Source organism: Acinetobacter sp. NIPH 542 (assembly GCF_000369825.1).
Taxonomy (GTDB): domain Bacteria; phylum Pseudomonadota; class Gammaproteobacteria; order Pseudomonadales; family Moraxellaceae; genus Acinetobacter; species Acinetobacter oleivorans.
Window position 1 is genome coordinate 614942 of the sequence record NZ_KB850206.1, and the last position, 115343, is coordinate 730284.

At 38.1% G+C, this 115343-nt stretch carries 111 protein-coding genes, 3 pseudogenes and 1 riboswitch (2 of these 115 running past the window's edge); of the genes and pseudogenes, 86 read left to right on the top strand and 28 right to left on the bottom strand.

What is annotated here, in order from left to right; all coding sequences use genetic code 11:
* A protein-coding gene (gene mutS, locus F886_RS08440; RefSeq protein ID WP_005303769.1) for a DNA mismatch repair protein MutS crosses the window boundary here: on the bottom strand, window positions 1–293 show its 5' end (the start). Its footprint begins 2347 nt before the window's first position; the window shows 293 of its 2640 coding nt (coding positions 1–293); the start codon lies at window positions 291–293; its stop codon lies off the left edge, out of view.
* A gap of 259 nt (window positions 294–552) precedes the next feature.
* Complete coding sequence (locus tag F886_RS08445; RefSeq protein ID WP_005303771.1) at window positions 553–1464, bottom strand: LysR family transcriptional regulator; 912 nt, start codon at window positions 1462–1464, stop codon at window positions 553–555.
* Window positions 1465–1567: 103 nt separating this feature from the next.
* Here F886_RS08445 and F886_RS08450 point away from each other — a divergent pair, with 103 nt between their 5' ends.
* Window positions 1568–2758, top strand: coding sequence for an MFS transporter (locus tag F886_RS08450; RefSeq protein WP_005303773.1), 1191 nt, complete (start codon window positions 1568–1570; stop codon window positions 2756–2758).
* A gap of 96 nt (window positions 2759–2854) precedes the next feature.
* Here F886_RS08450 and paaZ read toward each other — a convergent pair whose 3' ends face one another.
* Complete coding sequence (gene paaZ, locus F886_RS08455) at window positions 2855–4957, bottom strand: phenylacetic acid degradation bifunctional protein PaaZ (RefSeq protein ID WP_005303775.1); 2103 nt, start codon at window positions 4955–4957, stop codon at window positions 2855–2857.
* A 266-nt stretch (window positions 4958–5223) separates the two neighbouring features.
* Here paaZ and paaA point away from each other — a divergent pair, with 266 nt between their 5' ends.
* From paaA to F886_RS08530, 15 genes are all read left to right on the top strand, one after another.
* On the top strand, window positions 5224–6162 hold the full coding sequence (paaA, locus tag F886_RS08460; protein WP_004793398.1) for a 1,2-phenylacetyl-CoA epoxidase subunit PaaA: 939 nt from the start codon (window positions 5224–5226) through the stop codon (window positions 6160–6162).
* Window positions 6163–6194: 32 nt separating this feature from the next.
* Entirely contained in the window at window positions 6195–6485 is a 291-nt protein-coding gene (gene paaB / locus F886_RS08465; RefSeq protein WP_000389648.1) for a 1,2-phenylacetyl-CoA epoxidase subunit PaaB, read from the top strand.
* Between the two features lie 12 nt (window positions 6486–6497).
* Entirely contained in the window at window positions 6498–7253 is a 756-nt protein-coding gene (gene paaC / locus F886_RS08470) for a 1,2-phenylacetyl-CoA epoxidase subunit PaaC (protein ID WP_005303777.1), read from the top strand.
* A 16-nt stretch (window positions 7254–7269) separates the two neighbouring features.
* Complete coding sequence (gene paaD / locus F886_RS08475) at window positions 7270–7770, top strand: 1,2-phenylacetyl-CoA epoxidase subunit PaaD (protein WP_005303779.1); 501 nt, start codon at window positions 7270–7272, stop codon at window positions 7768–7770.
* Between the two features lie 23 nt (window positions 7771–7793).
* Entirely contained in the window at window positions 7794–8855 is a 1062-nt protein-coding gene (gene paaE / locus F886_RS08480) for a 1,2-phenylacetyl-CoA epoxidase subunit PaaE (RefSeq protein WP_005303780.1), read from the top strand.
* Window positions 8856–8863: 8 nt separating this feature from the next.
* A complete protein-coding gene (locus F886_RS08485) occupies window positions 8864–9637 on the top strand; it encodes an enoyl-CoA hydratase-related protein (protein ID WP_005303783.1) in 774 nt (257 codons plus the stop codon).
* Window positions 9637–10428, top strand: a complete 792-nt coding sequence (gene paaG / locus F886_RS08490; protein ID WP_004841647.1) for a 2-(1,2-epoxy-1,2-dihydrophenyl)acetyl-CoA isomerase PaaG — start codon at window positions 9637–9639, stop codon at window positions 10426–10428. The genes F886_RS08485 and paaG overlap by 1 nt, the downstream gene beginning before the upstream one ends.
* Window positions 10429–10430: 2 nt before the next feature.
* Window positions 10431–11969 (top strand): 3-hydroxyacyl-CoA dehydrogenase, encoded by a 1539-nt coding sequence (locus tag F886_RS08495; protein WP_005303785.1) that lies wholly within the window; start codon window positions 10431–10433, stop codon window positions 11967–11969.
* A 12-nt stretch (window positions 11970–11981) separates the two neighbouring features.
* Window positions 11982–13190 carry a 3-oxoadipyl-CoA thiolase gene (gene pcaF / locus F886_RS08500; protein ID WP_005303787.1) on the top strand — a complete coding sequence of 403 codons (1209 nt, stop codon included), beginning with the start codon at window positions 11982–11984 and terminating at the stop codon, window positions 13188–13190.
* Between the two features lie 40 nt (window positions 13191–13230).
* On the top strand, window positions 13231–14520 hold the full coding sequence (gene paaK, locus F886_RS08505) for a phenylacetate--CoA ligase PaaK (protein WP_005303789.1): 1290 nt from the start codon (window positions 13231–13233) through the stop codon (window positions 14518–14520).
* 53 nt (window positions 14521–14573) lie between these two features.
* A complete protein-coding gene (gene paaX / locus F886_RS08510) occupies window positions 14574–15539 on the top strand; it encodes a phenylacetic acid degradation operon negative regulatory protein PaaX (RefSeq protein ID WP_000062822.1) in 966 nt (321 codons plus the stop codon).
* Window positions 15526–16131: a DapH/DapD/GlmU-related protein gene (locus tag F886_RS08515; RefSeq protein ID WP_005303791.1), complete on the top strand. Its 606-nt coding sequence runs from the start codon at window positions 15526–15528 to the stop codon at window positions 16129–16131. The genes paaX and F886_RS08515 overlap by 14 nt, the downstream gene beginning before the upstream one ends.
* A gap of 77 nt (window positions 16132–16208) precedes the next feature.
* Entirely contained in the window at window positions 16209–16592 is a 384-nt protein-coding gene (locus tag F886_RS08520; RefSeq protein WP_005303793.1) for a PaaI family thioesterase, read from the top strand.
* Between the two features lie 178 nt (window positions 16593–16770).
* Window positions 16771–17268: a hypothetical protein gene (locus F886_RS08525; RefSeq protein ID WP_005303795.1), complete on the top strand. Its 498-nt coding sequence runs from the start codon at window positions 16771–16773 to the stop codon at window positions 17266–17268.
* A complete protein-coding gene (locus F886_RS08530; protein ID WP_005303797.1) occupies window positions 17243–18088 on the top strand; it encodes a hypothetical protein in 846 nt (281 codons plus the stop codon). Before F886_RS08525 ends, F886_RS08530 begins: the two co-directional genes overlap by 26 nt.
* 57 nt (window positions 18089–18145) lie before the next feature.
* Here the strand turns inward: F886_RS08530 and F886_RS08535 are convergent, their stop codons facing one another.
* On the bottom strand, window positions 18146–19342 hold the full coding sequence (locus F886_RS08535; protein WP_005303798.1) for a reverse transcriptase domain-containing protein: 1197 nt from the start codon (window positions 19340–19342) through the stop codon (window positions 18146–18148).
* A 1070-nt stretch (window positions 19343–20412) separates the two neighbouring features.
* Here F886_RS08535 and F886_RS08540 point away from each other — a divergent pair.
* Together F886_RS08540 and F886_RS08545 are read left to right on the top strand one after the other, a co-directional pair.
* Window positions 20413–20967, top strand: a complete 555-nt coding sequence (locus F886_RS08540) for a TetR/AcrR family transcriptional regulator (RefSeq protein ID WP_081402132.1) — start codon at window positions 20413–20415, stop codon at window positions 20965–20967.
* 245 nt (window positions 20968–21212) lie between these two features.
* Window positions 21213–22553, top strand: a complete 1341-nt coding sequence (locus tag F886_RS08545; RefSeq protein WP_002157177.1) for an aspartate aminotransferase family protein — start codon at window positions 21213–21215, stop codon at window positions 22551–22553.
* Between the two features lie 154 nt (window positions 22554–22707).
* Here the strand turns inward: F886_RS08545 and F886_RS08550 are convergent, their stop codons facing one another.
* The 3 genes from F886_RS08550 to F886_RS08560 form a co-directional block, all read right to left on the bottom strand.
* Entirely contained in the window at window positions 22708–23742 is a 1035-nt protein-coding gene (locus tag F886_RS08550) for an AraC-like transcriptional regulator QhpR (RefSeq protein WP_002157169.1), read from the bottom strand.
* A gap of 307 nt (window positions 23743–24049) precedes the next feature.
* A complete protein-coding gene (locus tag F886_RS08555) occupies window positions 24050–25375 on the bottom strand; it encodes an HAD family hydrolase (RefSeq protein ID WP_005303802.1) in 1326 nt (441 codons plus the stop codon).
* A gap of 74 nt (window positions 25376–25449) precedes the next feature.
* Entirely contained in the window at window positions 25450–26451 is a 1002-nt protein-coding gene (locus F886_RS08560; protein WP_005303804.1) for a phosphotransferase enzyme family protein, read from the bottom strand.
* Window positions 26452–26631: 180 nt separating this feature from the next.
* On the opposite strand from F886_RS08560, the gene eat reads away from it, so the two are divergent.
* The 4 genes from eat to F886_RS08580 all read left to right on the top strand — a co-directional run bounded on the left by eat (window position 26632) and on the right by F886_RS08580 (window position 30771).
* Window positions 26632–28047 (top strand): ethanolamine permease, encoded by a 1416-nt coding sequence (eat, locus tag F886_RS08565; RefSeq protein WP_005303806.1) that lies wholly within the window; start codon window positions 26632–26634, stop codon window positions 28045–28047.
* A gap of 160 nt (window positions 28048–28207) precedes the next feature.
* Entirely contained in the window at window positions 28208–28834 is a 627-nt protein-coding gene (locus tag F886_RS08570; protein ID WP_005303808.1) for a hypothetical protein, read from the top strand.
* A gap of 714 nt (window positions 28835–29548) precedes the next feature.
* Window positions 29549–30100, top strand: coding sequence for a TetR/AcrR family transcriptional regulator (locus F886_RS08575; protein WP_005303810.1), 552 nt, complete (start codon window positions 29549–29551; stop codon window positions 30098–30100).
* Between the two features lie 200 nt (window positions 30101–30300).
* Window positions 30301–30771, top strand: coding sequence for a hypothetical protein (locus F886_RS08580; protein ID WP_005303812.1), 471 nt, complete (start codon window positions 30301–30303; stop codon window positions 30769–30771).
* Window positions 30772–30931: 160 nt separating this feature from the next.
* Here F886_RS08580 and F886_RS08585 read toward each other — a convergent pair whose 3' ends face one another.
* Window positions 30932–31333: a winged helix-turn-helix transcriptional regulator gene (locus F886_RS08585; RefSeq protein ID WP_005303814.1), complete on the bottom strand. Its 402-nt coding sequence runs from the start codon at window positions 31331–31333 to the stop codon at window positions 30932–30934.
* A 239-nt stretch (window positions 31334–31572) separates the two neighbouring features.
* On the opposite strand from F886_RS08585, the gene F886_RS08590 reads away from it, so the two are divergent.
* From F886_RS08590 to F886_RS08650, 13 genes are all read left to right on the top strand, one after another.
* A complete protein-coding gene (locus F886_RS08590) occupies window positions 31573–32637 on the top strand; it encodes a catalase family peroxidase (protein ID WP_005303815.1) in 1065 nt (354 codons plus the stop codon).
* 12 nt (window positions 32638–32649) lie between these two features.
* Window positions 32650–33246, top strand: a complete 597-nt coding sequence (locus tag F886_RS08595; protein ID WP_005303818.1) for a cytochrome b — start codon at window positions 32650–32652, stop codon at window positions 33244–33246.
* A gap of 222 nt (window positions 33247–33468) precedes the next feature.
* Window positions 33469–34596: an amidase gene (locus F886_RS08600; protein WP_005303820.1), complete on the top strand. Its 1128-nt coding sequence runs from the start codon at window positions 33469–33471 to the stop codon at window positions 34594–34596.
* 3 nt (window positions 34597–34599) lie between these two features.
* Complete coding sequence (locus tag F886_RS08605) at window positions 34600–35127, top strand: nuclear transport factor 2 family protein (RefSeq protein WP_005303821.1); 528 nt, start codon at window positions 34600–34602, stop codon at window positions 35125–35127.
* 34 nt (window positions 35128–35161) lie between these two features.
* The gene (locus F886_RS08610) at window positions 35162–36439 is read left to right on the top strand and encodes an aromatic ring-hydroxylating oxygenase subunit alpha (protein WP_005303822.1); all 1278 of its coding nucleotides are present in this window, start codon (window positions 35162–35164) and stop codon (window positions 36437–36439) included.
* Window positions 36440–36449: 10 nt separating this feature from the next.
* On the top strand, window positions 36450–36935 hold the full coding sequence (locus F886_RS08615; RefSeq protein WP_005303824.1) for an aromatic-ring-hydroxylating dioxygenase subunit beta: 486 nt from the start codon (window positions 36450–36452) through the stop codon (window positions 36933–36935).
* Between the two features lie 121 nt (window positions 36936–37056).
* Window positions 37057–38010: a PDR/VanB family oxidoreductase gene (locus F886_RS08620; RefSeq protein ID WP_005303826.1), complete on the top strand. Its 954-nt coding sequence runs from the start codon at window positions 37057–37059 to the stop codon at window positions 38008–38010.
* A gap of 55 nt (window positions 38011–38065) precedes the next feature.
* A complete protein-coding gene (locus tag F886_RS08625; RefSeq protein WP_005303828.1) occupies window positions 38066–39262 on the top strand; it encodes a multidrug effflux MFS transporter in 1197 nt (398 codons plus the stop codon).
* Window positions 39263–39547: 285 nt separating this feature from the next.
* Window positions 39548–40804, top strand: coding sequence for an OprD family outer membrane porin (locus tag F886_RS08630; RefSeq protein WP_005303830.1), 1257 nt, complete (start codon window positions 39548–39550; stop codon window positions 40802–40804).
* A gap of 253 nt (window positions 40805–41057) precedes the next feature.
* On the top strand, window positions 41058–42224 hold the full coding sequence (locus F886_RS08635) for an acyl-CoA dehydrogenase family protein (RefSeq protein ID WP_005303832.1): 1167 nt from the start codon (window positions 41058–41060) through the stop codon (window positions 42222–42224).
* Window positions 42225–42262: 38 nt separating this feature from the next.
* On the top strand, window positions 42263–42763 hold the full coding sequence (locus tag F886_RS08640; RefSeq protein ID WP_005303834.1) for a flavin reductase family protein: 501 nt from the start codon (window positions 42263–42265) through the stop codon (window positions 42761–42763).
* A gap of 12 nt (window positions 42764–42775) precedes the next feature.
* A complete protein-coding gene (locus F886_RS08645) occupies window positions 42776–44092 on the top strand; it encodes an MFS transporter (protein WP_005303836.1) in 1317 nt (438 codons plus the stop codon).
* 24 nt (window positions 44093–44116) lie between these two features.
* Window positions 44117–44851, top strand: a complete 735-nt coding sequence (locus tag F886_RS08650) for an SDR family NAD(P)-dependent oxidoreductase (RefSeq protein ID WP_005303838.1) — start codon at window positions 44117–44119, stop codon at window positions 44849–44851.
* A gap of 67 nt (window positions 44852–44918) precedes the next feature.
* Here the strand turns inward: F886_RS08650 and F886_RS08655 are convergent, their stop codons facing one another.
* The 3 genes from F886_RS08655 to F886_RS08665 all read right to left on the bottom strand — a co-directional run bounded on the left by F886_RS08655 (window position 44919) and on the right by F886_RS08665 (window position 47732).
* Complete coding sequence (locus F886_RS08655; protein WP_005303841.1) at window positions 44919–45623, bottom strand: nitroreductase; 705 nt, start codon at window positions 45621–45623, stop codon at window positions 44919–44921.
* 10 nt (window positions 45624–45633) lie between these two features.
* The gene (locus tag F886_RS08660; RefSeq protein ID WP_005303843.1) at window positions 45634–46536 is read right to left on the bottom strand and encodes a LysR family transcriptional regulator; all 903 of its coding nucleotides are present in this window, start codon (window positions 46534–46536) and stop codon (window positions 45634–45636) included.
* 758 nt (window positions 46537–47294) lie between these two features.
* Window positions 47295–47732: a DUF2147 domain-containing protein gene (locus F886_RS08665; protein ID WP_005303845.1), complete on the bottom strand. Its 438-nt coding sequence runs from the start codon at window positions 47730–47732 to the stop codon at window positions 47295–47297.
* Between the two features lie 330 nt (window positions 47733–48062).
* On the opposite strand from F886_RS08665, the gene F886_RS08670 reads away from it, so the two are divergent.
* Together F886_RS08670 and F886_RS08675 are read left to right on the top strand one after the other, a co-directional pair.
* Window positions 48063–48317 (top strand): transporter suffix domain-containing protein, encoded by a 255-nt coding sequence (locus F886_RS08670; protein WP_005303847.1) that lies wholly within the window; start codon window positions 48063–48065, stop codon window positions 48315–48317.
* A gap of 230 nt (window positions 48318–48547) precedes the next feature.
* On the top strand, window positions 48548–49018 hold the full coding sequence (locus F886_RS08675; RefSeq protein WP_005303849.1) for a Csu type fimbrial protein: 471 nt from the start codon (window positions 48548–48550) through the stop codon (window positions 49016–49018).
* Between the two features lie 146 nt (window positions 49019–49164).
* On the opposite strand, the gene F886_RS08680 is transcribed toward F886_RS08675, so the two are convergent.
* Window positions 49165–49746 carry a GNAT family N-acetyltransferase gene (locus F886_RS08680; protein ID WP_005303851.1) on the bottom strand — a complete coding sequence of 194 codons (582 nt, stop codon included), beginning with the start codon at window positions 49744–49746 and terminating at the stop codon, window positions 49165–49167.
* A 181-nt stretch (window positions 49747–49927) separates the two neighbouring features.
* Here F886_RS08680 and F886_RS08685 point away from each other — a divergent pair, with 181 nt between their 5' ends.
* Complete coding sequence (locus F886_RS08685) at window positions 49928–50356, top strand: MAPEG family protein (protein WP_005303853.1); 429 nt, start codon at window positions 49928–49930, stop codon at window positions 50354–50356.
* A gap of 124 nt (window positions 50357–50480) precedes the next feature.
* On the opposite strand, the pseudogene F886_RS08690 reads toward F886_RS08685, so the two are convergent.
* Window positions 50481–51423, bottom strand: a pseudogene (locus F886_RS08690) (LysR family transcriptional regulator).
* 134 nt (window positions 51424–51557) lie between these two features.
* Between F886_RS08690 and F886_RS08695 the strand changes: the two are divergent.
* Together F886_RS08695 and F886_RS08700 are read left to right on the top strand one after the other, a co-directional pair.
* On the top strand, window positions 51558–52946 hold the full coding sequence (locus tag F886_RS08695) for an amidohydrolase family protein (RefSeq protein WP_005303857.1): 1389 nt from the start codon (window positions 51558–51560) through the stop codon (window positions 52944–52946).
* Window positions 52947–52970: 24 nt separating this feature from the next.
* Window positions 52971–53429 (top strand): DMT family transporter, encoded by a 459-nt coding sequence (locus F886_RS08700; RefSeq protein ID WP_005303859.1) that lies wholly within the window; start codon window positions 52971–52973, stop codon window positions 53427–53429.
* Window positions 53430–53535: 106 nt separating this feature from the next.
* Here F886_RS08700 and F886_RS08705 read toward each other — a convergent pair whose 3' ends face one another.
* Complete coding sequence (locus tag F886_RS08705) at window positions 53536–54234, bottom strand: DUF1826 domain-containing protein (protein ID WP_005303861.1); 699 nt, start codon at window positions 54232–54234, stop codon at window positions 53536–53538.
* Between the two features lie 309 nt (window positions 54235–54543).
* On the opposite strand from F886_RS08705, the gene F886_RS08710 reads away from it, so the two are divergent.
* Entirely contained in the window at window positions 54544–55917 is a 1374-nt protein-coding gene (locus F886_RS08710; RefSeq protein ID WP_005303863.1) for a putative bifunctional diguanylate cyclase/phosphodiesterase, read from the top strand.
* Between the two features lie 141 nt (window positions 55918–56058).
* On the opposite strand, the gene F886_RS08715 is transcribed toward F886_RS08710, so the two are convergent.
* From F886_RS08715 to F886_RS08725, 3 genes are read right to left on the bottom strand one after another with little or no spacing between them, the layout of a single operon-like run.
* On the bottom strand, window positions 56059–56973 hold the full coding sequence (locus F886_RS08715) for an alpha/beta hydrolase (RefSeq protein WP_005303864.1): 915 nt from the start codon (window positions 56971–56973) through the stop codon (window positions 56059–56061).
* The gene (locus tag F886_RS08720) at window positions 56957–57856 is read right to left on the bottom strand and encodes an alpha/beta fold hydrolase (RefSeq protein ID WP_005303865.1); all 900 of its coding nucleotides are present in this window, start codon (window positions 57854–57856) and stop codon (window positions 56957–56959) included. Before F886_RS08720 ends, F886_RS08715 begins: the two co-directional genes overlap by 17 nt.
* Window positions 57857–57877: 21 nt before the next feature.
* On the bottom strand, window positions 57878–58930 hold the full coding sequence (locus tag F886_RS08725; RefSeq protein ID WP_005303867.1) for a sugar phosphate isomerase/epimerase family protein: 1053 nt from the start codon (window positions 58928–58930) through the stop codon (window positions 57878–57880).
* A 180-nt stretch (window positions 58931–59110) separates the two neighbouring features.
* On the opposite strand from F886_RS08725, the gene F886_RS08730 reads away from it, so the two are divergent.
* The gene (locus F886_RS08730; protein WP_005303869.1) at window positions 59111–59710 is read left to right on the top strand and encodes a TetR/AcrR family transcriptional regulator; all 600 of its coding nucleotides are present in this window, start codon (window positions 59111–59113) and stop codon (window positions 59708–59710) included.
* Window positions 59711–59773: 63 nt separating this feature from the next.
* Here the strand turns inward: F886_RS08730 and F886_RS08735 are convergent, their stop codons facing one another.
* Together F886_RS08735 and F886_RS08740 are read right to left on the bottom strand one after the other, a co-directional pair.
* Complete coding sequence (locus F886_RS08735; RefSeq protein WP_005303870.1) at window positions 59774–60532, bottom strand: HD domain-containing protein; 759 nt, start codon at window positions 60530–60532, stop codon at window positions 59774–59776.
* Window positions 60533–60643: 111 nt separating this feature from the next.
* Window positions 60644–61153, bottom strand: coding sequence for a GNAT family N-acetyltransferase (locus F886_RS08740; RefSeq protein ID WP_005303872.1), 510 nt, complete (start codon window positions 61151–61153; stop codon window positions 60644–60646).
* A gap of 189 nt (window positions 61154–61342) precedes the next feature.
* Here F886_RS08740 and F886_RS08745 point away from each other — a divergent pair, with 189 nt between their 5' ends.
* On the top strand, window positions 61343–61942 hold the full coding sequence (locus F886_RS08745) for a GNAT family N-acetyltransferase (protein ID WP_005303874.1): 600 nt from the start codon (window positions 61343–61345) through the stop codon (window positions 61940–61942).
* 561 nt (window positions 61943–62503) lie between these two features.
* Here F886_RS08745 and F886_RS08750 read toward each other — a convergent pair.
* Window positions 62504–63391, bottom strand: coding sequence for a LysR family transcriptional regulator (locus F886_RS08750; RefSeq protein WP_005303875.1), 888 nt, complete (start codon window positions 63389–63391; stop codon window positions 62504–62506).
* A 106-nt stretch (window positions 63392–63497) separates the two neighbouring features.
* Here F886_RS08750 and F886_RS08755 point away from each other — a divergent pair, with 106 nt between their 5' ends.
* The 23 genes from F886_RS08755 (at window position 63498) to F886_RS08870 (ending at window position 88030) form a co-directional block, all read left to right on the top strand.
* On the top strand, window positions 63498–64418 hold the full coding sequence (locus F886_RS08755; protein WP_005303877.1) for an alpha/beta hydrolase: 921 nt from the start codon (window positions 63498–63500) through the stop codon (window positions 64416–64418).
* Between the two features lie 24 nt (window positions 64419–64442).
* Window positions 64443–65357, top strand: coding sequence for an alpha/beta hydrolase (locus tag F886_RS08760; protein WP_005303880.1), 915 nt, complete (start codon window positions 64443–64445; stop codon window positions 65355–65357).
* A gap of 721 nt (window positions 65358–66078) precedes the next feature.
* Complete coding sequence (locus F886_RS08765; protein ID WP_034591300.1) at window positions 66079–66633, top strand: TetR/AcrR family transcriptional regulator; 555 nt, start codon at window positions 66079–66081, stop codon at window positions 66631–66633.
* Between the two features lie 317 nt (window positions 66634–66950).
* Entirely contained in the window at window positions 66951–68117 is a 1167-nt protein-coding gene (locus tag F886_RS08770) for a carbohydrate porin (protein ID WP_005303886.1), read from the top strand.
* Between the two features lie 10 nt (window positions 68118–68127).
* The gene (locus tag F886_RS08775) at window positions 68128–69423 is read left to right on the top strand and encodes a serine hydrolase domain-containing protein (protein ID WP_005303888.1); all 1296 of its coding nucleotides are present in this window, start codon (window positions 68128–68130) and stop codon (window positions 69421–69423) included.
* A 284-nt stretch (window positions 69424–69707) separates the two neighbouring features.
* Window positions 69708–70412 (top strand): hypothetical protein, encoded by a 705-nt coding sequence (locus F886_RS08785; protein WP_034591021.1) that lies wholly within the window; start codon window positions 69708–69710, stop codon window positions 70410–70412.
* A 176-nt stretch (window positions 70413–70588) separates the two neighbouring features.
* Entirely contained in the window at window positions 70589–71146 is a 558-nt protein-coding gene (locus F886_RS08790) for a hypothetical protein (protein WP_005303892.1), read from the top strand.
* A gap of 2 nt (window positions 71147–71148) precedes the next feature.
* Window positions 71149–71841, top strand: a complete 693-nt coding sequence (locus F886_RS08795) for a hypothetical protein (protein ID WP_005303893.1) — start codon at window positions 71149–71151, stop codon at window positions 71839–71841.
* A 160-nt stretch (window positions 71842–72001) separates the two neighbouring features.
* Window positions 72002–72319, top strand: a complete 318-nt coding sequence (locus F886_RS08800; protein WP_005303895.1) for a hypothetical protein — start codon at window positions 72002–72004, stop codon at window positions 72317–72319.
* 176 nt (window positions 72320–72495) lie between these two features.
* Window positions 72496–72690 (top strand): hypothetical protein, encoded by a 195-nt coding sequence (locus F886_RS08805; RefSeq protein WP_034591023.1) that lies wholly within the window; start codon window positions 72496–72498, stop codon window positions 72688–72690.
* Between the two features lie 250 nt (window positions 72691–72940).
* Entirely contained in the window at window positions 72941–73399 is a 459-nt protein-coding gene (locus F886_RS08810; RefSeq protein ID WP_005303898.1) for a hypothetical protein, read from the top strand.
* A 312-nt stretch (window positions 73400–73711) separates the two neighbouring features.
* Window positions 73712–74056 carry a hypothetical protein gene (locus tag F886_RS08815; RefSeq protein WP_005303900.1) on the top strand — a complete coding sequence of 115 codons (345 nt, stop codon included), beginning with the start codon at window positions 73712–73714 and terminating at the stop codon, window positions 74054–74056.
* A 121-nt stretch (window positions 74057–74177) separates the two neighbouring features.
* Window positions 74178–75122, top strand: coding sequence for a DUF4424 family protein (locus tag F886_RS08820; RefSeq protein ID WP_005303901.1), 945 nt, complete (start codon window positions 74178–74180; stop codon window positions 75120–75122).
* A 92-nt stretch (window positions 75123–75214) separates the two neighbouring features.
* Complete coding sequence (locus F886_RS08825; RefSeq protein ID WP_005303903.1) at window positions 75215–76012, top strand: SDR family NAD(P)-dependent oxidoreductase; 798 nt, start codon at window positions 75215–75217, stop codon at window positions 76010–76012.
* A 126-nt stretch (window positions 76013–76138) separates the two neighbouring features.
* Window positions 76139–77050 carry a LysR family transcriptional regulator MumR gene (gene mumR, locus F886_RS08830; RefSeq protein ID WP_005303905.1) on the top strand — a complete coding sequence of 304 codons (912 nt, stop codon included), beginning with the start codon at window positions 76139–76141 and terminating at the stop codon, window positions 77048–77050.
* A 340-nt stretch (window positions 77051–77390) separates the two neighbouring features.
* Window positions 77391–78644, top strand: coding sequence for an NRAMP family divalent metal transporter (locus tag F886_RS08835; protein ID WP_081399177.1), 1254 nt, complete (start codon window positions 77391–77393; stop codon window positions 78642–78644).
* A gap of 34 nt (window positions 78645–78678) precedes the next feature.
* Window positions 78679–79443, top strand: coding sequence for a LamB/YcsF family protein (locus F886_RS08840; RefSeq protein WP_005303907.1), 765 nt, complete (start codon window positions 78679–78681; stop codon window positions 79441–79443).
* Between the two features lie 2 nt (window positions 79444–79445).
* Window positions 79446–80261 (top strand): putative hydro-lyase, encoded by an 816-nt coding sequence (locus F886_RS08845; RefSeq protein WP_081402134.1) that lies wholly within the window; start codon window positions 79446–79448, stop codon window positions 80259–80261.
* Between the two features lie 32 nt (window positions 80262–80293).
* Window positions 80294–81880: a 5-oxoprolinase subunit B/C family protein gene (locus tag F886_RS08850; protein WP_005303911.1), complete on the top strand. Its 1587-nt coding sequence runs from the start codon at window positions 80294–80296 to the stop codon at window positions 81878–81880.
* A complete protein-coding gene (locus F886_RS08855; RefSeq protein ID WP_005303913.1) occupies window positions 81877–83595 on the top strand; it encodes an acetyl/propionyl/methylcrotonyl-CoA carboxylase subunit alpha in 1719 nt (572 codons plus the stop codon). The genes F886_RS08850 and F886_RS08855 overlap by 4 nt, the downstream gene beginning before the upstream one ends.
* Window positions 83596–83896: 301 nt before the next feature.
* The gene (locus tag F886_RS08860; RefSeq protein WP_005303915.1) at window positions 83897–85117 is read left to right on the top strand and encodes a chloride channel protein; all 1221 of its coding nucleotides are present in this window, start codon (window positions 83897–83899) and stop codon (window positions 85115–85117) included.
* Between the two features lie 252 nt (window positions 85118–85369).
* The gene (locus F886_RS08865) at window positions 85370–86497 is read left to right on the top strand and encodes a J domain-containing protein (protein ID WP_005303918.1); all 1128 of its coding nucleotides are present in this window, start codon (window positions 85370–85372) and stop codon (window positions 86495–86497) included.
* Window positions 86498–87475: 978 nt separating this feature from the next.
* Entirely contained in the window at window positions 87476–88030 is a 555-nt protein-coding gene (locus tag F886_RS08870) for a TetR/AcrR family transcriptional regulator (RefSeq protein ID WP_005303921.1), read from the top strand.
* A 54-nt stretch (window positions 88031–88084) separates the two neighbouring features.
* Here F886_RS08870 and F886_RS20430 read toward each other — a convergent pair whose 3' ends face one another.
* The 3 genes from F886_RS20430 to yddG form a co-directional block, all read right to left on the bottom strand.
* Complete coding sequence (locus F886_RS20430; RefSeq protein WP_004793244.1) at window positions 88085–88318, bottom strand: hypothetical protein; 234 nt, start codon at window positions 88316–88318, stop codon at window positions 88085–88087.
* A 418-nt stretch (window positions 88319–88736) separates the two neighbouring features.
* Entirely contained in the window at window positions 88737–89168 is a 432-nt protein-coding gene (locus F886_RS08880; RefSeq protein ID WP_002114206.1) for an SRPBCC family protein, read from the bottom strand.
* Window positions 89169–89295: 127 nt separating this feature from the next.
* On the bottom strand, window positions 89296–90228 hold the full coding sequence (gene yddG / locus F886_RS08885; protein WP_005303923.1) for an aromatic amino acid DMT transporter YddG: 933 nt from the start codon (window positions 90226–90228) through the stop codon (window positions 89296–89298).
* Between the two features lie 203 nt (window positions 90229–90431).
* Here yddG and F886_RS08890 point away from each other — a divergent pair, with 203 nt between their 5' ends.
* From F886_RS08890 to uca, 4 genes are all read left to right on the top strand, one after another.
* A complete protein-coding gene (locus F886_RS08890) occupies window positions 90432–91382 on the top strand; it encodes a 3-hydroxyacyl-CoA dehydrogenase NAD-binding domain-containing protein (RefSeq protein WP_005303926.1) in 951 nt (316 codons plus the stop codon).
* 284 nt (window positions 91383–91666) lie between these two features.
* A riboswitch (guanidine-I (ykkC/yxkD leader) is annotated at window positions 91667–91762 on the top strand.
* Window positions 91763–91790: 28 nt separating this feature from the next.
* On the top strand, window positions 91791–92531 hold the full coding sequence (locus F886_RS08895) for an urea amidolyase associated protein UAAP1 (RefSeq protein ID WP_005303929.1): 741 nt from the start codon (window positions 91791–91793) through the stop codon (window positions 92529–92531).
* Between the two features lie 15 nt (window positions 92532–92546).
* Window positions 92547–93200, top strand: coding sequence for an urea amidolyase associated protein UAAP2 (locus tag F886_RS08900; protein WP_005041686.1), 654 nt, complete (start codon window positions 92547–92549; stop codon window positions 93198–93200).
* Window positions 93201–93202: 2 nt separating this feature from the next.
* Window positions 93203–96808 carry an urea carboxylase gene (uca, locus tag F886_RS08905; protein ID WP_005303932.1) on the top strand — a complete coding sequence of 1202 codons (3606 nt, stop codon included), beginning with the start codon at window positions 93203–93205 and terminating at the stop codon, window positions 96806–96808.
* A gap of 40 nt (window positions 96809–96848) precedes the next feature.
* Here the strand turns inward: uca and F886_RS08910 are convergent, their stop codons facing one another.
* Window positions 96849–97385 (bottom strand): NAD(P)H-dependent oxidoreductase, encoded by a 537-nt coding sequence (locus F886_RS08910; protein ID WP_005303935.1) that lies wholly within the window; start codon window positions 97383–97385, stop codon window positions 96849–96851.
* Window positions 97386–97477: 92 nt separating this feature from the next.
* On the opposite strand from F886_RS08910, the gene F886_RS08915 reads away from it, so the two are divergent.
* The 6 genes from F886_RS08915 (at window position 97478) to F886_RS08935 (ending at window position 102037) form a co-directional block, all read left to right on the top strand.
* On the top strand, window positions 97478–97831 hold the full coding sequence (locus F886_RS08915) for a winged helix-turn-helix transcriptional regulator (protein WP_003651027.1): 354 nt from the start codon (window positions 97478–97480) through the stop codon (window positions 97829–97831).
* A gap of 87 nt (window positions 97832–97918) precedes the next feature.
* Window positions 97919–98458, top strand: a complete 540-nt coding sequence (locus F886_RS08920) for a hypothetical protein (RefSeq protein WP_005303941.1) — start codon at window positions 97919–97921, stop codon at window positions 98456–98458.
* Window positions 98459–98629: 171 nt separating this feature from the next.
* Window positions 98630–98755, top strand: coding sequence for a hypothetical protein (locus F886_RS19790; protein ID WP_001000625.1), 126 nt, complete (start codon window positions 98630–98632; stop codon window positions 98753–98755).
* A 4-nt stretch (window positions 98756–98759) separates the two neighbouring features.
* On the top strand, window positions 98760–99194 hold the full coding sequence (locus F886_RS08925; protein ID WP_001118704.1) for a CopG family ribbon-helix-helix protein: 435 nt from the start codon (window positions 98760–98762) through the stop codon (window positions 99192–99194).
* A 12-nt stretch (window positions 99195–99206) separates the two neighbouring features.
* On the top strand, window positions 99207–101018 hold the full coding sequence (gene atzF, locus F886_RS08930) for an allophanate hydrolase (RefSeq protein ID WP_005303945.1): 1812 nt from the start codon (window positions 99207–99209) through the stop codon (window positions 101016–101018).
* The gene (locus F886_RS08935; RefSeq protein WP_005303948.1) at window positions 101015–102037 is read left to right on the top strand and encodes an ABC transporter substrate-binding protein; all 1023 of its coding nucleotides are present in this window, start codon (window positions 101015–101017) and stop codon (window positions 102035–102037) included. Before atzF ends, F886_RS08935 begins: the two co-directional genes overlap by 4 nt.
* A gap of 50 nt (window positions 102038–102087) precedes the next feature.
* On the opposite strand, the gene F886_RS08940 is transcribed toward F886_RS08935, so the two are convergent.
* From F886_RS08940 to F886_RS08955, 4 genes are all read right to left on the bottom strand, one after another.
* Complete coding sequence (locus F886_RS08940) at window positions 102088–102969, bottom strand: ABC transporter ATP-binding protein (RefSeq protein ID WP_001000088.1); 882 nt, start codon at window positions 102967–102969, stop codon at window positions 102088–102090.
* Complete coding sequence (locus F886_RS08945) at window positions 102969–103913, bottom strand: ABC transporter permease (protein WP_005303951.1); 945 nt, start codon at window positions 103911–103913, stop codon at window positions 102969–102971. Before F886_RS08945 ends, F886_RS08940 begins: the two co-directional genes overlap by 1 nt.
* A 95-nt stretch (window positions 103914–104008) precedes the next feature.
* Window positions 104009–104410, bottom strand: a complete 402-nt coding sequence (locus tag F886_RS08950; RefSeq protein ID WP_005303957.1) for a hypothetical protein — start codon at window positions 104408–104410, stop codon at window positions 104009–104011.
* Window positions 104403–105743 (bottom strand): MFS transporter, encoded by a 1341-nt coding sequence (locus tag F886_RS08955; RefSeq protein ID WP_005303961.1) that lies wholly within the window; start codon window positions 105741–105743, stop codon window positions 104403–104405. Before F886_RS08955 ends, F886_RS08950 begins: the two co-directional genes overlap by 8 nt.
* Before the next feature lie 98 nt (window positions 105744–105841).
* Between F886_RS08955 and F886_RS08960 the strand changes: the two genes are divergently transcribed.
* The 10 genes and pseudogenes from F886_RS08960 to F886_RS09010 all read left to right on the top strand — a co-directional run.
* On the top strand, window positions 105842–106738 hold the full coding sequence (locus F886_RS08960) for a LysR family transcriptional regulator (RefSeq protein ID WP_005303963.1): 897 nt from the start codon (window positions 105842–105844) through the stop codon (window positions 106736–106738).
* 103 nt (window positions 106739–106841) lie between these two features.
* Window positions 106842–109742, top strand: coding sequence for a type VI secretion system Vgr family protein (locus F886_RS08965; protein WP_005303966.1), 2901 nt, complete (start codon window positions 106842–106844; stop codon window positions 109740–109742).
* Window positions 109742–111142, top strand: a complete 1401-nt coding sequence (locus tag F886_RS08970; RefSeq protein WP_005303969.1) for a hypothetical protein — start codon at window positions 109742–109744, stop codon at window positions 111140–111142. The genes F886_RS08965 and F886_RS08970 overlap by 1 nt, the downstream gene beginning before the upstream one ends.
* 14 nt (window positions 111143–111156) lie before the next feature.
* The gene (locus F886_RS08975) at window positions 111157–112140 is read left to right on the top strand and encodes a PoNe immunity protein domain-containing protein (RefSeq protein ID WP_005303972.1); all 984 of its coding nucleotides are present in this window, start codon (window positions 111157–111159) and stop codon (window positions 112138–112140) included.
* 64 nt (window positions 112141–112204) lie between these two features.
* A pseudogene (locus F886_RS20525) lies at window positions 112205–112999 on the top strand (RHS repeat domain-containing protein); the annotation flags it as partial.
* Window positions 113000–113360: 361 nt separating this feature from the next.
* Complete coding sequence (locus F886_RS08990) at window positions 113361–113612, top strand: hypothetical protein (protein ID WP_005303980.1); 252 nt, start codon at window positions 113361–113363, stop codon at window positions 113610–113612.
* 434 nt (window positions 113613–114046) lie between these two features.
* A pseudogene (locus F886_RS20530) lies at window positions 114047–114295 on the top strand (RHS repeat-associated core domain-containing protein); the annotation flags it as partial.
* A gap of 132 nt (window positions 114296–114427) precedes the next feature.
* Window positions 114428–114694, top strand: a complete 267-nt coding sequence (locus tag F886_RS09000; protein WP_005303983.1) for a hypothetical protein — start codon at window positions 114428–114430, stop codon at window positions 114692–114694.
* Window positions 114691–115095 (top strand): hypothetical protein, encoded by a 405-nt coding sequence (locus F886_RS09005; RefSeq protein WP_005303985.1) that lies wholly within the window; start codon window positions 114691–114693, stop codon window positions 115093–115095. The genes F886_RS09000 and F886_RS09005 overlap by 4 nt, the downstream gene beginning before the upstream one ends.
* A 217-nt stretch (window positions 115096–115312) precedes the next feature.
* Window positions 115313–115343, top strand: the beginning of a protein-coding gene (locus F886_RS09010) for a type VI secretion system Vgr family protein (protein ID WP_005303988.1). The gene runs 2597 nt beyond the window's last position; only the first 31 of its 2628 coding nucleotides appear in the window; it begins with the start codon at window positions 115313–115315; its stop codon lies beyond the right edge, outside the window.

The following is a 115343-nucleotide window of genomic DNA, read 5'->3' on the forward strand; positions in this document are numbered from 1 at the left end:
TGTTCGCAAATGGCTACAGTTCGCCCAGCTTTGACAAGACGTGCAAGATAACCTTCTGCCGAATGATAGGGAACGCCTGCCATTGGAATCGGGTTGCCGTTTGCTTTACCACGATGGGTTAAGGTAATACCTAAAAGTTTAGCTGCTAAATGGGCATCTTCAAAGAATAGTTCATAAAAGTCGCCCATACGATAAAACAGCAACGCATGTTGATAGTCTTTTTTAACCTTGAGATATTGCTGCATCATTGGAGTGTGGGTGGAGAGATCAGCCATGATTTCAGCGCTATTCATGCGTAATAAACCCTTAAAAAATCAATAATATTTTACGTTTGGTCATCTAGCCAATTCTAACAACTTCTGTGTGAATTGGACTTAATCAAAGAAAAAAGTATACCTTTTAGTGTACCTTTTTTATGTCCAAATTGAGTCAACAGTGTGTGAGAGCTTAACTTAATTCCTCACGGTTGCCATCTTAACAAATTGAGACTGATTGGCAAAAAGGATTCCTAAAATGAACGAGGAAATAAACAGCAAAAAGAAAGTGACCTTATCAGCTCAAACTCTCACTTAATTTCTGCTGCATGAAATCAATGAGTGCTCTTGTTTTAGCGGGTAAGTAACGACGATTTGAATAAAGTGCGAACAATTGCAATGGGGCTGCCGATTGTTCAAACTCAATCTCGATTAAACGTCCATTGCTAATGTATGGATGGCAGACTTGTTTCGATAGAATTGCAAACCCGACACCTGATATCGCAGCTTGTCCAGCCATCTCTCCACTGTTTACCCGATAATGTCCTTTAACCTTGATGGTCTCGAATTCCCCCTTTTTATTGACAAATTGCCAAGGAGCACCTTTAAGTGCACTTACTGTTGTAATACAGGGTAATTCTTCAAATTGCTGGATATCAGTTGGGGTGCCGTAACGCTGAATGAGGGATGGGGCTGCAACAATGGTGCAAGGGATAGTCACCAGATGACGAGCGATGTAGTCACTGTTTTCCATCTGACCACGGGTAATAATGATAGCTAAATCCAGATCATCTCGCAGAGATTCGAAACCTGACAAATTGGTAATACAGCTGATCTCAAGGTCTGGGTGCTGACAGGCAAAATCAGCAATAACAGAACCCAGCAATGCAGGACCTATTTCATTGGGAATACAGATTCGCAATGGGCCTTTGAGTTGCATTTGCCGCAACGTTAATTCTGTCTCAGTTTGCTCAAGTGCTTCCAGTAATGGCTTTGCTCGAGTGTAGAGTAGCTGCCCCGCCTGAGTGAGTTTCATATGTCGGGTGCTACGCTCAATGAGCTGAAGATCCAGTTTTTCTTCTAACTGAGAAATACAGCGACTAACGTTTGATGTCGGCATTTCAAGGATTTTCGATGCTCCAACAAAACTTTCTCTTTCAACCACCGCAATGAACACTTTCAGGGTATTAAAATCCAGAGCAGGACGCATTAATTATCCCATATTTGATAATAATAAGTGCCATTTCTACCATATAATAAACATCATTGATAGTAGCTAAACTCGGATATCTTTCATCCATAGGTTGCTTGCTATGCTCCCAGTCATGCAGATATTTAATCATAAAGCTCTCATGCGGATAGCCCTTGTAATTGCTTTTGTCCAGTTCACCAATGCACTGGAATATATGGTGTTCAATCCTGTTTTTGTTTTTATGGCAACAGATTTCGCAGTACCAGTATCATTCTCAGGCTATGTGTCCGGCATGTACACACTAGGTGCCGTCCTTTCGGGAATTATTGCTTTTTACTGGATTGATCATTTCAATAAAAAGCGGTTTTTAATTATCAATATGGCGCTATTAGGCCTTCTGACATTTTTGACTACATGTACATCCAGTTTTAGTCTTCTGCTTGCACTTCGATTTTGTGCAGGATTAGTTGGCGGCACGACAATGGGTGTGGGTATAAGTATATTAATAAACAACGCACCGCCTAACTTACGGGGGGAAATGTTGGCGACGGTGATCGCGTCATTTTCAATAGTAAGTATTGTCGGAATGCCCACGATATTATTTCTATGCACTCACTATGGTTGGCATGTGGCTTTGTGGCTTATAAGTGCTTTATGTGTGTTGGCATTGCCATTGATTGTATCCATCATTCCCCAAGACCCAGTTTCTTTAGATACGTTCCCTAAGCTGCCTCTAGATATGGAAACTTTACTGTTCGCTTCCAGTAATGCACTTGTACAGTTTAGTCCTATGCTGGTTATTCCTATTTTGGCACCCTTAATGATACAGCAGTTGGGTGCTTCCCAAGATCTACTGCCTTGGCTCTTCTTTAGCGGGGGCGTGATAGGTTATCTGTCTACAAAAATCACAGGGGCGTTAACCTCCCGTTTTTCTGCTTTAATGCTGGCTACAGCTTCAACGATCGTCTTTATACTGAGTTTGCTGATACTAATTTTAGGCTATCCGCATGCAACGTTATTTATTAGTTTATTTCTCGGTGCATCTTACAGTCGTTTGGTGTCATCTTCGGTGGTTTCGATTCAGTTTCCTGATGATAGACAACGAGCTGGATTTTCTTCATTACAGACCTCAATCATGTATCTGGTTACAACCATCGCATTTTTCCTGTCTGCTTTTTTATTACCTGATCATGGCATGACACCACAAAATCTAAACAAGTTACTGGTGATATGTGCAATTTCCGCAGCAGGATTTCCAATTCTCATTATTATTCTGCAAAAGAAACTGGCTAAACGTTTTCATCCAACATAACTCTAAAGTCGCTATTTTCGATCCATTAAAAGAACAACGACTAATGTAATATAAAAAAACTGATGGATATTAGCTATCCATCAGTTTGAGTTATATTTATAAATCACGAGCAACTAAAGTTAAAATGTCGTAGGTTGCGACAAGTTCACCACGTTGGTTTTTGACTTTAATATCCCACACCACAACGCCATGTGCAGGCTGAGACGGATCTTTTTGTGGCTTAGGCGTTTTTTGCTTACAGGTCAATTCAACCTGAATAGAGTCACCAATTTTAACTGGTTCAACAAAGCGTAAGTTGTCCATACCATAATTGGCAATCACAGGGCCTTGTGCTGCATCTACAAATAGACCTGCTGCGGCAGACACAATGAAGTAGCCATGTGCAACACGCTCACCAAAGAAAGATTCGGCAGCTGCAATTTTGTCAGTATGTGCATAGAAATAGTCACCGCTTAAACCAGCAAAGTTAACAATATCTGCTTCGCTTACGGTGCGACGCGCCGTTAATAAACGTTCACCAATCACTAATTCATCAAACGACTTTTTAAATGGATGTACACGGTCTTCGTTAACTTTTGAACCAGCAGTCCACGAGTGAGTAATTTGCGTCAAGCTATTTGGAGAACCTTGAATTGCAGTGCGCTGCATATAATGTTTAACCGCGCGAATACCCCCTAACTCTTCACCGCCACCTGCACGACCAGGACCACCGTGTACTAAATGCGGAAGTGGTGAACCATGTCCGGTACTTTCTTTTGCTGACTCTGCATCGAGTACATGTACACGCCCATGCCAAGGCGCAATTTTTTGGATAATCTGCTCAATATTCTCATCGTTATTTTTAACGACAGAAGCCACTAGGCTGCCTTCACCACGTGAAACAAGGTCAGCTAGTTCTTCAATGTTTTGATATGGCATGAGTGTACATACCGGACCGAAAGCTTCTGTGGTATGAACATTCGTCGCTTGTAAAGGCTGTTCGCACACCAATAAAGTTGGAGCGAAAAAAGCACCTTTTTCAGGATGGTCTGCATTAAATGTAAAACTATCGTTGCCACCAAAAACAATTTTTGCGTCTTTGCTGAGCTCGGCAACTTTTTCTGCAACGTCATGTTTTTGTTTTATGCTCGCTAAAGCACCCATGGTTGTTTCTTCTTTTTGAGGGTCACCCACTACAACTTTAGCAAGCTTGGCAGTTAGCTTCTCTTGTACAGTAGTTAACAAGTTGTCAGGAACAAATGCACGACGAATTGCAGTACATTTTTGGCCTGCTTTTGTGGTCATTTCACGGAAGACTTCACGCACAAATAAATCAATCGTTTCTTCATTTGCCTCAGGGCTTAAAATTGCACTGTTTACCGAGTCGGCTTCCATGCTAAATGGAATCGAATATTTATTGAGGTGAGGGTGGTTACGCAGTTTTTGACCTGTGTAAGCAGAACCTGTAAACGTAACACAGTCTTGTGGACCTAAGTGGTCGAACAAGTCATAAGTCTGACCGCAAATAAGTTGTAGCGAGCCTTTTGGTAATACATGGGCTTCTTCAATGGCTTTTACAACCGCTTGAGTTAATTGAGAACCATCTGTTGCAGGTTTCACAATACATGGCACACCTGCAAGTAGCGTCGGTGCAATCTTTTCAAGCATTCCCCAAATTGGGAAGTTAAATGCGTTGATGTGAACGGCAACACCTGCTTTAGGACTTAAAATGTGTTTAGCACCAAAAGTTCCATTTTTAGATAATTGAATCCAGCTATCTTCAGTAATAATTTTTTCGTCATTGAGTTCACGGCGAACCAGACTTGAATAAGCAAATAACGTCTGGATGCCACCTTCAATATCAATCCATGCATCTTTACGAGTTGCGCCTGTGGCATAAGCAAGTTTGTAGAACTCTTCTTTACGCTCAAGCAAATGTTGGGCAATTTGTTTTAACGCATTAGCACGTTGGTGGAATGTCCAGTTAGCCAGTTCTGAACCATTTTGTTTGGCATATTGAACAACACGTTTCATATCAATGCCATGACTACTTACGGCATAAATCGATTCACCTGTAATAGCATGATAAACAGGGCGCAGTTCTTCACTGGTCGAATGCCATGTTCCATAGACAGAAGAAGCAAGATGAGGCAGTTGATGCCCAGACTGCTGAAAATCTGTGTCAGTTGAGGTTCCTTCTAGGTGTGCTTGTTCAAGCATGACCAAACTCCTTTTTTTATGTGATACGTCAATTATAAAAATTGAAAAAATATGATTCATAATTTCAGATTAATTTGTCTAAAAGTCAACTTTATTTTGATTTGTAAAAGTAAAAAGGTTTTTTGTTTTTAATTAAATTTAATTTATTTCAAATATTTATTGTGTTTTTGTAGGTCTAATTTAATTTGATACTAAAAAAGTGATTGACTTTGTTTTTAGTGTATCGAAAAATAGATTTAAGGGTGATACCTACAGGGAATGAAAGAATGGAAAACAACTACCAGAAATTTGAACAAAATATTGCCAATGAAATTACGATCGAGGCTAAGGATCAAATGCCCGATGCCTACCGCAAAACATTGATTCGTCAAATTGGGCAACATGGCCATTCTGAAATTGTAGGTATGTTGCCTGAAGGGAACTGGATTACTCGTGCGCCAACTTTAAAACGTAAAGCGGTTTTGCTCGCGAAAGTGCAAGATGAAGCGGGTCATGGTTTGTATTTGTACAGTGCAGCAGAAACTTTAGGCGCTGACCGTGATGACATGATGGAAAAATTAATTGATGGGAAAATGAAATACTCATCAATTTTTAACTATCCAACTTTGACTTGGGCAGATGTTGCTGCGATTGGCTGGCTTGTCGATGGGGCAGCCATTGTGAACCAAGTTGCGCTTTGCCGTACGTCTTACGGGCCATATGCACGTGCAATGGTACGTATTTGTAAAGAAGAAAGTTTCCACCAACGCCAAGGTTTTGAAGCCATGATGGCTTTAGCAGGCGGTACACCAGAACAAAAACAGATGGCACAAGATGCGGTAAATCGCTACTGGTGGCCAGCACTCATGATGTTTGGTCCAAGTGATGAGCATTCTCCAAACAGCGCGCAAAGCATGGCATGGAAAATCAAACGCTTTAGTAACGATGAATTACGTCAAAAGTTTGTTGATAACACTGTGCCGCAAATTTTACAGCTGGGTTTGGAAGTACCAGACCCAGATTTAAAACTGAATGAAGAAACAGGCCACTACGAGTTTGGCGAGATCGACTGGCACGAATTTAATGAAGTGATTGCCGGACGTGGACCATGTAATCACGAGCGTATCGAAGCACGCCGTAAAGCATGGGAAAACGGCAAATGGGTTCGTGATGCAGCAGTAGTCTACGCGAAAAAACAGCAGCTTGAAGCGAACAAAGTGGCTTAACAAGATTTATGGAAAAATTTGAGGAAATCAAAATGGAAGATAAAAACAACTGGTCGCTCTACGAAGTATTTGTACGTAGTAAACAAGGCTTAAGCCACCGTCACGTAGGCAGCTTAAGAGCACCTGATGATGAAATCGCACTTCAACATGCACGCGATGTTTATACACGTCGTAATGAAGGAATCAGCATTTGGGTGGTTCGTTCTGAACTGATTAAGTCATCACAGCCAGATGAAAAAGCTGAATTTTTCGATCCCTCTTTAGACAAGGTTTATCGTCATCCGACTTTCTACCATATCCCAGATGGCATTGAGCACATGTAAGGGAGATGACACATGAATCATTCAGTTTTATCTAAATTCTTATTGCATATTGGCGACAGTCAACTGGTTTTATCTCAGCGTTTGGCTGAGTGGTGTGGGCATGCACCTGAGCTTGAAGTTGATATTGCCTTAGCAAACATCGGTTTGGACTTATTAGGTCAGGCAAGAAACTTTCTGACTTTGGCTGGTCAATATGATGAAGCTAAACGTGATGAAGATCAGCTTGCATATTTCCGTACAGAACGTGAGTTTTTAAACCTATTGTTATGCGAACAACCGAATGGTGATTTTGCTCAAACGATTGTACGCCAGTGGTTGATGGACCATTACCATCTTCATTTATTTACGGCTTTAACCCAGAGCTCACTTCCAGAAGTCAGTGCGCTTGCTGTGAAATCTTTAAAAGAAGTGAAATATCACATCCGCTTTTCAACAAGCTGGATGGAACGTTTAAGTTTAAGCACAGATGAAGCGCATCAACGTGTACAAGACGGTTTAAATAATTTATGGCGCTTTACTGCTGAGTTATTTGAACTCAATGCAGACGAGCAAGCACTAGTTGCAGAAGGCGTGATTCCAGATTTTTCAAATGAAAAAGAACAATGGAACCAAACCATTGCAGATGAGCTTAAGCGCTTTGAATTAAATGTTGCTGTGAACGGTGCTTATCGTCGTGGTGCAAAACAAGGATTGCATACTGAGCATTTAGGTTATTTGTTGGCTGAAATGCAAAGTATTCAAAGAACTTATCCGGGAATGACCTGGTAAGACAAGGAGGTGAGCCATGCAAATGATTCGTCATTGCATCGACCAATGTTGGGATGTTCTACAAACGGTAAGTGACCCTGAAATTCCGGTTTTATCGGTTGTTGATTTAGGCATGATTCGCGGTGTAGAGATTAACGATCAACAAGAAATTATTGTTCGTCTAACTCCGACATATAGCGGTTGCCCAGCAACAGATATGTTGAAAGCACAAATTGCTGAAGCCTTTACCGCAGAAGCTTTGACACCAGTCAAAGTGATGGTCGATTTGTCAGAAGCATGGACCACGGACTGGATGTCTGAAGCGGGTAAAAAGAAACTGCAAGTTTATGGCATTGCACCACCAGAAGGGTTGGCGCATCAGTGTGGGACTCATGTTCACTTAAATGATGGTGTCGAGTGCCCACGTTGTAAAAGCCGACACACCCGACTGTTAACAGAGTTTAGTTCTACCGCCTGTAAAGCACTTTATAAATGTCAGGACTGTCTTGAGCCTTTTGATTACTTCAAATGTATTTAAGTCTTTAGATAAGGAAATCAGCCATGAGCCAATTTGTACCATTAAAAGTAAAAAGTATTACGCCTCAAACCGATCAGGCAATTTGTATTGCATTTGACGTTGTACCTGAACAACAAGAACAATTCCAATTTCAACCGGGTCAACACTTAACCATTCGCCACTTAACTGAAGCTGGTGAAATCCGTCGTTGTTATTCAATTTGTAGCTATGCAGCAAAAGAAGACATCAGTATTGCGGTTAAAAAAATTGATCAGGGTCAATTTTCAAATTGGGCAAATGACCATTTGAAAGTGGGTGATGTGCTTGAAGTGATGCCACCACAAGGTGTGTTTTTTCAAAAAGCAGCCAAGATAGGCGGACAAAACTATTTAGGCGTTGCTGCGGGCAGTGGTATTACCCCAATTTTATCGATTGTTAAGCAAGTTTTATTTGAACAACCTGAAGCGAAATTTACCTTGCTCTATGGCAATCGCTCATGGAAACAAACCATGTTTGCCGAGCAAATTATGGATTTGAAAGATCAGTTTAAAGAACGTTTTCAGCTCATCAATATTTTTTCTCGTGAGTTCAACGATAGTGAACTGATGAATGGTCGTATTGATGAAGAAAAACTTAAACGCCTTTTTGATTTTGATGTGCTTGAAACAAGTTTTGACCATGTTTTTGCCTGTGGTCCAGACGAAATGATGAATGCTGTAGAAAGCACTTTGCCAAACTATGGTATTGCAAAAGAAAAAATCCACACTGAACGTTTCCATACAGGGCAGGCTCGTAAACGTAGCGCTGAAGCTGATGCAAACCGTAAAGAAGAAAAAGTAAACATCATTTTAGATGGTCGTGAACTGATTGTTTCTGTGGCTCAGGACGATGAAAGTATTCTTGATGCGGCTTTACGTGCGGGTGCTGACTTACCGTATGCCTGTAAAGGCGGGGTGTGTGCGACTTGTCGTTGTAAAGTTGTTTCTGGTGAAGTAGATATGTTCCTTAACTATAGCCTTGAAAAAGATGAAGTTGAAAAGGGCTATGTGCTGAGCTGTCAAACCTTACCAAAAGGCTCAAATGTTCGTTTGAGTTTTGATGAGTAGAGGCTGTCATGCAAGAGTTAATCAAAGCCAGCACAGCAACTGACGGTGTTTTGTTATTAACGCTAAACCGTCCAGAAAAAAGAAATGCTTTAAACAATGCAACATTGCAGTGTTTATGCGAGTTGCTCGAAGAAGCTGAACATAATGCTCAAGTCAAAGCAGTGGTTTTAACAGGTAACTCACAATGTTTTGCTGCTGGAGCAGATCTTAGCGAGCTGGCTGCAATGGACGCCGTGACTTTGCAACTCGATATTCGCCCGAAGCTTTGGCAAAAAATTGATGCATTTAGTAAGCCACTGATTAGTGCAGTCAATGGCTATGCCTTAGGTGCTGGATTTGAGCTGGTTTTGCATTCGGATATGGTGATTTGCGGTGAAAATGCCCGTTTTGCTTTACCCGAAATTGGCCTTGGTATGTTGCCGGGTGCAGGCGGAACACAGCGTTTAGCACGCTTGGTTGGGCAACAGCTCACCATGCGCTGGGCCATGACAGGTGAGATGATTTCGGCAAAACAGGCAGAGCAACATGGCATTTGCAGTCAAGTGGTTCCGACCGAATTAACCGTTGAATATGCGGTTCAACTTGCAGCCAAAATTGCCAAACAAGCGCCTTTAGCGATTCGCGTGATTAAACAATCAATTAAAAGTATTCATGAAACGACTTTAAGTCAGGGACTCAAGTTTGAACGTCAAAACTTTGTCTGGCTGGCGGCTACAAAAGATCGAAACGAAGGGATTAATGCTTTCTTTGAGAAAAGAAAGCCAGTGTTTAGAGGTGAGTGATGGACTATCAAAATATTATTGCTGAAGAAAAAAATGGTGTTGGCTACCTGACATTTAACCGCCCAAAAGCACTGAATAGCTTTAACGTTGATATGCACCGTGAAGTGGCTGAGGTTTTAAACCTGTGGACCAAAAATCCCGATGTTCGCTGTGTTGTGATTAGTGGTGAAGGCCGCGGCTTCTGTGCAGGGCAAGATTTAGGTGATCGTGTAGTAGACCCAAATGCTGAAGCTCCAGATTTAGGATATTCCATTGAAACTTACTATAACCCGCTCATTAAAACGATTGTAAATATGCCAAAACCTGTCATTTGCGCCGTAAATGGTGTGGCAGCAGGTGCAGGAGCAAATATTGCACTGGCATGTGATTTGGTGATTGCAGCTAAATCGGCAAACTTTGTACAAGCCTTTTGCCGCTTAGGACTGGTTCCAGACTCGGCGGGTACATGGTTTTTACCACGTGCTGTAGGCCATGCGCGTGCGATGGGTTTGACCTTATTAGGTGACAAGCTCCCAGCAGAAACAGCAAAAGAATGGGGCATGATTTGGGATGTTGTAGAAGACGCTGAGCTTAAAACAAAAGTGACTGAACTCGCAGAGCGTTTAGCGAAACAGCCTACATTTGGTCTATCTCTCATTAAAAAAGCCATTCATCAATCAAGTAATAACACCTTTGATGAGCAAATGCTGTTAGAGCGTGACTTACAACGTATTGCGGGTCGTTCCGAAGATTATCGTGAAGGTGTACAAGCCTTTATGAATAAACGTGAACCAAATTTTAAAGGGCGCTAAGCATGACAGATTTAGACTTATCTCGTGCCCGAATTGCCGTTATTGGTTCTGGCACTATGGGCATCGGCATTGCCCAGTTAGCCATCGTAAATGGGCACTCAACCATTTTATATGATCTGGACGCTCAAAAAGCGCAACAAGCCGTTCACGGCTTAGAGCAGACGTTTAAAAAGCTGGTTGAAAAGAACAAGCTCACAGAGCAGCAAGCTGATGAAGCCTTAGCGCGTTTAACTGTGGTCAATCAAGTTGAAGCACTACGTGATGCCGACTTAGTTATTGAAGCAGTTGTTGAGAAAAAAGAAGTTAAACAATCTTTATTTAAACAACTTGCTGAAATTTGTAGTTCGCAAACCATTTTTGCAAGCAATACATCTTCAATTTCAGTGACTGCAATTGCGGCGGGCATTGCTCACCCAGAGCGCGTAGTGGGTTTACACTTCTTTAACCCTGCACCAGTCATGAAACTGGTTGAAATTGTACAAGGCTTAAAAACTCCAAACAGCTTATGTTTGGCTTTAAAAAACTTGATGCTCGGCTGGAAAAAAATTCCAGTACTCACCAAGTCGACTCCTGGTTTTATTGTTAACCGAATTGCACGACCATTTTATGCAGAAGGCTTTAGAGCATTGCAAGAACAAGTCACTAGCTACGACCAGCTAGATTATGCCTTAAAGCAATGCGGTGGTTTTGCGATGGGGCCGTGTGAACTTACAGACCTTATTGGGCAAGATGTTAACTTTTCGGTAACTCAAAGCGTTTACCAAGAGTTTTTTTACGAGCCACGCTACCGTCCAAGCCTGATTCAAAAAGAATTAGTCGATGCGGGTGCTTGGGGCCGTAAGTCAAAACAGGGTTTTTATCGCTATAACGAAAAAAATCAGTACGAGACATTTCAGCCTCAAGCTGTAATTGCCAAACCAGTCGATGCCCATATTCAACTCAAAGGGACTTGGTCTCAGCTACCTGCATTTTTAACGCGTTTAGGTTTAAAAAGCGGATCTGCGAGCGACGACAATATCCTTCAAATTGATGATATCGACTTACGTTTAAGCCAAGGGGAGTCGGCCAATATTCATTACTTAAGCCGTAAAGTGGTTTTAATGGATTGGCACCATGATTTTGAACAGGCGCAAGCTTTAGTACTCAGTCATAACGAACTTTGTGAAGCAAGTGACCTCGCTAAAGTGGAGGCTTACTTTGCACAGTTTGGCATCAGCGTGATATGGATTAAAGACCATCCGGCACTGTTAACCTTACGCACCATTGCTTTACTGATTAATGAAGCCTGCGAAGCAAGTTTACATGGTGTTGCGAGTCTGGAAGATATTGATAATGCCATGAAATATGGAGTGAATTATCCTAAGGGTCCTTACCAGTGGTTGACACAAATGGGCGGTGCTTATGTGCTCCAAACCTTAAATAACTTATATGCACTGTATGGAGAGGAAAAATATCGCGCGAGTATCTACCTCAAGCAATATGTAGCGAAAACTCAAAACATTGCTACTCAATATTCACGTGATATGACCGAATTTGCATAATCAGGAGTCAACATGGAAGACGTTTTAATTTGCGATTTTATTCGTACCCCAATTGGACGATATGCAGGTGCCTTAAGTGCAGTACGTGCAGATGATTTAGCTGCATTACCAATCAAATATTTAAAAGATAAACACCCGAACCTACCGTGGAATACGGTAGACGAAGTGTTTTTGGGATGTGCCAACCAAGCAGGTGAAGACAACCGTAACGTTGCACGTATGGCAACACTGTTAGCAGGCTTACCTGATACAGTACCAGCGATGACAGTCAATCGCCTGTGTGCTTCGGGTTTAGATGCGGTAGGACTTGCAGCACGCTCAATTAAAGCAGGTGAAGCGCAGTTTGTGTTGGCGGGTGGTGTGGAGTCGATGAGCCGTGCACCATTTGTACAAGCTAAACCAACCGAAGCATTTAGCCGTACACCTGAAATTTATGACACCACCATTGGCTGGCGCTTTGTAAATAAGCAACTCAAAGCGCAATACGGCACCGACAGCATGCCGGAAACTGCGGAAAATGTAGCTGAAAAATATCAGATTAGTCGTGAAGATCAAGATGCGTTTGCATTGCGTAGCCAACAAAAAACCGCTGCGGCACAACAAAACGGTTTCTTTAACGATGAGATTTTGCCTGTCGAGATTGTAGACCGTAAGAAAAACGTGAACGTTGTTAATCGAGACGAACATCCGCGTGAAACGACACTTGAAGCACTCGCTAAACTAAAAGCACCGTTTAAAAAAGAAGGTGGTTCGGTGACTGCCGGAAATGCCTCTGGTGTAAATGATGGTGCGGCGTGTGTGCTCATTACCAACCGTGAATTTGCAGATACACATGGTTTAAAACCTTTAGCACGCGTGATAGGCATTGCAAGTGCAGGGGTTGAACCCAAATATATGGGTATAGGTCCTGTTCCGGCTGTACAGAAAATTCTAAAGCAAACAGGTTTAACGCTAGATCAGATGGATGTGATTGAGCTGAATGAAGCATTCGCAGCCCAATCTTTGGCTTGTATGCGTGAACTTGGGCTAAAAGATGACGATGAACGCGTGAACCCAAATGGCGGTGCGATTGCGTTAGGCCATCCGCTCGGTATGAGCGGTACACGTTTAGTGATTACGGCAACACGTGAGCTAAAAAAACGAGGTGGACGCTACGCACTTTGCACGATGTGTGTGGGTGTTGGACAAGGTGTCGCACTGATTTTGGAAAATTTAAATTAATTTAGACGGTTTTAAAAATTACATAATGAGGAGATAGGCGATGGACAGCCTTACAACGGATAATGTTGAACAATTAACACTTGCAGAGCTTAGAGAGCTGCAAACTAAACGGTTAAAACAAACCCTGACTTTTGTATATGAAAATAGTCCGGTCTATAAGAAAAAGTTCGATGAAGCAGGTGTACATCCTGACGACTTCGTATCTTTAGACGATCTGGCGAAGTTTCCATTTACCACCAAACAGGATTTAAGAGACAACTATCCGTTTGGGATGTTTGCTGTGCCACAAGAACAGATTGTGCGTTTACATGCATCATCAGGCACAACGGGTAAACCGACAGTAGTGGGCTACACCCAAAAAGATATTAATACTTGGTCGGACATAGTTGCGCGTTGCTTACGCATGGCAGGTTTAACCGCGAAAGATATGGTTCAGGTTGCCTACGGTTATGGACTATTTACAGGTGGTCTAGGTGCGCATTATGGCGCTGAGCGCTTAGGTGCAACGGTTATTCCAATGTCTGGCGGGCAAACTGAAAAGCAAGTTCAGCTCATTCAAGACTTTAAACCGACTGCAATTATGGTTACGCCATCATATTGCGTGAGTATTATTGAAAAGCTCGAGCAACAATTTGGTACGGCACGTAATACGTCTTTAAAAGTGGGTATTTTTGGTGCCGAGCCGTGGACCAATGAACTGCGCCGTGAAATTGAAGAACGTCTTAATATTAAAGCGCTCGATATTTATGGTTTGTCTGAGGTAATGGGGCCGGGCGTTGCGATGCAATGTCTAGGCGAGGGCGAAGGACTAACCATTTGGGAAGATCATTTCTATCCTGAAATTATTAACCCTGAAACAGGTGAAGTTTGTAAAGATGGTGAACTTGGCGAGTTAGTCTTTACGACCATTACCAAAGAAGGTTTACCTATTATTCGTTACCGTACTCGTGATTTGACCCGTTTACTGGCTGGTGAAAATCTGGCAATGCGTAAAATGGATAAAATTGTGGGCCGCAGTGACGACATGCTGATTATTCGTGGCGTGAACGTTTTCCCGACTCAAATTGAAGAGCAAATTTTGCAAGTTCCGCATCTAGTTCCAAATTATGAAATTTTGGTGACTAAAAAAGGACATATGGATACTTTGCATATTCGTACAGAGATGTGTCATAACTGTAATATACAGGCAAATCAACTTGCTCAGGAGTTGATGAAACGCATTAAAACCATGATTGGGATTAGCGTTACTGTAGAAGTTGTGACAGAAGCGACCTTACCTCGTTCGGAAGGTAAGGCAAAGCGGGTAATCGATATGCGTCAGATTGCTTAACATCAAGATCATTCAGGGTATAGAATCTATACCCTGAAACTAAACGCCAAGACATGAGTATGAGTGCAAAAATACAGCAAATAATTGATTCTGTTGTAAAGAATGAAACCTTAAGTGGAACTTCGCTTATTTCGACAATTTTTGGAGATTCAGTACTTCATCGGGGTGGAAACATTAGTCTTGCAAGCCTGATTCAGTTATTAGAGCTGTTTGGCTTTAATGACCGTGCTGTAAGAACCTCTGTTTTTCGTTTAGTTAAAAATGATTGGTTATGTTCGGACAAAATCGGCAGAACCAGTTTTTATCGAATTACCGATTCAAGCCGTTCGACTTATTTACAGGCCGAGCAACGCATTTATAACGACCAGATGAAAGAGTGGGATCATTATTGGGATCTTATTCTGATGTCTAGCCTCGACACTGAAAATAAAGCGTTGTTAAAGAAAGAACTCGAATGGTTAGGATTTGCCAATATTTCGACAAACTTAATGGCTTATCCGGGTTGTAACCGTATTGAACTGCAACGCTTGTTGGTTGACTTAAATATGAGTGAGCAAGTGGTAGTGTTTAAAGCCGAAACCTTGCAGCTCTTTAATAATTCGGTCGATACCATTGGTCGTATGCTTAGAACCAATTGGCCAATCGATGAATTACGCCAAAGATATTTACAGTTTCTCGATATTTTTAGAGAAATTGGCGTGTTGTTGATGCAGGAAAACGAACAACTTGAACCTGTTCAGGCCTTTCAAATTCGAACTTTGCTGATTCATTATTATCGACGGATTTTATTGAAAGACCCAGCACTACCGCTTGAGTTGTTGCCAACTGATTGGCCGGCGATTAGTGCACGAACTTTATCAATGAATATTTATAAAAAAGTATTTGAACCTGCCGATGAATACTTCCTGTCTGTTGCCGCAACAGCAGAAGGACCAATGCCAAATGCCACAGCACATTACTGGCGCCGTTTCGGAGGTTTGGTGGCGACAAATGAGAGGTTAAATCATGCCTTGTTATAGTATTGACGGTGTTATTCCAGTCGTTAGCCCAGACGCTTTTGTACACCCAACCGCTGTTTTAATTGGTGATGTGATTATTGAAGCGGGTGTATATGTAGGGCCATTTGCCTCATTGCGTGCCGATTTTGGTCGTATTCATATTAAGCAAAATGCCAATGTACAAGACAATTGCACCGTACATGGCTTTCCGCAAAGCGTGACTTTGGTTGAGGAAATGGGGCACATTGGACATGGCACAACTTTACATGGCTGCCGCATTGGAAAAAATGTTTTGGTCGGCATGAACAGTGTAATTTTGGACTATGCCGAAATTGGTGAAAACACCATTATTGGTGCAAATAGTTTGGTTAAAACCAAAGATATTATTCCGGCAAATGTATTGGCAATGGGTAGTCCTGCCAAGGTTGCACGTGATTTATCAGAACAAGAAAAAAAGTGGAAAACCCGCGGTACGCAAGAATACATTGAACTTGCACAGCGCTGCTTAAACTCAATGCAAGAAGTTCAGCCTTTAAGCTCAGAGTTAGATGACCGCCTGACCTATAAGGACTTTCGTTCTTCAAACTATCAGATTAAACAAGATAGTGTTTAACGACTATTCATAAGTCGATTTCAATACACATGAGTTCATAACACTTAAGGAATACTCGCACGAGTAGGGAGACGTTTGTGCAAAAAATGGAAACTACTGCGGTTGATCAGTTCGCAGAGCTATTGGGTGTTCAAGTGCTGCATCGCAGTTTTGATGAAGCGCGTTGTCAGCTTAATGTGAAAGACGAACACATGAATGCCTTGGGCGGCGTACATGGTGGCGTGATATTTTCTTTAGCAGATATTGCTTTTGCGATGGCTTGTAATGCAGGGGATGCGCCATATACTGGCCTACAGGCTGATATTCGCTATATGAGCGGTGCGAAAGATAGGGTGTTATTGGCAACGGCAACCAAGGTTGGAAGTAGTAAAAAATTCGCGCATTATGAAGTGTTAATAACAGATGGTTTGAATAATAGAGTCGCTTTGTTTACATCTACGTGTTACAGGCTTGCGCCGTAATGTGTGGTTATGAGGTAGTTAGATCCAGAGCAAAAATACATTAAGATAATAATAAAGTTGAATAAGCTGGTTATTTTCCAAAGCTAAGTATGGTTATCTTACTTAGCTTTGGTTTATATTAAATAGAAATAATTGAAAGAAAGTTTCAGATAAAATTTAAATTTTTAGGTGGGAATAAATGATTTCAGATCAATTGTTTAAGGTGGAAGAAACAGATTTAAAATTTTCAACTTTGAAAAATGAAAAACCTTTAATTTTAAATAGGGACGTTAGTGTTTTAATTCTTCCTAGTGTTAGGCAGAATGATGCATTTCATACTGGTACAATTGATATTTTTTCTTATTTACAAGAAGAATTAGGTGAAAATGAAGTTGAACTTTTTGCATTTGATGAGGAGTACCAAGAGTTAGCATTACATTCAAAAGCACATTGGTTAGGTGTTTTTTTAGTAGCTCAAGTAGCTGTACCAATATTCACAAATGTTATGAGCGATTATATTTCAAATGAATTGCAGGCTAAAAGTGATGATGAAATAGAGGTCAATATTATAATTGAAAAGAACAAGGATAAGAATATCAAGGTAGCCTATCGTGGTAAAGCTGAGCATATTAATAGTGTTCTAGATAAAGTTAATGAGTTGAGTAGAGACAATGAAGTTAATCGACATGCTAAATAATATAGATACTTTATTACTAAGCAATTCTACTAATGAAAGTCACTATAAAGTTGCTTTAGAAGAAGTTAGTAAACTGTTAGAAAATATTCAGGAACAAGGAGATGAAGATTTATCTAACTTTTTGTGGAAGTTGAAAACTATACTCATAGTTAAAGATAGATATATTAAAACTTTCTTTTTATTGAAAGATAAGAAGCATTATGACGCTTGGGTTTTATTAGAAAGGGTAGAAATAGATATATCTTTTCTAGAGAAAAATGTAGAAGAAGATTTTATAAAAAAATATAATTTGGATTTCTACAAAGAAATTGTTGAGAGTTGGCAATCATTATTTCCTTATAAAATTTTCTTTAGTATTGGTGCAACAATAAAGCAGTATATATGTTCAATATGTGGGCATGTTATTCGGCCAAGGAATAAATGTATTCATAAAAAAGGTAAATTATATAATGGTAAATTGTGTGTGCATGTAGCAGATGGGGGCTGTGAGCTGAAAGAAATTTCTATGGTAGAAAACCCTGTCCAAAAATCATGTATACTAATGCTAGATTATGATTATAGCGCAGTTGATTTTATATCAGAAAGATTACAATCTCCTTTTGATTATTGGAAGCCATTTAAAACAAAAAAATTAATTGATCGTTCTGAATTTAATACTGTTGACGAAAATGATATGTGTCCATGTAAAGAATCTAAAAAAATATTCAAAGAATGCTGTTTTACTAAAGAAAAAATTGAATTTCCACATATTCATATACATTTCAGTAAATCACCCCCTTCTAATTTGGCTACAAGCTTAATTAAAATAGGTAGAAAATGATAATGTTTGTATATAAATTAAATACAAGGTATTCAAAAATATTAGACAATTAAATATTTAATTGTCTAATAAATATTTTAAATATTGTGAATGTACTGTGCTGATATCAATTCCTAAATTTTTAAAAAGTAAATTAATAGCTTTTTGCTTTTCTAAAATTAGTTTTTTATTAAAATCTTTTAAGTTTAAAGAGTCAGCATCACTATAACAATGTTGATAGCCAGAAATAATTTGATCCATACGGCTTATAGTTTTAGAAAAATTTAATTTCATTTTGAGATTATTTTGAATATTAGTTAGATATAATAAATTATATTTTACATTTTCAATTACGTGGGATGGAATATACCAATTATATCTTTCATTTTCATAACGCAGATCTAAACCCAAAAAATTGACTGTTTCTTTAGGAGAAATAATTTGAGTCTTTGTATTTTCTTCAAGTGTGGGTAAAGTTAAATTTAAATTAAGTAACTCTTGAGAAACTTCTCTATAGACTTCCTTACATTGCTTTTCTGAGTCAAGAAAAAAAATCAGATCGTCAGCATAACGTACATGCTTGTATTTCTTCTTAATTAACCATTCATCAAAATCATTTAGATAGAAAGAAGCAAGAAGTGGAGAAATAGGCATACCTTGCCTTACACCTTTTCTTAACTTAGAGTAAATTAGTTTTTTATAATCTTTATTATACTCATAAGGAATGCTTGGATCACAATAAATAATTGACTGAAATAAATAAAGTATATCTGGTGGCATTACTTCCTTTATTTCATTTAATAATTTTGCTCGATCAATATTGTCAAAAAAAGAAGATATATCTGTCTTTAATACATAGGGTTTAGTATTTCTCAAATCCTTAGCTTTTTGACGAGCTTTTAAAATTCCTACACCAGAAACAGAAAAGTCTTGGGATTTAAGAACAGCTAATTCATTTTTTAAATGTATTGAAATATAATAAATTAAGATCATCTGTATTAGGCGATCTCTAACTGTTGGTATGCAAATTAATCGTGGCTTTTTGTTTAATTCTTTTTTATTTTCAATAACTATAGGATATAGAGATTGAAATTTATAATTGTTATTTTTTATAGAATTGAAAATATTTTCTGAATTAACTTTAATATCTTTTTCAAACTCTTTAATTGAAATATAATTGGTATGATATTTTTTATCGTAATTATTTATATTTTTCTTTTTAAACTCTTGGAAGTAAAAATCAAAATCTTCTTTTAAAAAATCATAAAATAACATTTTTAATAAAAACCTTCTGTTCCATTACGTACTTGTGAAGCTATCTCATAATGGTTAAAAAGGGGCACAGTTATCAACATGGACATAGCTCATCTCATCGGTGATAAGACTAGCCAGACCCTCGTCATGGTTCAGTTGACAAGCACATTGCTGTGTTTTCGCCCGAACCAAATGTTTACAACAGTGAGAGCATTAATGAGTTAGTGCTGACCGTTTGGTTGCCTGACAATATAACATTTTTATTGTTGTATCAATATAGAGCTTTTTCTAATTAGTCATATTTAAAAATTTATATTTTTATACTTCGATAGAGTAGTTAAAGTATTCCAATAACTTCTAAATGATATTAGAACTAATTTAAATACCTATTTAATTTGAGAGATATAACCTTGATCATTTAAAAGAGGGGATAGTTAAATGTTGCTGTATTCTAGTTAGGCATGACTTCCTATCAATATTTCTTGATGATCCTATTTCTAGTTTATAATCCCACTTAACAATAACTCCCTCATTATTTAGCCTTACTTTTCTAATGATTTAATTTAAAACAAATGGCATTTTGCGTGCTTGACTGCAATAGGGTTGGGCACTATTCTTTGCCTGCTGGCCACATTGCCAGACGGTCGTCGCGGACCGTGATGAAAGATCGCATCAGAGTTATTCCTTCTGAGGGATAGTCTTATGCGTGAACTCCTCGTCTCCTCCCGTTGCGGTAGGACGGGAGAGGGACACCTTCGGGTGTGCTGGTTATATCTTTCACCAGTCCGCGAACCCTTTCTCGTTCTGCCACCATAATTTTAATGTCTGGCAGAACTCCCAATAAAAAGGAGTTGGCTTTGCACATCCATTATTTCTTGGCTCTCAATGCCAAAAGCTATAACGACACAGCTTAAAAAATTAAAGCAGCTTGATCACCCTAAGGTTTTCAGGCTTTAAGTCTTTTTTATTTAAAACTTAGCAATAACAAACTCGAGATGTGCCAAGCACAGTCTTTACGGCTTTGCTGTGCCTTTTTTTCTCCCAAAAAAGTATCTCATTTAGAAACAACAAGAATTTATAACGGTGAAACCATGCCAAAGTTAGTTCTCCCTGCACGTGCTATCCAAGTCATTAATACATCAATAAATTTATTTCATCATTTTGGGTTTCATATGGTTGGGGTCGACCGAATTGTGAAAGAGTGCGGAATTCCAAAAGCGACTTTTTATAACTACTTTCATTCTAAAGAGCGGTTTATTGAAATCTGTTTAATCGTACAAAAAGAGCGGTTAAAAGAAAAAGTGGTTTCAATTGCTGAGTACGGCAAAGACGCAAGTGCTAGGGATAAACTCAAGGAACTTTATCGTTTACATACCGACTTAGACGGGCTTTACTACTTACTATTTAAAGCCATTTTTGAGATAAAACTGACTTATGCAAAAGCCTATCAAGTCGCAATTAAATATAGAACTTGGCTAATCAATGAAATCTATAGCCAGCTTATAAAAGTAAAAAACGATGCAACTTTTCAGGATGCCAAACTATTTTTATATATGATTGAAGGCGCAATTATTCAGCATTTAAGCTCAGATGGAGCAGACGACAGAGAAGGCCACTGGAATATGATTTCTAATGTCTTTCTTTAGACGTTCCGGCTTATTTGGGGGAAGGCATAAGCCTTAATTCTAAAATAGCGATTGGATGAATTTTGAGAGTTGACTTCAAATCGTGGCTTAAGTGGTCTGAGGTCAAGTTTTTTTAAAGAGACTTAAGCAATATGGTTTGCGTAACTTCAATCAAATACTGAAATATTTCGAATCAGCGTATGAGTTGCCTACGTCAGTCATCGTCTCGCACAAAAGTATGCTGAATATAAATAGAGGAGTCATTCATGGGTACGCGTTCAACCATTATGGATACCAATAGCTTTCGTCCAGAACATGCTGCTGAGCTGGACCATGCTACCCGCAAACTGACCGATAAAAGAAATAAAATTTTAGGTGAATCCTATCGCTTGTTTTATCGTAATCCCGTGCATCTGGTGAAAGGACAGGGGCAATATTTATGGGATGCAGCAGGTCATCAATATCTAGATGTTTACAACAATGTTGCCAGTATTGGTCATTGTCATCCTGCGGTGATTGAAGCGGTAAATGAGCAAATGAAAATGCTCAATACGCATACCCGTTATTTACATGAAAATATTTTGGATTATACCGAAGAACTTTTACAAACCACTCCCGATGAAATTGACCGTGCCATGTATATGTGTACTGGCTCAGAAGCGAATGATTTAGCGATTCGTATTGCACGTGAATATAGCGGCGGTACAGGAATCATTGTGTCTCAAGAGTCGTATCACGGAACCAGTAGCTTAACCTCAGGATGCTCTCCAGCGCTTGGAACTGAGCAACCTTTAGATGCTACAACCCGCCTAGTTCCGGCACCCGATTACTATCGGATTCAAACTGATGATTTGGGCACTTGGTTCGCGCAGCAGATTCAGCAACAAATTGACGATATGAACGCAAAAGGGATCAAGTTTGCAGGTTTTTTAGCGGACTCAATATTCTCTTCTGACGGTGTCATGCCTAATCCTGTTGGGTTCTTACAAAAAGCGGTTGATGTTGTGCATGCCAATGGAGGTATCTTTATTGCTGATGAAGTACAACCGGGTTTTGCTCGCACTGGTGACTCTTTCTGGGGCTTTGGTCGTCACAATGTTGTGCCTGATATTATTACCACAGGTAAGCCAATGGGTAACGGAGTTCCTGTGTCAGGGCTTTTAGCCAAGAGTGAAGTCCTTGCTGCTTTTAGCGATAAAATTCCATATTTTAATACCTTTGGCGGTAATCCTGTTTCTATGGCAGCGGCACAGGCTGTACTTAAAGTCATTCAGGAAGAAGAATTGCAAACCCATAGCAAATATGTGGGAGGGCTACTTCTCAAAGAACTCACTAAACTTATGGATAAACATGAGATGGTCGGTGATGTCCGTGGCGCTGGTCTATTTATAGGATTTGAACTGGTTAAAGATAGAGCGACAAAAGAGCCGAATAAAGCATTGGCTTTGAACCTTATTGAAGAGCTTAGAAATACTCATCGAGTTTTAACCTCAGTTGCGGGTCCTTATGGCAATGTATTAAAACTGCGCCCACCTTTGGCTTTCCAAATAAAAGATATCGATTGGTTAGTTGGTGCTTTAGATCAAGCCTTAACAAAATTAAAGTAAGTCACTTTAAATATAAAAAATACCCTTCAAGTTGGATGTTAAATCTAATTTGAGGGGTATTTTATTGTTCAATTATCTTATGTGTCTTTAGACGTTATCTCGAATTATTTAAATAATAAAAAGGCCTTTATTCAAGGCCTGTATTTGCAATGTTTTAGTGTCTTAATTGACGTGGTGTAACACCAAACCAGCGTTTAAACGCACGAGATAAAGCACTTACTTCTGAGTAACCTAGCAGGAATGCCATTTCTGAAATTGGAATATTTTTCTGTTTAATATAATGTTCGGCCAACTCACAACGAACCTGATCGACTAAATGGGTAAAGGTGAGTCCTTCATTTTTTAAACGGCGGGTAAGGGTGCAACTCGTTAAGCCAATATCATGCGCAATTTTTTCAAGGTTTGGTTCACCTTCACTGAGTTCAAGTTGGATGTGAGAGCGAACCTGATCTGCAAGACTTTGACTTTGAGAAGAGCGATTGAGTAATAGCAGCGTATCTAAAATCACTGTTAACAAAATAGAATCACGCCCCGGCATAGTATGTTGGACGTCTTTTTTCGAAATGATGATGGAGTTAAAAGGTTGATCAAAATAAACAGGCGCGTTAAATAATTTGCTGTGTTCTTGCCAAAATTCAGGTCGAGTATGCTCAAAGTGAATCGCGCGTGGTGAATAATGAGGGCCCATCACTTCACGGATCACATTCATAAACATGCCCATGGTCAGTTCTGCATCTTGGCGGCGAGTTAAAATCGCGCCGTGTTGAACCTGATAATCTATTCGCCAGCTATCTCCCAAATCTACCATTCGATTAAGGGTATCTTTCTGATGCAAATAAAAGTTATTGGTCATGTTCATGAGTGCAGACTCTAATGTGTTTGAACAAAGACCAATGTACCCAATGAGCCCTAATGATTTCGGTTGAAACTGTTGACCATAATGCAGACCAAAATTATCACAACCAGAAACCAGCGCTGCCTGTTCTAGCACCTTGCAATAATTGGGCAGTTGTAAGCTCAACGTTGGGCTGATTAGAAGTTCAGGATTAATACCACTAATACCTAAAACGCGATCAACATCTGCACCTTTTTGACGAATAAACTCGCTTAATCCAGAGGCAGCTGCAGACAATACACCTTGATTACACATATTTGAATCGACAAGATGAGCTGGGTTGAGATGTAACATGTCAAGTCTCATGATATTTATTCCTACTATTCTTATATTAAGCAAAAGCCATACCAGTTTTTGCTTGCGTCCATGATTTTGTGTTGTTAAAAGTTTTTATAAAATAATGACTTATGTGTTGCTATTTTAAGTTTCAGGCTTGATTCTTTAAGAAGAGATCAAGAGTTGTATTTAAGGTTGGGTAGCGAACTAAAAGAAGGCAGAAAATGCATTAGAGATAGGCAGAAAGGGCAGAACTAAAACAAGAAATTAAGCTGCTTCTCATGCATACAACATGTATTGTAGGCATGAGAAAATAAGTGAAATATTAATTTTTTGTAGTTTTTGCCGTTTGTGCGCCATAACTTAAACTGGCCATTGAGGGTTTAAATTGACCTGTATTGGCATCGCGGCCCTGTAGTAAAAATTTAGTATTGGCTTGACCGTAGCTCTGCACAGCCTGCTGAGAAAATTTTCCAATATCAGAACTCGGACTGCGCAATCGATTAATAATCAGAACCTTCTGAGTCGCCGCAAAATCTTGCATCATATTTTGATCGCCTTCACTGTCACCTGCGATAAAAATTGGCCCATAACCATATTTAGAGACTAAAAAACGTTGAATGGTTGCGGTTTTGCCTTTACCTTGAGTTTGCGCATAGCCATGACGAAACTCAGGTAAAATTCGATTTTGAGTATCTCGTTCTAGCTCCATGGCGTAGGCATTTTTTTCATTAATGTTATAGCCGATCTCTGGATTGGAAATAATTTCCTTAATCACATCAATAAAAGATGCCGAGCAGACATAGACATCAATCCCATTGTCCTGAAAGGCCTTAAATAGATTTTGCATTTCACGGTATGGTCTTAAACCATTTTCCCAAGTGGTTTTCACAACGCCTGCTTGGCCCGAAAGTGCTGCTGGGGAAGTCCATGTCACGGGTCCAATCGGTTGCTGCATTTGCCAAGCCACCGTTGCTTTCACTAAATTACGGACTTCTTGTTCGGTAAGCCCAGTAAATAAATAAGTGACCCACGGATATGCGACTTCATGATCAAACGTGTCTCCAATCGCCGCATATAGATATCTCATTTTAGTAATGAAATCGAGATAATGCGGATCTTGTTTAATTTGATCGAGACTTTGCTTACCTTTTAGACCGCTATAGTGGTGATAAAGCCATGAGTAGCTCGCAATAATATCAGGGGCGATTTTATCAATATTGACGGCTTGGCCTTGCTGGTTATTGTAGGTCGCTTCAAAATTTTGTGAGCTAATACCTTTACGAATAATCTGATTAAGCTGCTCTGGCGTGACATTAAACGCTAAGTGTTCAAGCTGATAAATTAAAGTTGCTTCTTCGATGTCTAAAAATACCGAGGTATTGTCAAAGTCAGTGACAATATACGGGCGTTTGTCAGGATTGTAGTTCGGGCTATCTTTTCCATAGCTAGCAATTAATTGATTAAGTTGGTCAAAGTTAAAAGCGTCCCATTGACCTTTTTGTATATATTCCTTTTTGGGAATAGCGACAGCGGGAGATGTGCTTTGTATAGGGTTATAGTTACATGCGCTTAGAGCAATCATACTTGCCAGACTACTGGTGAGTAATAGTGCTTTGGCAACTTTGCTCAGTTGATGGGTAGCTTGCATAAACCCTTCCTTTAAATTCTATAAAATTTAAAAACTAAAAATTGAAAATGAGGAAAAGCGATCTAAATCACTTTTCAAATTCCGACAGGCATTTTTCCGTTTAAATATTTTTTACAGAGACGCACAGTTTCATTGGACCATTGATCGCCAAGACTTTGAGCCATTTCTGTTTGTGCGTGAGAACCATTCCAAGCCATCATTTGAATGCGGCGTTGCATGATAAAAGTCGGGATCATTTCATATTCTTCAGATTGAATATGACCTACGCGCTCGTAGCCTTTTAACCAGTAATCAACCCATTGAGGCGCATTTGTATAATGTTCATTGAAGCTAATCGCAGCGGCGAGATCATGCATAAACCAGCTCATGCCGCAGTCATCAAAATCGATCACACCGATACGTTCTTGTTGTAGTAATAAATTGGTTAAACGCAAATCCGCATGAATCAGGCCATAGCGTTCCTGAGTTTTGCCAAAGAAATTTAAATCTTTCGAAATCTGTGCAATGGCTTCTTCAATCACACCGTGATCTTGTGGTCTTAAATGAGGTGCATTTTTCCAGTTTCCCCAGTGCCCATCTGCACCGACCATGGTTTCATGATTCCATACAATCCGTTGAAAGTTTTCAGGCGCTTGCCATGTCTTACTATGTACGTGCAACTTTGCGGTAATTTGTCCTAATTGTTCAAATGCAGTGGGGTCAACTTCAACCGTCGGCATATCGCCCTCAACCCAGTTGAAAAGGACTGCATAACGATAAATATCATTCGATAGTTTCAAGGTAATTACGCGTTCACCCGATTGATCTGCAATCGCAACAGGAACTTGAATACCACTCGCATTTAAAGCATCTAACCATTCAAGCTCACTTTGTATATCGAGTTTGCTGTGATAGTTGGGACGGTGAATTCGAAGTGCATATCGAGCAGACCCAGTCGAAACTTGATAGGTTGCATTTTCAGACTGACACAGTAGTTTGACCTGTCCTTGATAGTCTGATGGATATTGCTTAATTGCTTGTTCTGCCAGTATTTGTAATTGAACTTGGCTTAAAAATTCATTTTGTTCTACAGACATAACCCATCTCCTCAATTTAATTTTTAAACACGTTTCGTGTTGAGATGCCGTCGATCTTATAAAAGAAAAAATGAATCAACTTGACTTCAAGTGGTCGGGGAGATGTTTTGCTGTCAAGTTTTATGAATATCTTTTGCGCAACTATTGGTGGTGTAAATTTAGTCGATAAGGCATACGACAATGAAAGAATCTGAATTAAGCGTAGATGTTGGTGCTTTACAACAGGACGCAGAGTATTTTGCAAAACGTCAGTTAAAAAAGGGGGCAGTAGGTTGGTTACTTTTAGTGGGGCTAGGTGTCTCTTACGTCATTTCGGGTGACTTTGCAGGTTGGAATTTTGGGCTGGCACAAGGTGGCTGGGGAGGACTCTTTATTGCAACAGTCATCGTCGCGTTTATGTATCTCTGCATGAGCTTTGTGATGTCTGAGATGTCAACAATGTTGCCCACTGCTGGCGGTGGCTATAGTTTTGCCCGCGTTGCATTTGGTCCTTTTGGTGGATATCTCACAGGGACTGCGATTTTAATTGAATACGCAATTGCACCTGCCGCCATTGCCGTATTTATCGGTTCATATTGCCAATCACTCTTTGGAGTTGGCGGCTGGGCTGTTTATTTAATTTGCTATTTAGTTTTTATGGGCATTCATCTGAAAGGTGCAGGTGAAGCGCTTAAAATCATGTTTGGAATTACTGCCGTTGCTTGTATTGCACTGGTCGTATTTATCGTCGCGATGCTTCCACATTTTGACAGCGCACGTTTGTTTGATATTCCAGTGAGTTCTCATGCAGGTGCAAGTAGCTTTTTACCGTTTGGCTATATGGGAATATGGGCCGCAGTACCGTATGCCATCTGGTTTTTCCTTGCGGTTGAAGGGGTACCACTGGCAGCCGAAGAAGCAAAAGATCCAGTACGTTCGTTGCCACGAGGCTTGATTGGTTCAATGTTGATATTGGCATCGTTTGCACTTTTAATTTTATTTTTGGGTGCAGGCGCTGCGGGTTCAAATGCTTTAAAAAATTCAGGGGCACCTTTAGTTGATGCACTCATTGCGGTGTATGGTCAGCACACATGGTTAGCGAGCTTTGTTAACTTTGTAGGTCTTGCGGGTCTTGTCGCAAGTTTCTTCTCAATTATTTATGCCTATTCGCGTCAGATTTTTGCATTGTCACGTGCAGGATATTTGCCAAAAAACTTATCACTTACCAATGAAAATAAAGCGCCATATTTGGCCATTATCATTCCGGGCATTATTGGATTTCTACTTTCTTTAACAGGTGAGGGCGACTTACTCATTTTAATGGCAGTATTTGGCGCAACAATTTCTTATGTGTTGATGATGCTCTCACATATTAAATTACGTTTGTCTCGCCCTGAATTACCACGTCCGTATAAAACGCCTGGTGGAATGTGGACGTCTTGTATCGCCTTGATTCTTGCTGCTGTTGCTGTCGTTGCAGGGTTAATGGTGAATCCAAAAGTTTGGTTATTGGCCGCGCTGATTTATGTCGGATTTATACTCTACTACTTGTTATATAGCCGTCACCATTTGGTGAAAGGTACGCCTGAACAAGAGTTCGCGATGATTGATGACTGAGTTTGATTGCGATAAAAATAAAGAGGCTTCGGCCTCTTTTTTAAGCTTTATACTTCTGTACAAAAGAATATAAAAACAGCAAATATTACTTACTCAAGTATCATTTTAATCTGATTGATATCTATACAATATAGTTGCCAGATCACAAGGATATGAACTGATGAAATTTCTAAAATTTCTAACTTTTAGCACAATTCTTACGTTATCCGCACATAGCTATGCGACAGTGGGTGGTGGACAAAAAATTGAAGTATTGGGCTATCAGCAAAAAGAGAAGAAGCTTTATGTATTAAGACATTATGAAGATGGTCGAGGACGTCTACCACAACTCTATTATTATCTATTAAATAGTAAATCGCCTGATAAACTTATCGAAGTTAAATCTCTCTATATCAATCCAAAAACACATAAGATTGATTATGATCAAGATAGTAGAGCATTTGATAAAGCTCTAAATAAAATTAAAAAGAATTTAACTCCTTTGATGGTAAGTAATAGTAAGACCGTAAAAATTCAAACATTAAAAACGCATCAGAATCAGGTATCATCTTGGTTTGATCCTTCAGGGAAGATCACACAATATAAAACAGAATATGTTGTAAAATCGCCGTCTTTACAAAGTAAGACACACATTGCGGTCCATTACACCAAAGCAATAAAAATTTCCCAAAATTATAGCGTGCCTAAACACAATAAACGGTTGGTTGTCGTTAAATATTTGGGGGTTCCAGAAGAAACTGGTTACGATATTGAAGACCCTGTTTTACTACTGCCTGTGAAAAAATAAGTTTAAGTGCAAATTATTTTCTTGGTTCAAAGCGGCAATATACACAACATCTTTGTATATTCAGCTCAAAACTTGTTCCCACTTGGCTGTTTTAATTTATAGCTCTTTATAAACCCCAATTTAACAATAACTTATTCATTATTTAGCCTTACTTTTTTAATGATCTATTTTAAAACAAATGTCATTTTGTGTGCTTGACTGCAATAAATGTGAAGCTTATCCTTTGCCTGCTGGCCACATTGCCAGTCGGTTTTAGCAGACCGAGATGAAAGATCGCATCAGAGTTATTCCGTCTGAGGGATAGTCTTATGCGTAAACTCCTCGTTCCCTCCCGTAGCGGTAGGACGGGAGAGGGACACCCTCGGGTGTGCTGGTTATATCTTTCACCAGTCTGCTAACCCTTTCTCGTTCTGCCACCATAATTTTAATTTCTGGCAGAACTCCCAATAAAAAGGAGTTGGCTTTGCACATCCGTTATTTCTTGGCAGCCCTTGCCATAAGCTATCACGACACAGCTTAAACGTTTAAAGCAGTTTGATTGCCCTAGGGTTTTCAAGCTTTAAATCGTCACGACCAAAAAACTTACTCAACAATAAAACTTGAGATGTGCCAAGCACAGTCTTTATGGCTTTGCTGTGCCTTTTTTTCTCCCAGAAAGGGCACAGGTTTTTTATCTCATTTATATACAACAAAAATTTTTATAACGGTAAAACTATGCCAAAGTTAGTTCTCTCAACACGTGCTATTCAAGTTATTAATACGTCAATTGATTTATTTCAGCATCACGGCTTTCATACGGTTGGGGTCGACAGAATTGTGAAAGAGTCAAAAATTACCAAAGCGACTTTTTATAACTTCTTTCATTCAAAAGAGCGGTTTATTGAAATCTGTTTGATCGTACAAAAAGAACGTTTAAAAGAAAAAGTGGTTTCAATTGTTGAGTACGACCAAGGCCCAAGCGTGAAGGAAAAACTTAAGAAACTTTATCTTTTACATACCGATTTAGAGGGACTGTACTATTTATTGTTTAAAGCTATGTTTGAAACAAAACTGACCTATCCAAGAGCCTATCAAACCGCGGTGAGATATAGAACGTGGCTCATTAATGAAATCTATAGTCAGCTTAGAGCAATCAAAAGGGACGCGACTTTTCAGGACGCCAAACTATTTTTATATATGATTGAAGGCGCAATTATTCAGCTTTTAAGCACAGGCCAGACAGATGAGAGGGAGAAAGTGATAGATCTTTATACAATTTATGTCTAACAGAGACTAATAAATCTTTATTCTTTGTGGTCTATTAGCCATTAATTTTTATCCCTGCGGACGGTTTGGGTAACAGATTGCAAAAGGTTCCTATTAATTACTTAATAACTCAAATCCCTTACATTCTGTAATGATTAATTCATCATACTTCCTTAAAAGGCAAAAGATATAAGAATCCCTATAATAAAAGGGAAATAGGGATGACAAAATTTATAGCTATCGCCGAAAAGGTTTACGAAGAATGCGAGAAAAAGAATTTATTTTCTGAAAGCACTATTGAGCAACTCAATAACTTAGTAAGTGCGATAAGAAAAGAGCTAAAGGGTTCTTCATGTAAACTAAAAAGTAATTACTTTGATTTCGAAGCGTGTTTAAACAAACCGCCCGATCAGTGCTTAGTTAAGCTAGATATCAGTTTAATGCCCAAATATAAAAATAAGCTTGAATACATCATGTGGTTAGCGGGCTTTATTGAAAGAATTACAGTTGGAGGCAGACCAAAGCTTCCACCACTCGCTAGCTTGATCCCTGCTGAATATCAAGCCAAACAAGAAGTTAAAGTAGATCTAGAAGAAGAAAGAAGAAGGTCAGAAGAAAGCGCCAATATGATTAGAAGTTATTTTGATTCTGACGATTATAAAAAAAATGAAAAAAGTTTGGCTACTTCATGATGAGAAACGCTAACTTTTATTTATAAATGAAAAATCTCAAGCAACTGTTTATGAGAACAGTTGCTTGATGATGTTTAAAAAATCTAAAAACTATTATCAGCCTTAAACGATGATGAGGACCCGTAAGTGTAAGAGGTTTTGTAAGTTAGAAACTTTGCTATCAATCATCACTTGTTAAAGAAGTTGCTTTAATATCGTTAAGATTAACCTCCAGCCAATCCGCAAGTGCTGCAACATGTTTAGCGACTTCTTCACCTAATAACGTTAAATCATATTCGACATGGGGTGGGGCAACTGGATAAGAAGTTCTGCGTATAAAACCATCTTTTTCTAAATGCTGGAGAGTCTGAGTAAGCATTTTTTCGCTGACTCCATTTGCTTTACGGCGTAACTCGCTATAACGATGTGTGCCATCACGCAAAGCGATCAGACATATCACTCCCCAGAGACTTGTTACATGAGCAAATACTTCACGGGACTGACAATTATTTTCGCCAGTAAAAAGATCACCTCTTCGGACTCTTTCGGTCAATGTGGGGACTTTTAGGTTTTTCGTTCCCATACTTTCTTTATCTCCACTTACAATGAAACTAAGCTTGATACTAACCCCGAGGTGCGTACCTTATATGGCCCAGAAATAAATATTATATTAGGGCTTATCGCTATATTGGATCCAGAACTTTCGGGATTTTATTTACTCAGCTAATTTTGAACGTGGTTCCATCAATGTAAGTAATACTCTTTTTACATGATCAAACTCTTCTTTATAGATGCAGCCATACAATTTACACAGGATGAAAAATGAATAATTTGAATTTTAAAAGTCTAAAGAAGTATTGGCTGCGATTTGTGGGTATTGCAGTAATCGCAGGCTCTTTAGTATTGGCATTTGCTTGGATTGCAGGTCTATTTGGGCATCGCACCACAAGTAAAACCTTTTTGGGTGACTCATTAAATAACTTTGATCCCGGATATCGACGTGCACACGGTAAGGGTATTTGTTTTGATGGCACTTACCACAGTAATGGTTCTGCAGCGGCACTCTCTAAAGCCACGGTATTTGCCAAGTCTGATATACCAGCAATTGGTCGATTTTCTATTGGAAGTGGTAACCCGCATGCGGCAGATAATTCGACAGCAACAGTAAGTATGGCTTTATTACTTTCCGCAGCTGATCATTCACAATGGCGCATGAAATTAAATAACTTTCCCTATTTCCCTACACGAAATGCTGAAGGTTTTTTAGCGCAGCAAAAAGCATTTAAACCAGTTCCAGCTACTGGCAAACCTGATCCAGCCCTTGTTGAGGCTTTCTTAAAAGAATATCCAGAAGCGCGTAAGTCTATTGAGCAAAAGGCGAAGATGCCATTAACCGGTAGTTTTAGCGGCGCAGAATTTTATGTCGTAAATGCTTTTATATTGCGGGCCGCCAATGGACAAGAACAACCAGTCCGTTGGTCTATGCGTCCTCATTCAAAATTTATTAGTCTGACGAAAGAACAACGTGATCAAGCTGGCCATGATTTCTTATTTAAAGACATCAAAAAACGTTTAGCTGAAGGGCCGCTATATTGGGATTTGGTTTTGCAACTTGCCGAGCCGGGAGACCCAGTGAATGACCCGTCTCAACCTTGGCCAAAAGAACGTAAAGAAGTGATAGCAGGAACATTGGAAGTCAAAAATGTAACTGAACAGGTAAATGGCGTTTGCCGTGACATTAACTTTGACCCAACACTAGTTCCACCAGGAATTGAGTTATCAGATGATCCGGTACTCGCCGCACGAGCAAGCATCTATTCACAATCTTACAATGCTCGCTTACGTGAAATTGGATTTGGTAAAGCAACGGATGCCGTGGGTAAATAGGAGAGATCAGCCATGCAAAATAAATCTAACGATAATGCTCCACGCCATTTTAATTTGACTGCTCGAATTCTACATTGGCTTATGGCAGTAGCGATTTTGGCCATGCTATTTATTGGCGTGGGAATGACAACCTCAATCACTTGGCGTCCATGGTTAATCGATATACATCGTCCTTTAGGAATCGCAATCTTATTATTGGTCATCATAAGATTAATAAACCGACTCTATTTCCCAATTCCACCTTTGCCGCCGACTGTACCACGCTGGCAGGCATTTATTGCCCACGCATCACATTGGCTGCTCTATCTTTTGATGTTTAGTTTGCCATTGCTCGGATGGGCTACGCTATCGGCAGGTAATTGGCCTGTAACTTTATTTCCGGGTTGGGATCTTCCACCTATAGCCCCCACCAACTCTACACTTTACGCTTGGTTCCGTACTCTACACGGAATTTTGGCTTGGTTATTATTTGCTGTTGTTATTGGTCATCTGTCTGCTGCATTATTACATGCATGGGTTTATCGCGATGGCGTATTCTCAAGTATGGCTTTGGGTTCTTCTGAACCATCAAGTAATGGGTCTTCTTCTGAAAAGGAGAACGTTGATTAGTTTGGTTGAAACTTCTTGATTAATCTATGACTAAATTCTTTTTAGCCACATTCTTGGATGTGGCTTTTTTATAACATACGTATTCTATTCACCTCAATAATAGTGCTTCAAAAAGTATAAATAGTAGTAATTTGCTGTGTTTAAAGGACATGTATATAACTTATGACAAGTGAATTTCAGGTCTGTAATGATCTGAAACCAGACATCATAGGTTGAGAGCATATGGCATCTTTGGTTCAAACTTTGCAGTTGGGATCTGGAAAATTAAAAGTTGTTGTTAAAGATACAATAGACATTCAAGATTATCCGACTAGAGCAGCAAGTCCAGCCTTAGCTGATATTTCAGCTGCAACACAAAATGCAGCAGTTGTAGAAAATATTTTAGACCAAGACTGTCAGATTATTGGCAAGGCTAACTTACATGAACTTGCTTTTGGGATTACGGGACTAAATGGTTATACAGGGAGTCCTATAAATCCTAAATATCCTCATCTTATTCCAGGTGGTTCATCAAGTGGATCTGCTACATCAGTTGCGGAGAAAATATGTGATTTTTCTATAGGAACTGATACAGGGGGCTCAATTCGTTTACCTGCGGCATGTTGTGGTATTTATGGGCTTAAACCAACTTTTGGTCGCGTAAGCCGTCAAGGTGTATTACCTCAATTTTCAAGCTTAGACTGTGTTGGACCGTTTGCTAATGATATGAGCACACTGATTCACGCCATGGATATTATTGATCCAACATTCGATATTCAGAAGGTTAAGCTAAATCAGGAAAATACAGCGCGTATAGGGATTTTACGTGTAGATGCAGACAATTCAGTTTGGCACAGCATTGAGCAACGAATAGAGCAGTTAAGCAATATTCAATTTGAACCAGTTGAATTAAGACTATTCCAAGCTGCTTATAAAGTCGGAATGACCCTGATTAGTTATGAAAATTGGCAGGCATTTTCATACTTAATTACTACTGGAAAATTAGGGACTGATATTCGCCAACGTTTATTAGCTTCCGCGCAAATCACATCTGAAGAATATGCGAAAGCAAAAGAAGTGCAGCAAGCGTTTCGACAAGAAGTAGATCAACTTTTAACACAATTTGATGCATTGCTTTTACCTACATTACCCATCATTCCTCCACAAATTAGTGAAGTAAATGATCCATTAAAACTTCTGAACTTAACGTCTCTAGTACGTCCTTTTAATGTTTCAGGTCATCCTGCACTAACCTTGCCTTTAGAAACCACAGAGGGTTTACCCGTAGGTTTGCAATTGGTGGCAGGACAAAATCAAGATGAGAAATTATGTGCAATTGCCTGTTTATTTGAACTAAGTGAAGGAGCCTAAAGCATGCTTCATGACGTTGATATGACTAAGCTTTTGTTACGTTTGGAACAACTAGAAGCGCAGCAAGAAATTCGTAACTGTATAAATCGTTATATGGAAATTTGTGATGCTCTAGATGCTAATACTGACCTGAATGAGTTAATGAACTTGTTTGATGCAGACTGTATTTGGGAAGGTATTGGCGACAAATATGCTAAATCTTTTGGGCGCTATGATTCATGGCAAGCGATTTACGACATGTTCAAAAGCTACACCCAAAAACAATCTCATTTTGTTATGAATGCTCATTTTGTGAATTCTGAACAAATTTATATCAAACATGATCAAGCCAACGCCTCTTGGTTAATGTTGCAAACATCCACCTTTCAAGATGGACGTTGCCACTTAAACGCAGCCAAATTAACGGTGCATTTTCAACAGCAAGCAGAGGGTGGCTGGAAAATTAAACATTTCCAGACCGAAAATATTTTTAGCCGTCCTATCTCTCACTGGAATAGCAGTGCCGAGTTGCCAGTACCGAACCAGAATTAATTCCTAGTATGGATAGATTGAAAAGGAAATTGCCATGAACAGTATTATTCCAACACAAAATATTGAGACTGATTACAACGAACTTGTTCAAAGTGATCGCGCGCATACCTCATTGTATAAAGATGCTCAGATCTTTGATGATGAAATGGAAAAGATCTTCTACAAAACTTGGGTTTGGGTTGCACATGCCAGCGAAATTCCCGATGTAGGTAGCTATAAAACCATGAATATAGGTAAGCAACCTGTAGTTGCTGTACGTGACCGAAAGAAAAAAGTCCATGTCTTGTTAAATCGCTGTCGTCACCGCGCAGCTACAGTGTGTGAACATAAAAAAGGAAAAACCAATAGCTTTGTTTGCCCATATCACGGTTGGAGTTATGCACTAGATGGAAGTTTGCGTGGTGTCCCATCTCCAGAAAGCTATGGTGAATGTCTAGACAAGTCTGAATTCCCATTAATTAGCTTACGTGTTGAAGAATATAACGGCATGATTTTCGCCTCATTCAATCATGAGATTGAGCCACTAGAAGATTTTCTAGGGGCTGCAAAAAAATGGATCGACTTGTTTATGAAACAAGGTGCGGGCTATCCAATTAAAGTATTAGGTGAACATCGTTTTACTTTTCCGGGTAACTGGAAAATCCAGTTGGAGAATACAACTGATGCCTATCATTTTCCATTAGTACACAAATCATTTTTAAGTTCAGTTGATGAACAAACTGAAGAATTATTCAACTTTGAAAATCAGCCGGGTTATGTCGAAGATTTAGGTAATGGTCATAGTGTCATGGTGATGATTCCAGAGCTGGTTGACCTAGATGAAGAGTTGATGGAACGCCCAATTCAGGAGCGTTTTGAAGAGCTTGCGCAAGCTTTACGTGATGAAGGACATGAAGAACTTGAAGTGCGCCGTATTGTTCGTGCTGTAGGAGGATCTGGTTTTAACTTGAACTTATTCCCGAATATTGCTTGTTCAATGGCTTTCTTTCGTGTGATGCAACCAATTGCAGTAGACAAAACAGAGATTCACCATTCTGTCATAACTATGGACGGTGGCCCACAAATCGCTAACCAATATCGCTTACGTTTACATGAACATTTCCAAGGCCCATTTGGTTTCGGTACGCCAGATGATGCAGAAGCATGGGAGCGTGTACAACATGGCGCGAGTGCAGGTAATGATTTATGGATCATGTTAAACCGCGGTTTACCAGGTGAAGTGAAAACTGAGGATGGTTTAAAAAGCGATGTTAGTGCTGAAACAGGGATGCGCGCTGCTTATCAGCAGTGGAAAAAGTTAATGATGTCTTAAGGAGAATGCTATGAAAATTGACCTAAATTTATTGAATGAAGTGACCGCTTTCATTTGGGCAGAAGCAGACATGTTAGACCACTCTGAACATGAAACATGGATAAAACTTTGGAATGAAAAGGGCGTTTATATCATTCCTATCGATCCAAGCTTAACCGATTATGAAAATAATCTGAATTATGCCTATGACGATCATCATATGCGTCAATTACGTGTCGAACGTTTAAAGAATGGTGAAGCGATTTCAACTGCACCAAAAGCCAATACTGTCCGTAGTGTGTCACGTGTTCGTATTCTTAAGAATGATGAGGATGAAATTGTTTTACGTTGCGCACAAAACTTACGTGAATTTCGTAAGGAAAATTTAAAGCATTACACCGCTGATGTGATTTTTCATTTACAACGTGATGAGGAGTCAGGCTTTAAAATCAATCGTAAAATTATAAACTTAGTAAATTCTACTGATACCTTAGCGGGTATTAGTTACATTCTCTAAGAAAATATTAATGAAATTGGATGGCCTAAGCGCAGCATTCATGGCGTGCGCAAGGGGTAGCCAATGGTGAGTTATTTTGGGCGTTAACCCTTGCGATTAATGTGTAACAGGAAGAAGGATCATGGCTACACTGTATAATGTTGTTGTCAAAAATCGCCATGTAGAGGGTGAAAACGTTGCAGTCATGGAATTTGAATCTGCAAACTCTACAGTACTACCAAAAGTTGAAGCGGGTGCTCATATTGATGTGTACCTACCGAATGGCATGGTGCGTCAATACTCGCTATGCCAAAATCCAGCACATATTGGTGTATTTCGATTAGGAATTTTACGTGATCCTGAATCACGTGGGGGTTCAGTTTCTGCCTTTGATGATTTGAAAGATGGTATGCAAATTCAAGTCAGTGAACCGAAAAATCTTTTCCCTCTGGTTAAGGCAAAACATACAGTGCTTATTGGTGGTGGTATTGGAATTACACCACTCATTACCATGGCCTATCAATTGGTACAACAGGAAGAATCTTTTGAATTACATTATTGTGGTTCAAGCCCAGAGCACTGCGCTTTTGTTAATGAAATTAAAAATGGTGTATTAGCGCAATTTACGACTTTCCATTTTAAATCAGAAGGGGCGAGTCATCGGGAGTTTTTCCAGTCTGCAATTAAAGGAATTGATCCTAAAAGCCATATTTATACCTGTGGCCCAAATGGTTTTATGGACTGGATTATCAACTTAGCTATTTCCCAGAACTTTCCAGAACTGCAAATTCATAAAGAATATTTTCAAGTTGAAGTAGAAACTGGTGGTGATGCATTTGAAGTCGTTGCTCAGCAAAGTGGCAAAATCATTATGGTTAATGCTGAAGAAACCATTTTGCAAGCTTTGGCACGTGAAGGTATCGAGATTGAAATGTCATGTGAACAAGGTGTGTGCGGCACTTGTATGTGTGATGTGATTGAAGGTGAACCTGACCACCGTGATGTGTACTTTACCGACGAAGAAAAAGCCAGCAACGAACAGATCCTTGTGTGTTGTTCACGATCTAAAACATCCCGCTTAGTTTTGGACATTTAAAATTTTAAGTGAGCTAGATCCTTAGAGATTTCCTTTTTAATTCAAGGCTGAATTTATGCAAGATATTCATTTACAGAAGAGTACCCAATACTCATTAAGCTGGATTCTCTTTTTATCTTTGCTCATGGCCTTAGGTCCTTTATCAGTAGATATGTATTTACCAGCTTTGAGTCATATGGCCAAAGATTTATCAGTGAGCGTTCAAGAGGTTTCAAATACCTTACCAGCATATTTTTTTGGTTTGGCAGTTGGACAGCTAATTTATGGACCCATTAGCGATGCACTCGGGCGTAAAGCTCCACTTTATTTTGGTTTAACACTTTATATTTTAGCGAGTATTTTATGTGCCTATAGCCAAAATATTTATCAATTAATATTTCTAAGAGTCGTACAAGCTTTAGGCGGTTGTGTGGGTGTGGTAATTGTAAGAGCTGTTGTAAGAGATAAGCTCACTTTACAAGCGTCAGCACAAGCTTTTACTACCTTAATGATGATTTTGGCTATTGCGCCCATAATTGCTCCAAGTATTGGAGCATTAATATTGGAATATTATGATTGGAACATGATTTTCATATTAATGGCTTTAATCGGTATAGCATGTCTATTAGGAGTTCATTTCTTTTTTCAAGAATCGTTATCAAAATCAGAACGGACTAAATTTCAAATGAAATATAGTTTTAATTCATATATTGATTTAATGAAAGATAGAACATTTTATATACCTATGTGTATTGGGGGATTATCTGGTGGGGTGATGTTTACATTTTTAAATTCAGCATCAGCCCTTATGATAGGGGAATTTAATCTGAGTGAAAAAGTTTTTAGTTTAATTTTTGGATTAAATGGAATTGGAATTATATTATTTTCTATGCTGAGTAAATTTCTGATAAAAACACGAACTATAAAATTTATCTTGTTATTGGGTTTAATAATTCAGGTATGTGGGATTGTATTACTGGGTATAGGTTATTTTTTTATTTCTAAGAATTTAATATTTATTTCAATATTTTTAATCGTCTCTACAATGGGCTTAATAGGGCCGAGTTCCTTAGCCTTGGCAATGAAGAATCAAAATAAACGTGCAGGGGCTGCAAGTGCAATGACGGGGAGTATGCATTTTTCTTGTGGCTTAATAAGTGGAGTAATTTTAAATTTTATTTTTTTCAATATTATACTTAATATGTTTTTTGTGATGAGTCTTTTTGCTTTAATAGCTTGGGTGTTGTATTTTTATTCTTTAAAAGAAGTATGATTTTATTTTTTAAAAAGAACTATTATTAGAGTTTATTTTAATTTTCATATTATTAGTTTTATTTATTTTGCTTTATATTTTTTATTATTTTTATATGTAAAGTGTTTTAATGTTTTGGTTCGGACCAGTTTATTTTTAACCTATTTAGTGGGGTCTTATTAAATGGGGTTTAATAATTAATCTAAAATTTATTTAATAAATTAACCTATATTAAGTGAACTTTTTAGATGTGGTCTGTTTCTGGCTATTTATTGGTGTTTAATGGAATAATGTGATAGGTACCATATGTCGAAACAGTTAAAACTTACTCAATCAGCAATAATATCCGTATGTGCTAGTGCAGCAACGATACAAGTACATGCGGATTTCCTCGAAGATAGTAAAACTAACCTAAATCTTAGAAATTTCTATTTTGATCGCTCCTTTGATCAAGAACGACAACCGTCGTTTGGCAGCTGGACGCAAGGAGCGAACTTAATCTTTGAATCAGGCTACACTGATACACCGCTTCAAGTGGGAATAGATGCAAGCATACGATATGCGGTTTTACTTGATAGCCAGCATCGCCAGACTAGTGACTTAATTGTGCCTTATGATACTGCTAAAGGAGAGTTAAAAAGTAATTATGCTAAATACGGGGTTACTTTAAAACTAAAAGCAGCCAATACCGAATTGAAAGTTGGTGAATTATTGCCACGCACCCCAATTGTATATTTTGATGATTCAAGACAATTGGTCACATCTCTAGCTGGGGCTATGTTGGAAAACAAGGATATTCAGAATTTAAAAGTGACTGCAGGGCGTATTACCCATGTTAACGCCCGCAATGATGATAAATACCGTAAATTGAGTATGATGGCTGCGGGACCAGTCAAAGAAAGCGATGGACTAAATCTATTGGGGCTGGACTATCAACTGACTCCTGATTTATCGACATCGTATTGGCTTGGTCAGTTGGAAGATATTTATCAGCAGCATTATGTCGGTGTTAATTATAAAAACCAGTTAAATCAAACCAAATTTAAATTTGACTTGAGCTATTTCAATAATAAAGAAGACGGCGATGCCTATTATGGAAAGCTTGACAGTCAGGCTCTGGGTGGAATGACCACATTTCAACAGCAGAATCATTTCTTCACGGCAGGTTTGCAAAAAAATATAGGTGACAGTAGTTTCCCTTTACTAACTGGTTATTCTCCGCAACTTTACTTACAGGCTTGGTCAATTCTGCTTTTTAATAATCCAGAAGAATTTATTTGGCATTTCAGCTACATATATGATTTTAAAGACTGGAACCTACCGGGTGTTAAAGTTCGGTTTGCCTATCATCATGGTGATGGCATCCAGCGTTCTGGACTGGCAGATAACAAGGAAACTGAACGTGTATTCAGCCTATTATACAACCCAAATCAGGGATGGTTAAAAGGATTGGGATTTGAATGGCGCTACACTGACGCTAATATTAAATATGGTGCAGGAATGGAACCAGGGAAGAGTTTTGTGGAACACCGTTTAATTACTTCTTATACCTTCAAGTTCTAAAAATCCATACTAATCCTTATTGGTGGATACATGCTTATAGGCTCCAGATTTGGGGCCTATATTTTTTCTTTGGTCTTTGATATTGGAATTAATGGTTCTGATTTTTAAATAAAAAAATTTTAAATATCAAATAAATAAAATATGTATTCGTGCTGTTTATTTTATCGAAATACCATAAATGACAGTTATTTGTTCTATATAAATTTAAAAACTATAAATATGAATATCTAATCATGATCCTTAAGGAAGACCCATGTATACCATTGAGCGACTTTACGATTCCATCTTTCTGGACGAGAGTAAAAAATCTGAGTTTGAAGAATTGCTCAAGCAAGTTGCATTGGAAAGTGCATCATTTTCGGAACTGGCCTTTATTCCACAGCATATCGTCGATTTGATGAAAAAAGCTGGATTTTTCCGTGTGTCTGTACCTCGAATCTTTGGTGGTAATGCAGGGAATCCACTGCCATTTTTACAGTCTTTGGAAAAATTGGCTGCTGTCGATGGTTCAGCTGCATGGGTAGCTAGTTTTGGTTCATCAAATTATTACCTAGCGGCTTTGCCTATCGAAACTCAGAAAATCATTTATCAGGATGGTCCAGACCAGATCTTTGCGGGAGGCTTGTTCCCGGTACAACCAGTTACCCGTATTGATAATGGCTGGGAAGTGTCTGGAACATGGAAATTTTCTAGTGGTTCAAAAACGGCAGATTGGTTAGGTGTAGGTATTTGTGAGAGTAGCAGTGGCGAATTTCAGGATCGTCCACGAACTGTAATTTTTCCTAAAGATAAAGTACAGGTGTCTGAGAACTGGGATGTTTTCGGTATGGAAGGCACAGGTAGCCATGACTTAAAAGTAAATAAGGAGTTTGTCACTGAAGACTGGTCTTTTATTCGCGGTGCACCTGCACTTGTTGATGAACCGCTTTATCACATCCCAACCGTTGCTTTCTCGGGTCAGGTCCATACCGTGGTAGCACTTGGTTTGGCTTATGCAGCAATTCAGGAACTTCTACAAATTTGTAAGGGACAAACTACAACTGGCGCGCCTAAACTTGCTGATCGCGCTTATTTCCGTATGGCTTTATCCAAAAATACAGCAGCTTTTCTTAGTGCCCGTAGTTATTTCTACGAGATTTGTCATCTTGTTTGGGACGAAATTGAAAAAGGTAACGAGATTAGTAAAGAGCTAGAAAATGAAATGCGCCTTTCTGCTACCTATGCTGCGCATTCTTGTGTCGATATTGTCAAGAACTGCTATAGCATTTCTGGCATTAACTCCATCTTCAAACGTCAGAAAATGCAGAAAATTCTGCGAGATATTTTAGTAATTACTCAGCATGCACATATTAATGAATCAGTATTTGATGGTGCTGGAGCAGTGATGACTAAAACAGAACCATTCAAAGGATATATCTAGTTTCAGGAAAAGAAACGTATCAAATAAAGAGGAACAAAATGTTGATTAATACCCGTGATTTCAGAAATGCACTCAGTAAATTTCCTACAGGTGTCACTATTATTACAGCTTATGACAAGAATGGAGAAAAAGTTGGCGTTACTGCTAATAGCTTCAATTCAGTGTCTATGGAACCACCGTTAGTGCTATGGAGCATTGATAAAAATGCCTACACTTATGAAGCTTTTACTAAAGGAGGATATTTTACTATTCATATATTACGGAAAGAACAGATAGAACTTTCTAACCGTTTTGCTCGACGCGGTGAAGATAAATTTGCTGGTATTGAACTACATCAGGATAGTCAGCGAGCACCTCGTTTTACCAATGTGTCAGCTTGGTTTGAGTGTCGCTTATGGAGCGTTTGCGACGCTGGAGACCATGCCATCGTGATTGGAGAGGTGCTGCAATATAGTTATGAACAGGATGTTGATTCATTAGTTTTCTGTAATGGTTCTTATGCCATACATGAGGCTCATCCTTCATTAAAAATATATTAAGGAGTAATGCTGATGTCGGTACCAGTAATAAATAATGAAATAAATACCAATATGGAACCTTCAGCTATTACTACTAAACGTGTGGTACTGCTGTGTTTTATTGCAATGATATCTGAGGGTTATGATATCGGAATTATGGGGGTCATTATTCCGACCCTTTTACAGGAGGTGAGCTGGAACGTGACTGCCGTACATATGGGATATATTGGCAGTGCGGCTTTTTTGGGTACATTGATTGGATGTTATTTGTTTAGCGCACTTAGTGATTTATTTGGGCGTAAAAAATTATTAATTGGTTGTCTAATTATTTTTACCAGTTCAATGATTGTAGCAGCCATGGCACAAGATCCAATTACTTTTGTTATTGCTCGCGGTATTTGTGGTATTGGAGTTGGTGGCATAATTCCAATTGCCTGTGCTTTAACTTCTGAATATTCAGATGAAAAGCATAAAAACTTCTATTTCGCTTTGATGTATTGTGGTTATCCAGCAGGGGCATTACTGGCAGCACTGGTCGGAATGTTCTATCTGGGTGAATATGGCTGGCGTCCACTGATTGCAATTGGTGCACTACCATTATTATTAGTCCCTATATTTATCAAGTATCTTCCTGAATCGATTAGTTTTCTGCTTAGTCAAAACCGTAAACAAGAGGCGTTACAGTTAGCTGATAAAATTGGTATTGATCAGAATTCGATTGAAAACTATCAGATCAGCAAAGAAGAAAAAGTTAATATTTTCTCTCTGCTAAAAGAACTATTCTCGACCAAGCATCTGCGTGCAACAACTTTATTTTCGAGCTCACAGATTGCAACCGTACTTGGTGTGTATGGCTTAAGCACTTGGTTGCCACAAATTATGAAAACTAATGGTTATGGCATTAGTTCCAGTATTTCTTTTCTAGCAATCTTTATGCTTTCTGCTGGCTTGGGATCGCTATTTATTGGTCGTCTGACAGATCGATTAAACACACGTAAAACAATCGTGATGTTCTATCTTATTGGTGCCGTAGCTATTTTCTGCCTCTCTTTTAATTACCATATTGCCTTGACCTATGTGCTAGTTGCTCTGGCAGGTATGGGCATAACAGGGGTTGGTATGGTTCAGGTTGGTTATATTACTCATTACTATCCAACCAAGATTCGTGCTAGTGCTGTAGGTTGGGCAATTGGAGTCGGTCGTATTGGGGCTATCATGGGACCTATCATTGGAGGCTACCTGCTGGCGAATGGAACTAGTACTAGTGCTAATTTCTATCTGTTTTCTGCGGCTGCCTTGATCGCTGCGATAAGTATTTTCTTTACCCCGAAAAATATTGGGAACCACTAAATCTGGATAAAGGAGTAGGGCAGAATGGATAAGGTGATTCTAATTACTGGTGCCGGAGAAGGAATTGGCTTTTCAATAGCAGAATATCTTGTCAGCCAGCAATATCAAGTGATTGTAACTGATGTAACGCTAGAGAAAGCTGAAACAGCGGTAGAAAAGCTGGCAGTGAATAACGCATTTGCCCACAAACTAGATATCACGCAGCCAGCAGACTTTGATGAAGTCTCTGGTTGGATTAAACAAAAATTTCATAAGCTGGATGTGCTTATTAACAATGCGGCTATGACCAGAACGACCCCAATGTTTGATATCTCGGCTGACGAGTTCGTTGAGATCTGCCGGATTAACCAGATGGGAACCTTTCTTGCCTGTCAACGCTTTGGGCAATGGATGGCACAACAGAGGCAAGGACGTATTATTAATATGTCTTCTCTCGCAGGTCAAAATGGTGGTGTCGCTGTAGGAGCACACTATGCTATTTCTGAGGGAGCTATTCTGACTATGACCAAATTATTTGCTAAAGCTCTGGCTGAATCAGGGGTCACAGTTAATGCTATTGCATGTGGTCCAGTGGATTCTCCAGCATTCCATCGTTTAGTTCAGCCAGATGAAATTCCAGATATTCTTAAATCTATACCAGTAAAGCGACTCGGTGATATGCGTTTTATTGCACAAACCATTGAGTTATTAATTCAGAATAATTCAGCATTTGTTACTGGAGCAACTTGGGATATGAATGGTGGTTTACTGATGCGCTAGTTATTTTTATAGCAGTGCTTTACGAATAAAAAAATCATCTGAAGATGATTTTTTTATATTTAAATAATTAATCTAAAAATATAGCAAACTCTTCTACAGGAACTCGAGTAGTTTGAGAGTTATTAATAATATGGGAAGGGTCAGCATAGCCAATTGCCATTCCACAAACGAGTTCTTCATTCTCATCTGCATTCAGATGGTTGAGTACGATAGAATGAAACTTATTCCATGCAGCTTGTGGGCAAGTGTCAAGTCCTCTAGCTTTGGCACACAACATTACATTCTGCATCATCATTGAAATATCCATTTTTGAACCAATACCTAAAGAACGATCCACAGTAAAGAAAAGCCCCACTGGAGCACCATAAAATTTATAATTATGTAAAAGTTGTGCTTGCATTTTGGTTTGATCATTTTTACTGATTTGGAGTAAACCATATAGCCAAGCGCCATTTTCTTTTCTTCGATTTAAGTAAGGCTGTTGCCAAACTTTTGGATAATAGGCAAAACTTTCTTGATATTGTTCAGCTATATAAGGTTGCTCAAATATTTTTTTTTGTGCTTGGCAAACCTCTTCTACCAACTCAGTACGTTTTTGTCCGCTAACAACATATACTTTCCAAGGTTGCGTATTAGTACCTGATGGCGCTCGGGAAGAAATAGTTAAAATATCTCTAATAAGCTGCGGATCGACAGGTTGATCTAGAAAAGCGCGGGCAGCATATCTTGATTGAATCATCTTATCAACAATCAAAATTTCGTTTGAATCCATTTTACATTCCTTAACAAGAGGTAGCTTTGAAGTTATTTACAATAATTTCACTCATCCATTTTATAGAATGATTATTTTTAAATAACCGGTGATAATAAAGCCCAATATCAATAGTATTTCTCGGTATATTAATATCTATAATAAAAAATTGATTATCATAATTGAATCTTTTGGCAAATGATTTTGGAATAATAACGCCATAATCTGTTTTATTTACAATTTCTGGTGCTACAGAATAATTTGGAATATTTAATATAGTTTTATTTTCAAATTCATTATTAATATTTTTGACTAAATCAGTATGGCCTGTGGTTAAAGATTTTACTCCAATTAATTCAATATTATTAAAAATAATATCGATTTCTTCATTACAGTAAGGATGTCCTTCTCTAATCATTAAGACAAATTCATCATCAAATAGTTTTTCATATATTATGTTATCTTTACAGTTTTTTAGAACAGGTAAATGTCCTATAGCAAAGTCAATTTCTCCATCACGCATCGCGTGGAGTAAATCATGTTGCTGAGCCTGAATAACATCAATATTTACTTTATTATTATTTTCTTCCATCAAGAGACAAATGGAAGGCATAAAATAAGATTGGCACATATCTGACATAGAGAATACAAAATTTTTTTTGATAGTGACTAAATTTGTATCGGGTAAAGTGGAGAGAATTAATTCTTTAGAATTCAGCAGGTTGATTGATATTTTTTCTGCTAAATTGGTTGGTAACATTCTACCGTCAGTACGAATAAAAAGTTGGTCATTATACAAATTCCTTAACTTTTTAAGTGAGTGACTAATTGCTGGTTGGCTAATCTCTAAGATCTCAGCTGTTTTTGTCAGGCTGCCTGTTTCATATAATGTGCAAAAAATTCGTACTAAGTTGAAGTCAAATTTAATATCCATCGATCATATCCTTGTATCTTGAGACTTATAAAAAGTTAAGCAAAATTCATTCCATGAACATTGCATTTATAACTTTATGGTTAAATTTTAATATAAAAAATATAGTATTTATATAGTAAAATTTTAATTTAAAAAAACAATTTTAGTGTTTTGTGAAGTAGTACAAATATTAGGGCTAACTTTACTACCGGCTTTGACAGAGAATAATTTACATTGAGTTAAATGATTAAATTTGAATATGAATGCTAATGAATATAAAATCCTAGGCTTAGTATTTAAATTTTATCATTTTATTCAGAAAAAATAGTTTTCCAAGAGTTGTAAATTTGGCAAATAAAGATCGATGAAGATGTTTTTTTAAACCATTGTAATAGAAATTTATTACGTATCTTTAGCTTTATAAAGTAATTTTAATTTTTTAAAATTTACATTAAGATACATTTAGAGTTGTTAAAAAACACATCCTTTTACTATTTAAACTGTAGACAGTATTTTTAATACTTTGAGAGATAACTCTGCAAATGCGGTTTAGGTCAACGTTAACGTTTTTTCTGTTTATATGAGTGCATAGAGTGCAAAGACAGTGCATACTCAATTTTCATGTAAGACTTTGCTTTTTTCCTACAGGAGAATGATAAAAATAGTAAAGTTGCTCTAAATAATCTGTTAATTTGAAGAAAGTCATATGGTTTTTAAGATAAGTGATCATCTCAAAAACCATGTAATTTATAAATAAAATCCTTTAAATACCTTAAAGCTTATTTAACTCGATACCACGTTTGATTTCGGCCAATTGCAGAGATACCAATATATCCACGCGCGGTAAGTTTTTCGCCATCTGGGGATACTGTTAAGCTAAAGCGATAGGTTTTATCAGACTGTGGGTCAAGGATAGATCCTTTGTCATATTTATTTTGACCTACACTTTTTAAGTTTTTCACGATGGTTAGGCCAATCAAAGATTTGTTTTTGTAGGTACCTTCACACATCGTACATTTGTTAGCTTCATTTGGAACAAGTATTTTTTCGATGTTCGCAGACAGATTGCCATTTTTATCTTCGCTAAATCTTACCAGTGCTCTCGGTTGATTGGTTGCATCATCAATTGTTTTCCAAACGCTGCCATGTAGTTTGTCCGAGGCAAATGAGTGAATCGAATAAAAGCTGAGTAAAAGTAAGAGTAAATATTTTTTCATATCAAGCATTTCTCAAATTAAAAATGGATGGTTTTAAAGGTCTGAATTATTCATTTTAAATTTAACTTCACAGTTTTCTTAGTATTGAATCTATAAGCTAAACAATATGTAAAGTTATAATCTATTTATGTGGATATTATTTTGATCAATATATTTATGCAATTGCGAGAAAGGACAGAATTATTCATCTTTTAAAGATTACACATGAACTGACAGATTTAATGATTAAAAATATTTTAAATCTCCATGCTCTTTACACACTTCTTAAACGTTCTTTACACAAAGGAATGAATAATGGAATTTATGAATTTTTAAAGTGAAATACAGTTGATGCCAAAACCAAAATTGAATCTCAAAAAGAAAATTGGCTTAGTCTTGTTAGGATTTGTGGCCTTGTATTGGATCTCTTTTCCTATTATTCCTTTTTTAGATATTCCCTATAAAGCAGCAGTTATTACAGGGCTTATGATCGTAGGTGAGATTCTCTTTTTAATTGCAATTGCATTACTAGGTAAGGAATATTGGGGCAAGATTAAAGAATGGTGTTCAAAAATATTTCGGAAAATGAAGTTAAAGGAAAATTAAAATGCTCTTAAGAGCAATAAAAATCTCAACTAATTTTAAAAATAGTTAGATTGCGTGTAGTACGTCACAGATTTTAAAAATAAAATTAAAATCATGCGTTTAGTATTTATTGACAGTGTGCAATATTAAGTTTTATAACTAAAAGATCCTGAAGCTGTTTCTTTAACCAGAACAGAAAAAACACAATATAAAGATGAATAGACATTAGAACAAAAAGTTAAGGAGAAGAAATGAAAGTCCTTAAATACACTTTGTTTTCTCTGATGAGTATGCTGACAATAAATAGTGCAGATGCTGGAAATGCATCTACATCATTAAGAGTCAGTTTAACAATTATTGAAGCATGTGAAGTTTCTACACAAGGGAATTTAGATTTTGGTTCAGTGGTTCGTTCTCAGCCAGTTGCTGCTGCAAGAACGGATGTATCTGTGCAATGTAGTCAAAATACGCCGTATCAATTGGCGGTAACTTCAGACAATAACTTTGAACTTAAATCTGCTGCAAGTACCGCATCTGTTGCATATGTACTGTACCAAGATGCTGGTCATACTCAAATTTGGGGAGGGTCAGGAAGTAAAATATATTCAGGAATCGCGACAGGGATGAAAGAAAATATTCCTATTCATGGGGCAATTACATCAAGTACCAATGTTCAGGCCACCAAGTATGAAGATTGGGTACGTGTGAACGTTATATATTAATAAAAGAAAAAAATATTGTTGGGTAACTCAGCTTTATGGACTGGGAATAGTAAATTGAACATACTAAGTCGACTACCAGTAAACTTAAGTTTAATGGGGGAGTTTGCACGCCTATAAATGCTTTAAACTATTGCACGATAAGACTTTTAATAATTTAACTTTTTAATAAGATTCTCTTTTATGCTCGGCCACTCTTCATCAATGATACTAAATCTGACAGAATTCCTTTTTCTTCCATCAGGCATAATTCGCTCATTTCTTACAACACCTTCCTTTTGAGCACCGAGTCTTAAAATCGCATTCTGTGATTTTTCATTGAGTACATCTGTTGTAAGCTGAACTCTGACGCAATTTAATTCCTCAAAGGCATATTTAAGAAGCAAATATTTTGCCTCTGTATTTGCGTATGTTCGCTGCCAAGATTTTGAGTACCAAGTACTTCCAATTTCTAACTTTAAATTTTTTCTGTCTATTTTCCAAAATCTCGTAGACCCAATGATTTTTCCTGTAGCGATATCTTCAACGGTAAAAGGCAGAACCGTGCCTGCTTGGTAACCTTCTAGTGCATGGTGAATATAGTCGTCTATTGTCTCTGCTGAAGGTACGACAGTGAAAGGGAGGTTCCATAATTCTCCGTCTGAAGCAGCGGCGACTAAATCTCTTGAATCTTCAAGCTTTAAAAGGCGTAACCGAATACGATCACTTGAAAGTATGATGTTTGGGGTCATAACAGAGGTCCTGTCTGAAAATTACCAAATAAAGAGTTTTATCCTAATCTTATTTAAATCGACTTTGGATCGCATTTAAAGTCAAATTACCATAAGTACTAAAGGAGTATTTTTTTATTAATAACAATGTTATAAATATTATATAGATACATAAATTATAATTTGTTCCTCAGAGAAATAAATGAATAGTCTTTTATATGTTTACGCATTATGTACGGTTTTATTATTTGTAAAAATGTTCGGAATATCTGCATATCAAGGATATTACAGAATTAAAAACAAGGCTTTTAAGAATATAGAAGATGCGGGCTTTTTAAGAGTGCCAGCACATACTGCCGAGTTACCACAAGTGGCTAGAGCACAACAGGCTTGGTTGAATGATTTAGAAAATATTCCAATTTTCTGGGTATTGGGTGCTTTATGTATTTTCTTAAATACAGACTATATCATCACGAAGTGGTTATTTATTATTTTCACATTTTCTAGAGTCACTCATACTTTGACATATCTAACTTCTATGCAGCCATGGCGCACAATTTCATATAGCGTAGGAGTGCTTTGTTTATTTGTTATGGCTAGTCAGATCATATATAGAGTTATTTCTTTCTAAAAAGTGGATGTTTTCTAAATAAGACTGTTTCATATAAGTCCTTTCATTTGAAAGTAATATATATAATTAGTAGTAACTTACTTTAAAGGACTATTTTTAATTATGAAGCCTTAAAAATAACCTTTTAAATTGAGTCAGATTGTTGATCACTTATTAGCTCTGCCATCCAGTCTGCAAATACACGTACTGCGGGTGAAAGAAACCGCTGATGCGGATAAAGTAAAGTCACAGCAACAGGTGGTGGGCACCACTCTTGTAATAACAGGTGGTGGGCACCACTCTTGTAATACTGCGATGAGCCTTCTTTCTTTTAAGTATTCTATCACAATTCTTTCAGCAAGTTGAGCGAGTCCGTATCCCTCAAGGCACATTTTTATATAAAGTTCAGTTTCATTAACAGCAACCGTACCTTGCATTTGTACAGTTTTTTTCACTTCGTTTCGTACAAAGCGCATTTCACCCGCATGTCTGTTGTTCCCTGAAAAATAATGAATAGCTCGGTGATGTGCTAAATCATCGGGAGTTTGTGGAGTTCCTTTCTCTTTTAAATATAGTGCCGAAGCGCATGTTACCCAGCGGAACTCACCAAGAGGGCGGGCAACCAGCGTGGAGTTCTCTAAATTTCCCATGCGGATTACACAGTCTACGCCTTCCTTAATAACGTCTACTTGTCTATCGCTGACACCTATCATGAGGTAGATATCGGGATAACGCCTTTGAAACTCTTGCAGGTTCGGCAGAATCACCGAATGAGCTATGCCCGCAGGCATATCAACTCGTAATCGACCCTGTGGCTGTTTGATAGCGTTAGTCAGGTTAGATTCGGTATGTTCAATCAGGTCGAGTATTTCTCGGCACTGAGTCAGATATTCTGTTCCCTCTGGCGTCAGGCTAACGCGTCTTGTTGTTCTGTTTAACAGACGCACTTGTAAATACTTTTCAAGATTTTTAATTGTACTAGTGACTGTTGAGGCAGGTAGGGAAAGTGCTTCTGCCGCATGGATAAAGCTTTCAGCTTCTGCCACCCGAACAAAAATCTGCATTGCTTGAATACGATCCAATCTCATACCTTTGTCTCAATACTATACTCACACTCTTAGATTATTCGCTTTCACTGAATAATAAAAACAGTTTAACCAGCTTTTTCAGCATTATCACTTCAGATAGATTTTCAGCATACATTTGAGAAGTTGGAATAATGATGACTGATTACAACAGAAATATAGTGCAGCTGACTGAGTCTTCACCAAATAGAATGCTCATTCGCGGGGCGACGATCCTAAGCATGGATAGCGTGGTTGGGAACATGGTTCGCGGAGATATTCTTATCGAGAGCGGCATGATTACTGCCGTGGATGAAAATTTAGAAGCCGAAGGTGCAGCTCTTATTGATGCATCCAATATGATCGCGATGCCGGGTATGGTCGATACTCATCGACATTCATGGGAAGGGCAACTACGACGGATTAATCCGAATGCCCAAACGTTAGAAGACTATTGCAACGCGACGCATTATTCTTTTGCCAAGTATTATCGCCCAGCAGATATGTACATCGGTAATTTGCTTACAGCGCTAGGTTGTATAGATGCGGGTATCACAACAGTGATTGATAACTCGCACAATAGTCGTAGTGCCGCTCACTCTGATGCGGCTGTCGAGGCTTTGCTAGATGCTGGTATTCGAGCTGTACACGCTTCTGGTGCACCAGTTTCAGGAGACTGGGACAGAGCGAACTGGCCTAGCAATCTCGAACGTCTTCAAGAAAAATATTTTAAAAATAGTAAAAACGGTTTGGTGTCATTAGCTGCCATGGCTCAGTTAGAACCCGAATTATGGGCTGAGGCACGCAGATTAAGGCTACCAATCATTACCGAATTTTTTGGTGGGGAAATGGCTGCTGCATTAGAGGGTCTGCATCAACAAGGTCTGTTAGGGCCAGATAATATCTTTAACCACTGTACCTCGCTGCCAGATGCTGGATGGAAAATTTTGCGCGAAGCTGGAGTGCGAGTAAACGTATGCCCACGATCAGATGCTCACTATGGTATCGAAGACGGTATGTTTGCCATGCAATCGGCTCTACGTCATGGCATTAGACCTGGTTTGAGTGTAGATAATGAAACGTCTTATAGTGGCGATATGTTTATGGAAATGCGCGTAGCATTTTACTTACAGCGTGTAATGGGCATGCACCAAAACAAATGTTGTGGCTCAGCACATTCGCCAGTGACCTTTCAGGCGCAAAACCTTCTCAAAGCTGCAACGGCTGATGGTGCTGCTTGTGCAGGTCTGCAAGAAAAAATCGGCAGCCTGACACCCGGTAAACAAGCTGACCTGATATTAATTCGAACGGATGACATTAATCTTTATCCGTCTGGTAATGCATTTGGCACGGTTGTTCATGCAACTGAACGCAGCAATATCGATACGGTGATGATTGCCGGAAGAATCGTTAAACGTGATGGTAAAGTGTTGGGTGTGGACAGTGAGCGACTTCGTGCAGCGATTGATGAATCTCGCCAGCATCTTTTCGTTGCGGCTGGTTATACTCCAGATATTTTTGCCGAGACGTTTCTACCTCTTGAGTAAGTTGTCTAAGAGGGAGCAAACAATATGTCTATAAATGTTATCTATTACCTCATGGCTTTTGGTGCGGGGCTGGGGATTACTCTACAAACCACATTGAATGGCCAACTGGCTAAAGGTATAGGCGGGAATTCTGTCGCTGCGGCATTATTTTCATTTACTGCTGGTGCGGTATGCCTTGGGTTTTATTCTCTGGTTCGAGGCGGAATAGCTTCTTCACTGATCGCTATTCCTAATCAACCATGGTGGAGTCTTATGGGCGGAGTTCTAGGTTCTTGCGCATTACTGAGCTACGTGGTCCTTGCACCTAGAATCGGGTTATCGGCTTTGCTGGGGCTGGCAATTGCTGGACAAATTATCTCGTCATTGTTGATTGATCATTTTGGATTACTAGGGGCGGCCGAACGACCAGTTTCCATGTTTAAACTATATGGAACACTGGTCATGCTGATAGGTCTAGGGATTGCTCTTTTCGGTGACAGATAAGAAGTTTTAAACCAGTATTGTTGATATAAAGTGACTTCAAGCCATTCCAGTCATGGGGTGGCAATATATATTTCAGTCATTAAAGACCAGTGAGCCACTTAAACATTTAACAAATCAACAGCAATCGATATTCACCATCTTTTTCAACAGGCGCTCGATGAACACAAGGCAAAACCTTTTGAGTGGGATGATCTACAGCCAAACGCCAAATATGGCCCATGCCTAAATTTACAGGCTGAGCATTGGCTTTAGGCTGATAATGCAAATCAAAAAAATATTCTGCCAAAAAGGCTTCAAATTCAGCTTCTGGGCCGTCATGTAATTCTTTGAGCTTTTCTCTAATTTCTGGAATTAAAACTTTTTGTTCAACCTGATCATTGGGAACAATATCACTAGCAGCACCGTGATAGGTGCATAAGAATGTATCAGTTTCAATGGGCGAGCGATCAACATGAAATGAATATACATCTGTTGAAATGAAATCTAGCTCTTCATCACGTTCATAATGTTTAAGCAAATTAAGTACGGGTGAGGCGCCAAAATCAGTTAACTGCTCGATATCTTCTAAAATAGTTTTTCTTGCCAGATTGCCTTTTTCTGAAAGTTGTAGCGCTAAAAGGTCTTCAACAGAAACTTCTGTAATATTTTCTTTTAACTGAAGTTTATTCACAATCTCTTCAAAGTCGCCAACCAAATTCCTGTGCCAGCAAATCGCATTTGTCTCTTCTTGGAACTTTGTATTTACAAGTTCAGGGAAACTAGACACTTGTCTAATTTGTTTGCTGTCAGAAAACGCATTCTTCATAGGAGAGTTAAATAAACCAGAGGTCGAGTCGCATAATATACACCGAATGATATTTCTCACTAAAAATAAGTTAATCGTTGTTGGTATTCCAGCCTTGTACAGCCTAGCAGACACATGTATCGTTAGGGGATGATCCTTTAAAATTATAAGGAGTTTGATAAGCAACATCGTTCAATTAAACAACCAAACTATACCACCACGATAAAACAACAACAGTCTCAAGATGAGTCGTATAAATAACAAGGAATAAAACATTTTGTTTTATTGGTAAATCTTGAAGTGGGGTATCAATGATCCAGATGGGGGTCTATGAAAAAACATTTTACGGTTGATTTATTTATGTTCGCTTCGTCTTACTTTAAAAAACACAAGAAAAATTACCGCAGCGTAAAGGACCAGCAGCTTACAATTGCAGCCAAAGCAAATATCTTTATTTGCATCATTTTTTGCTTATTCTGGACCATATATTTTGCATTTGCACAAATGTGGTTAATTGTTTACATGGATATCTTTTTTACATTGATCTCCATATTTAGCCTTTTTCTTATTTATATAAATCGAATTTCAGCGGGTATTCTTCTTTCACAAGTCGTACTGCTGGTTTTTCCAGTGGTATTCTGCCTATTTTTTGATATAGCTACCGTTAATCGTCCGCAGGTGGCTCATTTATTTTTACCTGCTGGAGCGATATTGGGGTATTTGAATTACCGCAGAGACCCAAGCTATTTACAATTCATTTTAATTTTATTGTCGATTGGGTGTTTTATATTTTTTAGTGGAACCTCTTTTAATCTTGAGAGTGCTATACCGCTATCTGAAGATATTCGCGGTCATGGCGGATGGATTGCAACTTGTGTTGCTACATTAATGATTTGTATTTCAATTTATACCATGCAATTAGAAATACAAATAGAAAACAGCATGGTGAAAGACTTACGCTTAGCTCTTGCTAAACAACAATTTGAGCTTTTTTATCAGCCACAAATTAATTCATCTGAAACTTTGATTGGCGCAGAAGCTTTATTAAGATGGCAACATCCTACTTTAGGTTATGTGCCTACAAAAGATTTCATTCCAGCAGCCGAAACTTTTGGATTAATGCCAGAGATTGGGGAGTGGGTGTTAGCTCAAGGCTGCAAAGTTTTACAAGAGTGGAGCAAAAAAGCCGAGACCAAAGATCTTACGCTTTCCATCAACATTAGTGCTGATCATTTTATGCAAGCTACCTTTGAGCAAACTGTGATTGGAATGGTTCAAAAATATCAGATAAATCCATCGCGGCTCATTTTAGAAATCACTGAAAATATTGCTTTAAATAATTGTGTAAGCTTGATCGAAAAAATGCATTTCCTGTCAAAAAATGGAATTCAGCTTTCCCTTGATGATTTTGGTACAGGTTATTCATCTTTAAGCTATTTACAAAAAATGCCCATCAGCCAAATCAAAATTGATCGTAGCTTTGTGCAGGCAGCGTTGGATGATAAACGTAGCAATAAACTCGTAACTGGCATTATTAAAATTGGACTAGATTTGAACCTTCGAGTATTAGTGGAAGGCATCGAGACGACTGAACAATTTAGTGCTTTTAAAAATAATGGATGCACTGAGTTTCAAGGCTATTTATGGGGGTGTCCGATGCCGTTAAATGACTTCTTAAAACAGATTGCCTACTTCAAAAAATAGGCAAAGAGTAATTTTAATATGAACTCACAGTAACCAACATCCATACTTAAAAGTAAGCTAGGCCACTCCAAATGTTTAATTAAACAATTTTGAAGAGTGGCTCGACTAATCGAAATGCTTAAATGATGGAAATAAAACTATCTACATGTGAATTTTATGATAGATCGATTTTACCTTTTCGTGGCTAATTGCCAGCATGTGAATCGCGCCGTGAATCATTCCTTCCAACAAATGGAAGTTTACTTGAATACCCGCATCCCATAGTTTTTGAGCATATCTTTCGCCATCATCCCGAACAGGGTCATATTCACAAACAAAAATGGTTGCATCTGGCAGTCCATCTAAAGACTGAGCGAGTAACGGACTTACAAGTTCATTCTGTTTTTCACTTTTATCCTGCACATATTGATTCCAGCAATAAACCATTGTGGAGGCCTCTAAACCATAACCTTCTGCGTATTGGCGATAAGAATTACTACTCATCGTGGCATCTAAAGCTGGGTAGAAAAGAAGTTGATGGCTCACCTTAATTTCTGGATGTAGTTTTGCCATTAGACATGCGGCGGCAGCTATATTTGCGCCCGCACTATCTCCACCTACAGACACGCGGTTTTGATCAATTCCAAATAGTGAAGCATTCGAATGGATATAGCGAAATGCCGTAAAAAAATCATTTAAAGGTATTGGGAACTTAAACTCTGGAGCCAAGCGATAGTCCACAGAGAATACAACCTGTTGAGTAGTTTCTGCTAACAACCGACACGAGCGGTTCCATGCGTCTAAACTTCCCAGACACCAACCTCCACCATGAGCAAAAACTAAAGCAGGCCGTTGCTCAGTATTTTCGAGTGAATAGGGAATATAAACACGCACTTCAATTTCCGCACCATCTGATACAGCAATATAAAAACTTTGTTGATAGCTTGCATCGTGCTGAATGCCTTGCTGATCAATAATGTCTTTGTTTACTTGCTCCCTAAGTTCTTGTAACGAGTTTACAGCCTGCGTGGTAGGTCTGGACTTAAGCCAGCTTTCAATTTCAGCAAGTAGAGGCATCGCTTTTTTCCTGCTGCAAAAAGTCTAAAATGAGTGAGCTAAATATTTCTGACTGTTCTTCCATAATGAAATGACCGCAGTCTTTTACAATCGCACTGGTTAAATGCGCTGAAACCTTTTTCATGGTTTCATAAGGCGCATTATCGGTAGCATGTTCAGCGCCTATGGCTAAAACTGGCATGTCTAAACTTTTAGTTTCTCTGATTTTATTTTGACGAATTGTCTCTGGAATAGAGCGGTAATAATTAAAACCTGCCGTTAAACGACCCGGAATTTTATAGGCTTCAATATAAGTTTCCGTCGCCACTTTATCTTTGTGCCATGACCATTTATCAAACATATAATTTAAATAAGTATCTTCGCGGCCTGCAATTAAAGCTTCGGGTAAATCTAAGATCTGGTTAAACATGAAATGCCAAAGAAAAATATTTTCACTCGGCTCAACAAAAATAGGAGGTGCTGGGGCCAACCCGGGAATCACTGCTTCTGTTACCGCAAGACGAGTCACTGATTCAGGAAAGTCAGATGCAAGTGCATAGGCAACCCACATGCCAATGTCGTGGCCAACAACCGAATAAGTTGGATATTTAAGTTGAGTCATGAGCATTGATAAAATTTTGGCGATACGCCCCGTATCGTAACTTCCATCCAGTGGAGCTGAATTTCCTGTTCCGGGTAAATCAACAGCGATGGCTTGATAACCTTGTTGCGCCATTTCAAGCATGACTTTGTGCCACGCGTACCATGTTTGTGGCCAGCCCGGGATCAGTAATACAACTGGACCTTCCCCTAAGGTCACGTAGTGTAATTTTTTGCTCTCAATGTGAATGTAATGATGTTGGAATTCGTTATATGAGTTTTCATTGGATTGGTGAGTTTTCATGTTGAGTTCTCTGACGGTTCCTTAAATCCCTAATAGCTGATTAATTTGAGTCTGATTCACGGGGGCAGCAGCAAAGTCATCAAAGACTTTATCGGTGACATGAATAATATTTTGCTTAATGAATTCGGCACCTTCGCGTGCGCCATCGTCCTTATTTTTGAGGCAGCATTCCCACTCTAATGTGGCCCAGCCTTCGTAGTCGTAATGCGCTAACTTTGAAAAAATTGCTTTAAAGTTAACTTGACCATCACCCGTAGAACGGAATCGACCCGCTCGATTTCCCCAGCTTTGATAGCCGCTATACATTCCTTGGCGGCCTGTTGGATTAAATTCGGCATCTTTAACATGAAACATGCGAATGAAATCTTTATAGATGTCGAGATATTCCACATAGTTCAGTTGCTGCAAAACAAAATGGCTCGGGTCAAAAAGAATATGGCAACGTGGGTGGTTGTGAGTCCGCTCTAAAAACATTTCAAATGTAATGCCGTCATGCAAATCTTCACCAGGGTGAATTTCGTAGCAAAGGTTGACGTCTTGTTCATCACAAGCATCCAAAATAGGAAGCCAACGACGTGCTAATTCATCAAACGCTGTTTCGATAAGCCCTGACGGTCTTTGAGGAAATGGAAATACATAAGGCCATGCTAACGAGCCTGAAAATGTCCCCATATCTTTAAGGCCTAAGCGGGCAGATGCCTGAATTGAAGCGAGCATTTGCTGTTTTGCCCACTCGGTTCTAGCTGCTGAATTGCCATGCAAATGAGATGGGGCAAAGTTATCGCACATTGAGTCATAAGCAGGGTGCACAGCCATTAACTGCCCAAAAATATGGGTCGTTAACTCACTAATTTTTAAGCCATGATTGTTTAAAGTACCTAATATTTCATCGCAATAATCTTGGCTTTCTGCTGCCAAATTGACATCAAATAAACGCTTATCCCAAGCAGGAAGTTGTACCGCTTCAAAGCCTTGGCCTGATACCCAAGCAGCAATATCTTCTAGGCGGTTAAAAGGAAAAACATCATCACTGAATTGAGCAAGATGAATACTAGGGCCTTTGATGGTTTTCATAATAAAACCTAATTAGTTGTCGATCGACAAACAATAGGCTGAATTTTGGATAAAAACAACTTTTTATTTTAAAATCAAAACAAAACGGGACTATTTTGAATAAATCTCTTTGATTTATTTGTGAAAATATTTTTTTCGAATAATAATGAAAACACGTACTAAGTTTGATAAAGGGTCATTATGGCTGGCAGACCAAGAGAGTTTGATCGAGAAGAAGCCCTCGTAAAAGCGAGAGATTTCTTCTGGCTTCACGGCTATGAAGGCACATCCATGTCAGATTTAGTTGAAGTTTTGGGGATTGCCTCTGCTCGAATTTATAAAGCGTTTGGCTCAAAAGAGGCCTTGTTTAGAGAGGCCGTAAATCACTATGAAAAGAACGAAGGTAATTTTGCGCTAAATGCTTTAAAGCAAAAAAATATTAAGGATGCAATCAACCAATTATTTCAAGATGCACTAGCGCTTTACACGCAAACCAACCATTCCTATGGGTGCATGGTGGTGTCGGCAGCCAGTGTGCTAGGGGAAGAGAACCAAGCTGTTTTGGAATGGATGAAAGCACAGCGTATTGCACGGGGACAGAGTCTGGTCGAACGATTTGTTCAGGCAAAATCAGATGGTCAATTGATCGCAGATGCAGACCCTAAAACCTTAGGGCAATATTACGCGCTTGTTCTCCATGGTTTATCTGTTCAGGCAAGAGATGGATATTCTCAAGAAGAGCTTTCTCAGGTGATTCATTTTGCATTAAAAAATCTAGAGCAATATGTTGTGAGTGTTTAGTGAATTGAAATTTCAAGCGAAGTTTTTTGAAATTTTTTTACGATTAATAGTTCTAATAGAAAATTACTCTTCATATAAATTTGACTTAATCATGAGTGGTAAACCAAGTTCAGATAATAAACCTGTCCGTGAATTTGGAACACTTTTTCTCTCTAAAGCAATAAGCTCAATAAATTCTTTATTAAATTGTTTTCTAGGATATTTTTCTAAAATTTCATTTCTAAAAGATAGGGGGAGTCTATATAGACCATCACTAATCACATCACAGGATGCGCCTTGCTGTAATAGAGTAATTTCTGCTGGGTCAGAATGATCTATATAGCCGTTCATATGTAAGCAGATAGCATCTCTAATAACTTCACTTTTCTTCTCATCAAAGCTATGTTCTTTAGCCTTTAGCTCAAATTGTTTAGCACTCTCATAGGTAAAACAGTTACAACCTTTACTATGAATATGTTGCTCAGTTAAGCCAATATCATGAAAAAGTGAGGCTATTAAAAGTGATTCATGGTCATATTGCTGATTTTGTATATTGCCTAAGGCAGCTCCCCAGAAATAGGTCCGCCATGAATGATTGTAGATAGATATATTTGCTTTAGCTTCTAGTTCATCAAGCGCGACTTTAACCATTTGAGTATCTGGTATTACGATCTGATCGATATCAAAATCATCGGAAGTTTTGAACCGAAAGTAATTTATTTTTATAGAGGCCATAATACTTGGCAGCATAATTTTTTGAATTAACTTAATTTTCTCTTTGAAATTGAGCTGACCATTTGTAGTTTGCATCCAGTGATATGAACCAATTCTTATAGTTTTCATTAGTAAATCTCATTTTAGAGTAATTACTCTAAAATATTATCATAGATGATTTTTTGCAAGTTTTCTCTTTTAAGACATCATTAGTCTTTTGATTGTTATGTTTTTTTAGTATTAACAACTAACAGGAATCTCATAAGTTACAAATTCATATTTTGGGCCAGTAGATTTTGAAACGACTTTGCCTCCTAGAGACTCAGCGATTTTTCGACTTGGAACGTTAGCTTCAGCAACTGGATAAATAAAATAGTCTGGTTTAACAAAGTCGACTGCCCACTTAGCGACTGCTGATACAGCTTCTCTTCCATAACCATGAAAATGATAATCCTCGCGTATCCATATGCCTAACTCTGGATGAGGAGTCTGCATACGATGTAGGCCAACAAGACCTATAAATATTTGAGAATGTGCCTCTCTTATAACAAATATAATTTCAGAGCCAGCTTTGAAGTTTTTTAACCAAGTATTCCAAGTTTCATCAAACTCATGTCTTGGCTGAGGGTCCCACGCCATATAGCGCGTTAGGGTAGGTGTAATACAGTTATAAATTTCATCTGCATCTTCTGCCGTAAATGATTTTAGATTAAGCCTTTGAGTAGAAATGCTCACTTCATGCAGATTCATAATCATCCTGATAGTGACTAGTGGTTTTCAATCTTTTACTAGTTATATAAATTTTCTAAAAGTCATCTTAACAAAATGAATATAGAAACTTTATAAGCGTTTGATAAAAAATTTGATCTATTAAATACTTATTCATAGTGGATGAAAAATATATGATTTCAGTTGTTAATGATAAATAGGGTATGTTTTATGAGTTTTGATTTATTAAAGCAAAATATTGTATTAAATAAAAATAATGTGGCACTAGCCCCTTTAACATTTGAGCATTTAGAAGAACTAACTGAAATTTGTAAGAGTGGTAACTTTGGAAAAATTAGAACTACATCGACTCCTCATTTTACTGAGGTAAATTTATATATAGAAAAAGCATTGAATCAAAAAGAGAAAGGTATTCGGTATCCTTTTGCTGTTTTAGAAAATAGTTCCCAAAAGTTAATTGGAACTACGAGTTATCATGACATTCTTTATACGGCTAAAAGATTAGAAATAGGGAATACTTGGTACAAACCTGAATTCCAAAGAACACATGTAAATACGACGTGTAAGTATCTTTTATTCAACTACGCTTTCGAAATTTTGAAAGCTAATACAGTTGGTTTACGGGCTGATATCTTTAACTTTAAAAGCCAAAAGGCTATAGAAAGACTAGGTATACAAAAAGATGGAGTGATTAGGGGAAATGCTGTTAGAAAAGATGGAACGATAAGAGACACAGTTATGTATAGTGTTGTTGCGGGAGAATGGGAAAATATAAAAGCTCATTTAGAGTATTTATTAGACAGTTATTGATAATGTTCATTTTTTAAGTTCCTTTTTTCTTATGTAATTGCTTTAAATAGAAAAAATATCTGTTTTATAAACTTCAATTTAACAATAACTTTCTCATTATTTAGCCTTAGAAGACCGTGATAAAAGATCGCATCAGGATTATTTCTTCTGAGGGATAGTCTTATGCGTAAACTCCTCATCTCCTCCCGTAGCGGTAGGACGGGAGAGGGTACTTTCGGGTGTGCTGGTTAAATTTTTCACCAGTCTGCTAACTCTCTTTCCTTCTGCCACCATAATTTATAATGTGATGGCAGAACTCCAAATATAAGAGATCTGCCTTATATTGAGTTTTTAATTAATCGAACCTAGGATTTTAATTGGTTCAGAATCATGTATATAGCCATTCGTATATAAGCACATGGCATTTCTAATAACTCCAATCTTCTTCTCATTAAAGCTATGTTCTTTAGCTTTAAATTTACGGTGTCATAAGTTGATTTTTAGTACTGAACAATGACGGTAGTCAAATGGGGAGTAAGTGACAAAGTTGGATTTCCACTCACTCCTTAAGGATTTTAAGCTTTATATTTCACTCAACGTATCTTTAACAATTTTAAAGGCAGGAGACATTAACCGACGACTTGTATAAAACAAATAAAAAGGAGGTAAGGTAACAGCGTGTTGTTCCAATAAACTTACTAATTTTTTTTCTTCTAAAGCTGGTTTCACTAGAAAGTAGGGCAAATAAGCTACTGCGCAACCATCAAGTACAGCATCAAGCATTTCATCTAAACTGGTCATGACCAGTTGAACGGGGCCTCTAAAAAATACACTTTTATTTTTATCTTTAAATTCCCATGCCATTAAAGAGTTATCTGTTAAAAGACGAATATAAATGCCTTTGTGCTTTTTTAGATCGTCTATAGATTGCGGTGTTCCATACTTTTCTAAATATTCAGGTGAAGCGACTAATCGGAAGGGAATTTCTTTACTAATCGGAACCGCAATTAAATCTTTTTCTACCAAGTTTCCAACACGTACCCCAGCATCATATCCTTCTTTTGCAATATCAATTCGTCTGTTTTCGGAAGTCAGTTCCAAAGATATATCGGGATATTGTTTTACAAGCTTTTTAAGCTTTGGCCATAAATAATACTTAATGGTAAATGCATCGGCAGAAATACGCACATGACCACTTGGAAGGTCTTTCATCGAGCTAATTTGTTCTATGCCTAAGTCAATATTTTCAATGTTTTGACCAACGAGCTCAATAAGGCGCGAACCTGCTTCTGTAAGGGTGAGACTACGGGTAGAACGGTTTAATAACTTTATTCCTAACTGTGCTTCAAGATTATTAATACTCTGGCTTACAGCCGATTGGGTCACGCCCATATATGCCGCAGCTTTCGTAAAATTTTTAGTTTTTACTACTTCAGAAAATGTTTTTAAATCATTCAGATTAATTTTCATGATTCATAAGTTCTACTAATAGTTACGATCAGATTATAGCATCTAATCAGAATAATCTTTGCTTGTTACTATGTTTTTCATGAAGTTCAACACAGGTGAGTCAACAATGAAAAATGTAAAAATCAAAGCACCTTATTGGGAAATTGCAGCAAATCTTCACTTCCCAGAAAATTTTGATGAAAGTATCCAATACCCAACAATTATTAGTGGACACCCAATCGGAAGCTGTAAAGAACAAACCTCTGGAAATGTATACGGTGCAGCATTAGCAAAAGCTGGCTTTATTGTGATTGCATTTGATGCAAGTTTTCAGGGCGAAAGTGGCGGTGAACCACGTTCAACAGAAAACCCAGTACTTCGTGTAGAAGACTTCCGTTTAGTGACTGATTATTTGATGACGCTTAACTATGTCGATGAAAACCGAATTGGTGTACTAGGAATTTGCGGTGGTGGTGGCTATGCACTCAATGTTGCCATGACCGAAAAACGGATTAAGGCAGTTGCTACAGTAGACGCCGTAAATTTTGGTCGCTTGTCGAGAGAAGGCTTTAGCAACTGGAATCCTTTAGAGAAATTAGAGCTTATTGCAAAACAACGTACTGCCGAAGCTCGCGGAGAAACAAAAAGAGTTGATGATTTGCTGCCAAATTCAGTTGAAGAAGCCAAAGCGGCTGGAATAACAGACATTGATGTACTAGAAGCAACTGACTATTACAAAACCGATCGTGGCTATCAACCAAATGGTGTTGCTAAAACATTATTTTCACATTCGGCTGTGGCAATCGGTTGGGATGCATTTCACCTAGCTGAAGTATTACTTACACAGCCTTTATTGCTGATTGCAGGTGATAAGGTCGGTGGTTTTGGTTCATATCGAGACAGTTTGGAAATCTATGGTCGAGCACGTTCACAAAATAAAGAGCTTGTGATTGTAGAAGGTTGGTCTCATTACGATTTATATGACAAACCAGAACCCGTGGCACAAGCATTAGCAAAACTCATCCCATTTTTTCAAAAGAATATTTAAGTTAAGCCTATAAAGGAGCTAACCATGAATACAGTTAAATTTCAGAATTCAAATGGTCAAGATATTACCATTGCAGCAAATATTCACTATCCATCAAACTTTGATGAAACACAAAAGTACGTAGCAATTGTTGTTGCTCATCCGGGTGGAGGCGTAAAAGAGCAGACCGCAGGTTTGTATGCGTCCAAGCTCGCTGAACAAGGTTTTATTGCAATTGCATTTGATGCTTCTTACCAAGGCGAAAGCACAGGTTTACCTCGCCAGTTAGAAAACCCTTACATTCGCACAGAAGACATTAGTGCCGTGATTGATTATCTAACCACCTTAAGCTATGTCGATGAAAACCGTATTGGGGCAATGGGTATTTGTGCGGGCGGTGGTTATGCCGCAAATGCTGCAATCAATGACCGCCGTATTAAAGCAGTAGGTACGGTAAGCGCAGTGAATATCGGCTCTATGTTCAGAAATGGTTGGGAAAACACAGTTAAAGATGCAGATGCTATTCCATATATCCAAGCGGGTTCAGATGCGCGTACAGCAGATGCAAATAGTGGAAATGTTGCAACCATTCCGCTTGCACCTTTAAAAGAAGAAGATGCACCGAATGAAGAGCTTCGTCAGGCGTGGGAATATTACCATACGCCAAGAGCTGAGCACCCTAACTCACCAGGGGTTGCAACAGCCCGTAGCTTAACTCAAATTATTACTTACGATGCTTATAACAAAGCCGAAGCTTTCTTAACTCAACCATTAATTGCAATTGCTGGAAGTGTTGCAGGTAGTAAATGGATGAGTGAAGACCTAATTCAGCGCGCTGCAAGTCAGGATAAAACTTTACATATTGTTGAAGGTTCAAACCACATGGAGTTATATGACATTCCTAAATATGTAAATGAAGCTTCGAATGTACTTGCAGATTTCTTTAAAATGAAATTGTAAAATTACCACTATTCATTTGATAAAAGCCCGTTAATGGGCTTTTATTATTTAAGCGGAATTTGCTCATTTTATTGAAAGAACAATATTGCTTTAGACAGAAAATACCCATTTATAAACCAAACTTTAACAATAACTTCCTCATTATTTAGCCTTCCTTTTTTAATGATCTAATTTAAAACAAATGTCATTTTGCGTGCTTGACTGAAACAGGGCGGGCTACTATCCTTTGCCTGCTGGCCACATTGCCAGTCGGTTTTAGCAGACCGTGATGAAAGATCGCATCAGAGTTATTCCGTCTGAGGGATACTCTTATGTGTAAACTCCTAGTCTCCTCCCGTAGCGGTAGGACGGGAGAGGGACACCTTCGGGTGTGCTGGTTATATCTTTCACCAGTCTGCTAACCCTCTTCCGTTCTGCCACCATAATTTTAATGTCTGGCAGAACTCCCAATAAAAAGGAGTTGGCTTTGCACATCCATTATTTCTTGGCAGCCTTTGCCAAAAGCTATAACGACACAACTTAAACATTTAAAGCAGTTTGATCGCCGTAAGGTTTTTCAGGCTTTAATTCGTCTTAACCAAAAAACTTAATCAACAATAAAACTTGAGATGTGCCAAGCACAGTCTTTATGGGCTTTGCCATGCCTTTTTTCTCCCAAAAAACGGCAACGGTTTTTATATCTCATTTATATACAACAAGAATTTTATATAACGGTAAAACTATGCCACATTCAGATCTTCCACTTCGAGCTTTAAGCGTACTGCACACTTCAAGATTTCTCTTTAATAAATACGGCTTTCACAATGTCGGGGTAGACCGAATTATTGAGTCGGCGAAAATCCCCAAAGCGACTTTTTATAACTACTTTCATTCAAAAGAAAGGCTAATTCAAATGAGCTTAACCTTTCAAACAGATGGTCTTAAACAAGAAGTGATTTCAATCATTCATATTCAAAAAGAATTAACCCTAGTTGAAAAACTGCGAAAACTTTACTTTTTACATGCCGACTTAGACGGGCTTTACCATTTGCCGTTTAAAGCTATTTTTGAAATTGCGAAAACACATCCAAAGGCCTATCAGGTGGTCGTTGACTACCGAAATTGGTTTATTAATGAAATCTATAAACTGCTTTTAACAACGAATGAAAATGCTTCAAAACAAGATGCACACATGTTTTTGTTTGTGATTGATGGAGCAATGGTTCAGCTTTTAGATCCCAACAAACCAGATGAAAGAAAGCGGTTGCTTGAGTATTTTTTGTTGGGGTTTGGGTAATTTTTTGATTATTTAATAGCCTAAGTGTTTAAGGGTTATATGTCATTTTTAGACAAAATTGATGTCATTAGCACACAAGTCAAGCCAATATAAATATGTTGAAATCAGATTTATCAAATGGGACTGAAATAAATCAGTAAGCCCAAAATTATCGATATTTATTAAATATAATTTATTAATTTTTGGTGGAGGAGATTCAAAAACTATCAGAGTTAATAAATATTAAATTGAGCTAGAAATAATCGTTATACCAAGTTTTTAATTATAAAAATATAAAACTTGGAAAGTGATTAATTATATTTAAAGGAAAGAATTCTATGTATATATCTAAACAAGGATGTATAGGTACACTCGTGCTTTTATATAGCATAAGTGCAAATGCAGAAATTAGCCTAAAAGATAATTTTAAGTTCACAGCTAATTTTATTGATTTAGCGATGTATAGCCAAGAAAGTAATGTAGATGACAATTTTACTAATTCAGCAGGTTTGTTTTTAAATACTGAAATTAAATTAGCGAATGAAAGTCAGGATTTTGGGGTTTTAAAAGCACAATATGTGTTTAATGGTTTAAATGATGATGCACAGCTAAATACCTCAAATAATTGGTTTGGCGGAGTAGGAAGTTATGTCGGTGGAGCAATTGCTGCCAATGATTTGGCTTCATCCCAACTCAGTTTGCTGACTTGGGATAAGTATTGGAGTGATAAGAAACTCTATACTTCCGTTGGGCGTACCAATCTAAGACGATATTTCCTCTATAACAATTGTCAAAATATCCTGTTGTGTACTGACCCGATTAAAGGCGCAATGGGTTCATTGCCGACTAACTATGCGTATTGGGGTGGTTATGCCAAATATAATTTATCAGACCATATCTATATGCATGCAGGGGTTTTTGAGGTCAACACAGATGATTATGTCTATAAGAAAAAAGGACTAGATTTTTCCTTTCATCATCAGCTAGGTTACAGCCAAGTATATGGTGTGGGATATAAAGATAAAAATAGTAAAGCAGAGCTATTATATTTTTATAATAATTCTGAATATCGTAATGCATATACTCAAGAAAAATATGATGGTACAGATGGTTTAAATTTTAGATTTAATCATGATTTTAATAATCAGAATATTCCAACTGTATTTGGTGCTTACTCATATATTGATGAAAAAAACCAGCCTTATAAAAATTATTGGGAACTCGGATTAAGCTACAAAATCAATCAAGGTAAAAATCATTTAGGCGTTAAGTTCGGTCAGTCTCAACTCAATGATGATTATGTTTTAATGACAGAGAAAATTAATGGCAATAATAATAAAACAACCTCTTTTCTTTCTTTAGATACCGATATTAATTACAAACGCCTAACTCTAAGCCCATTCGTACAATACATCTGGAATCCAGATAACTACTACCGCTCTACAGGAAAAACCTTCAATAGCAATGTGATTGTCGGTTTAGTCACTCAAATTAAGCTCTACTAAGGGAAAAAAGATGAAGATTACAAAAATGAGCCTACTGTTCACTGGTCTATTCGTCAGTAGTGTCGCTTGTGCTGAATATAGCTGTCAGCAGTTGGAACTAAAGGACTGTCCAACGACCGTGGATAAAAAATTACCTGACCCACATGATATGTTGACATGGACGCAACAGCAAAGGGTGGTGGGCTTTCGAAATACATTCCGTAGTTATGATGGCAGTGTTTTTCACCCTGATAAGAAAAACGTGCTTGCACTTCCAAAACTAAAGAACAGCATTAAAAATAAGGATATCCATTACTCGGTAGATGACAAAAATTATAATTTAAATGATTACTTAAAAAATCAAAGTGTTGCAGGTTTGATCGTATTAAAAGACGGCAAAATTGCTTATGAATATTATGGACAAGGCAACAATGAAACGACTCTATGGACTTCTCGTTCAGTTGCAAAGTCTATTGTGGCAACATTAATTGGAGTCGCTATTCAACAAGGTAAAATCAAATCGGTAGATGATCCAATCATTCAATACTTACCAGATTTAAAAGGAACTGCTTGGGAAAAAGTATCCTTAAAACAGCTTTTGCAGCACACTTCGGGTGTTGAGTGGAATGAAAACTATAAAGATCCAAATTCAGATTTTGCAAAAATGACCTACTGTGAGGCAGCTAATAATCCAGATGCTTGTGTCTATAAAAATGTGAAAAACCTTAAAGCGAAATATGAACCGGGAACGGTATGGTCATATAGCACAGGTGGGGCATATCTGGTGGGTAAAGTGTTAGAAGCTGCTACACATGAAAATATTGCTAAATACCTAGAAGATAACGTCTGGAAACGGGTAGGTATGGAGCGAGAAGGTGTTTGGCAATCTTATACCCGTAATCAAGTTGACATGGGTGGACATGGGTTTAATGCAACGTTACGTGATTATGCGCGTTTCGGACAATTTATATTGAATGAAGGACGTGTTTCTAATGGAGACAAGATGTTACCCGATGGTTGGACAGCCCAAGCGACCAAATGGAATCAAGCGAAAGGCTCTGTCTCAGAAAGCTACCCAAAAGGCATATATGGTTTTCAATGGTGGAATTCACATGCCAAAAAAGGTTCGCCATTAAGCACACAAAATTCTGATGAAACTTTCTGGGGACTGGGTATTTTTGGACAGATGTTAGCCATTAACCCTAAAGACAAGATTGTCATGATGCAGTGGAGTACATGGGAAACTGCAATGCCATCCGCTGAGCTTGATAATGAAAAAAGTTTATTTTTTAATGCGGTAACTCAGCATCTTACCGAGCAAAAATAAGTGATTTTCTATAGCTTAGATTGTCATGAAATTTTAACTTGATATTTAACTAAGGTAATTTTAGAATCCGCCCAACAAATTTTTAGGAGCTTCAATGTGAGTACTTGCTCGAGTGACGGTAGTCGATCGGTAATAGTCTAAGTATCCACTGAAGTCCTGACAGACCTCTTTTTGTGGATACAAGAAGAGGTTTTTTATTTTCATCTTTTCATTTCTATTATTAACCCATGATTTATTCATGACGGGTTGCAGTACTTGCATGTGCTCCATGACTTATGGGAGTGATGCCAGTGTTATTTACTTTAAAGAAACGCTCACTTATTTCTGGTTTCTGTTTATTTGCATTATCTAACGCTAGCCATAGTGGACGACCTATGGTTGTGGACGATGCTGCTCTTGTTTCGCCAAAAACTTGCCAACTAGAAACTTGGGCGCAGCATAACCCTGACAACAAAGAATATTGGGCAACACCAGCCTGTAATTTTGGTGGAAATTTTGAATTTGCGGTAGGGATGGGAAGAGTAAACGATGATACTGAGCACGTCAGTTATGCAACTTTACAAGGTAAAACCTTATTAAAACCCTTAGAAACGAATGATTGGGGAATCGGCTTTTCTTTTGGCACACTAATAAATGCTAAAGATTCTTCAAAAAAAGATTGGACGGTTAATGTTCCTTTAAGTGTTTCTACATTGGATGATAAGTTTTTAATCCATGCCAACCTTGGTTGGTTACGTGAAAATACTACGCATAAAAACCAAACTACGTGGGGAATTGGAACCGAAACACAACTTACTCATCCATTAACACTCACTGCCGAAGTATATGGTAATGACCGAAATGATGCCTTTTACCAAACAGGTTTTCGATACATGGTCTATAAAGACCTTGTGCAATTAAACGCAAGTTATGGCAACCAAATGTCTCATCACAATAATGCTTTTTTCTCTGTCGGATTTGTATTTCTAACAAAGCCATTTTTACCTTAATAACTTAGAAATATCTCAAAGTTCCCTTCAGAAAGTGCTCTTTTAAAACATAAAAGAGCACAGTAAAAATAAGTATATATTTCATATAAGGAAACTTTCTCTCACTTCTTTTGATTTCATCTAAAACATAGAGTAAAGTTCGTTCACAAGATATTAAATAAAATGAATGGCTTGTTATGAATATTATAAAAGGTACTAATTTTTGGAGATTACTTTCTATTATATTAGGTTTTATTATTTTTCTAGGATTGTATTATTTTTTTATTGTATATCCTAAGGATACAGAGCAAGCCAGAATAAGATTTTCAGAAGAAGTCATGGCTTCTTTTTTTTGGATGGACTTATCTGATGAAGTGGAAATAAACAGTATTATTTTAAAAGAGGGCCTAGCGTTAAACCAAATTAATGATGAGATATATATTAACGATTTGAATGGTTTAAGCTCATTTTATGTTTGGAATGGTGAACATAAAGAAATGAAAGATGTCTTAAATAAATATTCTGAGTATTCATATTTTGGTAATAAGGGCATTCGAGGATTATGCTTAAAGCTTATGTTTGTACAACAATATAATCAAAAAATTCAGCAGAAAAATTATTCTTCACCAAGGCTATTAGCATCAAAAAATATTAATAAACGTAATCTGGAAACTATCTCTCCATGGTTAAATGATATGAAGGCTTTTGATGAGTTTTATAAAGCTAAACACATGATTCCAAATTGTAAGATATAGATATGGCTTCTAAAAACTTTCTGTCTACTATTGCACTGAAAAGTAAGGAGAACAAAGGAAATATAGCTATATGTTCTATTCTTTTTATTATTCCTTTATTTGTATTTCCTGCTTATCCTAAAAATGAATGGCAGTATGAGCTATATCAATACATCACACAAACTATGCATGTGACTGTTGGTACGAAAGGCCCATTACCGTTTTTTACGATTCTTTATAGCCTTTATATAACCATAGTCATGTTCTTTGTTGGTTGTGTTATCTGCTATTTTTTTATTAAAAAATATGGGGTTAATAAATATTATCAAGAAGAAATTTATAAATTCTTTTTCAAAGCCGAATTTGAGTCTTCAAAAAAATACCCTTGGTTAGAGAAACCTTTAATCAAAAAGATTTTAGTCTCAAGTACATTTGCTGGGTGTTTTGTCATGGGAATTATTCATTTTATTGAGGATGATATTACTCACCAAAGGCCTAGACGTAGGGGGGGACTCATATCATTTAGTTATAACTATAGAGTCGGGGTTATGTTTTGGGAAATAGTAAGCACAGCCTTTAGTATTTTTCCTATTTTTTATTTTGGTCTTTTATTTCTATATATCATTAATTATTTTTTTCGCGGGTTAGGTACAGGTAAGGTGGCTATTCCTTTAGAAGTGCCAAGCAAAAAAAGAAAGAGAACTAGGAAGGTGTGATATTTTCCTTTTGAACTGATTAAACACATTTCACTCAACCTATCAATAAATGTGACAGAATCTAACTTTTTATATCATGTAAATACGACTATCCTAATTGAACTTGAGCACATCCTTTTGAAGTGTTCGTTTTTTCGTTAGATTTTTAGGTATTTAAAAAATGAATAAAATGCACGTAACTTTAGCGGTCATTATTGGTTTAATTGTTGGTGGTGTAATAGGCGCTCTTGGTTACTCTAAAACTGCTGCACGTTATGACGCAATGACTACAGCCTGTGTCATGGTAAATCAAGCGGTTGAACATAGCATCTTGAAACCAGAACAAGTGAAAGAGCTAGGTGAGCTAACAGGTCAAAGCCTTAAAAAAGATTATGAGTCAGTTGCATCCAAATTTAAATTCTCTGAAAAGCAATTAGGTAACGCATCTGAAGGTTCTAATTGTAGCCAGTTTATTGTTGGGGTAAATGCCGCAAAATAACCTAGAGTAAGCCCACAAACTGTGGGCTTTTTTATGTAAGGCTATTTAGTGTGGCTACAAGATCAACTGAACATATTATCTACAGACTGCTATAATAATGAACATCAGAAAATTTAATCTATAAGCTTGCTCTAAAGGCAGGCTTTTTATATGTGCAGGCAAATCTGCTAGGAAATATGAAACGTTATTTAAAACCAACTCAATCAACAACTTCCACTTGGACCACAGAGCAAGACTGCTTCTTGATCGAAAATAACTTTCTTTCAATTCAGGAACTCATTGAACAGTTACCTTTTTCTGAAGAAGAAATACGAGTGCGCCGAGCTGTTCTTGGTTTAGTGAGACGAGATAAACAGATGAAAACATATTAATTTTACCAAACGGTCAAAATAATATGAAAATAAATGTTTCTAATTATCTCTATTCAACCATTCATTTTTGCGGATGAGTTATCAAAACCATAATTTTTTTAGGTATTTTTATGGTGCACTTTACATAAAGTTCTAATTACTTACAAAGCACTCCAATAAGGATACCTTTAATTACACTACTTTAAGCATAATCAAAGACAGAAAACATTCATAGATCAGCACTTTATAACAATAGTACGGAGAGAGGTTAATGCCAAAGTATCTAGCTGTAGCCGAAAAGGTTTATAAAAATATTAAAAAAGATAGCTTATTCACTGATGACATTACTCAGAACCTTAACTGTTTAATTAGTCAAATTCGAAAAGCTATTAAAGGAACGGAGTTTAAGCTCAAGTTCAACTATATAGACTTTGAAGAAAACTTAACGAAACCGTTAAGTGAGTGCAAGGTCCAGATTGATTTGAGTGTTATGCCGAAGTTTGCAAATGAAGGTGAGTATCTTCTTTGGTTAGCTGGTTTTATCGAGCGAATTACGGAAGGTGGAAAACCTAAATTGCCACCAATTTCGCATTTTTTACCGCCAGGTTTTAAGATGTCGAAAGATGCGTTTCCTGTGACTGTTGCTCCTGTAAAAGAAGAGCATGCTGATATGATCATCAATTATTTTAAATCTGAGGATTTTATTAAAACTAATAAAACTCCTTCATAAAAGAATATAGAAGTGAACGTCCACCTTGCTTCTATATACTGCTGGTTTTTAAGTTCAGCGACCGCCTTCTGGGGCGGTTTTTTTTACTCAAAAAATAATGACTGAGTTAACTTTCTTTTTGAGTAAAGGCATATTTTTGAGAATATTAAATGTATATAAATTTACTCGGAATTAACTGATTTTATTATATAACAATGGCTTGTATATATCTTTTGATAAAGAAATATATACGCTTTTCACATAACCAATGTGCTAAGTAACGCAATTAAACATTTAGCTGTTCATAATCTTTAAAAAAGAGAGATGAATGATATGAATGAAAATGCAGAGCTTATAAAATATATAGACGTTGCTGAAAACGTCTATGAACGTGTCTATGAGAACAACCAAGTTTCCAATAATTTGATTGTTAACCTTAACCGCATTATGGCAGAAATAAAAAAGCAGGCCGAAGAAAAAGACCTAAAGTTGAAATATAAATCGATCGATTTTGAATATTGCTTGAGCTTACCTTTAGCAGATCGAGATATAAAAATTGACCTCAGTTTGATTCCTCACTTTGAACACCGTGATGAATGCATTTTATGGTTAACCAACTTTATTGGAAAAATTAGTGTGCCTAAAAAAATGACGAAGCAGAAATTGAGTTTTAATTAAATTTTAGATTTTAAAGAGATATATGAATCGTCGCTAAAAGATTAACAACACCGACGTTTAAACAGTTATGCTTTATTGCAGATCGACATTTCATAATTAGAAAATGACAGAGCGCTTAAAAATGAAAAAGCTTGCAATAACCTTTGCTGTTTTGGTCCAACTATCGACCTATGGCTTAGCCAATGATTCTACGGGTTACGTGGGTACAGGTGGGATTCAATATCTCAAAAATTCGCAGATTGCCATGCAAAGCGAAGATCTATTTATTAGTAAAAAACGAATTAAAGTCGACTATCTCTATAAAAACCTAAGCAATAAAGATGTCACTGAAACGATTTTATTTCCGTTACCACGCATTGATAATTTCTTTGAGTCTGACTTTGCTCACACTGAAGAGCTTTTAAAAAGTTTTAATATTGTGGTGGATGGTAAAAATATTAAACCAGAAATGCACGTGCGAACGTTTATTCAAAAAGATGAGAGATCACCGCTGATTGACGCAACAGATGAGTTTAAGCAGTGTGGTTTTATTGAAAAAGACATGCTTAATCCGTGGCTGCGTAATAACGATGATTATGAGTATTATGTAGATAAGCTAAAGAAGTGTAATAAGCCAAAAATACAGAAAATTTTAGCCAATTTTAAAAAAGATGATGTGATTCCGTGGTCATCTCAATTGATCTATAGTTGGAAGCAGACCTTCAAAGCCAATAGTCTGACTAAAATTCAGCATGAATATAAACCTTTGGTGGGTGGTTCTGTTGCTCTCTATCCAGACGAATATAACCAGCAATTTTGTATGGATAAACAATTTAAGCAGGGCTTAAAAAAAGCCAGTTCAGAAAATTCGCCGTTTAGTGCTTTGGGCTATATTTTGACGACGGGTGCAAATTGGGCAAAGCCGATTGAAAACTTTAAGCTCACCATTGAGCGCGATAAAGACGAACTGGTTTCATTTTGTTGGGATGGAGAAGTTAAAAAGATTAGTCCAACTCAATTTCAAATGACTAAAACCAAGTTTGTACCAAAGCGAGATTTAGATATTATTTTTGTCAAAGTTAGATAAGCTCATACAAACTCTAAACTGTATAAAATTGCATCACTCTTGATTGTGTGACATAACTTAATGATGGCACATAATAACAAGAGGATGCCGCAATGTTGCTTAAGGGAAAAGTGGCTGTCATTTTTGGAGGCAGTGGAGCAATTGGTACTGCAATTGCGAAGGTTTTTATTCGTGAAGGTGCACATGTCTATTTGTGTGCAAGAGATTTAAATAAACTTCAAAACATTGCGACACAACTTCATCAACTTGGAGGTGCGGTTCATACGGCCAGCGTTGATGTGTTAGACAGTCAGTCAATAAATAATACCGTGGCTCAAATTGCTCAAGATACAGGTGGGCTAGATTTGGTCATCAATGCCACCAGTTTTATACATAATCAAGGCAAAGAAATTTTGGAATTAAATCTTGATGAGTTCGTCGGGGGAATAAATCCATTTCTTACAGCTCAGTTTAATATATCTAAAGCTGTGGTGCCTTTTATGGGCGGCGATCGTGGCGGAACAATGATTTCTATTGTGGCACCTTCAGCTCGGATGGCAATACCGGGCCATCTGGGGCATATTGTGGGCTGTGCCGGAATCGAAGCTTTTATTAAAGCACTGGCTAGTGAGTTAGGCCCTAAGAATATACGAGTACTGGGTGTTCGCTCACATGCAATTGTTGATGCTGTTCAAGCTGGTTCCTACACGCGTGAATTATTTGAGTCAAAAGCACAGGCAATGGGACTCAGCATAGGACAATGGCTTGAAGGTGCGGCTCAGGGCACTATGCTAAAACGGTTACCGACACTTTCACAAGTTGCAGAAACTGTCGCTTTTCTTGCCTCGGAGCATGCGAACTCAATGACAGCAACCGTGGTAAACATGACCGCTGGTGCAATAGTTGATTAGTACTGAGCTTGATATTAATGATAAAGATTTAAATCGATTTAAATAAAAATGAATAAATGGCTAGCCTAATCAGGCTAAGAACTTACATACTATAAAAGTGAAGGAATTTTTAAGACAGGATGAAACGTGAATTTAAAGAATCTTGAAGCATTTTATTGGGTTGTGACTTTAAATAGCTTCAATAAGGCTGCGACTAAATTGCAAACTACCCAGCCTGCGGTATCTCAAAAAATCACATCTCTTGAAAATGAATTAGGCTTTAAAGTTTTAGATCGAAATTATCGGCAGTTTAAACCGACTCATAAAGGCTTAACTTTATTTAAGTACGCCGAAAAATTTATGCGCCTAGAAACAGATCTGGTGGCAGAGCTTACCGAAAACCAGCACCTGACTGGTACCATTCGTTTAGGCGTTTCCGAAACCATTGTTTATACGTGGTTGGTCGAATATATCGAAAAGGTTCAACAAGAGTTCCCAAAAATTTCAGTGGAAATTGTGGTAGACCTGACACCTAATTTACAAGAGGGCGTTCGAACAGGTGACTTGGACATGGCTTTTTTGCTTGGGCCAACGTTGGCTTTTGAGTGTATTGAACAGGCCTTATGTGATTTTGAATTAAGTTTCTTGGCTTCACCTTCATTTAAAGGTGGTGTAGCTCAAATGTCATTTAAAACTTTAATGTCACATACCATTTTAACTTACCCCAAAATTACCTATCCCTATAAAGAATTGAAAGCCAGAATGAAAGAACAAGGAATTGATGAACCACTCTCAATTACCAGTTATTCATTAGCGACTTTATTGCGTTTAGCTGAGCAGGGCCTAGGTATTGCTGTGGTGCCGACCTTAACCGCGCTAAAAGAAATTACCGACGGACGACTAGAAATATTAAATACACCTATTCAGTTAAAGACGTTTCATTTCACCTCAATCTACATTCAAGGAAATGATGTTGCCTTGAAAGAAAAACTAACTGAAGTTGCCGTTAGGGTGTCGGAAAGTGCCATGAAAAGCCTCAATGAGAAAATCCAAAAATAAGCGAGACTTTTATTTCTCATAAAATATTTTTTCTTATTTTAAATAGGCTGCTTGCGTGTAAAGTCATAAAAGCAGCTTATCTCATTCAATAAGTAAAACTTATCCTGCTTTTTTAATAAGATATAAACCTTTTAAAATCAAATGCTTGAATTTTTAATTTTATGTAAAAAGTCTTATTGTCCGTAGGGTTTAGCTATGTTTTTATTTTAGATACAAGATTTGATCGCCGATTGTGCTGATTGGGGAACAGGGAATCTTTGTCATTTTAAAGGATTAAAGAATATTGTTTGGGAAAAATGATGTTCTTGATTCAACCTGAAAATAGCGTTGTTAAGCTCAAATGGATGAGGAACGCATTAATATGTCTTTACTGAAATCTTCTTTTTTATCAGATCGCCAATGGGCCATTGTAGCCTCAATCTTTATGATGGCGACCTCTGCAATGGGGCCAGGATTTTTAACCCAAACTGCTGTATTTACAGTCAAGTTAGGTGCAGCATTCGGCTTCGCAATTTTAGTTTCCATTCTGATTGATTATGTAGTTCAACAAAATATTTGGCGAGTGGTCACACTTACTCAAATGCGTGCATCAGACATTGCCAATAAAGCATTACCGGGTAGTGGTTATTTACTGGCGTTTCTGGTGATTTTGGGCGGGTTTTTCTTTAGTGTCGGTAACATTGCGGGTGCAGCTTTAGGTTTAAATGCGCTTTTTGGCCTAGACACAAAGTGGGGCGGTATTTTAAGTGGTGCGTTAGCCATTTTGATTTTTGCATCAAGAAAAGCAACGCTTGCTATGGATAAAAGCATGATCGTGTTGGGATTGCTTAAAATCCTCCTGATTATTATTGTTGCCGTTATTGTAATGCCTCCAGTTGGGCAAGCTGTACATCAAACCTTTGCTCCAGATCAGATCGACTTTGCCATTATTACCACTATTGTTGGCGGTACGGTTGGTGGCTACATCTGCTATGCAGGTGCCCATCGTTTACTCGATAAAGGTGCTGTTGGCCCTGAAAATATTGATGAAGTCGCTAAAGCTGCAACCAAGGGCATTATTGTTGTCGGCATCATGCGCTACGTGTTGTTTTTAGCGTTTTTAGGTGTGGTGGTGAGTGGCGCAACAATTGATTTAGCCAGCCATGACGCCAATCCAGCAGCTCAAGCATTCCAATATGCAGCGGGTACATTTGGTTTTAAATTATTTGGTTTAATTTTCTGGGCAGCCGGCATTAGTAGCACCATTGGCGCAGCATATACTTCAGTGTCATTCTTTACTGCGTTTAAAAAGAACTTAACACCAAAACAAACCAACTATACAACCATTACCTTCATTGCATTAGCTTTATTGCTCTATGTGTTATTGGGTGCAACTCCAGCAGGTCTACTCATTTTTGTAGGTGGTTTTAACGGATTGGTGTTGCCAATTGGTCTTACAATTTTTGTGTATGTTGCTGCATGCCGTAAAGATTTAATGGGTAATTACAACTATCCAAAATGGTTGCTTATTTTGGGTGGGTTAACATGTCTGTTGACATGGTGGATGGGCTATATGTCATTTACGACAGTATTTAACTATTTGACCAAGCTTTAAGCCAGACTTTGTTAAGTGATAAAGGAATAATGCCATGTTTGTAGATTTAAATAGTGATTTGGGTGAAAGCTTTGGTTCATGGAAAATGGGTAATGATGATCAGATCTTACCTGTCGTGACCAGTGCCAATATTGCGTGTGGCTTCCATGCTGGCGACCCACTCGGCATTTTAAAAACGGTTCGTAAAGCAGTGGAGCTTGGTGTGACTATTGGCGCTCACGTGTCTTATCCAGACCTTGTAGGCTTTGGCCGCCGTAATATGGATTTGTCACGTGATGAGCTTATTGCCGATGTGCTTTACCAAATTTCTGCACTCGATGGCTTGGCTAAAGTGGCAGGTTCAAAAGTGCAATATGTTAAACCACATGGCGCGCTTTATAACACAATTGCACATGACCAAGCTCAAGCAGCAGCCGTGATTGATGCAATTAAACTGTATAACCCTGAACTGGTCTTAGTGGCTTTGGCTGGGTCGAACTTAGTCGAACAAGCACGAGCTGCGGGTTTAAAAGTTGTATCTGAAGCATTTGCAGACCGCGCTTATAACAGCGATGGTTCACTGGTATCTCGCCGTTTAGAAGGTGCAGTTTTACACGACTCGGCATTTGTTGCGAGCCGTGTGGTGTCTATGCTTAAAAATGGTGGGGTCGAGTCAATTGATGGTGTGTTTACCCCAATTCAGGCTGACACGATTTGCCTACACGGCGATACCGACGGTGCGCTTGAGATGTCGGCAGCCATTAAAGCCGAGCTTGTAAAAAACAATATTGAAATCCGCCCATTTGTAAACAAAGCATAAGGATGAGCACCATGTATAAGGATATTAAAGTCGACCCAGCTCAGCTTGAAGCCGCATTAGATGCACGTTTAAAAATCCGTGCAGGTTTTGATAAACCGACAGCAGGCATGGCTGCGGGCATGACGCAGGTCAACATGATTTCGGTGCCAAAAGAGTGGGCATATGACTTTTTACTCTATGCGCATCGTAACCCGCAAAGCTGCCCAGTGCTTGATGTACTTGAAGAAGGTATCTATGCAACTAAGCTTGCAGCAGACTCAGACATTCGAACCGATTTCCCGCGCTATCGCATTTGGAAAGATGGAGAAATGGTCGATGAAGTGACCGATGCGAGCGAGATTTACAACGCCCATCCTGATTTGGTGACTTTCTTAATTGGCTGTAGTTTTTCGTTTGAAACCGCTCTGCAAGAAGCGGGTATTGAAGTTCGCCATATTCATGACGATACCAATGTACCGATGTATCTGAGCAATATTCAGTGCCAGTCAGCAGGGCGTATTTCTGGAAATATGGTGGTTTCCATGCGACCAATTCCATCGCATCAAATTAGTGAAGCGGTAAAAATTACCGCACGCATGCCGAGTGTGCATGGCGCGCCTGTACATATTGGTCATCCTGAAAGCTTAGGAATTTCGGATGTAAACAAGCCAGACTTTGGCGATGCTTCTCGTATTGAAGCGGGTGAAATTCCAGTGTTTTGGGCATGTGGAGTAACACCGCAAGCCGCCGTCATGAACTCGAAAATTCCCTTTGCGATTAGTCATGCACCGGGTCACATGTTTATTACCGACATTCCTGACCGTGCTTGGATTGGCTAATTGGACTAAAGAAGAATTAAAAGGATAAGCAAATGCGTTTTTTATCGGTAAACGCCGACTGTTTTCTGATTGAGCTTGCGAGCCTAGAAGAAACTTTGGCGTTGTACAATAAATTGCAAAATACGCAATTGAATGGAATTAAAGACTTAGTCCCTGCTGCAAAAACAATTTTGGTTTTTTTTAACGAGATCGAAACCAACTTTAAAACGCTGGTTTCTTCAATTCAGAGCCTCAAAGTTGATTCTGGCTTTGAGCGTAGCAGCCAAAAAGTGATTGTGCCGATTCGTTACGATGGCGAAGACCTTGCGCAAGTTGCCGAGTTGCAAGGTTTGTCTGTGGCTGATGTGATTAGAAAACATCACCAAAGCGTGTGGAATGTGGCTTTTATTGGTTTTGCGCCGGGCTTCGCGTATATGAGCAGTCCCGATAAGCCTTTTACCGATATTCCACGTTTAACGGTTCCGCGAAAAAAAATACCGTCAGGTTCTTTGGGTTTGGCTGGAAAATACTCTGGTATTTACCCAAAAGACAGTCCGGGTGGCTGGCAGTTGATTGGTACAACATCAGAAAAAATGTGGGATTTAGAGCGTAAAAATCCTGCATTGCTGTTACCGGGCATGACTGTACATTTTGAAGATGTCACGCAGAACCCAACCACTGTAGCTGTACCGCAGCAAATCACACGTAAGGTTGAGCCGAAACAATCTGTACCGTTGTTTACGATCACTGCACCAAGTTTACAGATGCTCATTCAAGATGAAGGGCGCTTAAACCAGACCAATATTGGGGTTGGAGTGGCGGGTGCAATGGACTTGTCTGCCATGCATAGTGCTAACCGTATTGTAGGTAATCCAACGGATACACCTGTCATTGAAGTTTTAAATGGTGGCTTAAAAGCCAAAATGCAGCATGCGGGCGTTATTGCGGTGGCTGGGGCTATTTCAAACATTCGTGTGAAATTTGCCGGCGGACAAACCGCAGACTTTGCAAGCTATCAACCGATTGATTTGGATGAAGGCGATGAATTTCAAATTCAGCCACCGACCGCAGGCTTAAGAAATTATTTGGCAGTTCGTGGTGGTGTAGATGTTGAACCTGTACTCAATAGTGCCTCATTTGACAGCTTGGCAGTGTTAGGGCCAGAGCCTTTAAAGCTTGGAGATACCATTTACCAAGGACAGGTGAAGGCAGCCAACATTAGCCTAAATGAAGTGGGCAAAAGTGATTTGCCAAAAGCTGGTGAAGTGGTTGAGCTAGATATTGTGATGGGGCCGCGCACTGACTGGTTTGAACAAGACAGTATTGAACTGCTCTGTCAGCAAGAGTGGCTCGTGACCAATGAAAGCAACCGCGTCGGGCTAAGACTTTCAGGTGCACAGTCTTTAACTCGCAAAATCACCTACGAGTTGGAAAGTGAAGGTACATGTATTGGTGCTTTGCAGATTCCACCGAGCGGCCAACCCGTTTTGTTTATGAATGATCATCCTTTAACGGGCGGATATCCGGTGATTGGCTCTGTTGCTAAACACCATTGGGACTTGGTGGCACAGATTCCAGCAGGTTGCCGCATCAAATTTAAAAAAATTGCCGAATTTACAGATTTTGAGAATGAAAGATGAATACAGAAAAATTATTGATTGCTAACCGTGGTGAAATTGCCGTTCGTATTATTCATGCTTGCCGTGATATGGGAATTTCATCGGTCGCGTTATATGCAGATGATGATATTGGCAGCATGCATGTCGAACTTGCAGATGAAGCATGGGGCTTAGCTGGTGCAACCGCTAGCGAGACTTACCTAAATATTCCTGCCATTATCGAAGTTGCAAAGAAATCGAAAGCGACCATGGTCCATCCGGGTTACGGCTTTTTATCTGAGCGTGCTGAGTTTGCTCAAGCTGTGATTGATGCAGGTTTAAAATGGGTCGGGCCATCACCAAGTGCCATTGAAAAATTAGGCGATAAAATCGAAGCACGTAAAATTGCTGCTTCAGTCGGTGCGCCGTTGGTTCAAGGTACACAAGACCCCCTTAATAATGCAGAGGAAGCTTTAGCGTTTGCTAAGCAATATGGTTTACCAATTGCCATTAAAGCCGCGTTTGGTGGTGGTGGCCGTGGCTTAAAAGTTGCGTGGAAACTCGAAGAAGTTCAAGAGCTTTATGAGTCAGCAGTACGAGAAGCAAAAGCTGCCTTTGGTCGTGGTGAGTGTTTTGTCGAGCAATATCTTGATAAACCGCGCCACGTAGAAGCGCAAGTGATTGCCGACCAACATGGCAATATTGTGGTACTTGGTACACGTGATTGCTCATTGCAACGCCGCAACCAAAAGTTAGTTGAAGAAGCGCCAGCGCCATTTATTAGCGATGAGATTTACCAGCAAATTTTAACCTCGGCAAAAAACATTTGTCAGGCTGCAAACTATGTAGGTGCGGGTACAGTTGAATATTTACTGAGTCGTGACGGTAAGCTTTCATTCTTAGAAGTAAACACGCGTTTGCAAGTTGAGCACCCAGTGACCGAAGAAACCTCAAAAGTCGATTTGGTGGTTGAGCAAATTCGTGTGGCGCAAGGTGAAGTGCTTTCTATTAAAGAAACACCAAAAGCCCAAGGCCACGCTATTGAGTTTCGTATTAATGCCGAAGACCCAGCACGTGGTTTCATTCCTGCATTTGGTGTGTTGAGTTTATTTGAAGCACCATTTGGTAACGGTGTACGAGTCGATACAGGTGTTCGCACTGGATCATTAGTATCTAGCCATTTTGACTCACTTATGGCAAAGCTAATTGTAACCGGCCCAACCCGTGAAATTGCAATTGCCCGAGCTAAACGTGCTTTGAAGCAATTCAAAATTGAAGGCGTGGCATCAGTTTTAGACTTTCACCGTGCGGTACTTAATGAACCTGACTTTACAGATGAATTTAACGTACACACGCGTTGGATCGAAAACGACTTTAAACAAGAGTTGAAACCGACTAAACGCGGCATTCCAAACCATCAACAACCGATGTTGCTGAGCTACATTGAAATTGATGGCAAGTTACACCGTTTAGGTTTACCAGCAGGGATGTTTGCACAAGGCCCAGCAACCGCAGTTCAAGCCCAAACCGCCGAGCCAGAAGTGAGTGCCGAGCATTTACTTGCCCCAATTAATGGTGTGATTAGCGCTTGGAAAGTCGAAAATGGTGAGCAAGTCACCGAAGGCCAAGTGGTTGCCATTATGGAAGCCATGAAAATGGAAGTTCAGGTACTGGCGCATCGCAGTGGCGCTATTCAGATTAGTGCAGAGAAGGGTGCGACCTGCCATGCTGAAACTGTGATTGCTAGCATTAACTAAGTTTTGAATAAATGATTTGGCCTGATTTTGGTTTTAGTTTGATCGGGTCAAATCAAATGCTTATTTATTAACTCAGTCCGCTATTTTCACAGTCTCGTTAACCATTTTCAACTTGAAAGCCAGAAAGGGTTATGAGATATTTCGCCCTGTTTGGTGATATCAAAATTAATCACTGTATTGAAAGCTCGCCTATGCGAGCTTTAATTTTTAGCCCAGTTTAAGCATTTCTCACTTAATGAGCTGGCTGCATAAAAAAATTGAGAATTTATCATCCATTTTAAAGGTTAATTGAAGAACGCGAATGAAAATTCTACCTTCATCTGAATATGATCAAATTCTAAAATACAGTGTCTATTGGCTCGTCATCTCGATTGTGATTGGAGTCGTCGCGGGGCTGGCCTCGACTTTAATTTTTGTAGCCTTTGATATTTCAAACAAAGTCCGAAGTCTGCATCATTGGCTCATCTACTTTTTGCCTTTTATTGGGTTTGGCATTGGTTATCTCATTAAAAAATATGGTTCACCGATTGAACGGGGAACACATTTACTCATAGATGAAATTCACCAGCCTAAGTCCTTTATTCCGAAACGGATGAGCCCCATCATTTTTATCACCTCAATTTTAACCCAGTTATTTGGTGGTTCGGCGGGGCGTGAAGCACCAGCGGTTCAGCTTTCAGGCGCCTTAATTGACCACTTAAGCCATATATTAAAAATCTCGGAAGATAACCGAAAAATCTGTTTAATCGCGAGTATTGGTGCGGGCTTCGCTGGGGTGTTTGGTTTACCTCTAGCGGGTGCAATTTATGGTTTAGAAATTACCGCTTTAGGTAATTTAAGATATTCAGCCATTTTTCCATGTTTTGTGTCGGCGCTTATTGCATCGACCATCCCTGAGCTATTCGATATTGTTCATCCGCATATTTATTATGTCATTAGTGAGTTTCCAGCCATTCATTTTGGCGTGCTCATGAGCTTGATTGCGGCAGGGCTGGTTTTTGGTTTAGCTGCGCGTTTCTTTATTGCTGCTATTCACTTGGCGAGTGATCTCTTTTATAAATACATTCGCTACTTACCATTAAGAACCATGGTCGGTGGTATTGTCATTATGCTACTTACTTTGTTCACTGCACATCAGCAATACAACGGTTTGGGTACAGATAAAATCATTGCATCTTTTTATGTGCCAATTGAGTTTTACGACTTTTTTAACAAGACGTTTTTTACTGCAATTACTTTAGGGTCGGGTTTTAAAGGTGGTGAAATTACACCGTTGTTCTATGTGGGTGCGACATTAGGTAATGCTTTAGGAGCAGTTTTAAATCTGCCAATTTCATTGCTTGCAGGCTTAGGTTTGGTAAGTCTGTTTTCTGGAGCAAGTAAGGCACCGTTGACCTCTATTATTTTAGCTGTTGAACTATTTGGAATGAATGTTGCCACGTATGCCATTATTACTTGTTTGTTGGCAGCGCTATTTTCTGGGAATTGTGGGTTATATCGCCGTAAAAAGTTGATGGATTAGTACGTGATTCATGAGAAAAATTGACTTGATGTAGTTTAAACTCAGTTAGTTCTAATTAAAAATAATGCTGATTGTTTAGTAGAGTTCTATCTTCGTATACTGATTTAGAATCTTTCCTAGAAAATTAAGAAAAACTTATTTTTTACTGAAAGAATTAGAAAGTGTACTATGTAGGATTAGATATGTTAAGAATCTAATTCAAAGATGGTTATAATATTAATATAAATTTTTACTAGGGAAAGGGGGTTTTACTTGAATACATTTATTAATTATTATGAGATTTTACATGTATCTCAAGATGCTCCTGTTGAAATTATTAGATTGGCCTATAAAGGTTTAGCACAAAAATATCATCCTGATCGTTACCAAGGAAATGATGCAAATGGAAAAATGCAATTAATTAATGAAGCACTTGAAGTGTTAACTAATGAAAATAAACGTAAAGAGTTCGATCTGAAATTAAATTCTTTTAATCAAAGAAAACAAAAAGAGAGAGATTTTCAAGAATATCAAAAAAGAAAGAAGTATGAAGATTTTCAGCAGCAAGAGAAAAATAGTAGAAATTTTTCAAAAAATGATGATAAAGATCAGAAAGAAGCCAAAGATTTTAATGTCAATATCAATATAAATATTTCAAAAGGGTTTTATATTTTTAAGCCATTTTTAAATCTTTATAATATGATAAAAATAAATAGCAAAAAAATTATTATATCTTTATCCATCTTAGGCGTAGCGATAATTTTAATTAGTACTATTTTATCAATATATGAGAATACAAGATACTCAGAAAATATTATTACTGAAGGTCCTTTACCAGCTGAACAAGCTGATGAGACAGTAAATACTTTATATACATCTACTTCTGAATCTGTCAGTACACCAGAATTAGTTAATACTACTAATGAACAGTCTAAAGTAATTCCATATCGACCAGATCTAATGAATAAAGCTGTCCAAAGTGTTATTAATATTCAAGAAGAGAGTGGCATCATAGGTGTGGTCAAAGAAATTCATGACTGCTATATACACAAAAAAGAGGAGAGGCTTTATTGTCTATTCTTAGATTTGACTGCTAGAATGCTTGATTTGGGTGCTTCTCAGACAATGGGTATTATTCGTGATGATTACTTAATGGATGAGCGAGTATTAACTAGAATAAATAATAATTACTATATACCAAATAGTATTGACTCAAGTACAGCAACTGAACACGTGCAAAGAATGAATGTCGAACTAGCAGAAATATTTAAAGAAAAATATCAAGAAAAAATAAAAAATATGCATTCTTCTGACAATCTTAATAAATCTGTTGAAGAGGAATTATCAGATGTAAATAATGATGAAGTGAAAACCGATCAACCATCTAGTAATTTAATATAAATTTATTAAATCTTTTGAGATAATAGGTAAAATTCGATTTTATTACTTGGAGACTTTAAGTCTGATTTGTATAAGTTATTTTATTGTTAATGTGAAAGTATAATATTTAAAAAAACAATTGTTCTAATTTGATACGAATAGAATTTTATATTCTTGACGACAAGAGAAGTGAATAATATCCTTTCTCTCTGGTAGGACAAAAAGAGGACATCCTAGGATGTGCTGGTCTCTTTGGCACCAGTCTGCTAACTCTTTTTCGTTCTACTACCATAATTATTTAGCAGAGATTGATAGAGTTATATTCATTCCTGAGTCTGTATTTAATTTTTATAACTAGGCAAACAGATACTAGATATCAATATTCAATTAGGTTTTTAAATCTTCAAAATTTGGAAATAATTTAAAACCCAACCGATCGAACTTAATACAAACTACATTTCCTACGCTTGACGACAACAGAAGCGAATACTATCCTTTGCGGGCTAGCCTACATTGCTAGCGGGTTTTAGCAGACCCTATTTAACAAAGACGATATTCGAAACTTAGTTTTGTGTATCGTGAACTCGTTCGCCCCCTTTTTCTCTACGGTAGGGCGGAAGGGGGACACCTTCGGGTGTGCTGGTTTCTTTGTTGCCAGTCTGCTAACCCTCTTTCGTCCTGCCACCATCATTTAGCAGTGATCGGTAGGATTTCTTTTGTTAACAAAGGAGTCCGCTATGCGTACTAATTATTCTCAATTTTTGGCCTTTGCCAAACTCTCTCTATTTATGCCATTTAAACAGTTTATAAATAGGTTTAACCGACCCTAGGTTTTTACGCCTAAACATCATTACGACTAAAACATAGCAACAATAAAACTGAGATAGGCGAGCACACCTCTTGTGCCGTTTTTGCATGCTTGTTTTTAGCACTCATTTTAAGAGTGACGGCATTTCTATCTCTTTTAGATACAACAAAAAATTATTTTAAGTGGTATACATGAAAAATTTAGAATCTTCATTTAGAGCACTGCGCGTGCTTCACGTAGCAAAAGATCTATTTAATCAGGATGGTTTTAATAAAGTTGGTGTCGACCGGATTATTGCAGAAGCCAAAATTCCCAAAGCTACTTTCTATAACGACTTTCACTCAAAAGCACGACTCATCGAAATGTGTCTCACTTTTCAAAAAGACGCGCTCAAAGTAAAAGTGTTTTCAATTCTCAAATCTTACCGTGAAGAAATGGTGCTTGATAAACTCAAACAGATTTACCTTCTACATGCCGATTTAAATGGCTTTTATCGTTTACCCTTTAAAGCAATTTTTGAAATTGAAAAGCTCTACCCAAAAGCCTACAGCGTGGTGATTGAGTATAGAACTTGGCTAATCAAAGAAATTTATAAACTACTTTTAACCATCAAAACTACGGCTTCAATGAATGACGCTCACATGTTTTTGTTTGTGATTGATGGGGCAATGGTTCAGCTTTTAAGTGAAAACAGTGTAGATGAGCGAGACAAACTACTCGAATATTTTTTAATAATGCTGTCTTAGCGATAAATTCAAACACTTTCTAAAAGGAAAAAAGCCCGTAACTGGGCTTTTTATTTATTCGAGTTCAAGCTGATCGTCATCTTTAGTGACTTTAATTTTCAATTTTTTATATTTACGTTTGTTTGGGTCTAAAGCAGAGTTTGACACTTCATCAGCAAACTTTGGATTTTGCATGAGTTTTGCATAGGCTCTGTAACCTATGCGAATTCGGGTAGGCGGACAATCTGTTCTTTTGGAATAATATTCAATAAGTGAATTTAATTCCTTTAACAAACTTTGATGTTCCATTGGATTGATTATTTTCTATTAATTAGTAAGTTATTTTTAGCATACTAAACTTTAGAAAGTTTCTAAAGATCTAGTTGGTATACATTACTTTTGCTAAGTGTGATTTGACTTGCACTAATTTAACAGATAGTGATTTATTTTGCCCTTTATTTGAGGTTTTTGATTTCTTTTTAATCAAATAGTCATAATTAAGGGTTAAATTAATTTTAGAAAAAGAAAATAGATAGAAGATTGCCACGAACAAAAACTATTTAAGCAATTTTCTCAAACTGTAGTATTCAGCTGACTTTAACGAGTCGGCTTTTGTTTTTGTGATTAGGTTTTTAAATTTCCTATTTGTAGAAATTGATGCAGCAGTTCATCCATACATCTACTTAAAAATAAAAGCCCAATAATGGGCTTCTATTTTATATTTTGATTAAAACTTGAGTTTTTTAAGCCCACGACTCACGCCATTTTGTAAGGCTGCTTTAATAATTGGACCAATAAAAGGAACGCGACCTTTAAAGCTAATGGTGTAATCCAAACGAGTTCGATTATTTCCCAAGTCAGTAAATTTCATTACACCACGGTGACCCTTAATTGGGCTAATACCGCTCGTGATTGCGTACTCGATCAGTTCATTTTCTTTGTAGACTAAATTTGTTTCTACAAATGAAGGGGTGAGTGGAATAGACATTTTGCGTGCAGAGCCAACACCATTACGGGCGTCTTTGCCGTTACTAATACGAGTGACTTTAGCCGGAGCGAAAAGTTTGCTTAAGTTTTCATGCTCACTTAAGGTTGCAAAGACTTTGTCTACGGGTGCATCAAATTCTTGTACGATGTTGATTTTTTGAGTTTTTAACATCTTATTCCCTCTATAAATTATTTTGACATGGACGATTGTCAGAATTTGGATATTAGCATGCTTTGGGTAATGGGGGAATTCTTCTTCGTCGGAGTTATCTTAAGTAAAAAAAAGCATTGCGATAAATCTACAATGCTTTTTGGTCTTTTCTTAGTTTTTTAAAGAAAGGCTGAATCACAGACCAGTTCGTTGAAACCCAGCAAATAAAGGAACCAGCCGTCACCATTGCTGTTCCTTGCCAAAAGCTCACTGAAAGTTGAGTTTGTAAAACAAACATAGCCAAAATAGACGAGATAATCGGGGTGAAATAAGAGGCCACCACAAGTATGGTAATGTTTCCATGAATGATGCCAATGTTCCAAGCAGCATAACCAAAACCCATGGCAGCAGATGCCACTAAAAGGGTGATGACTGCTGGAATATCCATTGATGCAATGGCGAATTGCCCCGAGACAAGCAGCTTGAGCCAGAGAGTGAGCGCGACACCAACAAAGAAAATGGAAATGGGATTTTGCCCATTGCTCATTTTTTTAGTGATTACACAGTAAAAAGCCCAGATGATGGCACCTGTAAATGCCAAAATATAGCTCAGTGGGTTGCTATGAAAATTATCGACAAGACTATTTAGACTAAAATCACCGCTTCCAGTTTGAATAAAAATAATGCCAGAAATTGAAATAAGTAAGCCGAGAATAATAAGAAAATTAAACTTTAATTCTTTAAAAATCACGAAAGCCAAAACCGTTAAACTCGGCCACAGATAGTTAACAATACTAATTTCAATGGCTTGTCTTGCTGTCTGAGAATAAGCAATCGCAAATGAAAAGCACACCTCATAAGCCACGAACAGAATTGTGCCAAATATTAAGTATTTTTTAGAGATCTGCTTAAAATCTGGAACTTTGAAAATGGCAAGCAACAGTAGTGCACTTAAAGAATAAATAAGCGTAACACCTAGCTCAGGTCCAAGGGCGGCACTGACTTGCTTCATCAGACCGACCAGAGATGCCCACATGAGAATGGCGCTTAAACCAATCAATGTTGCTAGATTTTTTGACATAAAATTCAGTAAATAACGGTTAAAAAATGGTAAAGGATTAAGTTGTACTAATGAAAGGAATCAATTTTCAAGCTAAGGAATATAGGACAAATTATATAAAATATAAACAATTAAATTTATTGATTGGTTGAATCTGATATGTTTATTTAGCATTCAATTGAGTAACGAAATTTCGAATAAAACAACATTCTTACGAGGAAAATATGGAAGTCATTAAAACAGTTGGTGTTGTTGGAGCTGGTGTAATAGGTGCGAGTTGGACGGCCTTATTTTTATATAAAGGATTTAAAGTTAAGGTTTACGACCCGTATCCTATAGATGAAGTGGTCTTTAAAAATAGAATATCTGCAAATTTAAATGATTTATTGGCTTTAGATCAAAACGCTGAACACGCTCATACTCAACCAGATGTGCTGCTTCATCTGGAAATTTTTAATCATTTAAAAGATGCAGTCTCAGACGTAGATTTTATTCAAGAAAATGCCCCTGAACGTCTCGATGTAAAACAAGAGCTATATCAAGAAATCACCGCATATTGCCCTGAACATACTATTATTGCTTCAAGTTCATCGGGCTTAAAAGTGTCTGATTTTCAAAAAGAGGCACAACATCCTGAACGTATTTTATTAGGTCATCCTTTTAATCCGCCACATCTTTTACCTTTGGTCGAGATCGTTGGCGGTAATTTGACTGATCCTCAAATTTTAAAACAGGCTTCTGAGTTCTATAAACAACTGGGCAAAAATCCGATCATTTTAAATAAAGAAGTAAAAGGGCATGTCGCAAACCGTTTGCAGGCTGCGCTATGGCGAGAAGCTTTTTCATTGGTTGAACAAGGCGTGTGTTCTGCCGAAGATGTCGATGTCGCGATTACCAGTGGGCCGGGTTTAAGGTGGGCGCTATTTGGTCCCTACATTAATATGCAGCTGGCAAACCAAAAGGGTTTTAAAGAGGCAATTCATCATTTAGGCCCACCGATGACAGAATGGTGGAATGACATGCACGCATTTGAACATTCAGATGAGACAACAGAGTTGTTGGAAGCAGAAACCAATCAGCTTTTAACCCAATATAAGGATATCGATTTATACCAAACTAGAGATAAAGGTCTGGTCGATATCTTAAAGCTTAGACAGCAACTTAAGTTAGATTAATTCAAACTCTTAGAGTAGAGCCAATCATTTTACTGTAGAGATGATTGGCTTTTTGTTAGATCAATAAGAAAAACATTCCTAATTAAAATTGCTGTGCATTCGTTAATTGTTACTCAAATATCTATAAAGACAATTACTGCGGTACTGATGCTTTGAAATGCACAATTTTTAGTGCAGCTTTTTATTTTTGAACTTAAATTGCACCTAAACAGTTCAAGTTTAGTATTACTTTTAACCAAAATCGTAATACTAAGCTGGCATGTCCTTTGCATAGTCTTAAGCAATCAAAAGTGATCTAGGGTTCCGATACTTTATGTATGTCTGGACCGAGAGTTCACGGTTCCTAGCGAACTACACGGAGGGATAAAAGCCCGGGAGGAAGTCTAAAACTATCCGACAGGAGTAGCTATGAACACTGCAAGTTATCATAACAATCAGGCGATTTGGACCGAACTTTTACCCGGAGGACATCACTGGTCGGGTCGTATTCAAAAAGGAACTATTCTTAGATTTACCTCGCTTGGCGCTCAGGCAAATGTTTCTTTGTTTTGTGTAAATGCTGCCGATGTGCTTGAACGTTTTAACATGCCCGACAGTTTAAAAGGACAACATACTGCCTATTTAAAAGCTTCCAATGTGCTGTACTCAGACCTAGGCCGTGTGATGGCTTCGATTGTTCACGACGATCATGGTTGGAACGATGCGCTTTGTGGCCCAAGCCGACCTGAGCAAATTGAAAAGCAATTCGGCAATCGCACATTTCAAGATGCCCGCAATGATATGTACCAAAATGGCTTAGACAGTTTACTCATTGAAATGTGTAAATACGGGCTTGCCAGCCAAGACCTGAGTGCCGCCGTTAACCTATTTTCTAAAGTTGTGCCAGATGAAAACGGCGCTTTGTCTTATGTCAGTTCTGATAACACCGATCAAAGCATTGAACTGCGTTTTGAAATGGACTGCTTAATATTTTTATCTGCTGCACCGCATGGTTTAGACATCAGCCCAAGCTATCAACCTGCCGATATTCAACTCAGTTTATTTAAAGCCAATTCACTAACAGACAGCGATATTTGTCGTGATGCATGTTCGCAAAATCAGCGTGCGTTTCAAAACACAGCCCGCTACTACGCACTTAGCAATATTTAAATCAGGAGAAACATCATGACAGTTTTACAATCATTTGAAAAAGCAGTTTTAAATGAAGTTTGTCCTGCGGGTGAAGCGTGGATGTGCGAGGTTAAAAAGGGCCAATATTTTCGAATTATTGATCTTGAGGGAAACCAAGCGGTCGATACTTTGTTTATGAGTGCCGAAAATCCAACTGAGCGTTATAGCGCAATGGATACTTTGGCGATCAATCAACACATTTATTTAGAAAAGGGCACAAAGCTCTACAGTAACTTTGGCCGTCCAATTGCCGTCATTCATGATGATAACTGTGGTCGCCATGACACCATTGGTGGTGCCTGTTCATGTGAAAGTAATACAGTTCGCTATGCACATGAAACGTATCCTATGCATAGTTGCCGTAACAATTTTATGTATGCCTTGGCAAAACACCCGATTGCAAAAAAGCATGGCTTAAATGTCCGTCATATAGGCCCAAATATTAACTTTTTTATGAATGTGCCTGTTACACCAGACGGTCAGCTTAAATTTGATGATGGAATTTCAGCACCAGGTAAATATGTAGAAGTTCGGGCAGAAATGGATTTAATTGTTTTAATTTCCAATTGTCCGCAGCTGAACAACCCATGTAATGCCTATAACCCAACCAAAATTCAACTGGTTGTCCGTGAAGCGGAAGGGGTGTAAGCATGTTTAAAAAAGTTCTAATTGCTAACCGCGGTGCAATTGCCTGTCGTGTAATTCGCACCCTAAAAAAACTCGGTATTGCTTCAGTTGCTGTTTACTCCGAAGCCGATCGTGATTCTTTACACGTGACTTTGGCCGATGAAGCTTTCCTGATAGGGCCTGCGCCTGCTCATCAAAGCTATTTAAATATTGAAAAAATCCTTGAGGTTGCAAAACAGTCGGGGGCAGAAGCCATTCACCCTGGTTATGGTTTTTTGTCTGAAAATGCCGAGTTTTGTGATTTGTGTGAAAGCCAAGGCATTGCGTTTATTGGACCAACTTCAAGCCAAATGCTCGATTTTGGTTTAAAACATACTGCACGTGAGCTGGCTATTAAAAGCAACGTGCCTTTACTTCCGGGCAGTTCACTACTTGCAGACGAAGCTGAAGCCTTAACTGAAGCGGCCCGTATTGGTTATCCGGTCATGCTTAAAAGTACCGCGGGTGGCGGTGGTATTGGTATGCGTTTGGTCTGGAATGAAACCGAATTAAAAGATGCCTATCAAACTGTGTCTTATTTAGCGAAGGTGAACTTTAAAGATGCTGGTTTGTACCTAGAGAAATTTGTACAGCATGCGCGCCACATCGAAGTTCAAATTTTTGGTGATGGACAAGGACAAGTGTTAGCGTTGGGTGAGCGAGATTGTTCGGTGCAACGCCGTAATCAGAAAGTCATTGAAGAAACACCCGCACCACATTTAAATGAACAGCAACGCGAATACATTCAAAAAGTTGCGATTCAACTGATGCAGTCGGTGAACTACCGTTCGGCAGGCACAGTTGAATTTGTCATGGACACCGAAACCCAAGAATTTTATTTCTTAGAGGTCAACACTCGTTTGCAAGTCGAGCACGGCGTGACCGAGCAAGTGTTCGGTGTCGATTTAGTCGAATGGATGGTTACATTGGCAAGTGGTGACTGGTCAGCACCGACTGAACCGTTAGAACCAACAGGACATTCGATTCAAGTTCGTCTTTATGCCGAAGACCCGATTAAACAGTTCCAGCCAAGTGCGGGCTTACTCACGCATGTTAAATTTGACCTGCAAGCTCGAGTCGAAACATGGGTAGAAACAGGTTCAACCGTGTCGTCTTTTTATGACCCAATGATCGCCAAAATTATTGTGACTGCTGCAACCCGAGAGCAAGCCATACAGGCAATGAGTGCTAGTCTTGCAAACACGCAAGTGGCTGGCATCGAAACCAATCTGGAATATTTGCAAAATATTATTGCTTGTGATGTGTTTGCTTTAGGTACTCAAACCACTCGTTTTTTAAATACATTTGAATGGAAAACTCAAAAAATTGAGGTGTTGCAGGCTGGTATTCAAACCGCTATTCAAGACGTAACAGGTCGATTAGGTTATTGGGATGTCGGTGTGCCACCATCAGGTGCTATCGATCCACTCAGTTTAACGGTGGCAAACCAGCTTCTAGCCAATGAACCAAATACCGCAGGGCTTGAATGTACCTTGCAAGGGCCAACTTTAAAGTTTCACTGCGACAGCCAAATTGTCATTACAGGCGGTGATATGCTTTCAAAACTTGATGGTGAACTGGTGCCGATGTGGCAAACCATCAATGTAAAAAAAGGCCAAGTTTTAAAATGTGGGATTATCCGTTCAGGTTGCCGTAGCTATATTGGTGTTAAAGGTGGTTTCGATGTTCCTGACTATTTAGGGTCACAGGCGACTTTCACTTTAGGGCAGTTTGGTGGGCACGCAGGCCGTAATTTATTGATTGGCGATATGCTGCCGATTACTGAATATTCTACTCAATCGACTACAGCTTTAGCTCAAGCGCAAATTCCTAGCTTTACCCAAAACTGGGAAATTGCAGTCATGTATGGGCCACATGGCGCACCAGATTTTTTCACCAAACAAGATATTGATACCTTCTTTGCCAATGAGTTTGAGATTCACTATAACTCAAGCCGTACAGGCATTCGTTTAATTGGTCCAAAACCTGAGTGGGCACGTGAAGACGGCGGTGAGGCAGGCTTACATCCATCCAATATTCACGATAATGCTTATGCGATTGGGGCAATTGATTTTACGGGTGATATGCCAATTATTTTGGGTCCAGATGGTCCGAGCTTAGGCGGTTTTGTTTGCCCTGCGGTAGTCATTCATTCCGAGCTTTGGAAAATCGGGCAGCTAAAAGCAGGCGATAAGGTCAAATTTGTGCCTGTGAGTTACACGCAAGCAAAAGCACTCGATCAAAAATATTATCAAAGCTTAACTGCGGCTAATACAACTCAGATCGATTTCAACCCAGCCATTCAAGCAGAACCCGACACTTTAAAAGATGCAGTTTTAGCTACTTTAGAAGGTGAAACTGATTTACCAAGCGTGACCTATCGACCAGCTGGAAATAGCTATTTATTGATGGAATATGGCGATTTAGTACTCGATCTAAATTTACGCTTCCGTATTCATGCGCTTATGCAATGGGTCAAAGATCAAAACATTCAGGGCATTATCGACCTAACACCAGGCATCCGTTCACTACAAATTCATTTTGATTCAATCCAGCTCGATCAACTTGAGCTTTTACAGAAACTTCAGCAAGCAGAAGCCGAGTTACCCGATATTCAAAATATGCAGGTGCCTTCACGGACTGTCTATTTGCCTTTGGCTTGGGAAGATTCACAAACTCAACTTGCCACCGAGCGCTACACACAAATTGTTCGGCCAGATGCGCCGTGGTGCCCAGATAACGTCGAGTTTATCTGCCGTATTAATGGTCTAGCTTCCAAGCAAGCAGTTAAAGATGTGGTCTATAGCGCAAACTATTTGGTGATGGGTTTAGGCGATGTGTATTTAGGTGCGCCCGTTGCAACACCGCTCGACCCACGCCAACGTCTAGTCACCACAAAATATAATCCAGCACGAACTTGGACACCTGAAAATGCCGTGGGCATTGGCGGTGCCTATATGTGTGTATACGGCATGGAAGGGCCGGGAGGCTACCAGTTTGTTGGTCGTACCACCCAAATGTGGAGCCGTTACCGTAAAAATGCCAACTTCGAAGAAGGCAAACCGTGGTTATTGCGCTTTTTTGACCAAGTGAAGTTTTATGAAGTCTCTGAAACAGAACTTCTGCAAATGCGCGAAGACTTTAAGGCGGGTCGGCTACAACTTCGTATTGAAGATGGTGTGCTTAACTTAAAAGAATACAACGAGTTTTTAAAAACACATCAAGACAGCATTCAAGCCTTTAAAGACATGCAACAAGCGAATTTCGAGGCTGAACGCCGCCGTTGGCATGAAGCCGGTTTGCAAGAATATCTCTCTGAAAGCCTAGATGCAGTTGATGAAGGTGAAACCGTAGTTATTCCTGAAGGAGGCTGTGCAGTCGAATCGCATATGCCGGGCTCAATCTGGAAAATCGAATGCGCGTCGGGAGATATTGTTGAAGAAGGTGCAACCCTTGCAGTAATTGAGGCAATGAAAATTGAAATTCCAATTATTGCACCCGAACGCATGAAGGTAGAAACCATTACCATTGAAAAAGGGCAAACTGTAAAAACGGGACAAGTGCTATTTACCTTGGCACCTGTCGCTTAAACCCTAAAGAGAGCATCGATATTGATGCTCTCTTTAAACCTTATGCTTCGGTCAAATGCTTTAATACTTTATGACCATGTTCAACCGCTTCTAATTTAATTTTCGACTCTGGATTGCCTGATAAAGGTGATACGTCATAAAGCAAGTAAGTGGCGCTTAACTGCATTTGCGTATATTGAATTGAATATTGAACCGCTTTTAAAAAGCTATCGGCTAAGTTTTCTCGGTCGTTCACCATGTCGGCTTCTTTTTGCCCGACCGTCATACTAATAATGACTTTTTTATCTTTTAATTTGTCGCCCTGAGAGCCATAGGCAAACTGGTAAGTAAAAACTTCATCAAACCATAATTTCAAAATTGCTGGCATATTAAACCAGAACATTGGATATTGCAGAATGATCGTGTCGTGGCGTAACAACGCTTCTTGTTCAGCACTTACATCAATTTGATAGTCTGGATAGAGCTGGAAAATATCTCGCACTTCAAGGTCTGGATAGGTTTTTGTAAGTTCATTCACTATCGTTTTATTTGCAATTGATTGAGTGTAGTAGGGATGGGCCAAAATAAGTAAAGCCATAATAATGCCTTGTAGCTATAAAAATCATAGTCACTATAATTTTTATAGTATGAGTGTACAATAACTATCAAAGTTGATAGGTGGCGTTAAAAATGGCAAATACTGAAAATAAATGTGAAATCACCATGAATGGAAAAACTTATCCATGTCATATCAGTATGGCTATGGATTTGGTGGGGGGAAAATGGAAAGGCGTTATTTTGTATTATCTAAAAGATGGGCCAAAACGCTTTAATGAAATCAATCAATTAATGCCAACCATCACAGAAATGACTTTAAGCCTCCAACTTAAACAGCTAGAGCAAAGCGGCTTAATATCCAGAACTGTTTATGGTGAAAAAGCACCGATTAAAGTTGTCTATGAAATGACCGAATTGGGCCAGACTTTCAAGCCTGTTTTAGAGTCTTTATCGGTATGGGCACATACGATGATTAATCAGACATAAGATTAAAGACAAAATTAAATTATTGAATAGATTCGACTCTATAAATGATATTTAATATGATTCTTCAAGAATAAAAAAGGAATTATTATGAAAAGAATTTTATTACTAACATTTATGTTTTTTTATTTACTTACTCCGACTTACGCTCAAGAAGTAAAATATAAAAATATTGTAGTTAATTTAAAAGATCACTGGGATATTAGCAAAGGTCAAAATGGAGAGCTTGTCGCAATAAAACAAGCAAGTAAACAAGCAGTTATAATTTCGATATATTATCCCAAAGGTATAGATGAGGGTATGCAATATCTGGTTGCTTCGCTACAAATTCCTAAACAGGGATTATTAAAAATGGAAGGGGTAACATTGGTTAATGAGGATATTAATATTCCATTGAGTAGTGGTATGAATTATCAAGCTAATGTTTTTACAACCAACTTTGATAAACGTTTTCTTATTAGTGCTTCATCTGGTACCAATGCTGGAGTTATCTTAGTGACATATGAAGGTGAAGGTAACGATACAAATAAAGCAATTAATGATTTTAAAACTCTAATAAATAATATAAAGATAGAGGCTCCTAAAGATGGATTCCTTTTTAATCAGAATGATTTATTGAAACATAACTAAAAATTAAAAGAGATAGCCCCATCCCTGTGCATGGGGCTTTTTTGTGCCCAAAAATCACTCATAAATACCCATAAAGCCTATCAAAACGACGCTTAAAAACTGGCACATTTTCTGCATCTCATATTAGTAATACAAAAAATGAATTTGGTAATACCAAACTGGAGGTGCGATATGAACGATGTAAAACCTGTGGTTCAACCAAAGCCAACTTTAAAAGCCTTTTTAGTCGAATTGCTTAGCGTACGTGCAGGCGTATATATCAAGCAAAACAATCAGCCGCCTAAAACAAAAGGATAAGACTGTGGCAAAACAAAAGTTGGCTCGAATCAGTATTACTGTACCTGAATCGACACTCAATGCACTCGATCAAAAAATTGTCGAGCAGAACTATGAAAGTCGCTCGCAAGCCATTGTCGACATGATTAATAAACACTTAATTGCAGAGCAGGCGCAGGCCAATGAAGTCATGGTGGGCACCTTGACGCTGCTTTATGACGCTAGCCAAATGACCTTGCGTAATCAATTGGTCGATTTACAGCAACAGTTTTTAGCACAAGTGATTAGTTCACTTCATATTCAGCTCGACCAACAAAAGATATTGCAAGTCATGTTAATGCAGGGTGCGAGTTCTGAACTCAGACAAATTAGCCAGCAATTTATTGTGCTGAAAGGGGTGATTAAAGGGCATTTAGAACTGATGGATGCCGTCATGCCACCTATACAGCAAAATGACTAAATGAGGAGTAGTGTGTTGAAAAAATTATGGACTATCCAAGACTGGAAAACAGCATATCAAAATGGGCAAATCGATCTTAGAGATTTGGTTGGTTATGTTGCAGAAATTAAAAATGATGACCATGCATGGATTGAAGTTGCATCGAATGAGCAGATTCAATCGCAAATTGATATTTTAAAAGATCAGAATATTGCTGACTTACCTCTATACGGTGTGCCATTTGCAGTCAAAGACAATATAGATGTTGCTGGCTTTCATACCACTGCTGCCTGTAAAGAAGTTGAATATTTAGCGACTCAAGATGCTGCCGTAGTTACCAAGTTGAAAAAAGCAGGGGCGATTGTGGTCGGTAAAACCAATCTTGATCAGTTTGCAACTGGACTGGTTGGCGTTCGCTCCCCATATGGTGCAGTAAAAAATAGTTTTAACCCTGAATATATCAGCGGTGGGTCAAGCTCGGGTTCGTCAGTAGTGGTTGCCAACGGCATTGTGCCTTTTAGTTTAGGGACAGACACGGCGGGGTCAGGGCGTGTACCTGCGGGCCATAACAATATTGTGGGCCTAAAACCAACAAAGGGCTGGTTTTCTACCACAGGTCTAATTCCTGCCTGTCGGACTATTGATGTCATTTCTATTTTTGCGCTGCATATTGATGATGCTTGGACAGTTGCCAGTTTAATGCAGGGTTACGATGAAATAGATGAATATTCACGAGCACATCCAGCCAATGTACCGACTCAATTTTCTAAACAAAAAATTGCTATTCCAGCTCAGCTTGAGTTTTATGGCGATCTTGAATCTGAAAAAGCCTTTTTAGTTGCAGTCGAGCGCGTAAAAAAACTGGGCTATGACGTTGAGAGTATTGATTTTAGTGCGTTTAATGAGCTTGCTGCTGCACTATATAACGATGCTTGGGTAGCGGAAAGAACAGTCGCCGTTGAACGCATGACAACACGTGAAAAGGTTCATCCAGTCATTGCTCAAATTATTGCGCAGGCAGATAAATTCAAAGCAACAGATGCACTTCAAGCTGAATATAACCGCGCCGTTCTGGCTCGAAAAATTAATGTGGCATTACAACCTTTTGATGCCTTGATGGTTCCGACAGCGCCAACCATTTACACCATTGCCGAGGTTGAAGCCGATCCTTTAACTAAAAATGCGCACATGGGGGCCTATACCAACTTTGTCAATTTTGCTGATCTTTCGGCTTTAGCTTTACCAAATGTACTCCGTGAAGACGGCCTACCAAGCGGCGTAACCTTTATTGCACCAGCTTGGCACGATCAGGCACTCGCTAATTTTGCACAGCTTTGGCAAGCTGAAACATCGCTGAGTTTAGGTAAATCAACTCAACATTATCAAAAAAGTATAAACATCCACTCGAATCATTCCGTGCAGCTTGCTGTAGTGGGAGCGCACTTAACAGGTATGCCGCTTAATTTTCAGCTGACTAGTCGCAATGCCACTTTGCTTAAGAAAACTCAGACTGCAGAAACTTATAAACTCTTTGCCTTAAAAAATACCACGCCACCAAAGCCGGGGCTGCAATGGGATGCAGCAGGGACATCAATTGAAGTTGAAGTATGGGATGTTCCTTTAGCAAATTTTGGAGCCATTGTGGCTGAAGTACCTGCACCTCTTGGCATTGGGAACCTGAAATTAAAAGATGGCACATGGGTCAAAGGCTTTATTTGCGAAGCGTATGCCATTCAAGATGCAACCGATATTAGCCATTTTGGAGGCTGGCGAGCCTATATACAGTCACTCAATCAAACCGCTCAAAGTGTTGTTAGTAAAAATGTTGGGGAAGTTTCTATATGATTAAAAAAGCGTTGTTATCTGTATCTATTTTATCGGCAGTTGTAGTGGGTGGTTGTGACAATACCGCTAAAGTGCCCGAGGCTAAACAAGACGCTCAGGCATCTACAAATACAAAACCAATTACCATTGGATATAGTGATTGGCCAGGCTGGGTGGCTTGGCAAGTGGCTATTGAAAAAGGCTGGTTAAAAGAAGCAGGGGTAAATGTAGAGTTTAAATGGTTTGATTATTCCGCGTCGCTTTCAGCTTTTTCGGCAAATCAGCTCGATGCTGTTTTGGTCACCAATGGCGATAACTTGGTAACAGCTTCGGGTGGCACGCAAGGCATGATGATTTTGGCAACAGATTATTCTGCGGGCAATGATGTCATTATTGCAAAAGAGGGCATTAGTACCATTCAAGACCTAAAAGGAAAATCAATCGGTGTTGAAAAAGGCTTGGTTGATCATCTTTTACTAGCAACAGCTTTAACTGACCATAACATTAAAGCCAATGAGGTGAAGCTGGTAAATTCAGCGACGAACCAATTACCTCAAGTGTTTAATAGCCCCGATATTTCTGCAATCGCTGTTTGGCAACCTGTTGCAGGTCAGGCATTAAAAGCAGTGGCTGGTTCAAAAATTATTTATACCTCTAAAGACAAGCCGGGTTTAATTTATGACACTTTGACTGTCAACATGAGCCACTTAACTGCTCATCAAGAAGAATGGAAAAAAGTTATTCAGGTGTGGGACAAAATAGTTAAATATATTAATGACCCTGCAACACATGCCGATGCAGTTAAAATCATGGCAAACCGTTCAGGTGTCGACCCAAAACAATACGAGTTGATGGTTAGCGGTACACATCTATTAGATATCAATGCCAATAAAAAAGTATTTGCTAAATCTGATGGCTTTGACTCGATTTATGGCTCGACCTATCACGTCAATAAATTTAACGTCGAAAATGGGATTTATAAAACTGAACAAAATGTAGATGGGCTGATTTATCCGACACTCATAGAACAGCTCAAATAAGCCAAATAAATAAAAAGCCCAAGTTGAACTTGGGCTTTTTAATGTGTTTCTTATTTTTCTGTACTGACCTGAGTCATACGTGGAATTTTTGGTAAGTCTTGTAAAGCTGGGTCAAGCTCGTCTTCTTCAGCGTGTACCAGATAATCTACCCGTGAACGCAGTTGTTTAAACTCAGGTGTGCTCATCAAATCGAGTGAGCGTGGACGCGGCAAATTAACTTCAATTATTTCTTTAATTTCACCTGGGTTGGCTTTGAGTGCCACAATTCGGTCTGCGAGTAAAATGGCTTCATCCATGTCATGGGTCACAAAAATAATGGTGATATCAATGTTTTGCCATAAATCCATCAAGTGCTTTTGCATTTTTTGACGGGTGTGCGGGTCGAGCGCACCAAAAGGTTCATCCATAAGTAAAATTTTAGGTTGATTAACCAAAGCTCTAGCAATCGCAACGCGTTGCTTCATTCCTCCTGAAAGTTGGTGTGGATACTGATTTTCATATTTTTCTAAACCAATAATATTAATCCATTCACGTGCTTGAGCTTCGGCTGTCATTTGACTCGCGCCACGCATTTGCGGACCAAACATCACGTTTTCTTTTACAGTTTTCCATGGAAAAAGGGTATAGCCCTGAAACACCATGCCGCGTTCAGGACATGGGCCTGTAATGCATTCGCCGTCTACTAAAACTTCTCCGCTATGGTACGGGTCTAAACCTGCAATAACACGGCTTAGAGTCGATTTGCCGCAACCAGAAGGACCAATCACACAAATAAATTCTCTTTTATGAATTTTTAAATCGAGCTTATTTAAAACAGTGCGTTCGCTTTGACCATGCTTAAAGACTTGGCTCAGTTGTTTAGCTTCTAAAATCACAGGACGTTCATAAATTTTTTGAAAGTATTCATGCGCGTTAAATGTTGAATCGTTCATTATTTTGCTCCTACTTTCCAAGTGAACATCCGTTCACCTAACTTCATTAATACCCAATCACAGACCAGACCAATCACCCCAATAATCAAAATAGCCGCGTAGACATTTTCAAAGTTTTGATAGCGTGCCTGTTGGGTAATAAACCACGTAATACCCGAGGTCGTACCAATCAACTCTGAAACAATTAAGTAGGTCCAAGCCCAACCCAATAGCACACGTAAGTCACGGTAAATATCAGGTAAGGCAGCAGGAATCACCACATGAAATAAACTTTTGAGCTTATTGGTACCAAGCGTATAGCCAGCTTCAATTAAGCTTCGATCAACCATTCGGGTGGTATTGGCAATAATTAGAATTTGCTGAAAGAGAGTACCAATCACAATAATGGCAATTTTAGGTGCGTCATTAATCCCTAAAATTGCTACAGCAAGTGCGCCAAAGGCGGGAGCTGGTAAGTAACGGAAAAACTCAACAAAAGGTTCCGTCAATAAGGATATTCGCTTAGAAAAACCACACAAAATACCCAGTGGAATCCCAATCAGGGAAGAGATAAAAAAGGCTGAAAATACCAGTTTAATACTGTGCCATAAACTTTGATGAAACCACGGCGAATCAGGTTGTTCTGGTGGTGTGGTAAAGGCGGTGACCAAAGCCTTAGCGACTTCATGGGGAGCGGGTAAATAAATCGGATTGACTAAAATACCTTGTGGTGGTGCAGAATTTCGATTGACTGCATTTTGTGCTTCGAGATAGAACACATTTTTATCAATGCGACTTCCTACTTGTAAGTACGAAACACTTCCCGAACTCGTGATTTGTACTTGAGGATGCCAAACAAAAGGTAAGTAACTGATTGCGCACCAAAGACATATTGGAATAACGAAAGAACAAATACTGAGAATCAGCTTGTTCTTTCGCGTAAATTCCTTTGCAACATAACCCATATCGAGAGCTCCCCATTTTGATCAGTATTACGATTTTCATAAAACGTAATATTGTTAAGCAAAATAGGTGCCATCTTTAAGGTGCTCCAGATGAGTTAAGAAGATGAGGGAACTAAAGTTTCATGTAAATAAACCCAATAACATTTTTCGCCGTCTACTTTAATGCAGGCCGTCGAAGTGCGTAATGTTTCGGTTTCATCAGTTTGCTGATGTTCCTGATATTGCACCCAACAATAATTTTCAAATTCGTATAAAGCTGTACTCTTAATAATGTCGATTTTTAAAGAGGGTTTGTTTCCAATATTTTGACTAAATAAACTATTCACTTCTGCGAAACCAATGCTGTGACCTTGAACGGTGACCATCTTAAAATTTTGATCAAAGCTATCTAAAAGCGGGCTCAGACTTTGCTCTGCATTTTTTCCTGTAAATACATTTTCTATTAAAACATGTAGGTCAATGACACTTTGAATGGCTTGATCCATTTGATTAGACATGGGTTTTCTCCTTTAAAACGGGAATGAGTGACAGTAAGCAGAGTAAAGCTGCAATTAAAAAAGTATGTTGATAGCGAAGTAGATCGCTTGAGCCAGACATCAAGTTATATATCGAAATGAGAACAACAGTACCGACACTGAATGAAACTTGTCGATTAATATTCCAGAGCACACTTCCTTGTAATAAATCTTGGCCTGAAAAATCAATCAGTGAGCTAATTTGGGCAATGTTGGCACTTAGACCACCACCCATACCCATCAATAAATAAGCAATTACTAAAAAGCTCAAAGGGCTAGTGTTTGAAATACAAAATAAAAGAAATATGCCAAGGCTATGTAGGGTTATTCCAATAATAAGAAGATACTTTTTCCCTAACCGTTGATAGAGCAGGCCGCCACTAATCATGGCTGCGAGTGCCCCAGTTGCATAGAGCAACATGAATAAACCAGTTTGTTTTGCATTAAAGCCAAAGTTAAGCTGTAAATTAAAAATATTGAGTAAATTAACGCCCGTAAAAATGCCCGGAACGGCGTAATAGACAATAAATGCATTACGTAAATTTTTATTTTTTAATAACTCAAGATTAAGAACAGGATGGGAAATTTTTTTCGCATGTCGAATGTAAAAAATAAGCATTCCAATTGAAATTAGAAAACTAATTAGAGCGAATGAGGCGTTATGGTAATCACTATAAAATGAAAAGGAGAGTAATAAAGATAATAGGCTTATATTAAAAATAACCAAGCCTTTTATGTCTGGTTTTTCACTCGATACATTCTCTGTTTTTTTAATCCATAACCATGCCAGAGCTGCTGCCAGTAAAGAAAAAGGAAGGTTTGATAAAAATACCCATCGCCAATTTAATGAATCAATAATCACGCCCCCAATCGCAGGTGAAAAAGCTGGCGCAATTAAAGCAATTGCCATAATTAATGTAGAAATGCGTTGGCGTTCTTGGTTCGGGAATAATGCATATACGAGAGCTTGCCCGACTGGAATTAATAAGCCTCCAGCTACGCCTTGAATAAATCGCCAAAAAATTAAGCTATAAATCGATTCACTAAAGCCAATAAAGCAAATGCTTATCGAAAATAACAGCATCGAATAACATAATAACTTTTGGTTCCCAAGTTTGGTGGCTAACCATAAACTCATGGGCATAATTAAAATGAGGCCGAGAATATAAGCATTTGTTACCCACGCGACCATGGATTGGCTAACTGAAAATGACGATGCAATATTAGGCAATGCAATTGCAGACATAAAAATGTTGATGCAATCAATAAAGAACCCAAGTAAAAACACTGTTGCTATTTTATATCGATAAGACATACCTACCTCCGTGCAGGCAGGGTAAGATCCAGCTCTTTTATTGTCGATGCAAGCGAAGTAAAATCATTGTTTGATAATTTTAAACAATTGGCTTAATTGTGCAAAAAAACCTCAAGCAAATTACCAGTTTTCTACAAGTCGTTGATTCCGGTTCTTTTACCAAGGCTGCTGAAATTTTAGGCTTAAGCCGATCAATGGTGAGTATTGATATAAAACAATTAGAAAAGCAGCTCAATACAAGCCTATTAATTCGCAACACCCGTAATATTGCATTAACTGAAATCGGTCAGCATTTTTATGAGGATTTTAAACAAATCCAACTTCAGATTGATGAGGCATTTGAACGAAGCCAACACTTAGGTACAAGCATTACAGGCACTTTACGGTTTTCGTCTACCAATGAGTTTGGCCAACGTTTCATTCTGCCTTTGCTTCCTGAGTTTTGTCGGCTTTACCCAGGTTTACGTTTACAGTATTCGTTTAATTCATCGCTTGATGATTTAGTGACTGAAAAATTAGATCTGGTTATACGACTAGGAAATTTAAAAAACTCATCTCTAAAAACTCGAAAAATCGGAGAATATCCAATTTATCTTGTGGCTACTCCACAGTTTATAAAAGACCATCCTATAGAAAATATATCCGATTTGGCAGATGTTCCTTGGATTGGCCACACTTTATTAAATTGGCAAGATTCACAATATATTTTGCAAAACAGTTTAGGGGAGCAATATTCATTACCTTTTATTCGAAGTCAGTATGAATCAAACTCGGTAACAGCCATTCATCAAATGGCTCTTTCATCTTTAGGTGTGGCGATTTGTCCTGCATGGTTAGTTGATGAAGATATTCAACAAAATCAATTAATTCGGTTATTTCCTGATTTTTCGTTACCGCTACAAAGTATTCAATTACTTTATCCTCATACCTCTAATTTACCGGCCAAAACGAGAGCATTTATAGATTATTTAATAGTCAATCTTTCTTTCAGTTAAACTAAAAAATATCTAAGTCATGGAAGATAAGCTAATTTATATAAATAGACAATTCTGTCTGTTTTTTATAAAATATCGATGATTATGACTCAGTTTTATAATAATGATGTCCCATAAAATATTTCAAATTTTAGATAGTTTCGGTTTGGTCGCGCAGAATCGTGTACTTCATGTGCAATTTTCCAACCCATCATTAAACAATCAAGTCTTCTTACAGCGCATTGAGGGTGAACATACCCTCAACCAAGGCAGTGTTGCTGAGTTACTGTGTCTGTCGACAAACGCGCATATTGCATTAAAACAATTTATTGGCTGTCAGGTTGCTGTCGATCAGGTCACCGATACAGGCCAGTTCTTTAGAACAACAGGCATTATTACTGAAGCGAGCCAAGGGCAAAGTGATGGCTCACTGACTATTTATAATTTAACTTTAAAAGATCCAACTGCACTCTGGCATAAACGCCGCAATAGCCGAGTGTTTATGAATAAAAGCGTGCGAGATATTAGCGAAATTCTGTTTAAAGAATGGCAGGGGAAAAGTCCGTTATTTGCCTCAAGTCTAACGCTCGACACAGCAGGTTTAACGAAGGACTACGATGTGCGTCCATTTGTGATGCAGTCAAACGAAAGCGATTATGACTTTTTAACCCGTCTGTGGCGTAGCGAAGGCATTAGTTGGTTAGTCGATGAATCTCAGCTTTTAGTAGCGGATCCGAATGCGTCTATTCAGCCACAAGTGCTACGTTTGATTGATGAAAATCAGAATTATAAAGCTCTTGAACGCCGTAGCCTCCGTTACCAACGCAGCAGTGCCACAGAACAGTTTGATACCATTACCCAAGTTAAAGCTGAGCGCCGCTTACAACCGACTTCAGTTCATGTGCAACGCTGGCAAGCCGATGCCCTACAACAAGAAGAAGGTAGCGGCAGTGTACAAGGCACGCAAAAGCACAGTGAACACTATGACAATGCAAGCTTGAATCTTGAAGATGCATGGCACGTTAGCCCAGCTTGGATGCAGGACTTAAAGGGTGAAGACCAAGCCACCGCTTCTGGTAATAGCCAGATTGAACAGCTTAACCAGCATATTAATGCTTATCATCACCTGAGTTCTAAACAGTTTACGGTTTCAGGTAATGTCCGTGATGCACAGGTCGGTTATTGGTTTGAACTGAATGACCACCCAGAACTCGATCAACATGACAGCGCTGATAAAGAATTTTTAATCTTAAGTAAGCACTACTATAACCAGAATAATTTACCGAAAGAATTACAGCAGCAACTCGAACGCTTGTTGCCAAAAGACAAACTCAAGGCCACTCAACTCGATAACCAAAACCCAGAGCAGCGCCACTATGCTGAGCTGAATGTCGTTCGACGCAATATTAAAGCTGTCCCTGAATATAACCCGCTAGAACACCGACCAGCAGCTTACCCGCAGCGTGCTAGAGTAGTTGGGTTAGAGGGCGAAAGCATTCATGTCGATCAGTGGGGACGCATTAAAGTCCGTTTCTTGTTTACCCGAGCTGATGACCATAGCCATGACGGTGGAGCGGGAAGTAACGACAATGACACTGACTCGGCTTGGGTCGATGTGCTGACCCCATGGGCAGGCGCAGGTTATGGTGCACGCTTCTTGCCTCGCGTGGGTGAGATCGTGGTGATCGATTTCTTTGACGGCAACATTGACCGTCCATTTGTGGTGGGGCGTATTCACGAAGCTGAACGCCACCCAACCCAGTTCGATCAGAAAGGCCAATTACCTGATACTAAAAAACTCAGTGGTATCCGCTCAGAAGAAGTCGACGGTAAGGGCTTTAACCAGCTACGCTTTGATGACACCACAGGGCAAATCAGTGCCCAGCTACAAAGTAGTCATGCAGCAAGCCAGCTCAACTTAGGTAACTTAAGCCATCCAAAAGATAAGGCGGAAAGTGATGGTCGAGGTGAAGGTTTTGAACTTAGAACAGATCAGTGGGGTGCAGTAAGAGCTGGTAGTGGCTTACTCGTTAGTACCCATAAACAGGACCAAGCTCAAGGCGTACACCTAGATGCAAATGAGGCCAAACAACAAATAGAAGGTGGCCTTAACAATGCCAAGGCACTCAGTGAAGTAGCTAAAAATCAGCAAACTGATCCATTGGAAGTTCTTGAGAACTTAAAAACGTTCATAGAACAAATTGAAGAAAAAGATCAAGACAAAGCTGCCGCTTTTAAGCAAGCCTTGATGATATTAACTGCACCTAACAGTATCGCTTTAGCCAGTAATGAAGACATTCACCTAAGCGCAGATGCTCAGTTAAGCCAAACTGCGGGCGATAGTATTAACCTGTCTACACAAAAGAACTTGATTGCACACGCCCAAAATAAAATCAGCCTTTTTGCAGCTCAAGAAGGGGCGAGACTCTATGCAGGCAAAGGCAAAGTCGAAATACAAGCACAAGGCGATGGAGCAGATTTAATTGCCCGTAAAGCTGTTCAGATTATTTCAACAGAAGACAAAATTGAAATTAGTGCTTCTAAAGAAATCGTTATCACGGCGGGCGGATCTCAAATCAAGATTAATGGTTCAGGAATTTTCCCTGTCACTGGTGGCAAGTTTGAGGTAAAAGCTGGGCAGCATTTATTTATGGGGGGAGGAAGTGCGCAAAGTCAGAATATAGGTCTTCCCTTATTAGGTAAATTAAATAATTGGATGGAACTTAATTATCATTATGATGATTTATCTCCAGTTAAAGGTGCGCCATTTAAAGTTTTTTTTGAAGATGGTAGTTATAGAGAGGGAGTCTTAGATAGCAAAGGATACGCAAAATTAGAAAATATTCCTTCTGGTAAATCAGAAATCTATTATGGAGAGGATCCTTCTGAGTTTATTAAAGATGAGCCAGATGATTTAGATGCTGTAATTGAAGATGACGATCAATTAGAAGATGATTTATGGTCATTTCTAGATGAAGATAGTTATAAAAAATTAACATCTGATTTACAAAAGGGGAGTAAATAATGGGTTCGGTCGCTAAATATAAACGTTCAGCTGATTCAGTCCCGAGTGGTTGGTTGCAAAGCTTAAAAAAAGACACGATGACTTTTCTTAAAGGTGATAGCACAGGGGGCTGGGCAATTATTGCTGAAACCGTTATTGGTTGTGTACCAGTATTAGGGCAGTTGGTAGATGCTAGAGATATTATTAAAGCTATAATTATTTTAACTGCAAATCCTTCTAGTGCCGCAGGCTGGTTTGACCTAATTACAGCTTTAATTGGGCTCGTTCCTGGCGGTGGTGATGCTGTTAAAATGTCTCTTAAAAGTGTTAAAAAGGGTGCTTTGCCAATAGATAGTATTTTAGATGGTATTCGTAAATTTGGAAAAGGTGATCCAGAACAATTAATTAGAAAGTGTTTGGATTTAAATGCTTTACAGAAAAATTTAGATAAAATCTTAACAAATCAAAAAATTCTTAATCAGTTAAGCCCAGCTGCTCGTAAAAATGTAGATCAAATAAGAAATAATTTGGGAAAACAACTACAAGAATTTAAAAAAGAGGTTGATGGGTGGCTTATAAAAAGTAGGAAAACATCGGCTGATGCAGGTAAAAAATCAACAACACAGACCACAAAACCTAAGTCACCTTCAAATGGGGGGCAAAATACTCATAATACAAATCAAGGGAAATCAAAAACTTCAAATAATTCGTCTATAGCCCAAACAGCGATAACAAATTTATCAAATAAATATAAAGGGATTTTAGGGGAACATATGGCAGATTATTATTGTCAAGAAGTTAAGGGATGGGGAAACTCATCTCATGATAAATTAGGAACGAAAAACCCTAATAAGTTAAATGATAAGGGTGAAATGGTTAATCTTTTTTCTACAAAGAGCCGTGGACGCGGAATTGATGGTGTATGGAAAAAAAACACGAGTGATGCAAAACCTTATGTGATAGTAGAGGCAAAATGCAGCCAGAATCCAGCATCTTCATTGAAAGAATTGTTAGGGGATGCAAACGATAAAAATGGTATAGATAAATCAATACCTCAACAGCAACAAAAGTCTGGAAGACGGTCAAGAACACGTACTGGAAGTAGTGCAAATAATAAAAATTTAACTTTAGGTGGTGAAAAGTATAGAGATTCGAAAGGTAAAGTTGTTCAAATGAGTCATCATTGGATAACTAACCGCCTTGTAAAAGCGGTAGGAATTCAATTGGCTCCAATTATACTAAAAAAGCGAAGATATGAACGATATGTTATTTTCTTTAGTGGGCTTCAAGTTGTTGAGCATGCAGTTGCTTTATTAAAATTTTTAGCAAAGCAACAAGTAAGTGATAAAGATCACTCTTCACATCATGCGACGAGAGTATGGACTGATAAAGAAATTAGTGTAGTGGTTAATAATAGGTAAGTGGAAGTAATAGCATGCTAGATTATAAATTTAATCGAAGACAACAATTTTTGGATGAAAAGTATTATCTCTCTACCAGAGCTGCTTTAGTAAATGCTATTCAAGACTTTTTAGGTGAATCTAATAGTGATGAGGATGTTGAAGCGGGATGGATTGATTCTTATTCTATAGCTGCAAGATATCAATTTGATCTATTTATACTAGACTATACTGCTGGAAGATCTATTGATCACTTACGTGTAGATTTTGAGAGTGTTATAAATTTATTTAATGTCTTATCTGAAAAGCAAAGAACTTATTATAAAGATCCAAATTTTAGTGTCTTTGATTTAGAATTGCTTGATGATTATTGCTTATATATTTGGTTAATTAGTCTTTGTTATTTATTAAAAAGAAATGACTTATTGGTGAGTGTTGCCAAATTAGTAGATGGAGAGACTCAAGAAAATGGAGGTAAAGACTGGATCATTGAAGAATTTTTAGCTTTTTCTGATGATAATCGTTTTGACTGTTCTGATGTTCTTTTTCCCCAGCCTTACTTTGAGCTTTCAAACGCTTTTGTAAACCAAGATAACAAGGTTTCTCTGAAGCATTTACATAAATTTTTAAAGAAATGGTATAAAGATTTAGCAGGTGCACCTTGGCATGATACCCATAAAGCTGATGGTGGATATTATGGGTATTGGTCTTTTGAAGCTGCTTGTGCCGTTATTTTATTGGAAATAAATGATGACAAAGAATTATACGATTATCTTTATTATCCTAAAGATTTAATTGCTTTCTATCATTCATTCAATCCAACAGCAGGAGAGGAAAATTTATTAAATAATTATAATAGAATAGCGATTAAGGCAGGTGAGAAGGCTCCTCAATCGGGTTATTGGTTTACAGTAGCTAGTAATAATTCTCGACAATATTTTAATGCTGGAGAGATTCTTCCAGAAATTAAAAAACAAGACTGGGGAGAGGTTTACTGGCAGTTTGAAAAAGAAGAATAAAAAATTAAAGTATATAAGTGAGAAAAGCCCCATTATGTAATGGGGTTCTATATCACAAAAGTTAGATGAAAAAGGTCTTGGTTATAACCGCTTAGTTAATAACATCGTACAAGAATATCTTGACCAGCAATATCAATATGATGCTTTTGGACAGTTGATTCGACAAAAATCATCACAAGGTGATTTAAATCTTGAGTGGGATGTATTGGTACGTCTTGTTCGTAGCCGAAACAATCAATACACGGCAGAATACCGCTATGATGCTTTAGGCCGACGTATTCAAAAAAGAAGTAAGCATCACCATACTGGACAAGAACATTATTTATGGTTGGGATGGTGATACTTTAGCTTATGAATCTAGCGCTGATATAACTAAAAAAGATAGTTTCGTGCCTTTGTTGCAAGCAGCGTATCATCACACAATTGAGCTACATCAAACCCAAGACTGGACAGATAAACCATATAGTATTTATAAAGACCCATTGTGGAATACGGTAAAACAAAGCCAAGGTTTTGATGATGTATGGTTCTATCACTGCGACCATTTAGGCACACCACAGGAAATGAGTGACCAAACAGGTGCCATTGTTTGGAAAGCCGAATATAAAGGTTGGGGGAATGTAAAGCAGAGAAAGCCAAGTCGAATTTCTTCGAAAATAGTGAAATTATTTCAAATAATATCCGTTTTCAAGGTCAGTATTTTGATGAAGAGACAGGGTTACATTACAATCGTTATCGTTATTATTCGCCGTATGTAGGACGGTTTATTAGTAAAGATCCGATTGGATTGTTGGGAGGATATAACCTTTATCAATATGGTCCTAGTCCTATTGGGTGGATTGATCCTTTGGGGTTAAGTAATGAGACAGACCAAAAAAATTAAAAAGAAAATTATCGGCTGTAGAGTCTGCTCAAAATAAAGCTGTTAAAACACGAGAGCTAAGTGATGGTAGAATAAGATATTATGAAAAAGAGGCTTTAGCTAAGACTCAAGGTCCAACTCGAGGAAGATCCCATGTTACAGAAATTAATCCTAAAACTGGTACCGTTAGAGTATGGGAGGAAACATATGATCATAATGGTAATGTAAATAGGGTACATCCTAAGATGATAAACGGTGAGGTTGTGGATATTCCACATTATCCACCAACAAAAGCAGATATAGATCAAGGTAAAGCAACTCCATCAGGGCGAGCTATAAAAAAAGGGTGTCCTCTATAATGTTACGTAATATTGATAAAATAGTATTAGATAAACTTCATTTAATTTTAGAAAATGAAATATTTGATTATCGGATAGTTGCTAGAGAAGCATATTTAATTCGTCTTGATATGGATTATTTAGAACTCAATGAGGATTTACAAAATTTTCTTGATGAATTGATTGGAATGGATGCAGGCGAAGAGGGGGAATTTTCACTTACTAAAGATGAGATTATAGTAAAAATAAATTCTATTGAAGATGGGGGGTAAAATTATTAGAACTCTTGTGAAAGTTATCTTTAATCATCTAATAGAGTGGTCGAAAAAGTTAGAAATCATCTTTAATTGTTAGTTAAATGAATGGTATTTTTATAAAATCAATAAATGATGATTTTAATTTTTCTGGGGAATTGAATGGTTTGATATTTCAAGATATTTCTGTTTATTTTGATAGAAAAGATTAGAAAGTCATTAAAATATATCTGGAATTCTCTGTTGTCTGAGAATTTTAGATATATCAATATCTAAAGATTATTAAATTAGATCATTATCTAATAGCTTTTCTCTAATATATTTTTCATTTGAATACGTCTCAGGAAATGAGTGATTCCCTATGTCAAATGATCTGTAAAACTTAATATAAGATTGGGAGAGTTCGTTTCAACAAAGCAAGGCTTTACACGAAGAACTATGCTCGAAATGGCAAAGGAGAAAAAGCAAAATCTAATTTCTTTGAAAATAGTGAAATTATTTCAAACAACATCCATTTCCAAGGTCAGTATTTTGACGAGGAAACTGGGTTTCATTACAATCGTTATCGTTATTATTCGCCGTATGTAGGTCGGTTTATTAGTAAAGATCCGATTGGATTACTGGGTGAATATAATGTGTATTCTTATGCACCCAATCCTAATAATTGGATTGATCTGTTAGGCTTAAGAAGTAGAAATAAAACCTTACCAATTAATGCGAGAAGTCGTAATACTAAAAAGTTAGTAAATTACATTAATGCAGACGGAAAAAAGTTAGTGCTGATGATGCTAGGAAAGATGATTTCTTATTTAATAATAAAAATGATGCAATGAATGCTGGATCTAAAATGTTGGGGGCCAGGGGCTGTGAGAAGTTATAATGAAAAAGGTCAGCGGAATGGTTGGAAAAATGCTAAAGGAGATACTGTATATTGGAATCATGGAGATTGGGGTAAAGGCGTTGGTACCTCAACTTTCCCTCATTTGAATTATGACGTGAGTGGGAAGAAAGGGCACTTATTTATGAGAGACAAAATTGAAAATTCAGGTATGGTAGATGACTTTTATAGTAAATATGAAAAGGCTCGAGGATGTCCATGAGTTTATTAGAAATAACTGAAAACAGTGATGATTCAAAGTTATTGGATTTGAGTTGTGATCAAGATGAAATTACGTTGACTATAGCTCATGATTATTTTGATAAAATTATTCGTATCACTTTTCCTTTTCAAAACTTTTTTAGTAGTTTTTCGACTAAAAGTGATGGTATATGTTTTTTATCTATTGAAAATATAAAAGACACACTAAATGTAAAAAATGGAGTTTATATTCCTTCTACAGATTTTGGTGATTTTATGTATGACGTGAGAGAAGGTAATAGCAGTGGATATGGTTTGAGAGAAAGTAAATTTAAAAATTTTTTTAAAGTTATAGGAAGTTTTAAAGTAGTCATTCCTGTTGAAAATTTTGAAAAAATAAAAATTGAATTTCTAAATAATTAGTAGAGGCTGTTAATAAATTTCTTGGAATACTAAAAAATTAATAATCGTTAAAATTTAATTAATAACATAACTCGTTAATTCATTTTTTTATATTTATCACGGATAGCATCCCCATTCATTCGTGTATTCAAATGGTTAAGTTTCTCTTTACAAAATAGACAGATGTTTCTGTATTTTATAAAATAATGCCAATCCTGACAAAGTTTTCATAAAAAAGATGTTAGCTCATATACATAGAATTCTAGAAG

Excerpts from the sequence above, each read along its gene's own strand:
- paaZ (WP_005303775.1), bottom strand. The coding sequence starts at position 4,957 with ATGCTTGAACAAGCACACCTAGAAGGAACCTCAACTGACACAGATTTT.
- F886_RS08895 (WP_005303929.1), top strand. The coding sequence starts at position 91,791 with ATGAACACTGCAAGTTATCATAACAATCAGGCGATTTGGACCGAACTT.
- F886_RS08795 (WP_005303893.1), top strand. The coding sequence starts at position 71,149 with ATGGCTTCTAAAAACTTTCTGTCTACTATTGCACTGAAAAGTAAGGAG.
- F886_RS08950 (WP_005303957.1), bottom strand. The coding sequence starts at position 104,410 with ATGTCTAATCAAATGGATCAAGCCATTCAAAGTGTCATTGACCTACAT.
- F886_RS08515 (WP_005303791.1), top strand. The coding sequence starts at position 15,526 with ATGCCTTGTTATAGTATTGACGGTGTTATTCCAGTCGTTAGCCCAGAC.
- F886_RS08545 (WP_002157177.1), top strand. The coding sequence starts at position 21,213 with ATGGGTACGCGTTCAACCATTATGGATACCAATAGCTTTCGTCCAGAA.
- F886_RS08805 (WP_034591023.1), top strand. The coding sequence starts at position 72,496 with ATGAAACGTTATTTAAAACCAACTCAATCAACAACTTCCACTTGGACC.
- F886_RS08855 (WP_005303913.1), top strand. The coding sequence starts at position 81,877 with ATGAATACAGAAAAATTATTGATTGCTAACCGTGGTGAAATTGCCGTT.
- F886_RS08600 (WP_005303820.1), top strand. The coding sequence starts at position 33,469 with ATGGCATCTTTGGTTCAAACTTTGCAGTTGGGATCTGGAAAATTAAAA.
- F886_RS09000 (WP_005303983.1), top strand. The coding sequence starts at position 114,428 with ATGCTGGATCTAAAATGTTGGGGGCCAGGGGCTGTGAGAAGTTATAAT.
- F886_RS08770 (WP_005303886.1), top strand. The coding sequence starts at position 66,951 with ATGTATATATCTAAACAAGGATGTATAGGTACACTCGTGCTTTTATAT.
- F886_RS08935 (WP_005303948.1), top strand. The coding sequence starts at position 101,015 with ATGATTAAAAAAGCGTTGTTATCTGTATCTATTTTATCGGCAGTTGTA.
- F886_RS08755 (WP_005303877.1), top strand. The coding sequence starts at position 63,498 with ATGAAAAATGTAAAAATCAAAGCACCTTATTGGGAAATTGCAGCAAAT.
- F886_RS08760 (WP_005303880.1), top strand. The coding sequence starts at position 64,443 with ATGAATACAGTTAAATTTCAGAATTCAAATGGTCAAGATATTACCATT.
- F886_RS08580 (WP_005303812.1), top strand. The coding sequence starts at position 30,301 with ATGACAAAATTTATAGCTATCGCCGAAAAGGTTTACGAAGAATGCGAG.
- paaD (WP_005303779.1), top strand. The coding sequence starts at position 7,270 with ATGCAAATGATTCGTCATTGCATCGACCAATGTTGGGATGTTCTACAA.
- F886_RS08910 (WP_005303935.1), bottom strand. The coding sequence starts at position 97,385 with ATGGCTTTACTTATTTTGGCCCATCCCTACTACACTCAATCAATTGCA.
- F886_RS09005 (WP_005303985.1), top strand. The coding sequence starts at position 114,691 with ATGAGTTTATTAGAAATAACTGAAAACAGTGATGATTCAAAGTTATTG.
- F886_RS08740 (WP_005303872.1), bottom strand. The coding sequence starts at position 61,153 with ATGAATCTGCATGAAGTGAGCATTTCTACTCAAAGGCTTAATCTAAAA.
- F886_RS08825 (WP_005303903.1), top strand. The coding sequence starts at position 75,215 with ATGTTGCTTAAGGGAAAAGTGGCTGTCATTTTTGGAGGCAGTGGAGCA.
- F886_RS08575 (WP_005303810.1), top strand. The coding sequence starts at position 29,549 with ATGCCAAAGTTAGTTCTCTCAACACGTGCTATTCAAGTTATTAATACG.
- F886_RS08970 (WP_005303969.1), top strand. The coding sequence starts at position 109,742 with ATGGGTTCGGTCGCTAAATATAAACGTTCAGCTGATTCAGTCCCGAGT.
- F886_RS08945 (WP_005303951.1), bottom strand. The coding sequence starts at position 103,913 with ATGGGTTATGTTGCAAAGGAATTTACGCGAAAGAACAAGCTGATTCTC.
- F886_RS08540 (WP_081402132.1), top strand. The coding sequence starts at position 20,413 with ATGCCAAAGTTAGTTCTCCCTGCACGTGCTATCCAAGTCATTAATACA.
- F886_RS08445 (WP_005303771.1), bottom strand. The coding sequence starts at position 1,464 with ATGCGTCCTGCTCTGGATTTTAATACCCTGAAAGTGTTCATTGCGGTG.
- F886_RS08635 (WP_005303832.1), top strand. The coding sequence starts at position 41,058 with ATGTATACCATTGAGCGACTTTACGATTCCATCTTTCTGGACGAGAGT.
- F886_RS08790 (WP_005303892.1), top strand. The coding sequence starts at position 70,589 with ATGAATATTATAAAAGGTACTAATTTTTGGAGATTACTTTCTATTATA.
- F886_RS08675 (WP_005303849.1), top strand. The coding sequence starts at position 48,548 with ATGAAAGTCCTTAAATACACTTTGTTTTCTCTGATGAGTATGCTGACA.
- F886_RS08810 (WP_005303898.1), top strand. The coding sequence starts at position 72,941 with ATGCCAAAGTATCTAGCTGTAGCCGAAAAGGTTTATAAAAATATTAAA.
- F886_RS08450 (WP_005303773.1), top strand. The coding sequence starts at position 1,568 with ATGCTCCCAGTCATGCAGATATTTAATCATAAAGCTCTCATGCGGATA.
- uca (WP_005303932.1), top strand. The coding sequence starts at position 93,203 with ATGTTTAAAAAAGTTCTAATTGCTAACCGCGGTGCAATTGCCTGTCGT.
- F886_RS08845 (WP_081402134.1), top strand. The coding sequence starts at position 79,446 with ATGAGCACCATGTATAAGGATATTAAAGTCGACCCAGCTCAGCTTGAA.
- F886_RS08860 (WP_005303915.1), top strand. The coding sequence starts at position 83,897 with ATGAAAATTCTACCTTCATCTGAATATGATCAAATTCTAAAATACAGT.
- F886_RS08990 (WP_005303980.1), top strand. The coding sequence starts at position 113,361 with ATGTTACGTAATATTGATAAAATAGTATTAGATAAACTTCATTTAATT.
- paaA (WP_004793398.1), top strand. The coding sequence starts at position 5,224 with ATGGAAAACAACTACCAGAAATTTGAACAAAATATTGCCAATGAAATT.
- F886_RS08840 (WP_005303907.1), top strand. The coding sequence starts at position 78,679 with ATGTTTGTAGATTTAAATAGTGATTTGGGTGAAAGCTTTGGTTCATGG.
- F886_RS08915 (WP_003651027.1), top strand. The coding sequence starts at position 97,478 with ATGGCAAATACTGAAAATAAATGTGAAATCACCATGAATGGAAAAACT.
- F886_RS08560 (WP_005303804.1), bottom strand. The coding sequence starts at position 26,451 with ATGTCTGTAGAACAAAATGAATTTTTAAGCCAAGTTCAATTACAAATA.
- F886_RS08715 (WP_005303864.1), bottom strand. The coding sequence starts at position 56,973 with ATGCCTCTACTTGCTGAAATTGAAAGCTGGCTTAAGTCCAGACCTACC.
- F886_RS08665 (WP_005303845.1), bottom strand. The coding sequence starts at position 47,732 with ATGAAAAAATATTTACTCTTACTTTTACTCAGCTTTTATTCGATTCAC.
- F886_RS08815 (WP_005303900.1), top strand. The coding sequence starts at position 73,712 with ATGAATGAAAATGCAGAGCTTATAAAATATATAGACGTTGCTGAAAAC.
- F886_RS19790 (WP_001000625.1), top strand. The coding sequence starts at position 98,630 with ATGAACGATGTAAAACCTGTGGTTCAACCAAAGCCAACTTTAAAAGCC.
- F886_RS08965 (WP_005303966.1), top strand. The coding sequence starts at position 106,842 with ATGATGTCCCATAAAATATTTCAAATTTTAGATAGTTTCGGTTTGGTC.
- F886_RS08530 (WP_005303797.1), top strand. The coding sequence starts at position 17,243 with ATGAAGTTAATCGACATGCTAAATAATATAGATACTTTATTACTAAGC.
- F886_RS08525 (WP_005303795.1), top strand. The coding sequence starts at position 16,771 with ATGATTTCAGATCAATTGTTTAAGGTGGAAGAAACAGATTTAAAATTT.
- F886_RS08550 (WP_002157169.1), bottom strand. The coding sequence starts at position 23,742 with ATGTTACATCTCAACCCAGCTCATCTTGTCGATTCAAATATGTGTAAT.
- F886_RS08595 (WP_005303818.1), top strand. The coding sequence starts at position 32,650 with ATGCAAAATAAATCTAACGATAATGCTCCACGCCATTTTAATTTGACT.
- F886_RS08920 (WP_005303941.1), top strand. The coding sequence starts at position 97,919 with ATGAAAAGAATTTTATTACTAACATTTATGTTTTTTTATTTACTTACT.
- F886_RS08570 (WP_005303808.1), top strand. The coding sequence starts at position 28,208 with ATGAAATTTCTAAAATTTCTAACTTTTAGCACAATTCTTACGTTATCC.
- F886_RS08955 (WP_005303961.1), bottom strand. The coding sequence starts at position 105,743 with ATGTCTTATCGATATAAAATAGCAACAGTGTTTTTACTTGGGTTCTTT.
- F886_RS08735 (WP_005303870.1), bottom strand. The coding sequence starts at position 60,532 with ATGAAAACTATAAGAATTGGTTCATATCACTGGATGCAAACTACAAAT.
- F886_RS08630 (WP_005303830.1), top strand. The coding sequence starts at position 39,548 with ATGTCGAAACAGTTAAAACTTACTCAATCAGCAATAATATCCGTATGT.
- F886_RS08775 (WP_005303888.1), top strand. The coding sequence starts at position 68,128 with ATGAAGATTACAAAAATGAGCCTACTGTTCACTGGTCTATTCGTCAGT.
- F886_RS08800 (WP_005303895.1), top strand. The coding sequence starts at position 72,002 with ATGAATAAAATGCACGTAACTTTAGCGGTCATTATTGGTTTAATTGTT.
- F886_RS08695 (WP_005303857.1), top strand. The coding sequence starts at position 51,558 with ATGACTGATTACAACAGAAATATAGTGCAGCTGACTGAGTCTTCACCA.
- F886_RS08850 (WP_005303911.1), top strand. The coding sequence starts at position 80,294 with ATGCGTTTTTTATCGGTAAACGCCGACTGTTTTCTGATTGAGCTTGCG.
- paaB (WP_000389648.1), top strand. The coding sequence starts at position 6,195 with ATGGAAGATAAAAACAACTGGTCGCTCTACGAAGTATTTGTACGTAGT.
- F886_RS08705 (WP_005303861.1), bottom strand. The coding sequence starts at position 54,234 with ATGAAGAATGCGTTTTCTGACAGCAAACAAATTAGACAAGTGTCTAGT.
- F886_RS08785 (WP_034591021.1), top strand. The coding sequence starts at position 69,708 with ATGCCAGTGTTATTTACTTTAAAGAAACGCTCACTTATTTCTGGTTTC.
- F886_RS08745 (WP_005303874.1), top strand. The coding sequence starts at position 61,343 with ATGAGTTTTGATTTATTAAAGCAAAATATTGTATTAAATAAAAATAAT.
- F886_RS08610 (WP_005303822.1), top strand. The coding sequence starts at position 35,162 with ATGAACAGTATTATTCCAACACAAAATATTGAGACTGATTACAACGAA.
- F886_RS08750 (WP_005303875.1), bottom strand. The coding sequence starts at position 63,391 with ATGAAAATTAATCTGAATGATTTAAAAACATTTTCTGAAGTAGTAAAA.
- F886_RS08730 (WP_005303869.1), top strand. The coding sequence starts at position 59,111 with ATGGCTGGCAGACCAAGAGAGTTTGATCGAGAAGAAGCCCTCGTAAAA.
- pcaF (WP_005303787.1), top strand. The coding sequence starts at position 11,982 with ATGGAAGACGTTTTAATTTGCGATTTTATTCGTACCCCAATTGGACGA.
- F886_RS08975 (WP_005303972.1), top strand. The coding sequence starts at position 111,157 with ATGCTAGATTATAAATTTAATCGAAGACAACAATTTTTGGATGAAAAG.
- paaC (WP_005303777.1), top strand. The coding sequence starts at position 6,498 with ATGAATCATTCAGTTTTATCTAAATTCTTATTGCATATTGGCGACAGT.
- paaE (WP_005303780.1), top strand. The coding sequence starts at position 7,794 with ATGAGCCAATTTGTACCATTAAAAGTAAAAAGTATTACGCCTCAAACC.
- F886_RS08585 (WP_005303814.1), bottom strand. The coding sequence starts at position 31,333 with ATGGGAACGAAAAACCTAAAAGTCCCCACATTGACCGAAAGAGTCCGA.
- F886_RS08495 (WP_005303785.1), top strand. The coding sequence starts at position 10,431 with ATGACAGATTTAGACTTATCTCGTGCCCGAATTGCCGTTATTGGTTCT.
- F886_RS08820 (WP_005303901.1), top strand. The coding sequence starts at position 74,178 with ATGAAAAAGCTTGCAATAACCTTTGCTGTTTTGGTCCAACTATCGACC.
- F886_RS08620 (WP_005303826.1), top strand. The coding sequence starts at position 37,057 with ATGGCTACACTGTATAATGTTGTTGTCAAAAATCGCCATGTAGAGGGT.
- paaX (WP_000062822.1), top strand. The coding sequence starts at position 14,574 with ATGAGTATGAGTGCAAAAATACAGCAAATAATTGATTCTGTTGTAAAG.
- F886_RS08685 (WP_005303853.1), top strand. The coding sequence starts at position 49,928 with ATGAATAGTCTTTTATATGTTTACGCATTATGTACGGTTTTATTATTT.
- F886_RS08870 (WP_005303921.1), top strand. The coding sequence starts at position 87,476 with ATGAAAAATTTAGAATCTTCATTTAGAGCACTGCGCGTGCTTCACGTA.
- F886_RS08890 (WP_005303926.1), top strand. The coding sequence starts at position 90,432 with ATGGAAGTCATTAAAACAGTTGGTGTTGTTGGAGCTGGTGTAATAGGT.
- F886_RS08880 (WP_002114206.1), bottom strand. The coding sequence starts at position 89,168 with ATGTTAAAAACTCAAAAAATCAACATCGTACAAGAATTTGATGCACCC.
- F886_RS08650 (WP_005303838.1), top strand. The coding sequence starts at position 44,117 with ATGGATAAGGTGATTCTAATTACTGGTGCCGGAGAAGGAATTGGCTTT.
- F886_RS08765 (WP_034591300.1), top strand. The coding sequence starts at position 66,079 with ATGCCACATTCAGATCTTCCACTTCGAGCTTTAAGCGTACTGCACACT.
- F886_RS08535 (WP_005303798.1), bottom strand. The coding sequence starts at position 19,342 with ATGTTATTTTATGATTTTTTAAAAGAAGATTTTGATTTTTACTTCCAA.
- F886_RS08590 (WP_005303815.1), top strand. The coding sequence starts at position 31,573 with ATGAATAATTTGAATTTTAAAAGTCTAAAGAAGTATTGGCTGCGATTT.
- F886_RS08720 (WP_005303865.1), bottom strand. The coding sequence starts at position 57,856 with ATGAAAACTCACCAATCCAATGAAAACTCATATAACGAATTCCAACAT.
- F886_RS08940 (WP_001000088.1), bottom strand. The coding sequence starts at position 102,969 with ATGAACGATTCAACATTTAACGCGCATGAATACTTTCAAAAAATTTAT.
- F886_RS08725 (WP_005303867.1), bottom strand. The coding sequence starts at position 58,930 with ATGAAAACCATCAAAGGCCCTAGTATTCATCTTGCTCAATTCAGTGAT.
- F886_RS08835 (WP_081399177.1), top strand. The coding sequence starts at position 77,391 with ATGGATGAGGAACGCATTAATATGTCTTTACTGAAATCTTCTTTTTTA.
- F886_RS08700 (WP_005303859.1), top strand. The coding sequence starts at position 52,971 with ATGTCTATAAATGTTATCTATTACCTCATGGCTTTTGGTGCGGGGCTG.
- F886_RS08710 (WP_005303863.1), top strand. The coding sequence starts at position 54,544 with ATGAAAAAACATTTTACGGTTGATTTATTTATGTTCGCTTCGTCTTAC.
- F886_RS08670 (WP_005303847.1), top strand. The coding sequence starts at position 48,063 with ATGCCAAAACCAAAATTGAATCTCAAAAAGAAAATTGGCTTAGTCTTG.
- F886_RS08645 (WP_005303836.1), top strand. The coding sequence starts at position 42,776 with ATGTCGGTACCAGTAATAAATAATGAAATAAATACCAATATGGAACCT.
- paaG (WP_004841647.1), top strand. The coding sequence starts at position 9,637 with ATGGACTATCAAAATATTATTGCTGAAGAAAAAAATGGTGTTGGCTAC.
- F886_RS20430 (WP_004793244.1), bottom strand. The coding sequence starts at position 88,318 with ATGGAACATCAAAGTTTGTTAAAGGAATTAAATTCACTTATTGAATAT.
- yddG (WP_005303923.1), bottom strand. The coding sequence starts at position 90,228 with ATGTCAAAAAATCTAGCAACATTGATTGGTTTAAGCGCCATTCTCATG.
- F886_RS08900 (WP_005041686.1), top strand. The coding sequence starts at position 92,547 with ATGACAGTTTTACAATCATTTGAAAAAGCAGTTTTAAATGAAGTTTGT.
- F886_RS08640 (WP_005303834.1), top strand. The coding sequence starts at position 42,263 with ATGTTGATTAATACCCGTGATTTCAGAAATGCACTCAGTAAATTTCCT.
- F886_RS08660 (WP_005303843.1), bottom strand. The coding sequence starts at position 46,536 with ATGGATATTAAATTTGACTTCAACTTAGTACGAATTTTTTGCACATTA.
- eat (WP_005303806.1), top strand. The coding sequence starts at position 26,632 with ATGAAAGAATCTGAATTAAGCGTAGATGTTGGTGCTTTACAACAGGAC.
- F886_RS08485 (WP_005303783.1), top strand. The coding sequence starts at position 8,864 with ATGCAAGAGTTAATCAAAGCCAGCACAGCAACTGACGGTGTTTTGTTA.
- F886_RS08555 (WP_005303802.1), bottom strand. The coding sequence starts at position 25,375 with ATGCAAGCTACCCATCAACTGAGCAAAGTTGCCAAAGCACTATTACTC.
- F886_RS08605 (WP_005303821.1), top strand. The coding sequence starts at position 34,600 with ATGCTTCATGACGTTGATATGACTAAGCTTTTGTTACGTTTGGAACAA.
- paaK (WP_005303789.1), top strand. The coding sequence starts at position 13,231 with ATGGACAGCCTTACAACGGATAATGTTGAACAATTAACACTTGCAGAG.
- F886_RS08615 (WP_005303824.1), top strand. The coding sequence starts at position 36,450 with ATGAAAATTGACCTAAATTTATTGAATGAAGTGACCGCTTTCATTTGG.
- F886_RS08680 (WP_005303851.1), bottom strand. The coding sequence starts at position 49,746 with ATGACCCCAAACATCATACTTTCAAGTGATCGTATTCGGTTACGCCTT.
- F886_RS08655 (WP_005303841.1), bottom strand. The coding sequence starts at position 45,623 with ATGGATTCAAACGAAATTTTGATTGTTGATAAGATGATTCAATCAAGA.
- F886_RS08625 (WP_005303828.1), top strand. The coding sequence starts at position 38,066 with ATGCAAGATATTCATTTACAGAAGAGTACCCAATACTCATTAAGCTGG.